The organism is Streptomyces sp. Ncost-T10-10d, assembly GCF_900091955.1.
Classification (GTDB): domain Bacteria; phylum Actinomycetota; class Actinomycetes; order Streptomycetales; family Streptomycetaceae; genus Streptomyces.
This window is the reverse complement of record NZ_FMDF01000135.1, coordinates 1-115,343: the sequence shown is the minus strand read 5'-3', so window position 1 is coordinate 115,343 and position 115,343 is coordinate 1. Positions and strand designations below refer to the sequence as shown.

97 protein-coding genes, 2 tRNA genes and 2 pseudogenes (1 of these 101 running past the window's edge) are annotated in these 115,343 nt (G+C 69.2%); 22 read left to right on the top strand and 79 right to left on the bottom strand.

Annotated elements, in window-relative coordinates:
- Positions 1-81: the beginning of a sulfite exporter TauE/SafE family protein gene (locus GA0115254_RS22685; RefSeq protein ID WP_093897125.1), read on the bottom strand. It extends 708 nt beyond the left edge of the window; only the first 81 of its 789 coding nucleotides appear in the window; it begins with the start codon at positions 79-81; the stop codon falls past the left edge of the window.
- A 181-nt stretch (positions 82-262) separates the two neighbouring features.
- Between GA0115254_RS22685 and GA0115254_RS22680 the strand changes: the two genes are divergently transcribed.
- Complete coding sequence (locus GA0115254_RS22680; RefSeq protein ID WP_093897124.1) at positions 263-1,192, top strand: oxidoreductase; 930 nt, start codon at positions 263-265, stop codon at positions 1,190-1,192.
- Positions 1,193-1,223: 31 nt separating this feature from the next.
- Here the strand turns inward: GA0115254_RS22680 and GA0115254_RS22675 are convergent, their stop codons facing one another.
- The 4 genes from GA0115254_RS22675 to dusB form a co-directional block, all read right to left on the bottom strand.
- Entirely contained in the window at positions 1,224-1,637 is a 414-nt protein-coding gene (locus GA0115254_RS22675; RefSeq protein WP_093897123.1) for a VOC family protein, read from the bottom strand.
- Positions 1,638-1,735: 98 nt separating this feature from the next.
- Entirely contained in the window at positions 1,736-2,710 is a 975-nt protein-coding gene (locus tag GA0115254_RS22670) for an ArsR/SmtB family transcription factor (protein WP_093897122.1), read from the bottom strand.
- A 503-nt stretch (positions 2,711-3,213) separates the two neighbouring features.
- Positions 3,214-5,961: a pyruvate, phosphate dikinase gene (gene ppdK, locus GA0115254_RS22665; protein WP_093897161.1), complete on the bottom strand. Its 2,748-nt coding sequence runs from the start codon at positions 5,959-5,961 to the stop codon at positions 3,214-3,216.
- A 643-nt stretch (positions 5,962-6,604) separates the two neighbouring features.
- Positions 6,605-7,753: a tRNA dihydrouridine synthase DusB gene (dusB, locus tag GA0115254_RS22660; RefSeq protein WP_093897121.1), complete on the bottom strand. Its 1,149-nt coding sequence runs from the start codon at positions 7,751-7,753 to the stop codon at positions 6,605-6,607.
- 70 nt (positions 7,754-7,823) lie between these two features.
- Between dusB and GA0115254_RS22655 the strand changes: the two genes are divergently transcribed.
- On the top strand, positions 7,824-9,314 hold the full coding sequence (locus GA0115254_RS22655; RefSeq protein WP_093897120.1) for an MFS transporter: 1,491 nt from the start codon (positions 7,824-7,826) through the stop codon (positions 9,312-9,314).
- Here GA0115254_RS22655 and GA0115254_RS22650 read toward each other — a convergent pair.
- Entirely contained in the window at positions 9,287-10,201 is a 915-nt protein-coding gene (locus GA0115254_RS22650) for an MmyB family transcriptional regulator (protein WP_176740252.1), read from the bottom strand. The two genes, GA0115254_RS22655 and GA0115254_RS22650, sit on opposite strands and share 28 nt — an antisense overlap.
- Positions 10,202-10,290: 89 nt before the next feature.
- Here GA0115254_RS22650 and GA0115254_RS22645 point away from each other — a divergent pair, with 89 nt between their 5' ends.
- Complete coding sequence (locus GA0115254_RS22645; protein ID WP_093897159.1) at positions 10,291-11,772, top strand: MFS transporter; 1,482 nt, start codon at positions 10,291-10,293, stop codon at positions 11,770-11,772.
- A gap of 90 nt (positions 11,773-11,862) precedes the next feature.
- Here GA0115254_RS22645 and GA0115254_RS22640 read toward each other — a convergent pair whose 3' ends face one another.
- The 3 genes from GA0115254_RS22640 to GA0115254_RS22630 all read right to left on the bottom strand — a co-directional run bounded on the left by GA0115254_RS22640 (position 11,863) and on the right by GA0115254_RS22630 (position 14,039).
- Positions 11,863-12,132, bottom strand: coding sequence for a DUF6243 family protein (locus GA0115254_RS22640; RefSeq protein WP_093897119.1), 270 nt, complete (start codon positions 12,130-12,132; stop codon positions 11,863-11,865).
- Between the two features lie 203 nt (positions 12,133-12,335).
- Entirely contained in the window at positions 12,336-12,539 is a 204-nt protein-coding gene (locus tag GA0115254_RS22635; RefSeq protein WP_093897118.1) for a hypothetical protein, read from the bottom strand.
- 117 nt (positions 12,540-12,656) lie between these two features.
- A complete protein-coding gene (locus tag GA0115254_RS22630; protein ID WP_093897117.1) occupies positions 12,657-14,039 on the bottom strand; it encodes a glycine--tRNA ligase in 1,383 nt (460 codons plus the stop codon).
- A 209-nt stretch (positions 14,040-14,248) separates the two neighbouring features.
- Between GA0115254_RS22630 and GA0115254_RS22625 the strand changes: the two genes are divergently transcribed.
- The 4 genes from GA0115254_RS22625 (at position 14,249) to GA0115254_RS22610 (ending at position 17,419) form a co-directional block, all read left to right on the top strand.
- On the top strand, positions 14,249-15,202 hold the full coding sequence (locus tag GA0115254_RS22625) for a metal ABC transporter substrate-binding protein (protein WP_093897116.1): 954 nt from the start codon (positions 14,249-14,251) through the stop codon (positions 15,200-15,202).
- Between the two features lie 38 nt (positions 15,203-15,240).
- Positions 15,241-16,023 (top strand): metal ABC transporter ATP-binding protein, encoded by a 783-nt coding sequence (locus GA0115254_RS22620; protein WP_093897115.1) that lies wholly within the window; start codon positions 15,241-15,243, stop codon positions 16,021-16,023.
- Between the two features lie 2 nt (positions 16,024-16,025).
- The gene (locus tag GA0115254_RS22615) at positions 16,026-16,919 is read left to right on the top strand and encodes a metal ABC transporter permease (protein WP_093897114.1); all 894 of its coding nucleotides are present in this window, start codon (positions 16,026-16,028) and stop codon (positions 16,917-16,919) included.
- Positions 16,920-16,984: 65 nt separating this feature from the next.
- On the top strand, positions 16,985-17,419 hold the full coding sequence (locus tag GA0115254_RS22610; protein ID WP_093897113.1) for a Fur family transcriptional regulator: 435 nt from the start codon (positions 16,985-16,987) through the stop codon (positions 17,417-17,419).
- A gap of 34 nt (positions 17,420-17,453) precedes the next feature.
- Here the strand turns inward: GA0115254_RS22610 and GA0115254_RS22605 are convergent, their stop codons facing one another.
- The 7 genes from GA0115254_RS22605 to leuA form a co-directional block, all read right to left on the bottom strand.
- Entirely contained in the window at positions 17,454-18,275 is an 822-nt protein-coding gene (locus GA0115254_RS22605) for an isoprenyl transferase (RefSeq protein WP_093897112.1), read from the bottom strand.
- 35 nt (positions 18,276-18,310) lie between these two features.
- Complete coding sequence (gene recO / locus GA0115254_RS22600; RefSeq protein ID WP_093897111.1) at positions 18,311-19,057, bottom strand: DNA repair protein RecO; 747 nt, start codon at positions 19,055-19,057, stop codon at positions 18,311-18,313.
- A gap of 45 nt (positions 19,058-19,102) precedes the next feature.
- On the bottom strand, positions 19,103-19,786 hold the full coding sequence (locus GA0115254_RS22595; RefSeq protein ID WP_093897110.1) for a response regulator transcription factor: 684 nt from the start codon (positions 19,784-19,786) through the stop codon (positions 19,103-19,105).
- On the bottom strand, positions 19,783-21,027 hold the full coding sequence (locus GA0115254_RS22590) for a sensor histidine kinase (RefSeq protein WP_256102733.1): 1,245 nt from the start codon (positions 21,025-21,027) through the stop codon (positions 19,783-19,785). Before GA0115254_RS22590 ends, GA0115254_RS22595 begins: the two co-directional genes overlap by 4 nt.
- Before the next feature lie 24 nt (positions 21,028-21,051).
- Complete coding sequence (locus GA0115254_RS22585) at positions 21,052-23,154, bottom strand: MMPL family transporter (RefSeq protein WP_093897109.1); 2,103 nt, start codon at positions 23,152-23,154, stop codon at positions 21,052-21,054.
- A 161-nt stretch (positions 23,155-23,315) separates the two neighbouring features.
- Positions 23,316-23,993, bottom strand: a complete 678-nt coding sequence (locus GA0115254_RS22580) for a TerB family tellurite resistance protein (RefSeq protein WP_093897108.1) — start codon at positions 23,991-23,993, stop codon at positions 23,316-23,318.
- A gap of 239 nt (positions 23,994-24,232) precedes the next feature.
- Positions 24,233-26,029, bottom strand: a complete 1,797-nt coding sequence (leuA, locus tag GA0115254_RS22575; RefSeq protein WP_093897107.1) for a 2-isopropylmalate synthase — start codon at positions 26,027-26,029, stop codon at positions 24,233-24,235.
- A 295-nt stretch (positions 26,030-26,324) separates the two neighbouring features.
- Between leuA and GA0115254_RS22570 the strand changes: the two genes are divergently transcribed.
- Together GA0115254_RS22570 and GA0115254_RS22565 are read left to right on the top strand one after the other, a co-directional pair.
- Positions 26,325-27,401: a M4 family metallopeptidase gene (locus GA0115254_RS22570; protein ID WP_093897106.1), complete on the top strand. Its 1,077-nt coding sequence runs from the start codon at positions 26,325-26,327 to the stop codon at positions 27,399-27,401.
- 35 nt (positions 27,402-27,436) lie between these two features.
- Positions 27,437-27,703 carry a protealysin inhibitor emfourin gene (locus GA0115254_RS22565; protein WP_093897105.1) on the top strand — a complete coding sequence of 89 codons (267 nt, stop codon included), beginning with the start codon at positions 27,437-27,439 and terminating at the stop codon, positions 27,701-27,703.
- A gap of 162 nt (positions 27,704-27,865) precedes the next feature.
- Here the strand turns inward: GA0115254_RS22565 and era are convergent, their stop codons facing one another.
- From era to GA0115254_RS22520, 9 genes are all read right to left on the bottom strand, one after another.
- Positions 27,866-28,840, bottom strand: coding sequence for a GTPase Era (gene era / locus GA0115254_RS22560; protein WP_093897104.1), 975 nt, complete (start codon positions 28,838-28,840; stop codon positions 27,866-27,868).
- A 62-nt stretch (positions 28,841-28,902) separates the two neighbouring features.
- Entirely contained in the window at positions 28,903-29,847 is a 945-nt protein-coding gene (locus GA0115254_RS22555) for a WxL protein peptidoglycan domain-containing protein (protein ID WP_176740251.1), read from the bottom strand.
- 92 nt (positions 29,848-29,939) lie between these two features.
- Entirely contained in the window at positions 29,940-31,322 is a 1,383-nt protein-coding gene (locus tag GA0115254_RS22550) for a WxL domain-containing protein (RefSeq protein ID WP_370740926.1), read from the bottom strand.
- 216 nt (positions 31,323-31,538) lie between these two features.
- Entirely contained in the window at positions 31,539-31,892 is a 354-nt protein-coding gene (locus tag GA0115254_RS22545; RefSeq protein WP_093897103.1) for a cytidine/deoxycytidylate deaminase family protein, read from the bottom strand.
- Between the two features lie 57 nt (positions 31,893-31,949).
- Positions 31,950-32,303, bottom strand: a complete 354-nt coding sequence (locus tag GA0115254_RS22540) for an MmcQ/YjbR family DNA-binding protein (protein WP_093897102.1) — start codon at positions 32,301-32,303, stop codon at positions 31,950-31,952.
- The gene (locus tag GA0115254_RS22535) at positions 32,300-33,592 is read right to left on the bottom strand and encodes a hemolysin family protein (protein WP_093897101.1); all 1,293 of its coding nucleotides are present in this window, start codon (positions 33,590-33,592) and stop codon (positions 32,300-32,302) included. The genes GA0115254_RS22540 and GA0115254_RS22535 overlap by 4 nt, the downstream gene beginning before the upstream one ends.
- Positions 33,589-34,086: an rRNA maturation RNase YbeY gene (gene ybeY / locus GA0115254_RS22530; protein ID WP_093897100.1), complete on the bottom strand. Its 498-nt coding sequence runs from the start codon at positions 34,084-34,086 to the stop codon at positions 33,589-33,591. Before ybeY ends, GA0115254_RS22535 begins: the two co-directional genes overlap by 4 nt.
- A gap of 12 nt (positions 34,087-34,098) precedes the next feature.
- Positions 34,099-35,127, bottom strand: a complete 1,029-nt coding sequence (locus tag GA0115254_RS22525; RefSeq protein WP_093897099.1) for a PhoH family protein — start codon at positions 35,125-35,127, stop codon at positions 34,099-34,101.
- A gap of 139 nt (positions 35,128-35,266) precedes the next feature.
- The gene (locus GA0115254_RS22520) at positions 35,267-36,391 is read right to left on the bottom strand and encodes a carbohydrate kinase family protein (RefSeq protein ID WP_093897098.1); all 1,125 of its coding nucleotides are present in this window, start codon (positions 36,389-36,391) and stop codon (positions 35,267-35,269) included.
- A 336-nt stretch (positions 36,392-36,727) separates the two neighbouring features.
- Between GA0115254_RS22520 and GA0115254_RS22515 the strand changes: the two genes are divergently transcribed.
- A complete protein-coding gene (locus GA0115254_RS22515) occupies positions 36,728-38,086 on the top strand; it encodes an MFS transporter (protein ID WP_093897097.1) in 1,359 nt (452 codons plus the stop codon).
- Here the strand turns inward: GA0115254_RS22515 and GA0115254_RS22510 are convergent.
- From GA0115254_RS22510 to hrcA, 9 genes are all read right to left on the bottom strand, one after another.
- Entirely contained in the window at positions 38,050-39,042 is a 993-nt protein-coding gene (locus GA0115254_RS22510) for an adenosine deaminase (protein ID WP_093897096.1), read from the bottom strand. The two genes, GA0115254_RS22515 and GA0115254_RS22510, sit on opposite strands and share 37 nt — an antisense overlap.
- A 38-nt stretch (positions 39,043-39,080) precedes the next feature.
- Positions 39,081-39,989: a ribonuclease Z gene (locus tag GA0115254_RS22505; protein ID WP_093897095.1), complete on the bottom strand. Its 909-nt coding sequence runs from the start codon at positions 39,987-39,989 to the stop codon at positions 39,081-39,083.
- 18 nt (positions 39,990-40,007) lie between these two features.
- Positions 40,008-40,367, bottom strand: a complete 360-nt coding sequence (locus GA0115254_RS22500) for a histidine triad nucleotide-binding protein (protein WP_093897094.1) — start codon at positions 40,365-40,367, stop codon at positions 40,008-40,010.
- Between the two features lie 98 nt (positions 40,368-40,465).
- The gene (locus tag GA0115254_RS22495) at positions 40,466-43,699 is read right to left on the bottom strand and encodes a S41 family peptidase (RefSeq protein ID WP_176740250.1); all 3,234 of its coding nucleotides are present in this window, start codon (positions 43,697-43,699) and stop codon (positions 40,466-40,468) included.
- 80 nt (positions 43,700-43,779) lie between these two features.
- Positions 43,780-44,316 carry a hypothetical protein gene (locus tag GA0115254_RS22490; protein ID WP_256102732.1) on the bottom strand — a complete coding sequence of 179 codons (537 nt, stop codon included), beginning with the start codon at positions 44,314-44,316 and terminating at the stop codon, positions 43,780-43,782.
- An 84-nt stretch (positions 44,317-44,400) separates the two neighbouring features.
- Complete coding sequence (locus GA0115254_RS22485; protein WP_093897093.1) at positions 44,401-45,147, bottom strand: 16S rRNA (uracil(1498)-N(3))-methyltransferase; 747 nt, start codon at positions 45,145-45,147, stop codon at positions 44,401-44,403.
- Complete coding sequence (locus GA0115254_RS22480) at positions 45,144-46,220, bottom strand: nitronate monooxygenase (RefSeq protein ID WP_093897092.1); 1,077 nt, start codon at positions 46,218-46,220, stop codon at positions 45,144-45,146. The genes GA0115254_RS22485 and GA0115254_RS22480 overlap by 4 nt, the downstream gene beginning before the upstream one ends.
- Positions 46,221-46,344: 124 nt before the next feature.
- Complete coding sequence (gene dnaJ, locus GA0115254_RS22475; RefSeq protein ID WP_093897091.1) at positions 46,345-47,481, bottom strand: molecular chaperone DnaJ; 1,137 nt, start codon at positions 47,479-47,481, stop codon at positions 46,345-46,347.
- Entirely contained in the window at positions 47,482-48,498 is a 1,017-nt protein-coding gene (gene hrcA / locus GA0115254_RS22470; RefSeq protein WP_072483581.1) for a heat-inducible transcriptional repressor HrcA, read from the bottom strand.
- 197 nt (positions 48,499-48,695) lie between these two features.
- Here hrcA and GA0115254_RS22465 point away from each other — a divergent pair, with 197 nt between their 5' ends.
- Both GA0115254_RS22465 and GA0115254_RS22460 read left to right on the top strand, forming a co-directional pair.
- The gene (locus tag GA0115254_RS22465; protein ID WP_093897090.1) at positions 48,696-49,451 is read left to right on the top strand and encodes an MBL fold metallo-hydrolase; all 756 of its coding nucleotides are present in this window, start codon (positions 48,696-48,698) and stop codon (positions 49,449-49,451) included.
- A gap of 25 nt (positions 49,452-49,476) precedes the next feature.
- Entirely contained in the window at positions 49,477-50,298 is an 822-nt protein-coding gene (locus tag GA0115254_RS22460) for a DUF3097 domain-containing protein (protein ID WP_093897153.1), read from the top strand.
- Between the two features lie 125 nt (positions 50,299-50,423).
- Here the strand turns inward: GA0115254_RS22460 and hemW are convergent, their stop codons facing one another.
- The 4 genes from hemW to lepA all read right to left on the bottom strand — a co-directional run bounded on the left by hemW (position 50,424) and on the right by lepA (position 58,055).
- Positions 50,424-51,665 carry a radical SAM family heme chaperone HemW gene (hemW, locus tag GA0115254_RS22455; protein WP_093897089.1) on the bottom strand — a complete coding sequence of 414 codons (1,242 nt, stop codon included), beginning with the start codon at positions 51,663-51,665 and terminating at the stop codon, positions 50,424-50,426.
- A 118-nt stretch (positions 51,666-51,783) separates the two neighbouring features.
- Positions 51,784-53,718: an ATP-binding SpoIIE family protein phosphatase gene (locus GA0115254_RS22450; protein WP_093897088.1), complete on the bottom strand. Its 1,935-nt coding sequence runs from the start codon at positions 53,716-53,718 to the stop codon at positions 51,784-51,786.
- Between the two features lie 206 nt (positions 53,719-53,924).
- Positions 53,925-55,814, bottom strand: a complete 1,890-nt coding sequence (locus GA0115254_RS22445) for an AMP-dependent synthetase/ligase (RefSeq protein ID WP_093897087.1) — start codon at positions 55,812-55,814, stop codon at positions 53,925-53,927.
- Positions 55,815-56,180: 366 nt separating this feature from the next.
- On the bottom strand, positions 56,181-58,055 hold the full coding sequence (gene lepA / locus GA0115254_RS22440; protein ID WP_093897086.1) for a translation elongation factor 4: 1,875 nt from the start codon (positions 58,053-58,055) through the stop codon (positions 56,181-56,183).
- Between the two features lie 215 nt (positions 58,056-58,270).
- Here lepA and rpsT point away from each other — a divergent pair, with 215 nt between their 5' ends.
- Positions 58,271-58,537: a 30S ribosomal protein S20 gene (gene rpsT, locus GA0115254_RS22435; RefSeq protein ID WP_093897085.1), complete on the top strand. Its 267-nt coding sequence runs from the start codon at positions 58,271-58,273 to the stop codon at positions 58,535-58,537.
- A 279-nt stretch (positions 58,538-58,816) separates the two neighbouring features.
- Here rpsT and holA read toward each other — a convergent pair whose 3' ends face one another.
- Positions 58,817-59,803 (bottom strand): DNA polymerase III subunit delta, encoded by a 987-nt coding sequence (holA, locus tag GA0115254_RS22430; protein WP_093897084.1) that lies wholly within the window; start codon positions 59,801-59,803, stop codon positions 58,817-58,819.
- Between the two features lie 77 nt (positions 59,804-59,880).
- Between holA and GA0115254_RS22425 the strand changes: the two genes are divergently transcribed.
- Complete coding sequence (locus GA0115254_RS22425; protein WP_176740249.1) at positions 59,881-60,126, top strand: hypothetical protein; 246 nt, start codon at positions 59,881-59,883, stop codon at positions 60,124-60,126.
- Positions 60,127-60,150: 24 nt separating this feature from the next.
- On the opposite strand, the gene GA0115254_RS22420 is transcribed toward GA0115254_RS22425, so the two are convergent.
- From GA0115254_RS22420 to leuS, 6 genes are all read right to left on the bottom strand, one after another.
- On the bottom strand, positions 60,151-61,035 hold the full coding sequence (locus GA0115254_RS22420) for a YceI family protein (RefSeq protein WP_093897082.1): 885 nt from the start codon (positions 61,033-61,035) through the stop codon (positions 60,151-60,153).
- A 250-nt stretch (positions 61,036-61,285) separates the two neighbouring features.
- Positions 61,286-63,859, bottom strand: coding sequence for a ComEC/Rec2 family competence protein (locus GA0115254_RS22415; protein WP_093897081.1), 2,574 nt, complete (start codon positions 63,857-63,859; stop codon positions 61,286-61,288).
- A complete protein-coding gene (locus GA0115254_RS47725; RefSeq protein ID WP_370740925.1) occupies positions 63,856-64,503 on the bottom strand; it encodes a ComEA family DNA-binding protein in 648 nt (215 codons plus the stop codon). The genes GA0115254_RS22415 and GA0115254_RS47725 overlap by 4 nt, the downstream gene beginning before the upstream one ends.
- 548 nt (positions 64,504-65,051) lie before the next feature.
- Positions 65,052-65,897, bottom strand: a complete 846-nt coding sequence (locus GA0115254_RS22400) for a DegV family protein (RefSeq protein WP_093897079.1) — start codon at positions 65,895-65,897, stop codon at positions 65,052-65,054.
- Between the two features lie 162 nt (positions 65,898-66,059).
- Positions 66,060-66,785 carry a hypothetical protein gene (locus GA0115254_RS22395; RefSeq protein ID WP_093897078.1) on the bottom strand — a complete coding sequence of 242 codons (726 nt, stop codon included), beginning with the start codon at positions 66,783-66,785 and terminating at the stop codon, positions 66,060-66,062.
- 198 nt (positions 66,786-66,983) lie between these two features.
- Positions 66,984-69,857 (bottom strand): leucine--tRNA ligase, encoded by a 2,874-nt coding sequence (gene leuS, locus GA0115254_RS22390; protein WP_093897077.1) that lies wholly within the window; start codon positions 69,855-69,857, stop codon positions 66,984-66,986.
- Positions 69,858-70,474: 617 nt separating this feature from the next.
- On the opposite strand from leuS, the pseudogene GA0115254_RS22385 reads away from it, so the two are divergent.
- Positions 70,475-71,191 (top strand): annotated as a pseudogene (locus GA0115254_RS22385) (NADH-ubiquinone oxidoreductase-F iron-sulfur binding region domain-containing protein); the annotation flags it as partial.
- Here the strand turns inward: GA0115254_RS22385 and GA0115254_RS22380 are convergent.
- The 3 genes from GA0115254_RS22380 to GA0115254_RS22365 all read right to left on the bottom strand — a co-directional run bounded on the left by GA0115254_RS22380 (position 71,173) and on the right by GA0115254_RS22365 (position 73,325).
- Positions 71,173-71,245: transfer RNA gene (locus GA0115254_RS22380), tRNA-Ala, on the bottom strand. The pseudogene GA0115254_RS22385 and the gene GA0115254_RS22380 sit on opposite strands and share 19 nt — an antisense overlap.
- A gap of 135 nt (positions 71,246-71,380) precedes the next feature.
- A complete protein-coding gene (locus GA0115254_RS22375) occupies positions 71,381-71,614 on the bottom strand; it encodes a hypothetical protein (RefSeq protein WP_093897076.1) in 234 nt (77 codons plus the stop codon).
- 259 nt (positions 71,615-71,873) lie between these two features.
- Positions 71,874-73,325 (bottom strand): MFS transporter, encoded by a 1,452-nt coding sequence (locus GA0115254_RS22365; protein WP_176740247.1) that lies wholly within the window; start codon positions 73,323-73,325, stop codon positions 71,874-71,876.
- A 108-nt stretch (positions 73,326-73,433) separates the two neighbouring features.
- Here GA0115254_RS22365 and GA0115254_RS22360 point away from each other — a divergent pair, with 108 nt between their 5' ends.
- The gene (locus GA0115254_RS22360; RefSeq protein WP_093897075.1) at positions 73,434-74,291 is read left to right on the top strand and encodes a helix-turn-helix transcriptional regulator; all 858 of its coding nucleotides are present in this window, start codon (positions 73,434-73,436) and stop codon (positions 74,289-74,291) included.
- Between the two features lie 106 nt (positions 74,292-74,397).
- Here GA0115254_RS22360 and GA0115254_RS22355 read toward each other — a convergent pair.
- From GA0115254_RS22355 to GA0115254_RS44640, 7 genes are all read right to left on the bottom strand, one after another.
- Positions 74,398-74,470, bottom strand: a tRNA-Ala gene (locus GA0115254_RS22355).
- A 166-nt stretch (positions 74,471-74,636) separates the two neighbouring features.
- Entirely contained in the window at positions 74,637-75,290 is a 654-nt protein-coding gene (locus tag GA0115254_RS22350; RefSeq protein WP_093897074.1) for a histidine phosphatase family protein, read from the bottom strand.
- Positions 75,287-75,718, bottom strand: a complete 432-nt coding sequence (rsfS, locus tag GA0115254_RS22345; RefSeq protein WP_093897073.1) for a ribosome silencing factor — start codon at positions 75,716-75,718, stop codon at positions 75,287-75,289. Before rsfS ends, GA0115254_RS22350 begins: the two co-directional genes overlap by 4 nt.
- A 114-nt stretch (positions 75,719-75,832) precedes the next feature.
- On the bottom strand, positions 75,833-77,611 hold the full coding sequence (locus GA0115254_RS22340) for an LCP family protein (RefSeq protein ID WP_093897072.1): 1,779 nt from the start codon (positions 77,609-77,611) through the stop codon (positions 75,833-75,835).
- A 19-nt stretch (positions 77,612-77,630) separates the two neighbouring features.
- Positions 77,631-78,248, bottom strand: a complete 618-nt coding sequence (gene nadD / locus GA0115254_RS22335) for a nicotinate-nucleotide adenylyltransferase (RefSeq protein WP_093897071.1) — start codon at positions 78,246-78,248, stop codon at positions 77,631-77,633.
- A 38-nt stretch (positions 78,249-78,286) separates the two neighbouring features.
- Positions 78,287-78,451, bottom strand: coding sequence for a hypothetical protein (locus GA0115254_RS44645; protein WP_093897070.1), 165 nt, complete (start codon positions 78,449-78,451; stop codon positions 78,287-78,289).
- Positions 78,452-78,535: 84 nt separating this feature from the next.
- Positions 78,536-78,688 carry a hypothetical protein gene (locus tag GA0115254_RS44640; RefSeq protein ID WP_176740246.1) on the bottom strand — a complete coding sequence of 51 codons (153 nt, stop codon included), beginning with the start codon at positions 78,686-78,688 and terminating at the stop codon, positions 78,536-78,538.
- 110 nt (positions 78,689-78,798) lie between these two features.
- On the opposite strand from GA0115254_RS44640, the gene GA0115254_RS22325 reads away from it, so the two are divergent.
- Positions 78,799-79,926 carry a M48 family metallopeptidase gene (locus GA0115254_RS22325; RefSeq protein ID WP_093897069.1) on the top strand — a complete coding sequence of 376 codons (1,128 nt, stop codon included), beginning with the start codon at positions 78,799-78,801 and terminating at the stop codon, positions 79,924-79,926.
- On the opposite strand, the gene GA0115254_RS22320 is transcribed toward GA0115254_RS22325, so the two are convergent.
- From GA0115254_RS22320 to proB, 5 genes are all read right to left on the bottom strand, one after another.
- Positions 79,859-80,980, bottom strand: a complete 1,122-nt coding sequence (locus tag GA0115254_RS22320) for an SCO2583 family membrane protein (RefSeq protein ID WP_093897068.1) — start codon at positions 80,978-80,980, stop codon at positions 79,859-79,861. The genes GA0115254_RS22325 and GA0115254_RS22320 overlap by 68 nt on opposite strands.
- Before the next feature lie 246 nt (positions 80,981-81,226).
- On the bottom strand, positions 81,227-81,832 hold the full coding sequence (locus GA0115254_RS22315; RefSeq protein ID WP_093897067.1) for an SCO2584 family spore wall biosynthesis protein: 606 nt from the start codon (positions 81,830-81,832) through the stop codon (positions 81,227-81,229).
- Positions 81,833-81,899: 67 nt separating this feature from the next.
- The gene (locus GA0115254_RS22310) at positions 81,900-83,183 is read right to left on the bottom strand and encodes a glutamate-5-semialdehyde dehydrogenase (protein WP_093897066.1); all 1,284 of its coding nucleotides are present in this window, start codon (positions 83,181-83,183) and stop codon (positions 81,900-81,902) included.
- An 83-nt stretch (positions 83,184-83,266) separates the two neighbouring features.
- Entirely contained in the window at positions 83,267-83,767 is a 501-nt protein-coding gene (locus tag GA0115254_RS22305; protein WP_093897065.1) for a hypothetical protein, read from the bottom strand.
- Between the two features lie 132 nt (positions 83,768-83,899).
- Entirely contained in the window at positions 83,900-84,997 is a 1,098-nt protein-coding gene (gene proB, locus GA0115254_RS22300) for a glutamate 5-kinase (RefSeq protein WP_218105574.1), read from the bottom strand.
- 432 nt (positions 84,998-85,429) lie between these two features.
- On the opposite strand from proB, the gene GA0115254_RS22295 reads away from it, so the two are divergent.
- Both GA0115254_RS22295 and rfbC read left to right on the top strand, forming a co-directional pair.
- On the top strand, positions 85,430-87,469 hold the full coding sequence (locus tag GA0115254_RS22295) for a glycosyltransferase family 2 protein (RefSeq protein ID WP_093897064.1): 2,040 nt from the start codon (positions 85,430-85,432) through the stop codon (positions 87,467-87,469).
- 64 nt (positions 87,470-87,533) lie between these two features.
- The gene (gene rfbC, locus GA0115254_RS22290; protein WP_093897063.1) at positions 87,534-88,133 is read left to right on the top strand and encodes a dTDP-4-dehydrorhamnose 3,5-epimerase; all 600 of its coding nucleotides are present in this window, start codon (positions 87,534-87,536) and stop codon (positions 88,131-88,133) included.
- A gap of 70 nt (positions 88,134-88,203) precedes the next feature.
- Here rfbC and GA0115254_RS22285 read toward each other — a convergent pair whose 3' ends face one another.
- The 10 genes from GA0115254_RS22285 to rplU form a co-directional block, all read right to left on the bottom strand.
- Positions 88,204-88,998 carry an O-methyltransferase gene (locus GA0115254_RS22285; protein WP_093897150.1) on the bottom strand — a complete coding sequence of 265 codons (795 nt, stop codon included), beginning with the start codon at positions 88,996-88,998 and terminating at the stop codon, positions 88,204-88,206.
- Between the two features lie 156 nt (positions 88,999-89,154).
- Positions 89,155-90,039 (bottom strand): dTDP-4-dehydrorhamnose reductase, encoded by an 885-nt coding sequence (gene rfbD / locus GA0115254_RS22280; RefSeq protein ID WP_093897062.1) that lies wholly within the window; start codon positions 90,037-90,039, stop codon positions 89,155-89,157.
- On the bottom strand, positions 90,036-91,022 hold the full coding sequence (rfbB, locus tag GA0115254_RS22275; protein WP_093897061.1) for a dTDP-glucose 4,6-dehydratase: 987 nt from the start codon (positions 91,020-91,022) through the stop codon (positions 90,036-90,038). The genes rfbD and rfbB overlap by 4 nt, the downstream gene beginning before the upstream one ends.
- Positions 91,019-92,089, bottom strand: a complete 1,071-nt coding sequence (locus tag GA0115254_RS22270; RefSeq protein WP_093897060.1) for a glucose-1-phosphate thymidylyltransferase — start codon at positions 92,087-92,089, stop codon at positions 91,019-91,021. Before GA0115254_RS22270 ends, rfbB begins: the two co-directional genes overlap by 4 nt.
- 150 nt (positions 92,090-92,239) lie before the next feature.
- The gene (locus GA0115254_RS22265) at positions 92,240-93,466 is read right to left on the bottom strand and encodes a glycosyltransferase family 2 protein (protein WP_176740245.1); all 1,227 of its coding nucleotides are present in this window, start codon (positions 93,464-93,466) and stop codon (positions 92,240-92,242) included.
- Positions 93,467-93,608: 142 nt separating this feature from the next.
- On the bottom strand, positions 93,609-95,633 hold the full coding sequence (locus GA0115254_RS22260; protein WP_256102731.1) for a hypothetical protein: 2,025 nt from the start codon (positions 95,631-95,633) through the stop codon (positions 93,609-93,611).
- A gap of 153 nt (positions 95,634-95,786) precedes the next feature.
- A complete protein-coding gene (locus GA0115254_RS22255) occupies positions 95,787-97,286 on the bottom strand; it encodes a bifunctional cytidylyltransferase/SDR family oxidoreductase (RefSeq protein ID WP_093897057.1) in 1,500 nt (499 codons plus the stop codon).
- 288 nt (positions 97,287-97,574) lie between these two features.
- Entirely contained in the window at positions 97,575-99,011 is a 1,437-nt protein-coding gene (gene obgE / locus GA0115254_RS22250; RefSeq protein WP_093897056.1) for a GTPase ObgE, read from the bottom strand.
- Positions 99,012-99,172: 161 nt separating this feature from the next.
- The gene (gene rpmA / locus GA0115254_RS22245; protein WP_018103204.1) at positions 99,173-99,430 is read right to left on the bottom strand and encodes a 50S ribosomal protein L27; all 258 of its coding nucleotides are present in this window, start codon (positions 99,428-99,430) and stop codon (positions 99,173-99,175) included.
- A 14-nt stretch (positions 99,431-99,444) separates the two neighbouring features.
- Entirely contained in the window at positions 99,445-99,765 is a 321-nt protein-coding gene (gene rplU / locus GA0115254_RS22240; protein ID WP_030921216.1) for a 50S ribosomal protein L21, read from the bottom strand.
- A gap of 557 nt (positions 99,766-100,322) precedes the next feature.
- Between rplU and GA0115254_RS22230 the strand changes: the two genes are divergently transcribed.
- Positions 100,323-100,922 carry an acyltransferase gene (locus GA0115254_RS22230; protein WP_093897054.1) on the top strand — a complete coding sequence of 200 codons (600 nt, stop codon included), beginning with the start codon at positions 100,323-100,325 and terminating at the stop codon, positions 100,920-100,922.
- Between the two features lie 406 nt (positions 100,923-101,328).
- Positions 101,329-103,584, top strand: coding sequence for a glycosyltransferase family 4 protein (locus GA0115254_RS22225; protein WP_093897053.1), 2,256 nt, complete (start codon positions 101,329-101,331; stop codon positions 103,582-103,584).
- Positions 103,585-103,739: 155 nt separating this feature from the next.
- On the opposite strand, the gene GA0115254_RS22220 is transcribed toward GA0115254_RS22225, so the two are convergent.
- The 3 genes from GA0115254_RS22220 to GA0115254_RS22210 are packed head-to-tail and all read right to left on the bottom strand — an operon-like array spanning position 103,740 to position 106,858.
- Positions 103,740-105,122 carry a glycosyltransferase gene (locus GA0115254_RS22220; RefSeq protein WP_093897052.1) on the bottom strand — a complete coding sequence of 461 codons (1,383 nt, stop codon included), beginning with the start codon at positions 105,120-105,122 and terminating at the stop codon, positions 103,740-103,742.
- Positions 105,119-105,694: a hypothetical protein gene (locus tag GA0115254_RS22215; RefSeq protein ID WP_093897051.1), complete on the bottom strand. Its 576-nt coding sequence runs from the start codon at positions 105,692-105,694 to the stop codon at positions 105,119-105,121. The genes GA0115254_RS22220 and GA0115254_RS22215 overlap by 4 nt, the downstream gene beginning before the upstream one ends.
- A gap of 9 nt (positions 105,695-105,703) precedes the next feature.
- The gene (locus tag GA0115254_RS22210; protein WP_093897050.1) at positions 105,704-106,858 is read right to left on the bottom strand and encodes a glycosyltransferase family 4 protein; all 1,155 of its coding nucleotides are present in this window, start codon (positions 106,856-106,858) and stop codon (positions 105,704-105,706) included.
- 245 nt (positions 106,859-107,103) lie between these two features.
- Between GA0115254_RS22210 and wecB the strand changes: the two genes are divergently transcribed.
- Positions 107,104-108,192, top strand: coding sequence for a non-hydrolyzing UDP-N-acetylglucosamine 2-epimerase (wecB, locus tag GA0115254_RS22205; RefSeq protein ID WP_093897049.1), 1,089 nt, complete (start codon positions 107,104-107,106; stop codon positions 108,190-108,192).
- A 70-nt stretch (positions 108,193-108,262) separates the two neighbouring features.
- Here the strand turns inward: wecB and galU are convergent, their stop codons facing one another.
- The 6 genes and pseudogenes from galU to GA0115254_RS22175 form a co-directional block, all read right to left on the bottom strand.
- Positions 108,263-109,156, bottom strand: coding sequence for a UTP--glucose-1-phosphate uridylyltransferase GalU (gene galU, locus GA0115254_RS22200; RefSeq protein ID WP_093897048.1), 894 nt, complete (start codon positions 109,154-109,156; stop codon positions 108,263-108,265).
- Positions 109,157-109,243: 87 nt separating this feature from the next.
- Positions 109,244-110,527, bottom strand: coding sequence for a nucleotide sugar dehydrogenase (locus tag GA0115254_RS22195; RefSeq protein WP_093897047.1), 1,284 nt, complete (start codon positions 110,525-110,527; stop codon positions 109,244-109,246).
- A 2-nt stretch (positions 110,528-110,529) separates the two neighbouring features.
- Positions 110,530-112,173, bottom strand: a complete 1,644-nt coding sequence (locus GA0115254_RS22190; RefSeq protein ID WP_256102730.1) for a glycosyltransferase family 2 protein — start codon at positions 112,171-112,173, stop codon at positions 110,530-110,532.
- Positions 112,174-112,239: 66 nt separating this feature from the next.
- Positions 112,240-113,259, bottom strand: coding sequence for a Gfo/Idh/MocA family protein (locus tag GA0115254_RS22185; protein WP_093897046.1), 1,020 nt, complete (start codon positions 113,257-113,259; stop codon positions 112,240-112,242).
- Positions 113,256-114,374, bottom strand: a complete 1,119-nt coding sequence (locus GA0115254_RS22180; protein WP_093897045.1) for a DegT/DnrJ/EryC1/StrS family aminotransferase — start codon at positions 114,372-114,374, stop codon at positions 113,256-113,258. Before GA0115254_RS22180 ends, GA0115254_RS22185 begins: the two co-directional genes overlap by 4 nt.
- A 391-nt stretch (positions 114,375-114,765) precedes the next feature.
- Positions 114,766-115,343: pseudogene (locus GA0115254_RS22175) on the bottom strand (ribonuclease E/G); the annotation flags it as partial.

The window sequence follows — 115,343 nt, the reverse complement described above, 5'->3', positions numbered from 1 at the left end:
GCCGACCACCGCGTCGATCCAGCCGGCCGCGGCTGCGGCGAGGCAGAGGACGACCAGAGTGGTGAGTGCTATGTCGGGCATGGTCGCGACCCTAGGGAGGCGATGGGTGCCCCGTCCAACTGCCTCCGCCGGATCGCGGGAAAGTTGAGCCAACTCTGAGGTTCCCGGGCCCGAGGGCCCACCCGGGCCCTCGCGGGCCCGGGCGGAATCCGGACCGGCCCGGCCCGTCCGGCCGGTGCGCCGTGGTCGTACGCTCTGGTCCATGAGCCAGGGCTGGAACGCGAGCGACATCCCCGATCAGAACGGCCGTACGGCCGTGGTCACCGGAGCCAACAGCGGCATCGGACTGATCACGGCACGGGAGCTGGCCCGGCACGGCGCGCGGGTGCTGCTCGCCTGCCGCGACGAGACGCGCGGCAAGGAGGCCGAGTCCCGCATCCGGACGGCCGTGACCGGCGCGGACGTGGAGTTCGTACCGCTCGATCTGGCCGATCTGGATTCCGTACGCACGTTCGCCGCGGCCCACACGCCCGACCGGATCGATCTGCTGATCAACAACGCGGGCGTGATGGCCCTTCCGTACGGGAGGACGGCCGACGGCTTCGAGAGGCAGTTCGGCGTCAACCACCTCGGGCACTTCGCGCTCACCGGACTGCTGCTCCCCAAGCTCCTCGACACCCCCGGGGCGCGCGTGGTGAGCGTCTCCAGCGGCATGCACGCCCTGTCCAACATCGACATCGGGGATCTCAACAGCGAGCGGAACTACCGCCGCTGGATCGCCTACGGCCGCTCGAAGACCGCCAATCTGCTCTTCATCCACGAGCTGGCGCGGCGGCTGTCGGCAGCCGGTTGCGAGGTGGTGGCCGCCGCAGCGCACCCCGGTTACGCGGCGACCAATCTGCAGACGGCGGGCGTCCGGATGGAGAACCGCAAGGCGGCGGAACGGGTGGTCGAGCTCGGTAACCGGATCATCGCCCAGCCCGCGTCGTCCGGTGCGCTGCCCACGCTCTACGCGGCCACCGCGCCCGGCGTGCGCCCCGACTCGTTCACCGGGCCCAGGCTGCTGGGCTGGCGCGGCGCGCCCGCTCCGTCCTGGCGGGCGGGCTGGACGCTGAACGATGTGGCGAGCGAACGGCTCTGGGTGGCGTCCGAGCAGCTCACGGGGGTGGCGTATCCGGTTCCGGCATCCTGAGGACCGCTTCCCCGCCCCTTCATCGACGGGCTCAGCCCTGCCGGCCCTCGACGGCGGAGGAGTCCATCCACATGACCTCCCAGATGTGGTGGTTCGGGTCCTGGAAGGAACGGCCGTACATGAAGCCGTGGTCGATCGGCTCGTTGGCGGGCGATCCCCCGGAGGCGAGGGCGGTGTCGACCAGTTCGTCCACCTTCTCGCGGCTCTCCGCGCTCAGAGCGAGGATCACCTCGGTGGACTTCGAGGCGTCGGCGATCTCCTTCTTGGTGAACTCCTTGAAGCGGGGTTCCGTGAGAAGCATGGCGAAGATGGTGTCGCTGATGACGAGGCATGCGGTGTTCTCGTCGCTGAACTGCGGGTTGAACGAGAAGCCGAGCTTGCCGAAGAAGCTCTTGGTCGTATCGAGGTCCTTGACCGGCAGGTTCACGAAGATCATCTGAGGCATGGTCGTTTCGCTCTCTGTTGTTCGAACGTTTCGACAGGCAGACGGCTGGGCTGCGCAGAACTCATCGGTTCCGCGAAGAAAACTTTGGCCCTCCGGTGTCAGGACATGGCGAGCGGCGCGCCGCCCCGGAGCAGCGATCCGCCCAGCGGGGTCAGCGTGTGCAGGACCGAGCTGCCGTGCCGCAGGGTGCGGATCAGGCCGGCCTCGCGCAGCACACAGGCGTGCTGGCTCGCCGAGGCGAGGGAGACTCCTGCCCGGCGGGCGAGTTCGCTGGTCGTGCAGCCGTTGCCGATGGCCCTCAGGACCGTCGAGCGGGTATGGCCGAGGAGCCGGCCGAGCCAGGGCCCCGGTTCGGCGAAGACCGGGGCGCGGGAGTGGGTGACCGGGTAGACGAGGACCGGCGGGAGCCGCGAGTCGCGGTAGACGACCGGGGTGACGCGGCAGAAGTAGGACGGCTGGAGCAATAACCCCCGCCCGTCCAGATGGAGTTCACGGTCGACGGGGTAGTCCGCCTCCAGCACGGGGGCCCGCCAGCGGATCATGGGCGGGAGTGAGGCGAGCAGCTCCTGTGCCCCGCCGTCCAGGAGGGCGCGGCCGCGGACGGCTCGGTCGGCCTCGACGCTGGCCTGGATGTGCGGCCAGTACGGTTCGATCGCGGCGCGGTGGTAACCGCGCAGGGCGCCGATGAGCCGGTCGAGCAACTCGGCGTGCCCGTCAGGGGTGCGGCCCGCCTCGCGGCGTTCGGCGGCCAGCAGGGCGAGTTCGGCGCGGATCCGCCGGGGCGGGGTGTCGCGCAGCGCTTCAATTCCGGCGTCGATACCGTACGGCTCACCGCTTTCCTGAGAAGGCGTCAGAAAGTCCGGGAAATAGCCGCGCGGTGGAATCACGGCGGCCAGCAGGCGTACTTCACCATTCAACCGGGGACGGGTTTCCGTACGCCATTTCCCGAACACCGTGGAACCGCGCCGGTCCCTCAGCCGATGGAAACTCAGAGTGGTTTCCCACAGCGCATCCGGCCGGGTGGCCATCCGCACCTTGGAAAGGTCCACTCCGGACATATGGATACGCAGCACCGAACCCCCACCTGTTGCACCTGCAATTATCCCCACCCAAGGGTAGGTGATCCGTAACAGCACGTCACCACGGGGTTTCGGCCAGAGGTGAAACGTCTCGCCTCCACATACCGTCTCCCGAAAAGCTGTACGACGTCGGGCACGAATCCGGAGCCACCGTAAGGGCGAGTGAAGGCCGTGGGGGGTTTTGCTCGTTCGGCGGCGGTCGGCGACGGTGCGGCTCCGTACCCGACGGGGGTAAGCCGGGTGCGGCCCATGGATGGGGATCCATGGGCCGCACCCCGGTCCGTTCCCGGCCGATGTCTTTGCGCATTGAACGAACTTTGCGTATTGAACGAGGAAAAGGCACAACGTCGAACAACCATTTTCCCCAGAACAAAACGAAGCGGCGGCATCCCCGCACAGGGTGCCGCCGCCTCTCGGAGTTCCGGAGTTGCCGTCGAGTCGGTGAGGGTACGGGTGAGCCGACGGCAACTCCGGGATCAGGGGGGTGTGGTGTCGGATCAGCGGCTGTCGCTGCCCTTCGATTCCGCCGCCGCACGGCCCGCCTCCAGGCGGGCGACGGGGATACGGAACGGGGAGCAGGACACGTAGTCCAGACCCACCTCGTGGAAGAAGTGCACCGACTCCGGGTCTCCGCCGTGCTCGCCGCAGACGCCGAGCTTCAGATCCGGACGGGTGGCCCGGCCGGCCGCGACGGCACTGCGGACCAGCGAGCCGACACCGTCCTTGTCGATCGTCTCGAACGGCGACACCCCGAAGATGCCCTTCTCCAGGTACGCGGTGAAGAACGAGGCCTCCACGTCGTCACGGGAGAAGCCCCACACCGTCTGGGTCAGGTCGTTCGTACCGAAGGAGAAGAACTGTGCGGCCTCGGCGATCTGACCGGCGGTCAGCGCGGCGCGGGGCAGCTCGATCATCGTGCCGATGGTGAGCTTCAGCCGGGTGCCGGTGGCGGCCTCGACCTCGGCGATGACCTGGTCGGCCTCTTCGCGGACGATCTCCAGCTCCTGGACCGTGCCGACGAGCGGGATCATGATCTCGGCGCGCGGGTCGCCCTTGGCATTCTTGCGTTCGGCCGCGGCCTCGGCGATCGCCCGTACCTGCATGGCGAACAGGCCGGGGATGACGAGACCGAGACGGACCCCGCGCAGGCCGAGCATCGGGTTCTGCTCGTGCAGCTTGTGCACGGCCTGGAGCAGACGCAGGTCGTTCTCGTTGGCGTCCTTGCGGGACTCGGCGAGCGCGACCCGTACCGAGAGCTCGGTGATGTCGGGCAGGAACTCGTGCAGCGGCGGGTCGAGCAGCCGTACGGTGACGGGCAGCCCGTCCATCGCCTCGAACAGCTCGATGAAGTCGGACTTCTGGAGCGGAAGCAGCTCGCCCAGCGCGGTCTCGCGCTCGGCGTCGGTGTCCGCGAGGATCAGCTTCTCGACCATCTCGCGGCGCTCGCCGAGGAACATGTGCTCGGTACGGCACAGGCCGATGCCCTGAGCACCGAAGCGGCGGGCGCGCAGCGCGTCCTCGGCGTTGTCGGCGTTGGCCCGTACGCGCAGCCGGCGCACCCGGTCCGCGTACGCCATGATCCGGTGCACGGCGGCGACCAGCTCGTCGGCGTCGTCGGCGCCCGCGTGCATCCGGCCTTCGAAGTACTCGACGACCGGGGACGGGACGACGGGGACCTCGCCGAGGTACACCTTGCCGGTGGAGCCGTCGATCGAGACGACGTCGCCCTCCTCGATGACCCGGCCGCCCACCGTCATCCGACGGCGCTTGGTGTCGACTTCGAGGTCCTCGGCACCGCAGACACAGGTCTTGCCCATGCCGCGTGCGACGACGGCTGCGTGCGAGGTCTTGCCGCCGCGCGAGGTCAGGATGCCCTCGGCCGCGATCATGCCGTCGAGGTCGTCGGGGTTGGTCTCGCGGCGGATGAGGATGACCTTCTCGCCGGACCGGGACCACTTCACTGCGGTGTACGAGTCGAAGACAGCCTTGCCGACCGCGGCGCCCGGCGACGCGGCAATACCGCGACCGAGCAGCTCCGTATTCGCTTCGTCGTCGAAGCGCGGGAACATCAGCTGCGCGAGTTGCGCGCCGTTGACCCGCTGGAGCGCCTCGGCCTCGTCGATCAGACCCTGGTCGACGAGCTGCGTGGCGATCCGGAAGGCGGCTCCCGCCGTGCGCTTGCCGACCCGGGTCTGGAGCATCCACAGCTGGCCGCGCTCGATGGTGAACTCGATGTCGCACAGGTCCTTGTAGTGCGTTTCGAGGGTTTCCATGATCTGCATGAGCTGGTCGTACGACTTCTTGTCGATCGACTCCAGCTCGGCGAGCGGCACGGTGTTGCGGATACCGGCGACGACGTCCTCGCCCTGCGCGTTCTGCAGGTAGTCGCCGTAGACGCCCTGGTGGCCGCTGGCCGGGTCGCGGGTGAACGCGACACCCGTACCGGAGTCGGGACCGAGGTTGCCGAAGACCATCGAGCAGATGTTGACGGCCGTGCCGAGGTCGCCGGGGATGCGCTCCTGGCGGCGGTAGAGCTTGGCCCGGTCGGTGTTCCACGAGTCGAAGACGGCCTTTATGGCCAGGTCCATCTGCTCGCGCGGGTCCTGCGGGAAGTCACGTCCGGCGTCCCGCGAGACGATCTTCTTGAACCGCTTGACGAGCTTCTTCAGGTCGGCCGCGTCGAGGTCCACATCGACCGTGACGCCCTTGGCCTCCTTCGCCGCCTCCAGCGCCTCCTCGAAGAGGTCGCCGTCGACACCGAGGACGGTCTTGCCGAACATCTGGATGAGGCGGCGGTAGGAGTCCCACGCGAACCGCTCGTCGCCGGCCTGGGCGGTGAGACCGGCAACGGACTCGTCGGAGAGGCCGATGTTGAGGACCGTATCCATCATGCCGGGCATCGAGAACTTCGCGCCGGAGCGGACCGAGACCAGGAGCGGGTCGTCCGCCTGGCCGAGCTTCTTGCCCATCCGCGCCTCAAGGGCGTCGAGATGCGCGCTGACCTCGTCGCGGAGCTTCGGCGGCTCCTCGCCACTGTCGAGGTAGACCTTGCACGCCTCGGTGGTGATGGTGAAGCCCGGAGGGACGGGGAGCCCGAGATTGGTCATCTCGGCGAGGTTGGCACCCTTCCCGCCGAGCAGGTCCTTCAGATCCTTGTTGCCCTCGGTGAAGTCATAGACGAACTTCTCGCCCTGGGGCTCCCGGGATTCCGGGGTGGATACGTGGGGATCTTTGTTTTCCGACACGGTCTCGACTCCTCGAGGACGCTGTGGCTGCCCTGACGGCGAGGAACATACCCAGATCGAAGGTGTCTGGGTACGTCCACTTGCGCGTCATGAGGCCTCAACCACCCGTCCGCCAGCAGATCGAAAGTGACCTGGCCTGTCCCTCGATCGAAGGATGCCTTCACCTCTTGAACGAACAAGCACTCAGTGCAACCAGAAGCCCCCGAGTCGACCACGCAGCGCAGTGGAAGCGTCGATCGATCAAAGTGAAGCCCTTTGGCACCCAGTGCCACCATTTGAGAAGTGCAGCTCACGAATTGGCGCTCATTTGAGCGACGCGCTTCTCAGGGTGGCGAGAATCACTCTACGATCAGCGCTCAGATGTCACCATCCGGACGGGCTGGAGGCGACTGATGGTCACCCTTTGATCATCAAGATGCAGCCGAACGTGAGCGGATTCGACGCGCGGTATCTCGTGTGGGCGCATCAAGGCTCACCTGTGGCCGAATATCACCGAACCCGGCTCAATAAAGTGCTCAGATGAGCGAGGCAAAGGAAGAGGCACGCGGTGCCTGTGATGCCGCGTGCCTCTTGAAGGCCCCTGAGGGCCGGGGTAGCCGTGGAGGGCCCCGTCGGACCCCTGTCGGGGCCCCGGGGAGCGCAATCAGCCGCCCGAGGTGTCCAGCTCCGCGTCGGCGCTCACACCCGCGCAGTCGTACGGGTCCTTCAGCCAGCCGTCCGGCAGGACCACCCGGTTGTTGCCCGAGGTGCGCCCGCGCGGCCCGTCGGCGCCGTCCGGCCACGGCTGATCCAGGTCCAGCTCCTGCAGCTGACCGCCCAACTCCTCCAGCGACGAGGTGACCGCCAGCTTCTTGCGCATCTCGGAGCCGACCGAGAAGCCCTTGAGGTACCAGGCGACATGCTTGCGGAAGTCGATCACGCCACGCGTCTCGTCACCGATCCACTCCCCCAGCAGCGTCGCGTGCCTCAGCATGACGGTGGCAACCTCCCGGAGCGCCGGCGCCCGCCTCGTCTCCGTACCCTCGAACGCGCTCACCAGGTCGCCGAAGAGCCAGGGGCGGCCCAGGCAGCCCCGGCCCACGACCACGCCGTCGCAGCCGGTCTCGCGCATCATCCGGCGGGCGTCGTCCGCGCACCAGATGTCGCCGTTGCCGAGGACGGGGATCTCCGGGACGTGCTCCTTGAGGCGGGCGATGGCTTCCCAGTCCGCGGTGCCGCCGTAGTGCTGCGCGGCCGTCCTGCCGTGCAGGGCGACGGCCGTGACACCCTCCTCGACCGCGATCCGGCCGGCGTCGAGGTAGGTGATGTGGTCGTCGTCGATACCCTTGCGCATCTTGATGGTGACCGGCAGATCACCCGCGTTGGAGACCGCCTGGTTGAGGATCGCGCGCAGCAGCGGCCGCTTGTACGGGAGCGCCGAGCCGCCGCCCTTGCGGGTCACCTTGGGAACCGGGCAGCCGAAGTTCAGGTCGATGTGGTCGGCGAGGTTCTCGTCGACGATCATGCGGACGGCCTTGCCGACGGTGACCGGGTCCACTCCGTACAGCTGGATCGAGCGCGGGGTCTCGCTCGCGTCGAAGTGGATGAGCTGCATGGTCTTCTCATTGCGCTCGACCAGCGCCCGCGTGGTGATCATCTCGCTGACGAACAGCCCCTTGCCGCCGGAGAACTCCCGGCACAGGGTGCGGAACGGGGCGTTGGTGATGCCGGCCATGGGGGCGAGCACCACCGGCGGCTGCACCGTGTGGGGGCCGATCCGGAGCAGCGGGAGCGAAGGGGCGAGCGTGGTCATTGCTCCATTGTCGCGTACGGCACGGAGCGGCACGTCGGCAGAGTTCGTTAGTTAACCGTACTATCCATGTATGCCCGAGCTGAGCCCTCGTCGACGGCAGCTGGTGCTGGCGATCTGCTGCATGAGTCTGCTGATCGTCAGTCTCGACAACACCGTCCTCAATGTCGCCCTGCCCTCCATGCAGAGGGAACTGCACGCCACCGTCGCGGGCATGCAGTGGACGATCGACGCCTACACTCTCGTCCTCGCCTCGCTGCTGATGCTCTCGGGCTCCACCGCCGACCGGATAGGGCGCCGGAAGATCTTCAAGATCGGGCTCGTCCTCTTCACCCTCGGTTCGGTGCTCTGCTCCCTGGCGCCGAACCTGGAGTCGCTGGTGGCGTTCCGGATGGTGCAGGCGGTGGGCGGCTCGATGCTCAACCCCGTCGCGATGTCGATCATCACCAACACCTTCACCGACCCGCGCGAGCGGGCCCGCGCCATCGGGGTGTGGGGCGGTGTCGTCGGCATCTCCATGGCGGCGGGCCCGGTGATCGGCGGCCTTCTGGTGGACTCGGTCGGCTGGCGGTCCATCTTCTGGATCAATCTGCCGGTCGGTCTCGTCGCGCTGCTGCTCACCTGGCGGTACGTCCCCGAGTCCCGCGCCCCGAAGCCGCGCCGCCCCGACCCGGTCGGGCAACTGCTGGTGATCGGGCTGCTCGGTTCGCTGACGTACGCGATCATCGAGGCGCCCTCGGAGGGCTGGGACTCGCCGCGGATCCTGGTGTTCGCCGCGCTCGCCGGTTGCTCCCTGATCGGGCTGCTGCTGTACGAGCGGCGGCGTGCCGAGCCCCTGATCGATCTGCGCTTCTTCCGCAGCGCCCCGTTCAGCGGGGCCACCGTCATAGCGGTCTGCGCCTTCGCCGCGCTGAGCGGATTCCTCTTCCTCAACACCCTCTATCTGCAGAACGTGCGCGGGCTGAGCGCACTGCACGCCGGTCTGTACATGCTGCCGATGGCGGCCCTGACCTTTGTCTGCGCACCTCTGTCGGGCCGGCTCGTCGGCAGCCGGGGGCCGCGGCTGTCGCTCCTGGTGGCGGGCGTGGCCATGACGGCGTGCGGGCTGTTGTTCGCCGCGTTCGACGCGGAGACGGACGACGTCCTGCTGTTCACCGGCTATGTGCTGTTCGGTCTCGGCTTCGGCATGGTGAACGCGCCGATCACCAACACGGCCGTCTCCGGGATGCCGCGCTCACAGGCCGGTGTGGCGGCGGCGGTCGCCTCGACCAGCCGGCAGATCGGTGGAACGCTCGGCGTCGCCGTCATCGGCGCGGTGCTGGCAGCGGGCGTGGCCGGTACCGGTTCGCCGCGCGGCGCCGAGTACGCGGCCGCCTTCGTGGACGCGAGCAAACCTGCCTGGTGGATCCTCGCCGGGTGCGGGCTGTGCGTCCTGCTGGTGGGGGCGCTGACCAGTGGGCGCTGGGCGCTGGAGACGGCACAACGTACCGCGCAGCGGCTGGAGGCGCCGACGGGTGTCCCCGCCGGGGATCAGGATCAGGCGTCGGCGAGTTCCAGGGCCTGAAGGCGCTGCAGCCGTTGTGCGGTCTCGTCGTCGGCGGGGACGTACGTCACCATGCGCGGCCCGGACGACGGGCCGAGCCACAGGTCGGTGTGGTCGAGGCGGAGCAGTCCGACATGGGCGTTGCGGAAGATCTTGGTCCGGCCGCCGGGGCCCACCACCTCGTGCCGCGCCCAGATCTCCCGGAATTCCGGCGAGGCCGCCTCCAGCCGCCCCAGGAGCGCCTTCCAGGCGGGCTCGGCCAGATGCCCGGCCATCGCCCCGCGGAACTTGGCGGCCATCAGCCGGTTCATCTCGGGGAGGTCGACGACGGCGGCGCGCCAGTCCGCGTTGGTGTAGGAGAGGATCATGCAGTTGCGGTCATCGGGGTGGACGGCGTCCAGGTCGCAGAGCAACCGTCCGTAGGTCCGGTTGTACGCGAGGATGTCGTACCGGCTGTTCTGGATGCAGGCCGGGAGGGGGTCCAGTTGCCGCAGCATCTCGCGCAGCGCCGGGGTGACGCTCGGGCAGTCCGCACCGGGCGACGGGTCGACGGCACCGGCGAGCGAGAAGAGATGGCTGCGCTCGCTGCGGTCGAGCAGCAGGGCACGGGCGAGGGCGTCGAGCACCTGGGGCGAGACCTGGATGTCGCGGGCCTGTTCCAGCCAGGTGTACCAGGTGACCCCGACGGCGGAGAGCTGGGCGACCTCCTCACGGCGCAGCCCGGGGGTGCGCCGACGGCGGCCTCGGGGCAGACCGACCTGCTCCGGGGTGATCCGCTCGCGGCGGCTGCGCAGGAAGTCCGCGAGTTCATGCCGCCGGACGTCGGGCTCGGAAGGCTCGGGGCTCTTCGGAGCCGGTGTCCTGGGCACCTCGCGTACGTCGGACAACTCGCTTGCCATCGTCGTCATATCTCCAGCGTGCCGAACGGCCCGGCGCTCTGCCAGGTGCTGCTTGTACCAGGATAAAGACACTCTGGTACCAGGCTGAGATGGCGACGATGCTCGGTGAGGTGAGTGAATCAACTGTACGGACACAGACATCCGCTACCGCCGCCCGAGTGGTGCGGCACGACCACCCCACTCCGGTGCTCGGCGCACTCGGCCTGTTCACCGTGCTCCTCGGCGCTGCGCTGCCGCTCATCGACTTCTTCATCGTGAATGTCGCCCTGCCGACGATCGACCATGATCTGAACGCGGGCCCTGCGCTGCTCGAACTGGTCGTCGCGGGCTACGGCCTCGCCTATGCCGTACTGCTCGTCCTCGGCGGCCGGCTCGGCGACATGGCCGGGCGGCGCCGCCTCTTCCTGCTGGGTATCGCCGCCTTCGGGATCACCTCGCTCGCCTGCGGGCTCGCCCCGAACGCCTGGACGCTGGTCGGGTCGCGGGTGGCGCAGGGCGCCGCTGCGGCGCTGATGCTGCCGCAGGTGCTCGCCACCATTCAGGCGGCCACGTCCGGGCACCGGCGGGCCCGGGCGATGAGCCTGTACGGGGCGACGGCCGGGCTCTCCATGGTCGCGGGCCAGATCCTCGGCGGGGTGCTCGTCGCCGCCGCGCCGCTGTCGTCGGTGTTCGGCGAGAGCGCGGGCTGGCGTTCGGTGTTCCTCGTGAACGTTCCGGTGGCGGCGGTGGGGCTGGTCCTGGCCGCCCGCGCCGTGCCGGAGACCCGCTCCGACAAGCCCGCGCCGATCGACGTACCGGGCACTGTGCTGCTGACCGTGTCACTGGTGACGCTGCTCGCCCCGTTGACGGAGGGGCGCGCCGCGGGCTGGCCGGCGTGGACCTGGGTCTCGCTGGCCCTGTTCCCGTTCGCCGCGTACGCCTTCTACCGGGTCGAACAGCGGGCCGACCGGCTCGGGCAGACCCCTCTGGTACCGCCGAGCCTGCTGCGGCTGGACTCGCTGCGGCGCGGGCTGGCGCTGGTGGTGCCGTTCTCGATCGGCTTCGGTGGCTTCATGTTCGTGATCGCGGTGGCGCTGCAGCAGGGCCTGAAGCTGGGGCCGGCGGCAGCGGGTCTCTCGATGGCCCCGATGGCGGTGGCCTTCTTCGTGGCGTCACTGGCGGGACCGCGGCTGATCCTGCGGTACGGCAGCCGGGTCGTGACGGCCGGCGGGCTGATCCAAGGGGTGGGCGTGCTGGTGCTGGCGTTCACCGTGTGGCGTGAGTGGTCCGGTCTCGGGCTGCTGGGGTTGATGCCGGGGGTCGCGATCGCGGGGTTCGGGCAGGGGCTGCAACTTCCCGTGCTGTTCCGCATCGTGCTCTCCGACGTACCGCCCGCGCGTGCCGGTGTGGGCGGCGGGGTGATGACGACGACTCAGCAGGCGGCGCTGGCGCTGGGCGTGGCCACGCTCGGCACGCTGTTCCTCTCTCTGGTCCCGGGCTCGGGGATGCGGGACGCGCTGGCCGTGACGCTGCTGGTGCAGCTGGCCGCGGTCGTGCTGACGGTGCTGCTGAGTCTTCGGCTGCCGCGCAAGGTGGCGTGAGCGCAGGGCGGCAACGGGGCACGGACAAGGGCGTGGGCCCGGATCACTCCAGGTGATCCGGGCCCACGGTCGTACGGGTGGTGAGGGGCGTCAGCTCTGTGCCGAGGTGTCCTGCTCGGACGTACTCGGCTGCGCGGAGTCGTCCGACGACGGCCCGGTCTGCGCGGCGGACTCGGCGGCCTGTGCGGAGGCCGGTCCCGACTGCGCGCGCTCACGCATCTTGCGCAGCAGCTCCTGCTTCTGCTCGGCAGCCGTCCTGCGGTCGGCATTGCGCGCAGAGCCCGCGCCCTGCTGCTCGGCGCGGGACAGCTTCTTGCGCTGTCCGCCCACACCGAGGAGGTTGTTGCGGCTCTTGGCCACGGCGTTCTCCCATTCGTGGTGAGAAGTGAGGTCTGAAGCGACCTGGAATCGATCCGATGGGCGGCGGGTGGTCGGACCCGCCGCGCTCTCACTCGTAGATCTGGAAGAACGAAGACATGCCGGAACCGTACCTCGGCCCCGTCGGCCACCGCATCCGGTTTTCGGCACGGCCGGGTGAAGCGTCGCGATCGCGGGCGGCCCGCTCAGGCGGTCGGGTCGACCGTCGCCTGATGGACCTCGGCGAGATGTTCCTCGGCCTTGAGCCAGGGCAGGAACTGGACGCCCTTGCGCCAGCCGCAGGTGTCGCAGCTCAGCTGCCGCTGCATCCCCGACTTCCGTACATGGACGACGTGTTCACGGCCGTGCTGATCCCCTCTGCTGACCTTGCTCGTGGTCATGGACGTCATCCGAGCCTCCTGTTGACGCATTGACGCGTTGACGCAACTGCTCAGCGTGGACAGTGTGCAACGAAGCCCCCGGTTCCGTACGAGGAACCGGGGGCTTCGCCGTGAAACCGTGGTGCGTCAGCAGCCCAGCAGCCGGGCGCCGAGGTAGGCCTGGATCTGGTCCAGGGAGACGCGCTCCTGCTTCATGGTGTCGCGCTCACGCACGGTCACCGCGTTGTCGTCGAGGGTGTCGAAGTCGACGGTGACGCAGAACGGCGTACCGATCTCGTCCTGACGACGGTAGCGGCGGCCGATGGCGCCCGCGTCGTCGAACTCGATGTTCCAGTTCTTCCGCAGGTCGGTCGCGAGGCCCTTGGCCTTCGGCGACAGCTGCGGGTTGCGGGACAGCGGCAGGACGGCGACCTTGACCGGCGCGAGGCGCGGGTCGAGACGCATCACGGTGCGCTTCTCCATGACGCCCTTGGCGTTGGGCGCCTCGTCCTCGATGTAGGCGTCGAGGAGGAAGGCGAGCATCGCGCGGCCGACACCGGCTGCCGGCTCGATGACGTACGGAGTCCAGCGCTCGCCGGCCTCCTGGTCGAAGAAGGACAGGTCCGTGCCCGAGGCCTTGGAGTGCGCCTTGAGGTCGTAGTCCGTGCGGTTGGCGACACCCTCCAGCTCGCCCCACTCGCTGCCGCCGAAGCGGAAGCGGTACTCGATGTCAGCGGTGCGCTTGGAGTAGTGCGAGAGCTTCTCCTGCGGGTGCTCGAACCACCGCATGTTCTCCTCGCGCAGGCCCAGGCCGGTGTACCAGTTCCAGCGCTGCTCCATCCAGTATTCCTGCCACTTCTCGTCCTCGCCCGGCTTGACGAAGAACTCCATCTCCATCTGCTCGAACTCGCGGGTGCGGAAGATGAAGTTGCCCGGAGTGATCTCGTTCCGGAAGGACTTGCCCATCTGGGCGATACCGAACGGCGGCTTCTTGCGCGAAGTCTGCTGCACCTGGCCGAAGTTGGTGAAGATGCCCTGGGCGGTCTCGGGACGCAGGTAGGCGACCGAGCCGGAGTCCTGGGTCGGGCCGAGGTGGGTGGAGAGCAGACCCGAGAACTGCTTGGGCTCGGTGAAGGTGCCCTTGTTGCCGCAGTTGGGGCAGTTGAGCTCGGCCAGGCCGTTCGCGGGCGCGTGGCCGTGCTTCTCCTCGTACGCCTCCTCCAGGTGGTCGGCGCGGAAGCGCTTGTGACAGGAGGTGCACTCGGTCAGCGGATCGGTGAACGTGGCGACATGGCCGGAGGCCACCCAGACCTCGGGGGCCAGGATGACCGACGAGTCGAGTCCGACCACGTCCTCGCGCGAGGTGACCATGTAGCGCCACCACTGGCGCTTGAGGTTCTCCTTCAGCTCGACGCCCAGCGGCCCGTAGTCCCAGGCGGCGCGCTGGCCACCGTAGATCTCACTGCAGGGATAGACGAAGCCACGGCGCTTGCTCAGGCTGACGATGGAGTCGATCTTGTCGGCGGCCACGGTGCTCTCTTCATTACGACGACGAAATTGGACAGGGGCGGCGCGAAGCGCCTAGGTGGGGGGGTGGTGGTCGGGAGACGGGCGGGCGAATGCTTCAGATTACCGGCGGGCACGCCCCTTGGATCAAATCGGTATCGGCGCAGTCGGCCGAGGGGTCATCTCATCAGCCTTGTTGACAATCGTTTCCAGTTTTGTTGAAAATGACTGTCATGAACGTAAGCCGCCTCATACCCACAGCCGCCGTCGCCGGAGCAGTCGTCCTCGGCCTCACCGCCCTCACCGCCTGCTCCGCCTCGGATGCCGCCGCCCACAAGAACGGCGACAAGCTGAATGTCGTGGCCTCGTTCTATCCGATGCAGTTCCTGGCCGAGCAGATCGGCGGGAAGCACGTCTCGGTCACCACGCTGACCAAGCCGGGGGTCGAGCCGCACGATCTGGAGCTCACCCCGCGGCAGATCGGCGGACTCGGCGACGCCGACTACGTCCTGTACCTCAAGGGCATCCAGCCCGCCGTCGACGACGCCATCAAGCAGTCCGGCTCGAAGGACGTCGTCGACGCCTCGACCCTCACCGTGCTGGAAGACCACGGCACCGAGACCGGCGCCGACGAACACGGTCATGAGCACCACGGCGACGAGGCCGGAGCCGACCCCCACATCTGGCTGGACCCGGTGAAGTACGCCGAGGTCGCCAAGGGCGTCGGAAAGTCCCTGGAGAAGACCGACCCCGACCACGCCGCGGACTACCGCAAGAACACGGACGCGCTGGTCGACAAGCTCGATGCACTGAACACGGCGTACGAGACGGGCCTGAAGGACACCGCGACCAAGACCTTCATCACCACCCACTCCGCCTTCGGGTACCTCGCCGAGCGCTACGGCCTGACCCAGGAGGGCATCGCCGGAGTCGACCCCGAGGCCGAGCCCAGCCCCGCCCGGATCAGCGAGATCCACACCGTCGCGGAGAAGAACAAGGTCACCACCGTATTCTTCGAGACGCTCGCCAGCGACAAGACCGCGAAGACCCTCGCCAAGGACACCGGCCTGAAGACCGACGTCCTGGACCCGCTGGAGGGAATCACGGACAAGTCCAAGGGCGATGACTACATCGAGGTCATGCAGTCCAATCTCGCCGCCCTGCAGAAGGCGCTCGGCGCGAAGTGACCCACGGAACACCCGCCGCACCAGCATCGGAGGCGCTCATGCCCGAGCCCGGGAGCACCACGACCGAACCCGTCATAGCCCTGCGCGGCGCCACCGCCACGCTCGGCGCGCGTCCGGTGCTGCGCGGCATCGACCTGACCGTCCACCGCGGCGAGGTCGTCGCCCTGCTCGGCGCCAACGGCTCGGGCAAGTCGACCGCCGTACGCTCCGTCATCGGCCAGGTCCCGCTCACCGGCGGCTCCATCGAGCTGTTCGGCACCCCGCTGCGCCGCTTCCGCAGCTGGGCGCGCATCGGTTACGTACCCCAGCGCACCACGGCGGCCGGCGGGGTGCCCGCCACGATCCGCGAGGTCGTCTCCTCCGGGCGCCTGTCCCGTACGAAGCTGGGGCTGCTCCGCAAGGCCGACCGGGCCGCCGTCGACCGGGCCATCGACCTCGTGGGCCTCGCCGACCGGGCCAAGGACTCCGTGAACGCGCTCTCCGGCGGGCAGCACCAGCGGGTGCTGATCGCCCGGGCACTGGCCGCCGAACCGGAGCTGCTGATCATGGACGAGCCGATGGCCGGCGTCGACCTGGCCAGCCAGGAGATCCTCGCCGCGACGCTTCGCGAACAGGTCGCGGCCGGCACCACGGTGCTGCTCGTGCTGCATGAGCTCGGCCCGCTGGAGCCGCTGATCGACCGCGCGATCGTGCTGCGCGACGGCTGTGTGATGCACGACGGGCCGCCCCCGAAGGCGCTGGGCCAGCACGCCCTGCCCGGACACGACCATGTACACCCCCACGCGGCCTCCGAGCCCGTCCGGACGGGACTGCTGAGCTGATCATGGAATTCCTCGACCCTCCGTTCATGCAGCGGGCCCTGCTCGCCGCCGTACTGGTCGGCGTCATCGCCCCCGCCGTCGGCATCTATCTCGTCCAGCGCCGCCAGGCCCTGATGGGCGACGGCATCGGCCATATCGCCATGACCGGTGTCGGCCTCGGCTTCCTGCTCTCCACCAGCCCGGTGTGGATGGCCACGGCGGTCGCCGTCGTCGGCGCCGTCGTGATGGAACTGATCCGCTGGTACGGACGCACTCGCGGCGACATCGCGCTGGCCATGCTGTTCTACGGCGGCATGGCGGGCGGTGTCCTGCTGATCAACCTCTCCGACACCGGCTCCAACGCCAACCTCACCTCGTATCTCTTCGGCTCCCTCTCCACGGTCTCCACCGAGGACATCACCGCGATCTGTCTGCTGGCCGCCTTCGTGCTGCTGGTGACGCTGGGGCTGCGACGGCAGTTGTTCGCGGTCAGCCAGGACGAGGAGTTCGCCCGGGTCACCGGGCTGCCGGTACGCGCACTGAATCTGCTGGTCGCCGTGACGGCGGCGGTGACCGTCACCGTGGCGATGCGGGTCGTCGGGCTGCTGCTGGTCAGCGCGCTGATGGTGGTGCCGGTCGCGGCCGCGCAGCAGATCTCCAGGTCCTTCAAGGTGACGTTCGTACTGTCCGTCGTCATCGGTACGGCGGTGACCCTGGCCGGCACCGTGACCTCGTACTACCAGGACGTCCCGCCCGGCGCGACGATCGTGCTGCTGGCCATCGTGGTCTTCGTCGTCCTGACGCTGCTCGCGACCCCGCTGGCCAGAAGGCGCGCCCGCCGGAGCGAAACGGCGTCCGAGGAGTGCACTCTTGAGGTACCGGCCTCCCGCCCGGCCACGGACGAGCTCCGGGTTTGACCGTGGTGCCCGGACGGGCTGGCACAATGGCCCGACACAGGTACGGGCGACACGAGGAGGCTGCTGTGGCGACGGCGCCGATCAGTGGAACGAACGCGGCCCCGGTACGCGGCCGGTCGACCCGGCAGCGGGCGGCGGTGGCTGCGGCGCTCGACGAGGTGGACGAGTTCCGCAGCGCCCAGGAGCTGCACGATGTGCTCAAGCACCGCGGTGACTCGGTCGGGCTGACCACCGTCTACCGCACGCTTCAGTCCCTTGCCGATGCGGGCGAGGTCGATGTGCTGCGCACCACGGACGGCGAGTCCGTGTACCGGCGCTGCTCGACCGGCGACCACCACCACCATCTGGTGTGCCGGATGTGCGGCAAGGCCGTGGAGGTCGAGGGGCCCGCGGTGGAGCAGTGGGCGGAGACGATCGCCACGCAGCACGGGTATGTGAACGTGGCCCACACGGTGGAGATCTTCGGGACGTGCGCGGAGTGCGCGAGCGCGAAGGGATGACGGTCCGGGGGTGATGCCCCCGGACCCCCCTTCCTCAGCCCTTCGGCTCCTGGGCCGCCTCCACCGCACCGCCGAAGCGCCGGTCCCGCTGGGCGAACTCCAGACATGCCCGCCACAGGTCACGGCGGTCGAAGTCCGGCCAGAGCACGTCCTGGAAGACCATCTCGGCGTATGCGCTCTGCCAGATCAGGTAGTTGGAGGTGCGCTGCTCGCCGCTGGGGCGGACGAAGAGGTCGACGTCCGGCATGTCCGGGTAGTAGATGTACTTCGCGAACGTCTTCTCGTTGATCTTGGCCGGGTCCAGCTTCCCGGCCGCGACATCCTGCGCGATGCGCTGCGCGGCGTCGGCGATCTCGGCCCGGCCGCCGTAGTTGACGCAGAAGTACAGCGTCATCCTGTCGTTGTCCTTCGTCTGCTCCTGGGCGACCTGGAGCTCCTGGACGACGGACTTCCACAGCTTCGGCATGCGCCCCACCCAGCGGATGCGGATGCCCAGTTCGTCCATCTCGTCGCGGCGGCGGCGGATGACGTCCCGGTTGAAGTTCATCAGGAACTTCACTTCCTCCGGGGACCGCTTCCAGTTCTCGGTGGAGAACGCGTACAGCGAGAGGTTCTTGACGCCCATCTCGATGCAGCCCTTGAGGACGTCCATGACGACGCCCTCGCCGACCTTGTGGCCCTCGGTGCGCGGGAGACCGCGTTCCTTGGCCCAGCGGCCGTTGCCGTCCATCACGACGGCGACGTGCTTGGGCACCAGCTCGCCGGGGATCTTCGGGGGCGTGGCACCGGAGGGGTGCGGCTCCGGGGTCTTGTAGTCGCGCCGGTTACGGCCGCCGAGAATCCCGCGTACTGCCATGAACTGTCTCGCTCCCTGTGCCTGATCTGCCTGTGTCACTTCTCTACGTACCGCAGTGAGCGCAGTCCGCGCTCCAGATGCCAGTGCAGATAGGCGGACACCAGTCCGCTGCCCTCCCTGACATGACGCGCCTCGCACGCGTCCGCCGTCTCCCAGTCGCCGGTGAGCAGTGCGCTCAGCAGGGTGACGGCCTCAGCCGAGGGTACGACGCTGCCGGGTACCCGGCAGTCGCCGCATATGACGCCGCCCGCCGCGACGGAGAAGAACCGGTTCGGACCGGGCATTCCGCACTTGGCGCAGTCCTCGAAGCTGGGTGCGTAGCCGTTGACGGCGAGCGAACGCAGCAGGAAGGCGTCGAGGACGAGATGCGGCTCGTGTTCGCCGCGGGCAAGGGTGCGCAGCCCTCCGACGAGCAGCAGGTACTGCTGGACCGCGGGCTCGCCCTCGTGGTCGGTGAACCGTTCGGCGGTCTCCAGCATCGCGGTACCCGCGGTGTACCGGGCGTAGTCGGTGACGATGCCGCCGCCGTACGGGGCGATCGTCTCGCTCTGGGTGCAGAGCGGCAGACCACGGCCGATCAGCTCGCTGCCCCGGGCGAAGAACTGCACATCGACATGGGAGAAAGGTTCCAGCCGGGCCCCGAACTTGGACTTCGTGCGCCGCACGCCGCGCGCGACGGCCCGTACCCGGCCGTGGCCGCGGGTCAGGATCGTGATGATCCGGTCGGCCTCGCCCAGCTTCTGCGTGCGCAGCACCACGCCGTCGTCCCGGAACAAGCTCATGCGTCCATTGTCCGGTACGGGAACGGCTCATCGGGCCGGGGTCGCTCACTTTCCGTCCGCCCCACCGGCAGCTGGTACGACCAGCCCCGATTCGTACGCGACGATCACCAGCTGGGCCCGGTCGCGGGCACCGACCTTGCCCATGATCCGGCTGACGTGGGTCTTCGCGGTGAGCGGGCTGAGGCCAAGTGTTTCGGCGATCTCGGCGTTGTTCAGCCCGCGCCCGACGAGGCAGAGCACCTGACGCTCCCGTTCGGAGAGGCGGTCCGGACCGCCCGGCACTCCGGCGGGCGGGGTCCGGGGGCTGCTCAGCACCCTGGCGATGAGCCGGGCGGTCGGTCCGGGCGAGAGCAGGGACTCGCCCGCCGCCACGGTCCTGATGGCGGCCAGGAGCTCGGCGGGCCTGGTGTCCTTGACCAGAAAGCCGGAGGCGCCCGCACGCAGTGCGTCGACGATGTGTTCATCGGTGTCGTACGTGGTCAGGACCAGCACCTTCACTCCGGCGAGGTGTTCGTCGTCGGCGATGCGGCGGGTCGCCTCGATGCCGTCGAGCTCGGGCATCCGGATGTCCATGACGACGAGGTCGGGCCGGTGCGCGCGGGTCAGCTCGACGGCTTCGAGACCGTTGCCCGCCTGGCCGACGACCTCCATGTCCCGGTCGGACTCGACGAGCATCGCGAAGGCCGCCCGGACCAGGGTCTGGTCGTCGGCGAGCAGTACGCGGATCATGGTGTGGCCTCCACCTCCTGGAACGGCAGCAGCGCCGAGACCTCGAAGCCGCCGCCGGGGCGGGGTCCCGCGTCCAGCGTGCCGCCCGTGCTGCGGGCCCGTTCCCGCATGCCCACAATGCCGAACCCTGGTGCGGAACCTTTCTTCGGGGGTCCTGTGCCGTCGTCGGTGACGGTGACCCGCAGCGCGTTGCCGCCGTCCGGTGCCACGGCGACCCTGACCTGTACACCGGCTCCCGCGTGCCGTACCGCGTTGGTCAGCGACTCCTGCACGATGCGGTACGCGGCCGCGCCGGTCGCCGGGGCGAGCCGGCCGGCCGGGGTGCGTACCGCGAGGTCGACGTGTGCCCCGGCCGCCTCGGCGGCCCGTACGAGACCGGGCAGCGCCGCCAGACCGGGCAGCGGGCCTTCCGCGTCGTGCCGGCCGTGACTGTCGTGCCGGCCGTCGCGCAACACTTCCAGGGTGGTGCGCAGCTCGGCCCGGGCCTCCCGGCAGGTGTCGGCGATGTCCTCCAGCGATGCGGCGATCGCGCGCCGGTCGAACCGGTCCGGGTCAACGGTCAGGATGTGCGACGCCACCGAGGTCTGGACGCCGATGAGGGTGATGCTGTGCGCCAGCAGATCGTGCAGATCGCGGGCGATCCGCAGCCGTTCCTCGGCGACCCGCCGCCGGGCCTCCTCCTCGCGGGTGCGCTCGGCACGTTCGGCGCGTTCCAGCACGGAGGCCATGTACTGGCGGTAGACACGCATGTCGACGCCGCAGAACAGCACGGCGACGATCCAGCCGGAGATGCGCAGCAGTTCCAGGCCCTGATGGGTGTTGATGGTGAGCACCACCGTCACCATGACGGACAGGACGCCGACCCCGGTCAGCACCGTGCGCAGCGGACGGCCGGTCACGGCCACGGTGTAGAGGGCGATCCAGGTCTGCGGCATCGGTGCCGTATGTGCGTTGTCGAGCGCGTGGTACGGGACGAGGAGCGGGATCATGACGAGCAGCGCGAGCAGCGGGTGGCGCCGCCGCCAGACGATCGGCACGGCGCTCGCGACGAGCAGCGCCCAGCCGAGTGCGTCCGGCGACCGGGCGGGGTCGGTGAGAAGGGCGAGCACGACGGAGAGCGCACCGGCGCCCCCGGCTATGAGGGCGTCGGTGCGCGTCCTGTGCGGCGCTTCCATGGGGTCGCGGTTGACGACGGCCATGATGCGCTCACGACGGCGCGTGGTTCGGGACACGCTTGCCATCCTCCGGTACGGGTGGGTGAACCGTCAGGCGGTTGTGAGGAGTTCGGGTTCGCGGGGGCCGTCCGGTGCGGCGGGGGTCCGGCTGAGCGCGCCGGGCCACCAGATCTTCCGCTGGAGTGCCACGCTCGCCGAGGTGACCAGGTAGGTGCGGACGAGGAAGGTGTCGAGGAGTACGCCGACGGCGATGACGAAGCCCATCTGGACCAGGCTCACCATCGGCATGTTCAGCAGGACCGCGAAGGTGGCCGCGAGCACCAGGCCCGCCGAGGCGATCACACCGCCCGTGGTGCGCAGTGCGGTGAGTGCGGCGGCTGTCGGTGCGGCGCCGGAGAGGGTCTCCTCGCGGACCCGGTGCATCAGGAAGATGCCGTAGTCGACGCCGAGTGCCACCAGGAAGACGAAGGACAGCAGCGGCAGCCCGGGGTCGGTGCCCTTCATTCCGAGGAGCGGTTCGAAGACGAGTCCGCCGATGCCGAGCGAGGCGCCCCACACCGCGACGACGGCAGCGACCAGCAGCAGTGGAGCGACGAGGCTGCGCAGCAGTGCGATCAGGATCAGCAGGACGGAGATCAGGACGAGCGGTACGACGATCCTGAGGTCCCGGGCGTTGGCCGTCTCCGCGTCCATCTGCTGGGCGCTGGGCCCGCCGACGTGGCTGCCGTCCAGGGAGTCGCGCAGGGCCTCGATGGTCGCCCGCTCCCCCGCGGACTCGGGCCGGGCGGTGGCGACGACGGACAGTTCGGTCCAGCCGCCGCCGCTGCGGCCGCGTTCGACGGCGGCGACGCCCTCGGTGGCACGGGCCTTCGCCAGGGCCGCCCCGGCCCGTTCGGTGGGGGTGATCACGGTGATCGGCTGGGTGGAGCGTCCCGGGTAGGCGGCGGCGAGGGTCTCCATCGCCACGATCGAGTCCGGCTTGCTGGAGAAGGAGTCCTCCTGCTTGAGATCGCCGGGCAGGTTGAACGAGCCGAGCGCCAGCGCGCCCAGCAGCACGCCCCCGCAGGCGAGGACGGCCAGCGGCCTGCGCCCGGCCGATCCGCCCATCGCGGCGAACAGCGAACGGCGCTGCTTGGGCAGGCTGCCGTACGCGGGGACGAGCGGCCAGAACACCCGGCGGCCGAGCAGCACCAGGAGCGCCGGCAGCAGCGTCGTCATGGCGAGCAGCGCGCAGAGCACCCCGACGGCGGCGATGGGGCCCATGCCCCGGCTGCTGGTGAGGTCGGCGGCGAGGAGGCACAGCAGACCGGCGGCGACGGTGCCGGAGGAGGCGACGACCGCGGGCCCGCAGCCGCGCAGGGCAGCCACCATGGCGTCGTACGGCCGGTCGATGCGGGTCAGTTCCTCCCGGTAGCGGGAGACGAGCAGCAGCGCGTAGTCGGTGCCCGCGCCGAAGACGAGGATGGTCATCACGGCGGAGCTCTGGCCGGTGACGGTGATGTCGAAGCCTCGGTTGAGTCCGTACACGACGGCCATGGACAGGGCGTCGGCGACGCCCGCGACGACGAGCGGCACCAGCCACAGCAGCGGGCTGCGGTAGATGAGGATCAGCAGGATCGCCACGACGGCGACGGTCGTGTAGAGCAGCGGGCCGCCGAGGGACTTGTAGACCTTCTGCGCGTCGGTGTTCAGTGCCCCGGAGCCGCCGACGTCGACGCTCAGTCCGCCGCCGCCCTCGGCGATCGCGCGCACCTCGTCGACGAAGGCGGTCCTGGCGTCGTCGTCCTGTCCCGGCTCGGTGGAGGAGACCGGGTACATCAAGGTCGTGCCGTCTTTGGACGGGACGGGGCTCGGTGTCCTGGTGAGTGCGTGGCCGCGGGCGACCTCGGCGGTCTGCTCGGCGGCCAGGGTCCGGTCGGCGGCGGTCAGTCCGCCGTCGCGGTGGTAGACGAGGACGAGTTCGGTGGCCTCGCCGCCGGGCAGCGCGTCCTGGATCTTCGCCACCTGGGTGGAGTCGGCGCTCGCCGGGAGGTAGTCGACGGCGCGGTTGGTCTGTACACCGCCGAGCTTGGCCGCCAGCGGCCCGGCGAGCGCGATCGCGGCGACCCAGAGGGCAAGGATCGCCCAGGGCAGCACGCGCCGCCGGTTGCGTGGCCACGACCGTGTGCCACTTGGTTTCACTGCGGCCCTCATGACGGGCCCCCCTTTCCGCCGGGTGTCTGGTTCCTCTCCAGACTCCCGGCGGAAAGCGGACGGTACGTCGCGCCCGAGGCCGACTTCGCGGCTACTGCCACGGTGGGCGTACGGGCCCGATTACTCCCGCGGGAGTACGCGCCCGGTGCGGACGGAGCCGTTCAGGAGGGAGTACGTGCCGCTGCGGCGAGCAGCCGGGCCGTGTCCTCGGCGCAGAGCTGCAGCGCCGCGCCGACCGTGGTGAGGACCTCGCGCTCCGCCTGCCCGTACGGACCGTCGGCAAGGGCGATCCTGGCGCCCTGCAGCAGGATCGACTCGCGTCCGGCGGGGGCCAGATGCGGGGCGAGGGGTTCCAGCGCCTCGTGCAGTTCGATGGCGAGGGCCGCTCCACATGCCTCGGCCGCCGGGTCGAAGGCGGAGCCGTTGCCGATGTCGGCGGAGAGGACCTCGACGACGGTGGAGAGCTGTTCCTCCGTGCAGTCGTCGAATCCGGCGTCACGCACGATGGCGGCCGCGGTCTCCAGCACCGTGCGGGAGGTGGTGCCGCCGGCCGCGAGGACGCCGAGCGCGACCGTGTGGACGGCGTCCCGGAGCATGGCGGAGAACCGCGTGGTGGTGGGGTGGTCGAGCACATCGGTGCCGAAGTGCGCCCGGCAGGCGGCACATTCGACGACGGGGCCCGCGGTGCCGCGCCGCAGCATCGGCACGCCGAGCACCGCGAAGCGGCGACGGCCGGTGAGCCGACGGTAGTTGCGGTCGCCGCCGCAGCCGGGGCAGAAGAACTCACCGTCACCGACGGTGTCCCAGATGGTGCGGATGCCGCAGATGCGCAGCTTCATGGCGCGTTGTCCCAGGGCTGACCGCACGTCGCACACCTCCGTAACTCCCCCGTAGCCCTAACGGCACGGGAGGTGCCCCCTCCGGCAACATTGCCGTGTGGACGTGATGTTAACCACAGTCACGATGTGGCGTCAGCACCTCGTTCGTCACAACCGTCGGAGATGGCCGAACCCCGCCCCCCGGATACGGGTGGACGGGGTCTTCGGCCGTGCGACTTCATGCCCTCTCGGACACCGGGTCAGCGGGTGGCGCGGTTGACGGCGGAGACGACCGCCTTCAGCGAGGCGCGCGTGGTGTTGGCGTCGATACCGATGCCCCACAGGACCTTTCCGTCGATGGCGCACTCGATGTACGAGGCGGCCTGGGAGCTGGCGCCCTCGCTCATGGTGTGCTCGGTGTAGTCCAGCAGACGGGCATCGATGCCGATGGCCTGCAGCGCTTCGAAGAACGCGGAGATCGGGCCGTTGCCTGTACCGGTCAGTACGGTGTCCGCGCCGTCCACGGTCGCGTCGACGGTGATCGTGTCCCGGCCGTCGGAACCGGTCGTCGTCTGACCCGAGCGGATCTGCACGCGACCCCATTGAGCCGCAGCGTTCTCCGGGTTGGGCAGGTACTCGTCCTGGAACGTGGACCAGATCTGCGCCGGCGTGACCTCGCCGCCCTCGGCATCGGTCTTGGCCTGAATGATCCGGGAGAACTCGATCTGCATCCGGCGCGGCAGGTCCAGCTTGTGGTCGTTCTTCAGGACGTAGGCGATTCCGCCCTTGCCGGACTGCGAGTTGACCCGGATGACGGCCTCGTACGAGCGGCCGACGTCCTTCGGGTCGATCGGCAGGTACGGCACCGCCCACTCGATGTCGTCGACCGTCTTGCCCTGGGCGGCCGCGTCGGCCTCCATGGCGTCGAAGCCCTTCTTGATGGCGTCCTGGTGGGAGCCGGAGAAGGCGGTGTAGACCAGGTCGCCCGCGTAGGGGTGGCGCGGGTGGACCTCCATCTGGTTGCAGTACTCGCTGGTGCGGCGGATCTCGTCGATCTGCGAGAAGTCGATCTGTGGGTCGACACCCTGCGAGAACAGGTTCATGCCCAGGGTGACCAGGTCGACGTTGCCGGTGCGCTCGCCCTGGCCGAACAGGCAGCCCTCGATCCGGTCCGCACCGGCCATGATGGCCAGTTCGGCGGCGGCGACGGCGGTGCCGCGGTCGTTGTGCGGGTGGACCGACAGGCAGACGAACTCGCGGCGCGACAGGTTGCGCGACATCCACTCGAACCGGTCCGCGTGCGTGGACGGCGTCGAACGCTCCACGGTGGCAGGCAGGTTGAGGATGATCTCGCGTCCCTCCTCCGGCTGCCAGACGTCACAGACCGCCTCGCAGACCTCCAGGGCGAAGTCCAGCTCGGTGTCGGTGAAGATCTCGGGGCTGTACTGGTAGCCGAAGATCGTCTCCGGGCCCAGCAGCTTCTCCGCGTACTCCATGACCAGCCGGGTGCCGTCCACGGCGATCTGCTTGATGTCGTCCTTCGAACCGCGGAAGACGACCCGGCGGAAAGTGGGTGCCGTCGCGTTGTACAGGTGCACGGTCGCGCGGCGGGCGCCGACGATGGATTCGACGGTCCGCTCGATCAGGTCCTCGCGGGCCTGCGTCAGTACGGAGATCGTCACGTCCTCGGGAATCGCGCCCTCTTCGATGATGGAGCGGACGAACGCGAAGTCGGTCTCACCGGAAGAGGGGAAGCCGACCTCGATCTCCTTGTAGCCCATGCGTACGAGCAGATCGAACATCTCGCGCTTGCGGGCCGGCGACATCGGGTCGATCAGCGCCTGGTTGCCGTCGCGCAGATCGGTGGACAGCCAGCGGGGCGCGACGGTGATCCGGTTGTCGGGCCAGGTGCGGTCGGGGATCTCGACGGCCTCGTAGCGGCCGTACTTGTGGATCGGCATCCCGGACGGCTTCTGCAGCTGAGTCGCGTTGGTGATCGGCGTGGGGCGGCCGACGGCGTTCTCGGCAGAGCTCTGAGCGGGATTTGCGGCGGTCATGGCGTACGGCTCCTCGGGGGTCCAACCAATGGGACGGCCGACTGTGTCGCTGCAACACCAGACTCCGCGGGGAGGGGGTCGGCCTACGACTACAGGCCCTCGCCGCGGCAGCTAAGAAGAAGCAGCCCGAAACGCATGATGCGACGAGAGTAGCCGAGGGGCGCCTGATGCGTCCGTCCCGTATCAGTATGCGGGACCGGACACCGGAAACGCCCAAGAGTGACTAATCACTCCATTTCATCAATCCTGGTCGCAACCGGTGACATCGCGATTACCCGGTGCCACAGTCGGCTCCATGCAGCCACAGTCTCAGCACGGGTTCCACCCCGTCTTCTGCACCATCGTGCCGCCCCATGTCCTCGACAAACTGTCGCAGTCCGACAATCCCGATCTCGCGGGCCCCGCCCGCCGCACCCTGGAGAGCGACGCCGCCCGCCGCACCCGCCGCCAGATGGCAACGGTCGTCACCGTGCCTGTCGCCGCCGCGACCGAGGGGGAGACGTCCGACAAGCCCGACCGGACGCTGTACGACTGCCGTCACCGCACCCAGCTGCCCGGCACCAAGGTCCGCGCCGAGGGCCAGGGGCCGACGAAGGACGCAAGCGTCAACCGCGCGTACGCGGGACTCGGCGCCACTTTCGAACTGCTGCTCAAGGCGTACGGCCGCCGTTCGATCGACGGCAACGGGCTGCCGCTGATCGGCTCCGTGCACTACGACGAGAAGTACAACAACGCGTTCTTCGACGGCGAGCAGATGGTGTTCGGCGACGGGGACGGGGAGATCTTCCTGGACTTCACCGTCGCCATCGATGTGATCGCCCATGAGCTGGCGCACGGCCTGACCCAGTACACCGCCAATCTGAGCTACTACGGCCAGTCCGGCGCACTCAACGAATCGGTGTCCGACGTCTTCGGCTCCCTGGTCAAGCAGTACTCGCTGGGCCAGAGCGCCGACCAGGCCGACTGGCTGATCGGCGCCGGGCTGCTGGCGCCCCGGGTCCAGGGCGACGCCCTGCGCTCGATGAAGGCGCCGGGAACCGCGTACGACGACGATGTCCTCGGCAAGGACCCGCAGCCCGCGTCGATGGAGGACTACGTCCACACCGGCGAGGACAACGGCGGAGTGCACCTCAACTCGGGCATCCCGAACCGCGCGTTCTATCTGCTGGCGACGGCACTCGGCGGCAATGCGTGGGAGCGGGCCGGGCAGCTCTGGTTCGATGTGCTCACAGGTGGTCAACTGGCCGTGGACGCGGACTTCGCGTCCTTCGCCCGGCTGACGGTGGCCGCGGCCCGCAGCCGCTTCGGGGAGGGCGACGAGGCGGAGGCGGTCCTGAAGGCATGGTCGGAGGTGGGCGTCCCGACCGCGTAAACAGTTCCGGCCCGTCCGGCGATGGAGGACACCGTATGCGGATTCAGGTCAGCAGGACCGGCGGCTTCGCCGGCATCGCACGCCACCGCGAGGTCGACACCACCGGACGGGCCGACGCCTCGGAGTGGGAGGCCCTGGCCGAATCGGCGCTCGCCGCAGGCCACCACACCCCGCCCCAGGGCGTACCGGACGGCTTCCGCTACCGGATCACGGTCGGCGACCGCACGGTCCACTGCGCGGACCCGAAACTGACCGAAGCCCAGCGCGCACTGGTCTCACGCGTCCTGAAGGAGGGCGCGTGAGACGGGCGTACCGCTGAGTCCTCCGGGGCAGCGGTCAGAACCCCGGTTTCCGCAGCTGCTTCGGGCCCCATCCACACGGCTGCCCTCGCACCCCTCGGCCCCGGGGGCCTCAGCGGCTTCGGACAGCTGCGCCGGCCTCCGGCCACCGGACTCGGGCGGCGGTCAGAACCCCAGTTTCCGCAGCTGCTTCGGATCGCGCTGCCAGTCCTTGGCGACCTTCACATGCAGGTCCAGGAAGACCGGCGTGCCGAGCAGTGCCTCGATGTGCTTGCGCGACTTCGTGCCGACGTCCTTCAGCCGCTTGCCCTTCGGGCCGATGATGATGCCCTTCTGGCTGGGGCGCTCGATGTAGACGTTGGCGTGGATGTCGAGCAGCGGCTTGTCCGCCGGGCGGTCCTCGCGCGGCAGCATCTCCTCGACGACGACCGCGATGGAGTGCGGCAGCTCGTCCCGTACGCCTTCGAGCGCGGCCTCGCGGATCAGCTCCGCGACCATGACCATCTCGGGCTCGTCGGTGAGGTCGCCCTCCGGGTAGAGCGGCGGGCTCTCGGGGAGCAGGGGGGCGATCAGATCGGCCAGCAGGTCGACCTGCTTGTCCTTGACCGCGGAGACCGGGACGATCTCCGCCCACTCGAAGCCGAGCTCCTCACCGAGGCGGGAGACGGCGAGCAGCTGTTCGGCGAGCTGCTTGGAGTCGACCAGGTCGGTCTTGGTGATGACGGCGATCTTCGGAGTCTTCTTGATGCCCGCGAGTTCCTTGACGATGTACTTGTCGCCGGGGCCGAGCTTCTGGTCGGCGGGCAGGCAGAAGCCGATGACGTCGACCTCGGCCCAGGTGGTCCGTACGACGTCGTTGAGACGCTCGCCCAGCAGCGTGCGCGGCTTGTGGAGGCCGGGAGTGTCGACGAGGATCAGCTGCGCGTCCTCGCGGTGCACGATGCCGCGCACGGTGTGCCGGGTGGTCTGGGGCCGGTTGGAGGTGATCGCCACCTTCTGGCCGACCAGAGCGTTCGTGAGGGTGGACTTGCCCGCGTTGGGGCGGCCCACGAAGCAGGCGAAGCCGGCCCGATGGGGGGCGTTGTTCGCAGCCCGCTGTGCAGCGGCTTCTGTGTCAGGTCGAACGCTCATGGCGCCCATTGTCCCCGATCCTGGCGGCCCCGCCGCACCAAGGGCCGCGGCGGGGCCTGTCGCGCGTCGCCTCAGGCCCCGCGGGTACGGCTCCGACGGGCCCGGATCCACATCCCCGTACCCCCGCCGACGATCACCAGCAGGGCCCCGGCAACCAGCCAGGGCAGTGCGAAGTAGGAGACGGCGGCGGACTCGCGGGTGTCGCGGGCGCTCGCGGTCACTTCTATCTCGCCCCATTCCAGCTGCGGCGCGCCGGCCCACTGTTCGGTCAGCCTGACCTGCTGGCGGGGCAGCAGTTCGGAGGGGATCTTCTTGAGATCCCGGGCGAGCAGAGTGCGGCCGAAGAGGCCCTCGGCCCTGAGAGCGACCTTGGGGTTGAGGGTGACATTGCCCCGGTTGTGGAGCGTGTACGAGATGACGGCCCGGCTCCTGCCGGTGCCCGGGACCAGCGGCTGGGTGTGCTCGACCTCGACGTCGTCGACGGAGAGCGCGGGCATGGTCGGTCCGTTGATCCGCAGGTAGATCCGGGCGCCCACCGCCTTCTGGATGCCGACGGCGACGGCTCCCGCGTCGGCGGGGTCGATGCGTTCGTCGAGGGCGACGAGTGCGCCGGGGTGGTCACCCGGCTCGGCGTCCTTCGGGACGGTGATGGTGACCGGGACGGTGACCGAGCCGTGCGGGCGCACGGTGACCCGTTCACGGTCGGTCCTCGCCCAGGCGCCGACCGAGCGCTGTTTCTCGTTCTGGGCGCGGACGGCGAATCCGCCGTCGCGTGCGGTGTTGTAGGCGTCGGCCGCGTACAGCCGGAAGGTCTGCGGCCGGTCCGTCTTGTTGGTGACGGTGACCTTGTCGTCGAGCGTGGCGCCGGGGTCGGCGGAGAGGTAGAAGTACGGGCGCTGACCGGCCTGTGTGGTGGCCGGGTAGACCGACCAGCTGCCGTTGTCCGCGGCGTGGACCGCAGAGGCTCCGATCAGCATGAGGGCGCCTGCCACGAGGAGTACGTACAGCTTGCGCACGGTGCAGGGCCTCCGGGTCGGTCGGTCGGGCTCGGTTCGGGGCGGTCCGGGCGGGTGCGCGCCCGGTCCACCGGTTGATCGGGGTTGCTCGGTCACGTGAGGGTGAGGGTGAGCACGCCGGAGTACGAGCCGGGGGCGGTGTACGCCGGTACGTTCAGCGCGAGCCGGGCGTCGACGGTGAACTCGCCGCCGGTGAAGTTCCCGTTCGGCGTGGACGCCAGCGTGGCGCCCGCGCTGCCGACCGGCCCCTGGGAACCGGCCGCACAGGTGCTGGGGCTGCCGGCCTTCGTCGCGCAGACCGGGGTCCAGCCGAGTGCGGATGCGCCGATCGTCGCGCCGCCGGGACCCTTGAAGTCGGTGACCTTTCCGGTCAGGGACCAGCCGGCGGGGCCGCCGCGGTAGTCCTCGACCGTCACCGTCTGCAGGGAGCCGCGGGAGGCGCCGCCCCTCCCGAAGTCGACCGCCGACATCTCGACGGTGTCCCCGGCCTGGACCATGGACAGCGTGCCCGCCTTGACGGACGAGTTGAGCTGCTGGCTGCCGTCCGGGATCTCGCCGCCGCCACCGGTGACGGTGTAGGCCTGTGGGCCCGCGCCCTTGGCCGCGTCCCAGTTGCCGCCCTCGTAGGCGACGATTCCGGTGGTCGCCGGATCGTTGACGGTGAGCCGGCCGCTGAAGCCGCCGGAGCCGTCCGCCTTGACCGTGGCCGTGTCGGCGGTCTGGGTGTCACCGGCCCGGCCTGCGAGCATGATGTCCGCGCCCGCGGTGAACTTCGACCCGGTCACGGTGACCGGGTCGCCCGCCTTGCCGGATGCGGTCCCGAGCTGGATGGCACGCTCGTTGACCTGGCCGCCGCCGTCCGTCGCGATGATCGTCTCGGAGACGGGAGCGGGCGGGCTCGTCACCGTGCAAGGGGTGTCCAGCTCCATGATGTAGCTGGTGTGGATGTTGTAGTCGCCGGGCGACAGCGTGATCTGTCCGGGCGCGGTGACCGTGAACGTGCCGGTCATCGAGAACGACGGGAAGTCGCCCTTGCCGGGTACCGGGGTGTTCTTCTTCGGGCCCGCGACGGTGATGCTCGCCGACTGCGCGCCGCCGACGGTGACCTTGCCGGTCGGCGTCATGATGTCGGCGGGCAGGGCCAGATCGACCGGGTTGCCCGCGGCGGGCTTGATGACGGTGTACGTGACCGTGACGGTGTCGCCCACCTCCGGGACGGCGTTGTCGACGGTGATCTCGGCCTTCGTGGTCCCGTCGATCGGCGGGATGCCCGCGATGGCCGGCGGAATGCAGTGGGTCGGGAAGTCCACCGGTACGGAGGCCGTCACCATGGCCTGCGCGGGGCCTGCGAGTGCTCCTCCCCCGGCGACGACGAGCGCGCCCACGCCCAGCGCGGCGGCCCAGCGGCGGCCGCGCGCGGGATGTTTTCGGAAATCGGATCTTCGCAGGCTGATTCTTCGAACGGTCGGACGCATGGAGCCCCCTCCTGCCGGATGCGGCGCAGCGGCTCTTCTGCGCCGACAGGGGGCCCATTGACGACTCCGGCCGAAAAGAAGTCAATGGAAACGAAATGCACCAACTGATGGGCCATCAGATACTGTCAAGATCCTCGTTCTCCTCACATGGCGTGCGAACGCCCCGCGCCGGTGGGGTGCGGGGCGTTCGTACACGGTGTGTGGATTCTGTCGGCGTCAGCCCGCCGTCACACTGACCCGCAGCGTGCCGTCGGGTCCGGCGAGCAGTACCGGTGTGTCCGGGCCGCCCAGGTCCCGTACCGCGGCACGGTCCGCGTCCGACGGGGTCTGCGCCTCGGAGACGACCGCGGCCGCCTCCAGCGAGGTGGCGCCGCTGGCCACGGCCATCGCCACGGCGGTCTGCAGCGCGCTGAGCTTCAGCGACTCCAGCTGCACGGTGCCCGCGACGTACGTACGTCCGGTCTCGTCCCGTACGGCCGCGCCCTCCGGGACACCGTTGCGGGCGCGGGCGCTGCGCGCCAGCGTGACGATCTTGCGGTCCTCGGCGCCGAGGCCGGTGCTCTCAGTCATGTGCCGAGCATACGAACCGCGGGGCTCGTCCCCTTCCCCGCCCCGCCCCGCGGAGACCTACGCCCGGTCCAGCCGCAGCCGTTCCGCCTTCGGCAGCCCCGACACCACCAGGTCGTAGGAGTCCTCGATCAGCTCACGGAGCACCCGGTCCGGCACCCCGGACACCGTCACCGTGTTCCAGTGCCGCTTGTTCATGTGCCAGCCCGGCACCACCGCGTCGTACTCCTCCCGCAGCCGCACCGCCTCGTCCGGATCGCACTTGAGGTTCACCGTCAGCGGTCGCGCGTCCAGCGCGGCGAGCGCGAACATCTTGCCGAGCACCTTGAAGACGGACGCCTCCGGCCCGAACGGGAACTCCTCGACGCTCGCGTTGAACTCCAGGCAGAACGCCCTCAGCTGCTGCGGAGTCACCCCGCGTCCACCCCCTCCGGCTCCACGGGCTCCACCAGCACCGTGACGATCTTGTTCCGGCGGCCCGCCGGGGACTCCGCGGTCAGCCGGATACGGCGGCCGTCGGGCAGGTCGACCAGCGAGGACGCGCCGGCGATCGGAACCCGTCCGAGCGCCTTCGCGAGAAGACCGCCGACCGTCTCCACGTCCTCGTCGTCGAACTCGTCGAGGCCGAACAGCTCCCCCAGGTCGCCGATGTCGAGGCGCGCGGTCACCCGGAAGCAGCCGTTCTCCAGCGCCTGGACGGGCGGGAGTTCGCGGTCGTACTCGTCGGTGATCTCGCCGACGATCTCTTCGAGGATGTCCTCGATGGTCACGATGCCCGCCGTACCGCCGTACTCGTCGATCACGACGGCGACATGGCTGCGGTCCTGCTGCATCTCGCGCAGCAGATCACCGGCGTTCTTCGTGTCGGGCACGAACGCCGCCGGCCGCATCGCCGTGGAGACCGGATCGGCCTCCGACTCGCGGTTGATGTGCGTCTTGCGGACCAGGTCCTTGAGGTACACGATGCCGACGATGTCGTCCTCGTTCTCCCCGGTGACGGGGATCCGCGAGAAACCGGAGCGCAGCGCCAGGGTCAGCGCCTGCCGGATCGTCTTGTAGCGCTCGATGCAGACCAGGTCGGTCCGCGGCACCATGACCTCGCGTACGAGCGTGTCACCGAGCTCGAAGACGGAGTGCACCATCCGGCGCTCCTCGTCCTCGATCAGCGACTCCGCCTCGGCGAGGTCGACCATCGCCCGCAGTTCGGCCTCGCTGGCGAACGGTCCCTTGCGGAACCCCTTGCCCGGCGTCAGCGCGTTGCCGATGAGGATCAGCAACTGCGGGATGGGGCCCATGACCCTGGCCAGCGGCAGCAGGACGTACGCCGCCGCCGTGGCCGTGTTCAGCGGGTGCTGGCGGCCGATGGTGCGCGGCGACACACCGATGGCCACATAGGAGACGAGAACCATCACCGCCATGGCGACGGCCAGTGCCTCCCAGGTCTCCGGGAACTCCTTCAGACAGGCGTACGTGACGAGCACACCGGCCGACATCTCACAGGCGACCCGCACCAGCAGGGCGACATTGAGATAACGGGTCGGATCCGCCGCGACCTGTTCCAGCTTCTGGCTGCCACGCCGACCGGAACGGACCGCCTCGGCGGCCCGGAAGCTGGACGTACGGGCGATGCCCGCCTCCGCGCAGGCCGCCAGCCAGCCGACGACGACCAGCAGGACGGCACCCAGGACGAGGGGAACGCTCACGACACGGTGGGCGCGGGCGACGGGCCGGTCAGGCCGTGCTCGGCGCGCCAGCCGTCGACGATCGCGGCCTGGAGACCGAACATCTCAGCCTTCTCGTCCGGCTCCTCGTGGTCGTACCCGAGGAGATGCAGCACTCCGTGGACGGTGAGGAGCTGGAGCTCCTCGTCCATGGAGTGCTGCGTCTGAGCGTCCTCGCCCTGCTTCTTGGCGACCTCCGGGCAGAGCACGATGTCACCGAGGAGCCCCTGCGGGGGCTCCTCGTCGTCCTTGGACGGCGGACGGAGTTCGTCCATCGGGAAGGACATGACATCCGTGGGTCCCGGCAGGTCCATCCACTGGATGTGGAGCTGCTCCATGGCGTCGGTGTCCACCACGATCACCGAGAGTTCGGAGAGCGGGTGGATCCGCATCCGCGCGAGCGCGTAGCGGGCGATGTCGAGGATCGCCTGCTCATCGACCTCGGTTCCGGACTCGTTGTTGACGTCGATCGACATGGTGCGCTGCGACTACTTCCGTTTGTGGCTGTCTCGGCTGTCGTACTTTTCGTACGCGTCGACGATACGGCCGACCAGCTTGTGCCGGACGACATCCTGGGAGGTGAGCCGGGAGAAGTGCACGTCCTCGACGCCGTCCAGGATGTCCTGGACCTGACGCAGACCGCTCTTGGTCCCGTTCGGCAGGTCGACCTGGGTGACGTCACCGGTGACGACGATCTTCGAGTCGAAGCCGAGCCGGGTCAGGAACATCTTCATCTGCTCGGCGCTGGTGTTCTGCGCCTCGTCGAGAATGATGAACGCGTCATTGAGCGTGCGGCCGCGCATGTACGCCAGGGGCGCGACCTCGATCGTGCCCGCCGCCATCAGCCGCGGGATCGAGTCGGGGTCGAGCATGTCGTGGAGCGCGTCGTAGAGCGGGCGCAGGTAGGGGTCGATCTTCTCGTAGAGCGTGCCCGGCAGAAAGCCGAGCCGCTCGCCCGCCTCGACGGCGGGACGGGTCAGGATGATCCGGTTGACCTGCTTGGACTGCAGGGCCTGGACCGCCTTCGCCATGGCGAGATAGGTCTTGCCGGTGCCCGCGGGGCCGATGCCGAAGACGACCGTGTGTTTGTCGATGGCGTCGACGTACCGCTTCTGGTTGAGCGTCTTGGGGCGGATCGTGCGACCGCGGCTGGAGAGGATGTTCTGGGTGAGCACCTCGGCCGGCGTCTCCGGGCCGTCCCCCTCGCCGCTCTCCGTCGCCCTGAGCATGGCGATCGAGCGTTCCACTGCGTCCTCCGTCATCGGCTGACCGGTGCGGAGCACCAGCATCATCTCGTCGAACAGGCGCTGGATCAGGGCGACTTCCGTCGCGTCTCCGGCGGCGCTGACCTCATTTCCCCGGACATGGATATCGGCCGCCGGGAAGGCCGTCTCGATCACGCGCAGCAGGGCGTCACCTGAGCCCAGAACGGTCACCATCGGATGCTTGGCCGGAACGGTGAACTGGGCTCGTGCCTGCCCCGGCGCGGGGGTCTGGGCTGTGGGTGTCTGAGTCATGGGCCGGCTCTGTGGCCTGCACATACCTCCCGTTGCAAGGTTCTCGCCGATCGACAACCTCTGGATTACCAAGCGTACGACTCCGCACCGACAACACCGAGGGCTTTTTCGCACAGGCTGCGAACACCTGTGCCCGGGATTACGCCGGGCGGCGGAAGCCGATCGTCGGGACGGCCCTGCGCAGCGGCCACGGCCGGGCCGCCGCGGGCAGCAGTTCCTCCAGGAACGCGTATCGCTGGAGCGCCGCCGGGTCCTGGTCCGCGAAGGTGCGTACCTGTTGCCACCAGGCGGCGATCTCCTCCCAGTCCGGCGCCGACAGTGATCCACCGAACTCCTGCACCGAGAGCGCCGCGGTGAGTCCGGCGAAGGCCAGCCGGTCGGCCAGCGGCCAGTCCGCCAGGGTGCCGGTGACGAATCCGGCGACGAAGACATCGCCCGCCCCGGTCGGATCCAGCGCCTCGACCTCGATCGCGGGCACCTCGGCGCTCGCCCCGGTCGCCGCGTCCACCGCGTACGCGCCCTCCGCGCCCAGGGTGACCACGGCGAGCGGCACCCGCTCGGCCAGGGCGTGGGCGGCGGCGCGCGGGCAGTCGGTGCGGGTGTAGCGCATCGCCTCCTCGGCATTGGGCAGGAAGGCCTGGCAGTGCTCCAGGTCGACGAGGGCGTCCAGGTCCCAGCGGCCGGTCTCGTCCCAGCCGACGTCGGCGAAGATCCGGGCGCCGTTCCTGGCCGCCTTGGCGACCCAGGGCTCGCTGCGGCCGGGGACGAGCGAGGCGATGGCGGCCCGGGCACGGGGCGGGCAGCTCGGGAACGCGGGCTCCTCGGCGGCGATCGCGACGCCGGGGGTGCCCGCCGGGCCCGGGGCCTCGTGTCCGTGCGAGACCATCGTCCGCTCGCCCTCGTACGCCATCGAGACGGTCACCGGCGAGTGCCAGCCGGGGACGGTGTGCGACATCGACAGGTCGATGCCCTCTCCCTGCTCCAGGGCGTCCCAGCAGTACTCCCCGTAGTGGTCGTCGCCGAACGCCGCGGCCAGCGAGGTGTGCAGTCCCAGCCGGGCCAGCGCGGTGGCCATGTTGGCAACCCCGCCGGGGCTGGAGCCCATGCCGCGCGCCCAGGACTCGGTGCCGCGCACCGGGGCGCTGTCCAGGCCGGTGAAGATGATGTCGAGGAAGACCGTGCCGGTGAGGAAGACGTCGCAGTCCGGGTCCTGCGGGGCGCGCAGCCCGTCCAGTGGGTCGATGCCTGGAATGTCTGTGCTCACCTTGCACTCCCCGGTCGTGGCAGATCTGGCCAGTGTGCCCGATTCACCCCCGCAACCGGAGGGTCCGCGCCGCCGCTTCCGCAGGGTCGGCGACGACCCCGCGCGCACAGACGCTGACCTGCATAAACGCCATCTGCTACCCGGACGGTCGAAGGGTAAACACATATGTGGCCCAGATCACACAGGGGCGCCTTTCGGTCACCCTGAAGCAGTTGATACAAATTGGCCCGCGAGCCCCGTCGGCAACAGTCGCCGCGTGCCCCGCCCTCCCCCGTATTTCCCGCATTGCCCTCCCCTGCCTTCTCTGCCTCCTTCGGCATGTCTTCAGGAACGCCCATGTCCTCGCGCCCTCGCGCCGCGTGGCCCCTGGTCGCCGTGTTCACCGCCGGTTACCTCGCCGCCTATCTGCTCCCCACCATCGTCGGACGGCTCTCCGTCTATCTGGGCCTCAGTACGGCCCAGGCCGGTCTGGTGGGCAGCGCCCTGCTGTTGAGCTCAGCCACGGCCGGGTTCACGCTGGCGGGCCGGGTCGAGACGTACGGGCCGCGAAGGGCGGCCCGGACCGGACTGGTGCTGGCCATGGTGGGGTACGGCTGCGCAGCGCTGGCGGGCTCGGTGCCGCTGGTGGTCATGGGCGCGATGATCGGCGGCTTCGGCTCCGGTACGGCGACCGCGGTGGCCGCGGCGGGCATCGCCGCCCAGCGCGATCCGCACCGGACCTCGTCGCTCGGTCTGCTCAGTGTCTCCGCGACGGCGGGCGCCCTCTATCTGACGATCCCGCACCTCGGCGGCGGCCACCGGCTGCCGTTCGCCTCGATCGCCCTGGCCGCCCTGCTCGTCTGGCCCGCCACCGCACGGCTCGGCGGCGTCACGCCCACCGGACCGGCCGCCCCGGTCGCCGGCCGGCTGCCGCACCGCCGTTCCGGTCTGGTGCTCGCGGGCGGAATGCTCGTCTGGTCCATGGCGCAGAACGCGCTGTGGGGCGTCAGCGGCCGGATCGGTGTGGTCCAGGTCGGGCTCTCCGAGGTCACCGTCGGTGCGGTGTTCGCCGCCGCGCTCGGCGCGGGTCTGCTCGGGGTGATGGGCGCCGGAGTGCTGGGCGCCAGGCTCGGCCGTGCGGTGCCGATCGGTCTGGGCACCGTGATCATCGCGGTGAGCATCGTGCTCAGCTCGTCGGCCGGGAATCTCGGCTCGTTCGCGACCGGCGAGATCCTGTGGAACACCGTCTACCCGGTGGTCCTGTCGTATCTGATCGGCCTGGCCGCTTCACTGGACGTACGCGGCCGCTGGGCGGTGCTCGCGGGCTCCGCCTCATCCGTCGGAGTGGCCTGCGGACCGGTCCTCGGCAGCGTGCTGTCCGAGCAGGCCGGCTACCCGGTCATGGGCCTGATCCTGGGCGCCGTCACGCTCCTGGTCGCAGCCCCGGTCACGGCTGTCGCCCTGCACACCGGTGGCCGTCCGCTGGTACCGGGATCGGTGCGCCGCAGGGGCGGCGCACCGGCCGCGCTGCTCGCCGTCACCACCGGGGCGGTGCCCGGTGCCGTGCCCAAGCTGGGCGCGCCCGAGCAGGCCGTCACGGAGATCAGCCTGCCCGCGCTGCGTCGCAGGCGCCCGGTCAGGAACGCGTTCCGGACCGCCGGCCCGTCGGGTGCGGCCGATCAGTCGAACTCGTACGCCTCGACCTCGGCCAGATAGCGCGCCCTGCGCTCCTCGTCGTGGTCGAGGAAGGCCGCCTCGAAGGAGTTGCGGGCCAGCGTGCGCAGTTGCTCACGCTCCAGGCCGAGCGCCTCGTGGACGGCGTGGAAGGTATCTCCGACGTATCCGCCGAAGTAGGCGGGGTCGTCGGAGTTCACCGTGCAGAGCAGCCCGGCGTCCAGCATGGCCCGCAGCGGGTGGTTCTCCAGGGTGTCGACGGCGCGCAGACGTACGTTGGACAGCGGGCAGAGCGTGAGCGGCATCCGCTCGGCGACGAGCCGCTTCACCAGGTCCGCGTCCTCCATGCAGCGCAGCCCGTGGTCGATGCGCTCGACCCCGAGGACGTCCAGGGCCTCCCGGATGTACTCGGGCGGGCCCTCCTCGCCGGCATGGGCGACCTTGCGCAGCCCGAGCGCCCCGGCCGCCTCGTACACCTCACGGAACTTGACGGGTGGGTGCCCGACCTCCGCCGAGTCGAGGCCGACCGCGCTGATCCGGTGCAGATACGGCTTCGCGGCCTCCAGGGTCTCCAGCGCCGACTCGGCGGACTGGTCGCGCAGGAAGCACATGATCAGCTGGGTGGAGATGCCGTGCTTCTCCTCGCTGCGGTCCAGCGCCCGGCCGAGCCCGTCGACGACCGTGCCGATCGGGACGCCGCGGGCGGTGTGTGCCTGCGGGTCGAAGAAGATCTCCGCGTGCCGGACGCCCTGGGCGGCGGCGCGGGTGAGATACGCGTCGGCGAGTTCCTCGAAGTCCTCCTCGGTCCGGAGCACCGCCATCAGGGCGTAGTACAGATCGAGGAAGGTCTGCAGATCGTCGAAGAGATAGGCGGTGCGCAGCTCTTCGGTGTTCGCGTACGGCAACTGCACGCCGTTGCGTTCGGCGAGTGCGAAGGCCAGCTCGGGTTCGAGGGTTCCTTCGATGTGGAGGTGGAGTTCGGCTTTGGGGAGGTGCACGGGTTTTTCACGCTCACAAATGGTGGTGCTGATGTGTTTCAGAGGTGCCGGGTGGGCACGGCAATCCGGCCGAGGTCCCGGGCGACGGTCAATTCGCCCTCGAACCCTGCGGCGCGGGCCTGGGCCTCGAAGACGGCCGGGTCGTCGTACCGCTGCGAGAAGTGCGTCAGCACGAGGTGCCGTACGCCCGCGTCCCGGGCCACCCGGGCCGCCTGGCCGGCGGTCAGATGGCCGTGGTCGGTGGCGAGTCGTTCGTCCTCGTCGAGGAAGGTCGCCTCGATGACCAGCAGGTCGCATCCCTCGGCGAGCACGTGCACGCCGTCGCAGAGCCTTGTGTCCATGATGAACGCGAACCGCTGCCCGCGCCTGCGCTCGGAGACGTCGTCGAGCGTGACGCCGCCGAGGGAGCCCTCCCGCTGGATCCGGCCGACGTCCGGCCCCTTGATGCCGTGCTCGGCGAGCTTCGCGGGCAGCATGCGACGCCCGTCGGGCTCGACGAGCCGGTAGCCGTACGACTCGACGGGGTGCGAGAGCCGGTGGCTGCTGAGCGTGTACGCGTCCGTGGCGGCGAGCACCCCGTCGGCGGCGACCGGGGCCTCGGTCAGCTCGACGGACTCGCGGTAGGCGGTCGCGTACCGCAGCCGCTCGAAGAAGCGCTGTCCGCTCGCCGGGTAGTGCGCGGTGATCGGGTGCGGGACCTGGTCGAGGTTGATCCGCTGGATCACCCCGGCCAGGCCGAGCGAGTGGTCACCGTGGAAGTGCGTGACGCAGATCCGGTTGATGTCGTGGGCGGCGACGCCGGCCCGCAGCATCTGGCGCTGAGTGCCCTCACCCGGGTCGAAGAGGATGCCCTCGCCGTCCCAGCGGAGCAGATAGCCGTTGTGGTTGCGGTGCCTGGTCGGGACCTGGCTGGCGGTGCCGAGGACCACGAGTTCACGTACGGACACGGTGTGCGACCGACCGTTCTAGCCGGGGGGCCACTGCAGTCCGCGGCCGCCCAGGACGTGGGCGTGCGCGTGGAAGACGGTCTGGCCGGCGCCGGAGCCGGTGTTGAAGACGACCCGGTAGCCGCTGTCCACGATCTTCTCGTCGGCGGCGACGTGTCCGGCCTCGCGCAGTATGTCGGCGGCGATCCCCGGCTCGGCGGCGGCGAGGGCAGCGGCGTCCGGATGGTGGACGCGGGGGATGACGAGTACGTGGGTGGGGGCCTGGGGGTTTATGTCACGGAAGGCGACGGTGGTTTCGGTCTCCCGGACGATGGTTGCCGGGATGTCACCCGAGACGATCTTGCAGAACAGGCAGTCGGGCTGCGGTTCTCCCGCCATGGGGTCGGCTCCTCGGTCGGTGGTGATCGTTGTACGGCATGGTATCGGGACGCCTGCGGCGGACTCGCTCCCCTGCCCGCCGCAGGCGCACCCGCCTCCTACGCCCCCGGCCGCTCCGGTGCCCGCTTCGCCGGCGTCCGGGCCAGCGACGCGAGCGCGATCCGGATCGCCTCGTCCAGCTGCGGATCGCGCCCTGCGGCATGGTCCTGCGGCGCCATCACGACCTCGACATCGGGATCGACCCCGTGGTTCTCCACACCCCAGCCGTAACCCTCGAGCCAGAACGCGTACTTGGGCTGGGTGACCGACGTCCCGTCCACGAGCTTGTACCGGCTGTCGATGCCGACGACCCCGCCCCAGGTACGCGTGCCGACCACCGGCCCGATGCGCAGCGCCTTGATCGCGGCGTTCACGATGTCGCCGTCCGAGCCGGAGAACTCGTTGGCGACGGCCACCACGGGGCCGCGCGGTGCGTCCTCCGGGTAGCTGTACGGCTGCCTCCCGCGCGGCAGGTCCCAGCCGACGATGCGCCGGGCGAGCTTCTCCACGATCAGCTGCGAGGTGTGGCCGCCCCGGTTCTCCCGTACGTCCACCACCAGCCCCTCGCGGGCCACTTCGATCCGCAGGTCACGGTGGAGCTGTGCCCAGCCCGAGCCGACCATGTCGGGGACATGGAGGTAGCCGAGGCGTCCGTCGGAGTGCTCGTGGACGTAGGCCCGCCGGTCGGCGACCCACGCGTGGTAGCGCAGCGCCTCCTCGTCGGCGACCGGTACGACGACGACATGGCGCGGGTCGCCGCCGTCCACCGGTGAGACGGTCAGCTCGACCGGTTTGCCGGCCGAGCCGGTGAGCAGCGGTCCGGGCCCGGCCACCGGGTCGACCGGGTGCCCGTCGACGGCGAGGATCGCGTCCCCGACGCGCACCGCCACCCCGGGTGCGGCGAGCGGCGAGCGGGCCGCCGGGTCGGAGGTCTCCGACGGCAGGATCCGGTCGATGCGCCAACTGCGCTCTTCCGTACGGGAGATGTCCGCGCCGAGCAGTCCCTGCCGGGCCGAGTCGTCGCGCCATCCGCCGGGCGGCGTCACATAGGCGTGCGAGGTGCCGAGCTCGCCCTGCACCTCCCAGAGCAGGTCGATCAGGTCGTCATGGGTGGCGACGCGCTCCAGCACCGGGCGGTAGCGGTCCAGGACACCGTCCCAGTCGATGCCGCCCATGTCGGGACGCCAGAAGTTGTCCCGCATGATGCGCCCGGCCTCGTCGTACATCTGACGCCACTCGGCGGCCGGGTCGAGGGTCCGGCGAATCCGGGAGAGGTCGACGGTGACGCTGTCGCCGCCCCCGTCGTGGTCGTCGTCTCCGGCCGGGACACGGCTGTCGGACGGTACGACGCGCAGCTTGCCCCGGGTGTGCAGGACGATCCGCTTGCCGTCACCGCTGACCGCGAAGCCGTCGACGTCCGAGGCGAGTTCCTCGCAGCGCAGCTTCTCCAGGTCGTACCGTTCGAGGACGGTCTCGGGCCGGTGGGCGTCGGGTGTGGCACCGCTCGTACCGAGCACACCGGTCACCGGGTGGCTCAGCCACAGCAGCCCGTCCTTCGCGGCACGCAGAGTGGAGTAGCTGGCGGCCTCGACGGGCAGCGGCACGATCCGGTCGGCGAGTCCGTCGAGGTCGATCCGGGTGACGGGCAGCGCGGTCGGGTTGTCCTCGCCCTCGCCGCCGCTCTTCTCCTTCTCGGTCGGGCGGCCGTGGCGCTGCGGCCCGAACGGAGAGGGCGTGGTGGCGGCGAGCGTCAGCAGATGCGGACGGCAGGCGCCGATGAACGCCAGGTCGAAGACATGTGCGTCGTAGACCGGGTCGAAGGACCGCTCGGAGAGGAACGCGAGGTGCTTGCCGTCGGTGGTGAACGCGGGGGCGAAGTCCCGGAAGCGCAGCGGGGTGGCCTCGGCGACCGACAGATCGGCGAGGTGCGCGATCTTGAGCTGCCTGAGCGGCTCGGGCCCGGGGTGCGACCAGGCGAGCCAGGCGGAGTCGGGCGAGAAGACAAGACCTGAGGCGTCGCCGTGCTCGCTCCGGTCCACCTCGTGGACCTCGCCGCTCTCCCGCTCGACGATCAGTACCCGCCCGTCGTGCGCGGCGACGGCGAACCGGCTGCCGTCCGGGGCCGCCACCAGGTGGAGGACCCTGCCGATACGGCCCGCGGCGAGGCGGCGCGGTACGGCGCCCGGCGCGGTGCCGGTGGCGGGTGCGCACTCCAGGGCGTCGTCGCCCTCGGCGTCGGTGACCCAGACGACGTGCTGGTCGCCGTCGGCCTGGAAGGTGCGGGGCATCCTGGCCCGTACGCCCGGTTCGACGGCGAGCGCCCGGGCCGGGCCCTCGCGGTGGGTGACCCAGTGGACGGCGCCGCGCGTCCCGACGGCACTGCCGCGGCCCGTACGGTCCGGGGACGCGGAGTCGAGGTGGCTGCCGGCGTGCACCGAGTGGGGCTGGAGGTCGGCGCGCTGGCCGCCGAGCCGGACGTCGACACGGCGGGGCTCGGAGCCTTCGAGGTCGTCCAGCAGCCAGAGTTCACCCGCCGAGGAGTAGCCGACGCGGGTTCCGTCGGTGGTCGCGTGGCGGGCGTAGAACCCCTCGATGCCGGTGTGCCGGCGCAGATCCGAGCCGTCGGGGAGCGAGGAACAGAGCGCGCCCACGCCTTCGTGGTCGGAGAGGAAGGCGACGCGGTCACCCACCCACATCGGGGATTCGATGTTCCCGTCCAGGTCCTCGTGCAGCCGTACGAACTCCGCCGGGCCGTCGGTCGCGCCCGATTCCGCGATCCACAACTTGCCCGCGGTGCCGCCCCGGTAGCGCTTCCAGGCGGCAGCCTCGCGCCCCATGGTGGCCGAGAGCAGCAGGACCCGTCCGCCGGGCCCGTACGCGAGGGAGCCGACCGGCCCGTACGGCAGGGTCCGCGCGGGCCCGCCGTCGACCGGGACGGCCCTGGCCCAGCTGCGCCGCGACGACGCCTGCCCCTGGGTGCTGATGACCAGTACGTCGCCCTCGGGCGTCCAGCCGCGTACGGAGGTCCGCGCGTCGCCCCAGTACGTGAGCCGCGCGGAGGGGCCGCCATCTACCGGTGCGACGTGCACTTCGGGCGCCCCGTCCCGGGTGGACGTCCAGGCGACGCGGGTTCCGTCCGGAGATATCCGCGGGTTGGTGACAGGTCGGTTGTCGGCGCTGACGCGCCAGGCTCGGCCGCCGTCCAGCGGCGCCAGCCAGACATCGTCCTCGGCGGTGAAGGCGATCAAATCGCCCTGGACATGGGGGTATCGGAGGTAGGCAGGCTGCGTCACACGGATCACCCTAGGCCGCTGACGTGCTCCGCGGAACTGGGTTGGCCGGAGTCCGCCGGGTGGTCCGATGCCGGGCACACTCACTTGCCCAGGGGCGATTCGGTCACCGTGACCGTCACGGTGACCGTCGGCCGGGCGCCGCCGCTGCCGCCGCCCCGGGACGGATTGGCCCCGACGGCCGAGGGGGCGGCGTTGTTGCAGTTGCCGAGCACATCTGCCCGGAAAACGGCCTTCCCACCGGTCCGGGCGGTCAGGTCGCCCCGCACACACCGCCCGTCGAGAGCCTGGGTCACCTTGCCGGTGATCGTGATGCCTTTGCCGCTCCCCGTCCTTCCGGTGCAGTCGACGTCCGCGATCCGGCGCGCGGAGGCGGAGGGCGACGCACCCTGGAGCCGGTACCCGTCGACGTCGGCCGTGCAGTTCAGCCACCGCACATCGACGCCCTTGCGCTCCAGGGCGCTGGTGCCGGTCAGGTCGGTGGTCACGGCGATGGATGTGGAGTTCAGGCTGCCCGTCGGCTCACAGGCCACGACACCTGCGACCGCCGCGCCCGCGAGTGCGGACGCGGCCAGAAAACGACGGGTTCTTCTCTGACCCCATGCCCTTGATGTCCCCATACGGGCAGCTTCCCACCGTTCCCCCGTGACGCGGTAGACGGCTTGCGGCCACAACGGGGGCGGCTCCGGCGCACCGGCGGGGGCTTACGCCCAGCGGCCGGTGCGCCCCAGCAGCAGTGCCGTCGCCGCCGTGCCCGCCGTCGAGGTGCGCAGGACGGACGTTCCGAGCCGGCAGGTCCGGGCGCCCGCTGCGGCGAAGGCCGCCAGTTCGTCCGGCGACACACCGCCCTCGGGGCCGACGACCAGCACGATCTCGCCCTGGGTGGGCAGCTGGACGGTGGCCAGCGGCTCACTGTCGTAGCCCCGGTCCTCATGCAGGACGGCGGCGAAGTCCGCCGCGGCCAGAAGTGCGGCAACCTGTTTGGTCGTCAGTGCGTCCGCCACCTCGGGGAAGCGCACCCGGCGCGACTGCTTGCCCGCCTCCCGGGCGGTGTTGCGCCATTTCGCGAGGGCCTTGAGGCCGCGGTCGCCCTTCCACTGCGTGATGCAGCGCGACGCCTGCCAGGGCACGATCGCGTCGACACCGGTCTCCGTCATCGTCTCGACGGCGACCTCGCCGCGGTCCCCCTTGGGCAGGGCCTGGACGACGGTGATGCGCGGTGCGGGCCAGGGCTCCTCATGAATCGTCGCCAGGCCGGCGACCACGAGCCGGTCCTTGCCCTCGGCGGCCCTGACTACGCCTTCCGTCCAACGGCCGTGGCCGTCCGTCAGCACGACGTCCTCACCGGCGTGCAGCCTCTTCACCGACACGGCGTGTCGACCCTCGGGTCCTTCCAGGACGAACTCGGGCCCATCGGGGACCTGTTCGACGACGAAGACCGGTGCGGTCACTGCATACTCCCTGTGCTCACTGCCGCCCTTGCGGCGTCCAGTTCTTCGGCGAGCAGTCCGATCAGCCGGCCGGCGGGCAGCTCGCGTGCCATCCGGTGCCCCTGCCCCGCCCACAGTGCCATGCCCTGGGCGTCCCCGGCCTTTGCCGCCGCCGCGCGCAGCCCGGCAGTCAGATAGTGGACCTGTGGGTAGGCGGCGGGGGCGTACGGGCCGTGCTCGCGCATGAAGCGGTTGACCAGGCCGCGGGCCGGGCGGCCGGAGAACGCCCGGGTCAGGGCGGTCCGCACGAACAGCGGGTTGGTCAGTGCCTGCTTGTGCAGCAGATTGGCCCCGGACTCGGGGCAGACGAGGAACGCCGTGCCGAGCTGCGCCGCCTCCGCGCCCGCGGCGAGCACCGCGGCGATCTGGGACCCGCGCATCAGCCCGCCCGCGGCGATGATCGGCAGCTGTACGGTCTCGCGGACCTGGGACACCAGGGAGAGCAGTCCGATCCCGGTGCCGTCGGTCTGCGGGTCGTCGCGGTGGGTGGACTGGTGGCCGCCCGCCTCTATGCCCTGGACACAGACCGCGTCGGCCCCCGCCCACTGGGCGGCCTGGGCTTCCTCGGGCGTGGTGACCGTCACGACGGTGTACGTGCCGACGCCGGCGAACGCGTCGAGGGTGTCGCGTGTCGGGCAGCCGAAGGTGAACGAGACTGCCGGGACCGGGTCCTCCAGAAGGATGGCGAGCTTGGCCTCGTAGCCGTCGCCGCCGCCGCTGGAGTCCGGGTCGCCGAGCGGGGTCTCGTACCAGGCGGCCTCACCAGCCAGCTGATGCCGGTACACCTCGACGGCGCTCGGGTCGGCGAGACCCGGCTGCGGCATGAAGAGGTTGACACCGAAGGGCTGACCGGTCAGCCCGCGCAGCTGTTTGATCTCGTTGTACATGCCGTCCGCCGTCTTGTACCCGGCGGCGAGGAAGCCCAGCCCGCCCGCTTCGGCGACGGCCGCGACGAGCTGCGGACAGGACGCACCACCCGCCATCGGGGCCTGCACGACCGGATACCGGCAGAGATCGGTCAACACGGATGACATGACCGCATCGTGTCACGTCCTGCCTGCCTCGGCGTGCGCGGCCTGCGGTCCATTTTGTCCTCGAACGTCGGACGGGCTCGGCAGGCGAGCCCGTCCGACGGCAGGGAACGGTGAGCGGGGGCCGTCAGCGCCCGTTGAAGGCATCCTTCAACCGGGAGAACAGCCCCTGCTGCCCGGGCTGGAACTGGCCGGTGGGCCGCTCCTCGCCGCGCATCTTCGCCAGGTCCCGCAGCAGCCGCTCCTGCTCCGGGTCCAGCTTCGTCGGGGTCATGACCTCGACGTGCACGATCAGATCGCCACGCCCGCCGCCCCGCAGATGCGTGATCCCGCGGCCGTGCAGCGGGACCGACTGGCCGGACTGGGTGCCGGGCCGGATGTCGACCTCCTCCAGGCCGTCGAGCGTCTCCAGCGGCACCTTGGTGCCGAGCGCGCCCGCCGTCATGGGGATGGTGACCGTGCAGTGCAGATCGTCGCCGCGGCGCTGGAACACCGAGTGCGGCAGCTCATGGATCTCCACGTACAGATCGCCGGCCGGGCCGCCGCCGGGGCCGACCTCGCCCTCGCCCGCGAGCTGGATGCGGGTGCCGTTGTCGACGCCGGCGGGAATCTTCACGGTGAGCGTGCGCCTCGACCGGATGCGGCCGTCGCCGGCGCACTCCGGGCACGGGGTCGGCACGACCGTACCGAAGCCCTGGCACTGCGGGCAGGGCCGCGAGGTCATGACCTGGCCGAGGAACGACCGGGTGACCTGGGAGACCTCGCCGCGGCCGCGGCACATGTCACAGGTCTGGGCGGAGGTGCCGGGTGCGGCGCCCTCGCCGTTGCAGGTCGTACAGACGACGGCCGTGTCGACCTGGATGTCCTTGGTGGTGCCGAACGCGGCCTCGGCGAGATCGATCTCCAGCCGGATCATCGCGTCCTGGCCGCGCCGGGTGCGCGAACGGGGTCCGCGCTGCGACGACGTACCGAAGAACGCGTCCATGATGTCGGAGAAGTTGCCGAAGCCACCCTGCCCGAATCCGCCCGCGCCACCGCCGCCGGAGGCGGACAGCGGGTCGCCGCCGAGGTCGTAGACCTGCTTCTTCTGCGGGTCCGACAACACCTCGTAGGCGGCGTTGATCTCCTTGAACCGCTCCTGGGTCTTCGGATCGGGGTTCACATCCGGATGCAGCTCACGGGCGAGCCGACGGAATGCCTTCTTGATCTCGTCCTGAGCTGCGTCGCGGCGCACGCCGAGTACGGCGTAGTAGTCCGTGGCCACTTACGACTCCGCCAGGATCTGTCCGACGTAACGTGCCACTGCGCGTACCGCTCCCATCGTTCCGGGGTAGTCCATGCGGGTCGGTCCGACCACGCCGAGTTTGGCGACTGCCTCGTCGCCCGAACCGTAGCCGACCGCGACGACGGACGTGGAGTTGAGCCCCTCGTGGGCGTTCTCGTGCCCGATCCGTACGGTCATGCCTGAGTCCTTGGCCTCGCCGAGCAGCTTCAGCAGCACGACCTGCTCCTCCAATGCCTCCAGCACCGGCCGGATCATCACAGGAAAGTCGTGCCCGAAGCGGGTGAGATTGGAGGTGCCGCCGATCATCAGCCGCTCCTCCGTCTCCTCGACGAGGGTTTCGAGCAGGGTGGAGAGCACGGTGGACACGGTTCCCCGGTCCTCGCTCTCGAAGGATTCCGGCAGATCCTGCACCAGCTGCGGAACGTCCGCGAAACGGCGTCCGACGACCCGGCTGTTGAGCCGGGCCCGCAGATCGGCGAGAGAGGTCTCGCCGAACGGAGCAGGGCAGTCGATCATGCGCTGCTCGACCCGGCCGGTGTCCGTGATCAGCACGAGCATCAGCCGGGCGGCGGCCAGTGACAGCAGCTCCACATGCCGAACCGTCGACCGGGTCAGCGAGGGGTACTGCACGATGGCGACCTGCCGGGTCAGCTGCGCGAGCAGCCGTACGGTGCGGCCCACGACATCGTCGAGGTCGACCGCGCCGTCGAGGAAATTGTGAATGGCACGACGTTCCGGCGACGAGAGGGGCTTGACGCCCGCAAGCTTGTCGACGAAGAGCCGGTAGCCCTTGTCCGTCGGGATGCGTCCCGCACTGGTGTGGGGCTGGGCGATGAAGCCCTCGTCCTCCAGCACCGCCATGTCGTTGCGGACGGTGGCCGGGGAAACCCCCAGCTTGTGCCGCTCCGTGAGCGCCTTGGAGCCGACGGGCTCCTCGGTGCCGACATAGTCCTGGACGATGGCGCGCAGCACTTCGAGTCTGCGTTCGCTGAGCATCGCGCACACCTCCAGCTGTGTTTCCTCGGTGGTTCTCGGGCCGTTCCTGCTTCATTCCCAGGAATCCCCCTGGCACTCTGTCCTCACGAGTGCCAGCAATCCCCCGGTCAGTGTACGGCGGCCGACTGGGGGCCTAGCAAGGGCGACCGGTCACGCTACCGCGAGACTGCGCAGGTCGTTGCCGATAGCGTCGCGGTATGGACGCCTCTTGGGAAGAGTTCGGCTGGGAGCGACTCGGTCACGGAGTGGGCCGACGGCGTCTCCCCGGATGGGACGCGACAGTCGCACTGGTGGTCGGAGCGGATGGAGTGCTGCTCTACGACACCGGTTCGACACTCCGCGAAGGTGAGGAAATACGGGCCCAGGCACAGTCCCTGCTCGGCCGGAGGGTGACGCATATCGCACTCAGCCACCCCCATTTCGACCATGTGCTGGGCACCGCCGCGTTCCCCGGCACCCAGGTGTACGGAGCGGTCGGCATGGCCGGGCTGATGAAAAGCGGGGCGGACGATCTGCACGCCTCGGCGGTGCGCCACGGAGTGTCCGAAAACGATGCGGCCGAGGCCGTCGGTGCGCTGGTGGCGCCGCACCATGAAGTGCGCGGCGAGCGGACGCTCGATCTGGGCGGCGGCCGTCAGGTGCTGCTGGCGAATGTGGGCCCCGCCCACAGCGGCCACGATCTGGCGGTGCTCGTCCCCGGCTCCCCCACGGTGGTGCTCTGCGGCGACCTGGTCGAGGAGTCCGGCGAACCGCAGGCGGGAGGGGACGCCGTCCCGTCCCGCTGGCCGGCCGCGCTGGACCGGCTGCTGGCGCTGGGCGGCGAGGACGCGGTGTACGTTCCGGGGCACGGAGCGGTGGTGGACGCGGCGTTCGTCAGAGAGCAGCGTGACCAACTGGCCGTCCTCCCCCATAGCCCTGAAGGCATGGGAGGTGCTCCCTCCGGCGTGTCGTGACGTGTTGTCGTCCTATCGTCATCCGATGCGCAGCTATCAGCCGGACCTGACCCCGCCGTGGAAGAAGTCCGCCCCCGTTCCCGAGGTCCCCGCCGATCCCGATCTGGTCGTGGAGGAGGTCTCCACGGGATTCTGCGGTGCGGTGATCCGCTGCGAGAAGACGGCCCAGGGTCCGACGGTGACCCTGGAGGACCGCTTCGGCAAGCACCGGGTGTTCCCGATGGAGCCGCGCGGCTTCCTTCTGGAGGGCCGGGTGATCACGCTCGTGCGCCCGTCGGCGGCCGGCCCCGTACGCCCCACGCGTACGGCATCGGGTTCGGTCGCAGTCCCCGGGGCGCGCGCCCGGGTCGCGCGGGCGGGCCGGATCTATGTGGAGGGCCGCCACGACGCGGAGCTGGTCGAGCGGGTCTGGGGCGACGACCTGCGGATCGAGGGCGTGGTCGTCGAATACCTCGAGGGCATCGACGACCTCCCGGCCATCGTGCGCGCGTTCTCCCCCGGCCCGGACGCCAGGCTGGGCGTCCTGGTCGACCATCTGGTCCCGGGCTCCAAGGAGTCCCGGATCGCCTCCCAGGTCTCGGACGCGAACGTGCTGGTGGTCGGCCACCCCTACATCGACGTGTGGGAGGCGGTGAAGCCGTCGTCCGTGGGCATCGCCGCCTGGCCGGTGGTCCCGCGCGGCCAGGACTGGAAGACGGGCGTCTGCCGCGCGCTGGGCTGGCCGGAGAACACGGGCGCGGCCTGGCAGCGAATCCTGTCCACGGTGCGCTCGTACCGGGATCTGGAACCGGCACTGCTGGGCTCCGTGGAGCACCTGATCGACTTCGTGACGGCGCCGCCTCAGTAGCCCCTGCGCCGGACCGCGCAGCCCCTCCGTTCGAAGAGCGGGGTTTGGGACGGAACCCCGGTCACGGGACGGGGCAGGCAGAGGAACAAGCCCGCCGCAGGCGCACCCGCACCCCGCTCGGCCCCTCAGTCCACCAGATCCCGCACCACCGCATCCGCCAGCAACCGCCCCCGCAGCGTGAGCACCGCCCGCCCCTCTCCATACGGCACCCGCTCCAGCAGCCCGTCCTCCACCGCCCGTCCCGCCGCTGCCAGCCCCGCCGGCGCCAGCAGCGACAACGGACACCCGTCCACAAGTCGCAGCTCCAGCAGGATCCGCTCGACCCGCCGGTCCTCGGCGGAGAGGATCTCGCGCCCGGCCCCCGGCGACCGTCCCTCGGCCAGGGCCTGCGCGTACGCCCCAGGATGCTTCACGTTCCACCAGCGCACCCCGCCGACATGGCTGTGCGCCCCAGGACCGGCGCCCCACCAGTCGGCCCCACGCCAGTACAGCTCGTTGTGCAGGCACCGGCCCTCGGGCGTGCGGGCCCAGTTCGACACCTCGTACCAGGAGAAGCCCGCCGCGGCCATCGCCTCGTCCGCGATCAGATACCGGTCCGCATGGGCGTCGTCATCGGTCATCGGGATCTCGCCGCGCCGGATGCGCCGGGCCAGCTGCGTCCCCTCCTCGACGATCAGCGCGTATGCGGACACATGGTCCGGCCCCGCACCGATCGCCGCGTCCAGCGAGGCCCGCCAGTCGTCGTCGGACTCCCCGGGCGTGCCGTAGATCAGATCGAGGTTGACGTGCTCGAAGCCCGCCTCCCGCGCCTCGGCGACACACGCCTCGGGCCGCCCCGGCGTATGCGTACGGTCCAGGATCTTCAGCACATGCTGCCGCGCGCTCTGCATCCCGAACGAGATCCGGTTGAAGCCGCCCTCCCGCAGCTCGGCCAGATACGCCGGATCGACGGACTCCGGGTTGGCCTCGGTGGTGATCTCGGCATCGTCCGCGAGCCCGAACTCGTCGCGGATCGCGCTCAGCATCCGTACCAGGTCTCCGGCTGCCAGCAGGGTCGGGGTACCGCCGCCGACGAAGACCGTACGAACCTGACGCGGATCGTCACCGAGGACCTTGCGGGCCTGGCGGACCTCACCGATCAGATGGGCCGCGTAGTTGTCCCGGGAGGCCAGCGCACCGCCGGAGCCGCGCAGCTCGGTGGCCGTGTAGGTGTTGAAGTCGCAGTAGCCGCAGCGGGTCGCGCAGTAGGGCACGTGCAGGTAGAAGCCGAGCGGCCGGCCGGCGGCGCCTTCCAGGGCATGGCGGGGCAGCGCCCCGTCGTCGGGTACGGGTTCACCATCGGGCAGTACGGAGGGCATACCGCCCATTGTCACTCGCCGCCGGAGACCTCCGAGCCACGTCCATGATCAAGAAAGGTCACGCACCCACGGACCGCACCGCCGCACCCGGACCGCGGCAGGCACCCCCGGCCGCCCCGCCGCACCCTCACCCCGCCTGCAGTACCAGCAGCGCCAGATCGTCATCGGGCGGCCGCTCGGCGAATTCGTGCACGGCCCGTTTGATCCGGTCCGCGATCCCGTCCGCCGACAGCCCGGCGCAATCGGCCAGCGCCCGGGCCAGACCGTCCCCGTCGTCGAACATCAGCGCCCCGGAGCGCCGCTCCGTCACGCCGTCCGTGACGCACAGCAGGCTGTCGCCGGGCGCCAGCTCGAAGTTCTGGCTCTCGTACGCGACATCGTCGAAGATTCCGAGCAGCATCTGCGGCTCGGCGGCCGGGCGCACCTCGCCGTCGGGGCGCAGCAGCAGCGGCAGCGGATGGCCGGCGCTGGCGAGGGTGCAGCGCACGCCGCCGCCGGGCAGCGGCACGAGTTCCCCGTACAGCAGGGAGAGAAAGCGGGACTGCCCGGTGTCCGCCGTCTGCTGGCCGCCCGCCGCGGCCACCATGAGCGCGGCCGCCTCGGCAGCCTCCATCGCATCGTCGAGGAGCAGCCGGTTGAGCCGGTCCAGCACTTCGCCGACGCCGAAACCCTCGCGGGCCAGCAGCCGCAGCCAGGGCCGGGCGAGGCCGGTGACGACGGCGGCTTCGGGGCCGCTGCCCTGTACATCGCCGAGGACGAAGCACCAGCGGTCGCCGGGGCACGGGAAGATGTCGTAGAAGTCGCCGCCGACGACCCCGTCGTCGCTGGGCTCGTACACCAGCGAGCTGGTGACGCCGGGTATGTCGGCGACCTTGCTGGGCAGCAGTGCGCGCTGCAGGATGCGGCTGATGGTGGCCTGTCGGGTGTACGCGCGGGCGGCTCCGACGGCGAGGCCGACACGGCGTACGAAGTCCTCGATCAGGGCGGTCACTTCGTCGGGGACACGTGCCGTGCCCTCCCTGCCGAGGAGTACGGCGCCGAGTGTCCGGCCGCCCGAGGTGATCCGGTAGGCGAGAGCGGATCCGGCGCGCCCGTCGGATTCCCCGCCGTCCTCCTCGCTGCCGGGCCAGGGCATGGAGACGGGCCCGGTGCCCACCCGCTCGGGCAGCCGGATCGGGTCCTGTTCCAGCACCGTACGCAGCTGCCCGGTCTCGGCCTCGTCCCGGTGCCAGGCGCTGGCGAGCCGGGGGACGGCCGCGGGGCCGCCGTTCTCGGGCTCCAGCCAGATCGCGCACCAGTCGGCGAGTCTGGGCACCAGTAACTGTCCCGAGAGTGCGGCGACGATGTCCTCGTCGAGCTGGCCCGCGAGCAGATCCGATGCCTCGGCGAGGAATGAGAGCGCACCGCGGCCGGCCCAGTCCGCGGCGTCACGCAGGGCCCGGCGGGCGGTGGGGGCGAGCAGTTCGGCGGCGCGCAGCCCGTGCTGGAAGCCGGTCTCGGCCGACGACTCCGGGAACGGGTTCCAGTCGTCGACGGGGAGCCGGGCCCAGACGGTCTTGAGACCGGTGCGGTAGGTGATGCCCCAGCGCTCGGCGAGGGTGCCGACGAGCTGGAGCCCGCGACCGTACTCGGCGGGCTCCTCGGGGCCGGTGGGAGCATCGCCCTTCGACGTGTCCGCTGCGTCCGTCGTGCTGTCGGCCTCCGGGCGTTCGCTGCGTACGGCACGGGCCGGATGGTGGTCGGATACCTCCAGCACCAGGGCCGCGGTTTCGTCCTCGGCGGCCTCCTCGAGCCGGCAGAGCAGCTCGACATTGGTCCCGGCGTGCACGACCGCATTGGTGACCAGCTCGCTGACGACGACCGCCGCATCATCGGCCAGCCGTTCGCTGAAGCCCACGGCCGCCGGCAGTCCCAGCCCGGTCCACTCGGTGAGCGCCGCCCGGACGAACCGGCGGGCGGCGGAGGGCGCGAGGAGGTTTCCGGGCAGGGACGTACGGGCGACCGGCCGTGCATCCGCATGGCCGACGGTGATACCGGGACGCTGAACGATGTCCCGCTGCAAGGGAATGGGCCCCACGGTGCAGCTCCTGACCTGTTCTCGCTCTGTCTGTCTGTTCTCGTTCTGTTCTCGCTGGGCGCCGCTGACGACACCGACAGAGTGACAGATGGACCATGCCCATAAGCAACGAGTTGCCGAAGTGAGCAGAGAAAGTGAGCAGAGAAAGACGGAAGCAGCCGCACCGTGCGGCCGGTCGGTGAGGACCCGTATTACGCCTCGCGGGTTCCCGCGTACATGTCGTCGATGAGGCCCTTGTACTCACGCTCGACGACCGGACGCTTCAGCTTGAGACTGGGCGTCAGTTCGCCGTGCTCGATGTCGAGATCGCGGGGCAGCAGCCGGAACTTCTTGATGGTCTGCCAGCGCTGCAGCCCCTCGTTGAGCCGCTTCACATAGCCCTCTATGAGCGCGACGGTCTGCGGGGACGCCACCACTTCCGCGTACGGCTTACCGCCCAGGCCGTTCTCGGCGGCCCAGCCGAGGATGGTCGGCTCGTCGAGTGCGATCAGCGCGGTGCAGAAGTTGCGGTCCGCGCCGTGCACCAGGATGTTGGAGACGAATGGGCAGACCGCCTTGAACTGTCCCTCGACCTCCGCCGGGGCGATGTACTTGCCGCCGGAGGTCTTGATCAGGTCCTTCTTGCGGTCGGTGATCCGGAGATAGCCGTCCACGGACAGCTCGCCGATGTCGCCGGTGTGGAACCAGCCGTCCGCCTCCAGCACCTCGGCGGTCTTCTCCGGGAGCCCCTGGTAGCCCTGCATCAGGCCGGGGCCGCGCAGCAGGATCTCGCCGTCGTCGGCGATCCGTACCTCGGTGCCGGGGAGCGGCTTGCCCACGGTGCCGGTGCGGTAGGCCTCGCCCGGGTTGACGAAGGAGGCAGCGCTGGTCTCGGTGAGGCCGTAGCCCTCCAGGATGTGGATGCCGGCGCCCGCGAAGAAGTAGCCGATGTCGGGGGCGAGCGCCGCGGAGCCGGAGACACAGGCGCGCAGCCGGCCGCCGAAGGCCTCGCGGATCTTGGCGAAGACGAGGGCGTCGGCAACCTTGTGCTTGGCACCGAGCGCGAACGGTACGGAGGCCGTGCCGGTGCGCCGGAAGTTGTCCTGCGAGACCGTCGCGTACTCGCGGGCGACCCCGGCCGCCCACTGGAAGATCTTGTACTTGGCCCCGCCACCGGCCCGCGCCTTGGCGGCGACACCGTTGTAGACCTTTTCGAAGATGCGGGGGACGGCGGCCATGTACGTCGGCTGGACCACCGGCAGATTCTCGATGATCTTGTCGACCCGGCCGTCGACGGCGGTGACGTGGCCGACCTCGATCTGGCCGGAGGTGAGGACCTTGCCGAAGACATGCGCGAGCGGCAGCCAGAGGTACTGGACGTCGTCCTTGGTGATCAGGCCGGTCGCCACGGTGGCCTTGGCCATGTACGACCAATTGTCGTGCGGCAGGCGTACGCCCTTGGGGCGGCCGGTGGTGCCCGAGGTGTAGATCAGGGTGGCCAGCTGGTCGGCCGTGATGGCGGCGACCCGCTCCTTGACCGCATCGGGGTTCTTCGCCAGGTGCTCGGCGCCGCGGGCCTCCAGATCTTCAAGGGTGAGCACCCAGCCCTCGGGGTCGCCCTCGGCGGGTCCGGCACCCTCGGGGTCGATGACGACGACATGGGCGAGGTTCGGCAGCTCGGCGCGGCGCTCACGGGCCTTGGCCAGCTGGGCGGCGTCCTCGGCGATCAGAACCCGGCTCTCGGAGTCCGAGAGGATGAACGCCGACTCCTCGGCGTTGGTCGACGGGTAGATCGTCGTGGTGGCGGCGCCCGCGCACATCACACCGAGGTCGACGAGGATCCATTCCACTCGTGTGCCGGCGGCGAGCGCGATCCGCTCCTCCGGCTGCACACCCAGACCGATCAACCCTGCCGCGACGGCGTACACCCGCTCGGCGGCCTGTGCCCAGCTCAGCGACTTCCACTCATCGGGTCCCTCTCCGGTGGCCGCAGGGACGGGGTAGCGGTAGGCCTCCCCGTCCGGGGTGGCCGCCACGCGGTCGATGAAGAGGTTCGCCACGGAGGGCGGTCGGTTCTCGATCAAGGTCTGTGTGTCACTCACGACATCCTCCGGGCCTGCGGCAGTGCTTCACGACCGGCTGTTGATTGCTGTTTGTTTCCTACGTGTGTTCCCGCGCACCCCGTGCGCTCGGTCCTGCGTTACTTGGTCCTGCGGTGCTTGTGCTGTTGCTTGTCCTGCGGCGCTCGGCCCTGCTTGTTTAACTGGCGAGTAACTACGAGGCCGTGATCAGGGTAGAGCGCCCGCGTCCGCCGCGTAAGGGGCAATGGGCCGCCGCTTCATAACAAACGGGCCCCTGCGTCGCAGTGCGCTGCGACGCAGGGGCCCGTTTGGCTACCACCGGGTAGGAACGGACGGAACCGGGGTGACGGCCGGGGCGGCAGTTGCTTCTCGGCCTTGCGGCGGAAGCTACTTCTTGGCCTTGCCGTCCCCACCCGACTCGTCCGTCGACAGCACGGCGATGAAGGCCTCCTGCGGCACCTCCACATTGCCGACCATCTTCATCCGCTTCTTGCCTTCCTTCTGCTTCTCCAGCAGCTTCCGCTTACGGGAGATGTCACCGCCGTAGCACTTGGCGAGGACGTCCTTGCGGATGGCGCGGACTGTCTCACGGGCGATGACCCGGGAGCCGATGGCGGCCTGGATCGGCACCTCGAAGTTCTGCCGCGGAATCAGCTCGCGCAGCTTGGCGACGAGCCGCACGCCGTACGCGTACGCCTTGTCCTTGTGCGTGACCGCGGAGAACGCGTCGACCTTGTCGCCGTGCAGCAGGATGTCGACCTTGACGAGCTGGGCGGACTGCTCGCCGGTGGGCTCGTAGTCGAGGGAGGCATAGCCCCGCGTCTTGGACTTCAGCTGGTCGAAGAAGTCGAAGACGATCTCGGCGAGCGGCAGGGTGTAGCGGATCTCGACCCGGTCCTCGGAGAGGTAGTCCATGCCGAGCAGGGTGCCGCGCCGGTTCTGGCAGAGCTCCATGATCGCGCCGATGAACTCGCTGGGGGCCAGGACCGTGGCGCGCACGACGGGCTCGTGCACCTTGTCGATCTTGCCCTCGGGGAATTCGCTCGGGTTGGTGACGGTGTGCTCGGTGCCGTCCTCCATCTCGACGCGGTAGACCACGTTGGGCGCGGTGGCGATGAGTTCGAGACCGAACTCGCGCTCCAGCCGCTCGCGGATCACATCGAGGTGGAGCAGACCGAGGAAGCCGACGCGGAAGCCGAAGCCGAGCGCGGCGGAGGTCTCCGGCTCGTACACCAGGGCGGCGTCGTTGAGCTGGAGTTTGTCGAGCGCCTCGCGCAGGTCCGGGTAGTCCGAGCCGTCCAGCGGGTACAGACCCGAGAACACCATCGGCTTGGGGTCCTTGTAGCCGCCCAGCGCCTCGGTCGCGCCCTTGCTCAGGGAGGTGATGGTGTCACCGACCTTGGACTGCCGGACGTCCTTCACACCGGTGATGATGTAGCCCACTTCGCCCACACCGAGGCCGTCGGCCGGGGTCATCTCCGGAGAGGAGACCCCGATCTCCAGCAGCTCGTGGGTGGCACCGGTGGACATCATCCTGATGCGCTCACGCTTGTTGAGCTGACCATCGACGACACGGACGTACGTGACGACGCCGCGGTACGAGTCGTAGACCGAGTCGAAGATCATCGCGCGGGCGGGGGCATCGGCCCGGCCGATCGGGGCCGGGACGTCCTTGACCACCCGGTCGAGCAGCACGTCCACGCCGACACCGGTCTTCGCGGAGACCTTGAGCACGTCCTCCGGCTGGCAGCCGATGAGGTTGGCCAGCTCCTCGGAGAACTTCTCGGGCTGCGCGGCCGGCAGGTCGATCTTGTTGAGTACCGGGACGATGGTGAGGTCGTTCTCCATCGCCAGGTAGAGGTTGGCCAGCGTCTGGGCCTCGATGCCCTGCGCGGCGTCGACCAGCAGGATCGTGCCCTCGCAGGCGGCGAGCGAGCGGGAGACCTCATAGGTGAAGTCCACGTGGCCCGGGGTGTCGATCATGTTGAGGACATGGGTGCGGCCCTGGTCCTCGCCCGTGTTGGGCGCCCAGGGCAGACGTACCGCCTGGGACTTGATGGTGATGCCGCGCTCGCGCTCGATGTCCATCCGGTCGAGGTACTGAGCGCGCATCTGCCGCTGGTCGACCACACCCGTCAGCTGAAGCATCCGGTCGGCAAGGGTCGACTTGCCGTGGTCGATGTGCGCGATGATGCAGAAGTTGCGGATCAGCGCCGGGTCGGTACGGCTCGGCTCGGGCACGTTGGTAGGAGTCGCGGGCACGCAGGGTCCTGATTCTTGAGACGCCGAACGCCGTGTCTCGGGTCGATGTCGGTTCGGTCGGATCGATACGTAGCCTCCATCGTCCCATGGTTGCGGGGCGGAGACCGGTTTGGGCCGGTCGGAGTGGGGCTGGTACCGTTGACAGCTGTGTCTCACGACTCTCTCAGGCCGTGGGGCGCACATCGAAGATCCAACGAACCTGAAAAGGCTCTTTCGTGGCGAACATCAAGTCCCAGATCAAGCGGAACAAGACGAACGAGAAGGCGCGCCTGCGCAACAAGGCCGTCAAGTCCTCGCTCAAGACCGCTATCCGCAAGGCCCGTGAGGCTGCCGTCGCCGGTGACGTCGAGAAGGCCACCACGGCCGCTCGCGACGCCTCCCGTGCGCTCGACAAGGCCGTCTCGAAGGGTGTCATCCACAAGAACGCCGCCGCCAACAAGAAGTCGGCGCTGGCGTCCAAGGTTGCCTCCCTCCAGGGCTGAGCTTTCTGATGTAACTGCCGGAACGGACCAGCGGGCCCTCTCTCCCGCCCCTGCCCGGCCCCCGCGCCGCACACCGAACCTGCGTTCGCCACGCGGGTGCGGCGCACCAAGCGTGAATCGAAGGCCCCGGGCCCCGCTCTCCCCAGAGCGAGGCCCGGGGCCTTCGGCGTGTACGCGCTTCGAGCCCGTCCGGTTTCGAGCCCGTCCGGCCGTGTGAGCCCGTCCGGCGCTTGAGGGCAGAGCAGCCGCCGGACGAACCCGGCGCCCTCGCCGGACCGGCTACCGCCCCGACCGCGCCGCCCGCGCCACCGCGACCACAGCCTTCTCCAGCGCGTACTCCGGATCGTCGCCGCCCCCCTTGACGCCCGCGTCCGCATCCGCGACCGCCCGCAGCGCCACCGCCACGCCGTCCGGCGTCCACCCACGCATCTGCTGGCGCACCCGGTCGATCTTCCACGGCGGCATGCCCAGCTCACGGGCGAGGTCCGCGGGCCGCCCTCCGCGCGCCGAGGACAGCTTTCCGATCGCCCGTACGCCCTGCGCCAGCGCGCTGGTGATCAGCACGGGTGCCACTCCGGTGGACAGCGACCAGCGCAACGCCTCGAGCGCCTCCGCGGCCCGCCCCTCCACTGCGCGGTCGGCGACCGTGAAACTCGATGCCTCCGCACGGCCCGTGTAGTAACGGGCGACGACCGCCTCGTCGATCGTGCCCTCGACATCCGCGACGAGCTGCGAGACCGCACTCGCCAGCTCCCGCAGATCACTGCCGATGGAGTCGACCAGCGCCTGGCACGCCTCGGGCGTCGCCGAGCGCCCCAGCGCCCGGAACTCCGACCGCACGAACGAGAGCCGCTCGGCCGGCTTGGTCGTCTTCGGACACGCGACCTCCCGCGCCCCGGCCTTGCGAGCCGCGTCCAGCAGGCCCTTGCCCTTGGCTCCGCCCGCATGCAGCAGAACGAGGGTGATCTCCTCGACCGGATCGCCGAGGTACGCCTTGACGTCCTTGATCGTGTCGGCGGAGAGATCCTGCGCATTGCGCACGATCACCACCTTGCGCTCGGCGAAGAGCGACGGGCTCGTCAGCTCGGCAAGGGTGCCGGGCTGGAGCTGGTCGGAGGTCAGATCGCGGACATCCGTGTCGGGGTCGGAGGCACGGGCCGCCGCCACCACCTGCTGCACGGCGCGGTCGAGGAGCAGGTCCTCCTGGCCCACGGCGAGCGTGAGGGGGGCGAGCGGATCGTCGGTGGAATTCCTTCTGGTGGCCATCGTCGTCCAGCATCCCACGCGCCACTGACAACCCCGTCGCCGGAGCAACGGCGTACGCCGTACGGGAGAATGGGCAGGTGAGCGATGTGAGACATGTGCTGGTGCTGCCCGACCGCGATGCCGCGGAGGAGGTGGCCGCGGAACTCGGTGACCGCTTCGGTGTCACCGAGGAACCCCAGCTCGTACGTGATGCACTGGCCGGCGAGGACGATGCCGAGGACGCACAGTGGCTGGTGGTCGTGGAGGACCCGTCGGGGCGGCTGGACTCCTTGGCGCTCGATGCGTTCGCCGCGGAGTACGAGGGGTGGCTCGAGGCGCCCTAGAAGGGCGCCCCAGCACGCAGGGGCTCAGCTCTTGGGGACGATCTGGATGTCCATGTCGATGGAGATGCTGGAGCCGACGGCCGCGATACCGCGAGCCAGCATCGTCTGCCAGGTGAGGGTGAAGTCCTCGCGGTGCAGCTCCGTGGTGGCCCGGCAGGCGGCGCGGGTCTCGCCCTCCAAGCCGTTGCCCACTCCGAGGTACTGGGTGTCCAGCGTGACCGTACGGCTGACGCCGTGCAGCGTGAGCGCGCCGGTCACACCCCAGCGGGTACCGCCGCGGTGGACGAATCGGTCGCTGTAGAACTCCAGCGTCGGATAGCGCCCGACGTCGAGGAAGTCACTGGAGCGCAGATGGTCGTCGCGCATCTGGACATTCGTGTCTATCGACGCGGCATCGATGATCACGTGCATGGCCGAGTTCTCCATGCGGTCGGCGATCCGGACAGCACCGGCGAAGGTGTTGAACCGGCCGTGGATACGCGCCATGCCGATGTGCCGGGCCGTGAAGCCGATCTGCGAGTGCATCGGCTCGACCTCCCACTCCCCGGGGTCCGGCAGCTGCGGGGGCGCGGACAGTTGCAGGGTCACATCGCCGAGGCTCGCATGGCCTCCCTCGACGACCGTGGCCGCGCCGTGGAACGGGGTGAAGCCCTCAGCCGTGACGGCCAGCCGGTATTCGCCGGCCGGGACGGTGGCAAGGACACTGCCGTACGGGTCCGTCTCACCGCCGAAGACCTTGCGGCCCACGCTGTCCGTGACCACGAACTCGGCCTGCTGCACGACCTCATTGACAGGGTCGAGCACTCGGCAACTGAGCACTCCGGCAGTGCGCGGCATCTCAAGTCCCGTGAGGGCGTTGCCGCGCACGGCACCCGCCGCTCCCCTGCTTCCCAGCCAACGGCCGAACATCTTCTACCTACCCCCGGGGGCGATTCACCTTGGGGCCTGACGGCTGGACGTCCTCGTCGGAGCAGCGGCCCACCGACGAGCATGCATTCGATCACCATTGTGGCGTTCGAGGCAAACAGAGCAGCTCGCAAGGGCTTGGGTAGAGGTGTTACCGAAGGTCCGAATTGACTGTTCCATTTGTTGTTCGCGTCACTCATTCTGTGCGCATCGCTGAGTCGCATGCTGCGCCCGTCACTCAATCGGACAGTACTCATGACCGACCCACCGCCCGCAGCCCCCGCCCTGCGCCCGTCACGGCGATCGCACCGTCGGTGTCCGTACGCAGCACCACCGCTCCGCCGGCTCTGAGCGCATCGACGGTGCGTGCGGCCGGGTGACCGTACGGGTTGTCCCTGCCCACGCTCACCAGGGCGAGTCTCGGGTGCGCGCTGCGCAGCAGAGCAGGGTCCTGGTGGGCGGAGCCGTGATGGGCGACCTTGAGAACGTCCACTCGTGGCAGCGCGGGATGCCTGAGCAACAGCCCCTGCTGGGAAGGAGGTTCGAGGTCGCCCAGGAGCAACAGGGTCAGCCCGCCGGACCGGACGTACAGGGTGACACTGGCGTCATTCGGCTCCTGCGGTACGGGCCCGGCCCCCAGGTCCGGCGATGCACCACCATCCCCCGTCCCGCCCGGCGGCCAGAGGACCCGCCAGTCGAGCGGGCCGATCCGGCGGCGTTCACCGGGGACGGCCCGCACCAGGGGGACACCCGACGCGGCAGCCGTTCTCCGTACGAACGCGACCTGGTCCGACGGTTCGTCCAGGCTCGTCGTCTGGATCGCCCCCACCGCTCTGCCGCGCAACACACCGGGCAACCCCCGTACATGGTCCGCGTGGAAGTGCGTGAGGACCAGGAGCGGTACCTCGGTGATACCCAGGTCGCGCAGGCACCGGTCGGCGAGCCGGGGATCGGGACCGGTGTCGACGACCACACCCGTGCCGTCCCCTGCGGCCAGCACCAGGGCGTCGCCCTGCCCCACGTCGCACATCGCGAACGCCCAGCCCGGCGGCGGCCATCCGGTCAGCACCCGGGTGAGCGGCACCGGGCGCAGCACCGCAAGGATCAGCAGCAGCGCGGCGGCCGAACAGACCCAGGGGTGGCGCACGATACGACGGGCGAACAGCACCACCAGAGCTGTCAGCGCGGCGAGCAGCAGCGCGCCCTTCCCGCCGTCGGGCCAGTCGATCTCCGCCCCCGGCAGGGCCGCTCCGGTGCGGGCCACCGAGGCGATCCACCCGGTCGGCCATCCCGCGATCCGGGCGAGCAGCTCTGCCACCGGCATGGCCACCGGCGCCAGGGCGAGCGCGGCGAACCCCAGGACCGTGGCAGGCGCCACCGCGAACTCGGCCAGCAGATTGCACGGGATCGCCACCAGGCTGACCCGGGAAGCAAGCAGCACGACGACCGGTGCGCACACCGCCTGCGCCGCGGCGGCTGCGGCCAGTGCCTCGGCGAGCCTGGGAGGAACCCGGCGCCGTTGCAGCCCGTCGCTCCACTTCGGGGCGATGGTGAGCAGGGCGCCGGTGGCCAGGACGGAGAGGACGAAGCCGTAACTGCGCGCCATCCACGGGTCGTACAGCACCAGCAGCAGAACCGCGGCGGCCAGCGCGGGGATCAGTGATCTGCGCCGCCCCGTGCCGATGGCAAGCAGGGTGATCAGTCCGCAGGCCGCGGACCGCAGCACGCTCGGCTCAGGTCGGCAGACGATGACGAAGGCGAGCGTGAGCCCGCCGCCGAGCATCGCCGTCACTCTCAGCGAGATCCCCAACCGGGGTGCCAGACCACGCCGTTCGATGCGCGACGCTGTGCCCGGCGGTCCGATCAGGATGACGAGCAGGATCGCCAGGTTGGCACCGGAGACCGCCATCAGGTGGGTGAGGTCGGCTGCTTGGAAGGCTTCGTGCAGTTCGGGGGTGACCCGTGAGGTGTCGCCGACCACAAGGCCCGGCAGAAGCGCCCGCGCATCGGGATCCAGCCCCTCGGTCGCCTGCCGCAGACCGCCACGCAGAGCACCCGCGGTGCGCTGGAGAAAGGAAGGTGGCCCGGTGATGCGGGGCGGGCCTTTGCCCTCGGGCCGCAGTACGGCGGCGTTGCGCTCCCCTTCGTGCATCGGTGGCGCCAGTCGGCCGCCGATGTGCAGTTGCGTGGAAGGGAGCAACTGCTGCCACCGGGCCATTGATTCGCCGGGCGAGACGATCAGCAGCACCGGTGTACGAAGCCGGGTGACCGCGCCGTCGGGTCCGGTCAGCCGCGTGATCTCGGCGTCCAGGAGGAGCGAGGCGGGCGTGCTGTGATCGCCTCTCACCCGGGGCTGGGTCTGCCGGGCGTCGGTCGTCACCGTCACCTCCGCCTCGACCCTCGCGAATCGCTGGGCCAGCCCGTGGATCGGCCCCTGCCGCGCATCCGCGCCGTGCAACCCGGCCGACGCGGCCCCGGCCGCCGCACAGAGCAGCGCCGCAGCAGTAGCAGTAGCGGTGGTGTGCAGCCGCCGCCGGTTGCGCACCACACTCTCGTCGTCCGTCGCCCCTCCCCCGGCGTCCGCCGTCAGCCTGCGCATCGCACGGGTCGCCGATGCTCCCGACATCGCCAGGAGCACCATGGCTGCGCCGATGCAGAGCATCACGCCCGCCGTCGTCCACCGCCCCGGCGCGCTCAGTGCGAGCGCCGCTCCGGCCCAGGCCGCCATGGCCGGCGGGACCAGCCGGAGGTCGACCGGGCCCTCCTGCCGCGGGTCGGAGGCACCCAGCCTCCGACCCGACGCCGCATGGATGTCCGGGGGGTTCATGGCCCCACCAGCGGTTGGAGGTCGGCGAACCGGCGGTCACCGATCCCGTTGACCTCGCGGAGCTCATCGACGGAACGGAAACCGCCGTGCTGTGTGCGGTAGTCGACGATGTGCTGGGCGAGAACCGGGCCGACGCCCGGCAGGGTGTCGAGTTGTTCCAGGGTCGCGCGGTTGAGGCTGACCGGTCCGCTCGTGGGGCTGCCGCCGCCCGCAGCGGCTCCTCCCGTACTGGCGGCGGCAGGAGGGCCGGGCGGGGCGCCCACCACGATCTGCTCCCCGTCCATGAGCACCCGCGCCCTGTTGATCCCGCTGAGGTCGACACCCGGCCGGGCCCCACCCGCCGCACGCAGCGCATCGGCGACCCTTGCACCGGACGGCAGTTGATGGATCCCCGGACTTCGCACCTTCCCGCTCACATCGACCACGATGTGCCCGCCCGGCCCCGTCGTCGGTGGCGGCCCCGGTGACGACCCGGGCACTCCGGCACCATCCGTCACCGGGCCCGAAGTCCCTACGTGCGCAGCCTCGTTGACCGGATCAGGAGCGCGTACGGAGTGGGGGCGCGCGGACCAGAAATGCACCGCGGCGAAGACCGCGGCCGCGATCAGGACAACGGCCAGTGCGGCAAGGGTCCTTGGCTCCAAACCACATCTGAGCTGAAGCCACACCGGAATCCGCTCCCGCAGTGCCGGAACCAGCCTCTCCCACCGCCCCGGCACCCTGGCGACGTGCGCCGGGGTCGGGGTCGGGGTCGGGGTCGGGGTCGGGGTCGGGGTCGGCTCAGGAGCCGTAGCCGGAGCGGGACTTGGCGTCGAGGGCGGACTCGGGGCCGAGACCGGAGCGGGAGCCGAAGCCACCCCCAGCGCAGGCCGCGCGACGCGTCCGCCGTACGCACCTCCCATGAGGGCGTCCGCCCGACGGCGCGAAGCCGCCGCTACGACGTCAGCACGCCCGCGCGACGACCGTCGCCGTCCGGGTCCGAGGCCGGGACCGCCAGGGGCGCGCCCGTCCGAGGCCGGGGGGCGGCCGGGGCCGCTGCCGCTTCCGCTGGTTGCACGATGTGATCGGGGAGCCATGCCTCACGACGGTAGGCACATCTGTACGGACCCGCTGAGCAGGCCCAATTTCGGTGGACAACCGACCAGTTGTGGATAACTCGACCACCCCGAGGGGTGACGTCGGCGAACCGGCTTCAGCGCGGCGAAACCACTGCCCCGAGCAGACCGGGCCCGGTGTGCGCACCGATCACCGCGCCCACCTCGCTGACATGCAGATCGACAAGACCCGGCACCCGCTCACGCAGCCGCTCGGCGAGCCGCTCGGCCCGCTCGGGTGCCGCCAGGTGATGCACGGCGATGTCCACCCGGCTGCTGCCCGCCTGTTCCGCGACAATCTCCTCCAGGCGCGCGATCGCCTTCGAGGCCGTCCGTACCTTCTCCAGCAGTTCGATACGGCCGCCGTCCAGCTGGAGCAGCGGCTTCACGGCGAGCGCCGATCCCAGCAGAGCCTGCGCGGCACCGATACGACCGCCACGGCGCAGATAGTCCAGCGTGTCGACGTAGAAGTACGCGGAGGTGCCCGCTGCCCGCTTCTCCGCGTTTGCGACGGCCTCGTCCAGGCTTCCGCCCGCCTCTGCCGTCTCCGCCGCCGCCAGGGCGCAGAACCCGAGGGCCATGGCGACCATCCCGGTGTCCACCACCCGCACCGGAACCGGTGCGTCCTTCGCCGCGAGCAGAGCCGCGTCGTACGTACCCGAGATCTCGGCCGAGAGGTGCAGCGAGACGATGCCGGTGGCTCCGGCCCCGGCCACCGCCCGGTACGCGGCGGCGAAGACCTCCGGGCTGGGGCGGGAAGTCGTCACGGGGCGACGCTTCTGGAGCGCCACCGCGAGGGAACGCGCCGAGATCTCGGTGCCGTCCTCCAGAGCCTGATCACCGAGGACGACGGTCAGCGGCACCGCGGTGATGCCGTGCCGCTCCATCGCCTCGGGCGGCAGGTAGGCCGTGGAATCGGTGACGATCGCGACATGGCGGGACATGAGCGGGAGGTTACCTGGCGAGTCTGCGGCTCGGCAGTCCGACCCCGACCGAGTGATCGCTCCCGATCGCTCCCGATCGCTTCGGACCGCTTCCTGTCACCGTCGGTCATCGAACGCCTCACCGCCGGTCATCGGACGCCTCACCGCCGGTCATCGAACGCCTCAGTTCGTCGTTTCGGGCCGAGCCGCCTTCTGCCACGGGTATTCGGTCTGCCGTCGCGGGTCCGAAGCCGTGATCGCCTGTGCCACATCATCGGCCGGCCCCCACCCCTGACCTTGCCGCTGCCCCTGGTCGCGACCGTCGCCCTGCGGCTTCCCCTGCCCGTGGACCGGCTCGTCCGGCTCCACCGTCCAGTGCCGCAGCGCCCCGGCCTCCACATCGATCTGCGCATTCAGCGCGTCCAGATCGTCGTCGGTGAACTGCCGCGCCCGGTCCCGCGCGGCCCACCGCAGCGAATCCGCAGAGTGCGTGATCCGCTCCGTACGCTGCTTCAGTCCCGGCAGCAGCGAAGCGACCGTCGCCCGGTCGGGCTCGCGCTCCAGTTTCTTCAGCTCGTCGTCCAGCTCGCGCCCGTGCACACTCAGCCGCTGGAAGAGGCCCAGTGACTCCGAGAGCGAGGCATCCTCGGCGACTCCCGACTGCAACGCCTCCTGCGTGGCCCGCATGGATGTGCGCAGCGCGAGCCGCAGCTGTGCCAGCTCCCCGACCACTCCCACCTGGCCATAGCTCTTCGCCCGCAGCGTGGTGTCCTCGACGGTGCGGCGCGCCTGGGTGATCGTACGGTCGACACCCCGCTTCGCCGCGCCGATGGCCTTGACGCCCACGTACACGCCCAGGGCGATGAAGGCGAAAAAGAGCAACCCCAGAATCAGGATCACGGCTTCCATGAGCGCCCCTCGGATGTCGTTTCGGCTGCCGGGTGCCGGCCCCTCCACCGTAAACGGAAAGGGCAGGCCGAGGGTTCCTTCGGAACCCCCAACCTGCCCGTAGGGGAATGCCCCCACACCGCCGTACAGCAATCAGCGGTTACCCGACAACCGTCGCGCGGGGACGATGAGCACGCACGCGCGGGACCGTCAGCGGCGTCACGCCGGGACGATGTTGACCAGCTTCGGCGCGCGCACGATCACCTTGCGGATTCCCGCGCCGCCCAGCGCCGCCACCACGGCGGGGTCGGCCAGGGCCAGTGCTTCCAGCTCCTCGTCCGCAATCGACGGAGAGATCTCCAGGCGTGCCTTGACCTTGCCCTTGACCTGCACGACGCAGGTCACGGTCTCGTCCACGACGTACGCCGGGTCGGCGACCGGGAAGTCCTGGTGCACGACCGACTCGGTGTGGCCCAGTCGGCGCCACAGCTCCTCGGCGATGTGCGGCGCCAGCGGCGCCACCAGCAGTACCAGCGACTCCGCGACACTCCGGGACAGCGGGCCGCCCGCCTTGGTCAGGTGGTTGTTCAGCTCGGTGACCTTGGCAATGGCCGTGTTGAAGCGCATCCCGGCCATGTCCTGGCCGACCCCGTCGATCGCCTTGTGCAGCGCCCGCAGCGTCTCCTCGCCCGGCTCCGTGTCGACGACGGTGACCTCGCCGGTCTCCTCGTCCACGACATTGCGCCACAGTCGCTGCAGCAGCCGGTACTGACCGACGACGGCACGCGTGTCCCACGGCCGCGACACGTCCAGGGGGCCCATCGCCATCTCGTACAGGCGCAGCGTGTCGGCACCGTACTCGGCGCAGATCTCATCCGGCGTGACAGCGTTCTTCAGGGACTTGCCCATCTTGCCCAGGACGCGGCTGACCTTCTCGCCCTGGTAGTAGAACTTTCCGTCCCGCTCCTCGACCTCGGCCGCCGGGACCGCGATGCCACGGCTGTCCCGGTAGACGAACGCCTGGATCATGCCCTGGTTGTACAGCTTGTGGAACGGCTCGGCGGACGAGATGTGCCCCAGGTCGTGCAGCACCTTGGACCAGAAGCGGGCGTACAGCAGGTGCAGTACGGCATGCTCGGCGCCGCCGACGTACAGGTCGACGCCACCGGTCGGCTGCCCCTCGCGCGGGCCCATCCAGTACTGCTCGATCGCCGGGTCGACCAGCTGCCGGTCGTTGTTCGGGTCCAGGTAGCGCAGCTCGTACCAGCAGGATCCCGCCCAGTTGGGCATGGTGTTGGTCTCACGGCGGTACTTCTTCGGGCCGTCGCCGTCGCCCAGGTCCAGGGTGACGTTGACCCAGTCGGCGTTCCGGGACAGTGGGGTCTCGGGCTGGGTGTCGGCGTCCTCGGGGTCGAAGGTACGCGGCGAGTAGTCGTCGACCTCCGGCAGCTCCAGGGGCAGCATCGACTCGGGCAGCGGGTGGGCGATGCCGTCCTCGTCGTAGACGATCGGGAAGGGCTCGCCCCAGTAGCGCTGGCGGCTGAACAGCCAGTCGCGCAGTCGGAAGTTGACGGTGCCCTCACCGACGCCGTGCGCCTTCAGCCACTCGGTGATCTTCGCCTTGGCGTCGACGACGCCCAGGCCGTCCAGCGAGATCTCGTCATTGGCGGAGTTGACCAGCTTCGCTTCGTACGAGGCGAAGGCGTCGTCCCACGTCGAGGGGTCCGTGCCGCGGTCGTCCGAAGGCTCGACGACACAGCGCATCGGCAGCTCGAAGGCGCGCGCGAAGGCGAAGTCGCGCGCATCGTGCGCCGGCACGGCCATGATCGCGCCGGTGCCGTAACCCATCAGGACGTAGTCGGCGATGAAGACGGGCACCTTCTCGCCGCTGACCGGGTTGGTCGCGTACGCACCGGTGAAGACGCCGGTCTTGTCCTTGGCCTCGGCCTGGCGCTCCACGTCGGACTTGGCGGCGGCCAGCTTGCGGTACGCGGTGACGGCCTCGGCCGGGGACGCATGCCCGCCGGTCCACACCGGGTGGGTGCCCTCGGGCCAGGCGGCCGGAATGATCCGCTCGACCAGCTCGTGCTCGGGCGCCAGCACCATGTAGGTGGCACCGAACAGGGTGTCCTGGCGGGTGGTGAAGACGGTGATGTCGCCCGCACCGTCGACGGGGAAGTCGACGCGTGCGCCTTCGGAACGCCCGATCCAGTTGCGCTGCTGCAGCTTGATGGCCTCGGGCCAGTCCAGCCCGTCCAGGTCGTTCAGCAGCCGGTCGGCGTAGGCGGTGATGCGCATGTTCCACTGGCGCAGCTTGGCCTTGAATACGGGGAAGTTGCCCCGCTCGGAGCGGCCGTCGGCCGTCACCTCTTCATTGGCCAGTACGGTGCCCAGGCCCGGCGACCAGTTGACCGGCGCGTCGGAGGCGTACGCCAGGCGGTACTCGCCCAGGACGTCCGCGCGCTCGGCGGCGCTCAGCGCGCTCCAGTCACGGCCGTCCGGGGTGGGACGCGAACCGCTCTCGAACTGTGCCACCAGCTCGGCGATCGGGCGGGCCCGGTCGGCCTCGGTGTCGTACCAGGAGTTGAAGATCTGCAGGAAGATCCACTGCGTCCACTTGTAGTACTCCGACTCGATCGTGGCGAACGAGCGGCGCTTGTCGTGGCCCAGGCCCAGCCGGCGCAGCTGGGCGGTCATGTTCTCGATGTTGGTCTCGGTGGAGACCCGCGGGTGCGTGCCGGTCTGCACGGCGTACTGCTCCGCAGGCAGGCCGAAGGCGTCGAAGCCCAGGGTGTGCAGCACGTTGTGCCCGGTCATCCGCTGGTGGCGGGCGAAGACATCGGTGGCGATGTAGCCCAGCGGGTGACCGACGTGCAGGCCCGCACCCGAGGGGTACGGAAACATGTCCATGATGAACTTCTTCGGCTTGGCGGCCAGTTCCGGATTGCCCGCCAGGTCACCGGTCGGATTCGGCGCCTCGTACGTGCCCTCGGCGTCCCAGAAGTCCTGCCAGCGTGCCTCGATGTCGGCGGCCATCGCCGCCGTGTAGCGGTGCGGCGCAGCCGTCTCGGCTGCGGAATTCGTCTCGCTCATGATCCTCAAAGCTCCATCGATCGTCATCTGCCGGCGCCCACGTCTACGGACACGCGTCTACGGAAACGAAAAATCCCCTCGCACAGGAGGGGACGCCGCGCCGATTCCGACCAGGCATTCTCACCGGTCGGGACTGATCAGCGCGGCTCGCTAAGCAGAAGGCGTACGGCACGCATGGCGTCAGGGTACCGCACGGGCCCGGAACCGGTCCGGGCCCGGCCGGTCCGTGGACGGGACGGGCGCGCAACCGCACAGCGGAACGTCCGGGAAGCGGGGGTTACTCCGCGTACCGCCCTGTACCGGGGCAACCGATCACAGGCCGTACTGGTCGGTATGGAGCGACTTGGCATGCCGCAACGGGACCGCTTTGCCGAACTTTTTTGCCGAACCATTCGGAGTCGCCCCCCATGAACCCTCATCGCAAGATCCGCTCAGCCCCCACCATGAGCCCGGGCGTGAGCCGCCCCATGCAGGGCGGGCTGACCGTCACCGTGCTGGTTCTCATCCCTCTGCTCGCCGCCGCAGGGAGCGACGACTTGCGGCGGGCTGCGGCCGCGCCCTGCCACCCGGCCGCCGAGAGCGCGCCGCCGAGTCGGGTGTCTCGGGCGCCCCGGCCTGCGATCCTGCCGATCGGGCCCGAGAGCTGCCCGCTCGGCGAGTCCCTGCGGGTGGCACACTGGCTCGCCGCCGAGACCGCGGGCCAGTGCGGTCCATGCAAGCTGGGGCTGCCGACCGCGGCGGGCGGGCTGTCCGACGTGCTGAACGGCGGCGGGCCGGCGGCCCTGGAGGCACTGCGCGAAGTGACCCGGGCAGTGAAGGGCCGGGGCGCGTGCAAGCATCCGGACAGCTCGGCGCGCTTTCTGACCTCGGCGCTGTCCGCCTTCACGGACGACCTGGGGGCACATGTCCTTGACGGCGGCTGCGGCCGCGAGACGCTCGGGGTTCTGCCCCTTCCCGCGCCCGGCCGACAGCGCCTGGAGGAGTCCATTCCGAGTAGCGGGCGGCTGGCGGTGGACCGGTCGCTCTGCCCGGGCCCCGGGCTCTGCGCGGACATCGGCCCTGAGTTGTTCGGGCTGGGCCCCGACGGTTACCCGGCGCTCGCGGACGCATCGGTTCCGATGCATCTGAGGGGGGGCGCACAGCGCGCAGTGCGCCGGTGCCCCGCGCTGGCGCTCCGCATCGAGCAGGAGGTGGCGGAACTCCCCGCGCTGCCGCCGGTCATCGGGCGGAAGGCCTTGGCAGCAACCACAATTGATGTATGTAGACGAGAAGCGGGTCACCCTGTGAGGATGACCCGCTTCCCATTTCTTCACTGTGGAGCTAAGGAGAATTGAACTCCTGACCTCCTGCATGCCATGCAGGCGCTCTACCAACTGAGCTATAGCCCCGTGCTGTGTGCCGCCCGGTTCCCCGTGGCGACATCGAGAACATTACCGGTGACCCCGCCACTCCACCAAATCGTTTCCCACCTGCACGCCTTTGACCGAATTTGCGGCATCTTGGCCAACTGGTGGCGAGGGGGTTCACGCGGTGGCGAAGGAGTAGAAGCGCTTGAGCGTGCAGTGCTCCTCCAGCAGCCGCCCGTAGATCGGCTCCCCCTCCAGCTCCCGGTAGGTCTCGATCGGGTCGCCCTTTATGACCAGCGCCCGCGCACACTCCTCGCACCAGTACTGGTACTCCGGATTGATCGGATCCATGTCCCTGACGATGGGCGTACCGCTGCCGCACCAGTCGCACTTCCGCCTGTGTGCACCCATGAGTCAGCTCCGGCTTCGGCCGCGGGCGGTACACACGCAGGAGACTCCGCCGTTCCCGCCGAGCATGTGGACTGCATGGGACGGATCGCCGACAGGACGACCGGCACGGACGTGGCATTCGGGGACAAGGAGCAGGTCCGGGACCTCGTCGCGGCTCGCAGGCATCGCGCGCTCCCTCCCGTTCGGTCCGTCGCCCCCTCCGGCGCTCCGATTCTGCCATGACGCCGCAAGGGGGGCAGCCCGCCGGACATCCGGCCGGTCACCGACGCCGTACGAGACCCACCGACGCGCCCGCGATCGCGGCCACCGACAGTGCGAGAGCACATTCCCACAGGGCCTGCCCCGACCCCTGCACCCCTGACATATCAAGGCGGTTGAGATAGAGCGTGCCGAATGTCGCGACGCCGATCAGCTGGCCGAGCTGGGTGACGGTCACCAGCACACCGCTTGCATCAGCAGCATCCTCCGGACGCACGTTCGCCAACGCCCCCGTAAGGGTGGGGCTGAAGCCCAGTGCCATCCCGCTGCCCATGATCGCGAAGGCCACGTACAGCCAGGGCCCGCCGTCGCCGCCGTCCCGCATCAGCAGCCCGATGGCCACGGAGGCGACGGCCACCAGGGCGAACCCGCCGGGAACCAGGGCCCCTTGGAACCTCGCGGGCCACCGGCGCCAGGTCAGCCCGATCACACCGAATACCAGCGCGGTCGGTGCGAACATCAGCCCCGTGCGCAGCCCCGAGTAGCCAAGACCGCCCTGGACGTGCAGCGTCATCGCAAAGAGGAAACCCGCGTTGATCGCCATCACCACAAGAATGCGCAGCGCCGCCCGCGCCATGCCGGGGATGCGCAGCACCCTGGGCGCGATCAGGGGCGCACCACCGCGCGCGGCCAGCCGTGACTCATGACCGACGAACCCGGCGAAGAAGCCCACGGAGGCGATCAGGCAGACCCAGGACCAGACCGGCCAGTCCAACTCCTGCCCGAGCACCAGGGGGACGGTGAGCAGCGTGACGGTTGCGGCGAGCAGCACCAGCCCTGGCAGATCGAGTCCGCGGGCGCGCGCCTGGGCCCTGGTGTCCCCCGTACGCGGTTCGCCGGGCAGCACACGGATGCCGAGCACCAGCAGAACCAGCCCGATCGGCACATTCACCAGAAAGACCGGCCGCCAGCCCGCGCCGAACAGATCGGCGCTGACCAGCACCCCTCCGACCACCTGCCCGGCGGCCGCCCCGGTGGCGAGCACCGCGCTGTAGGCACCGAGCGCCCGGACCCGTGCCTCGCCGGCGAAGTGGCGCTGAATGAGGCTGAGCACCTGCGGAATCATCACCGCCGCGCCTGCTCCCTGGATCAGCCGGAAGGCGATCAACTGCCCGGTTCCGGCGGCAAGTCCGCAGGCCAGCGAGGCGGCCGTGAAGACGGCGAGTCCGGCCAGATGAGCGCGGCCGTGTCCGAGCAGCCCGCCAAGCCTTGCGCCGGTGATGAGCAGCACGGCGTACGTGATGGTGTAGCCGGCCACGATGAGCTGCAACCCCGCTCCGGATGCGCCGAGTTCACTCCGGACCGTCGAGGCGGCGACGTTGACGATGAAGATGTCGAGCAGCGCCATGAACTGAGCCGCGAGCACCAGGGCAAGCACTCTGCCGGGGCGTTTGTCAGTGGAGGCGTCTTTACTGGTTACGGAACGTGGAGTCGCCTCTGAGGTCGTCGTCATGGCACAGACCCTGACCCCGGTCGAATACGGGTAACGAGAGCCCGCTGATGCTGGTACTGACAGCACCTGGCAACTCCCATGCGGGGCAACGACGATGGGGGTGTGACAATGGTGACGGCACATCAGCAGGGGCAACACCGGAGGCGTCCGGAGCTCGCGGCCTTTCTGCGCAACCGCCGGGCGCGGGTGACACCCGCCGATGTGGGCATGGCACCCGGGCTGCGCCGCCGCACCCCGGGCCTGCGCCGCGAGGAGGTCGCGCAGCTCTCCGGCATCGGTGTCACCTGGTACACCTGGCTGGAACAGGGCCGTCCGATCAACGCCTCACCACAGGTCCTGGACGCCGTGGCACGCACCCTGCGACTGGACGCGCCGGAGCGCGAACACCTCTACCACCTGGCGGAGGTGGCCTACGCCCCGGGCAGACAGACCGACGCGATAGAGGTGGGGCCCGAGATCCAGGGCATCATCGACGCCCTCGATCCGCACCCCGCCGCGGTCTACAACACTCGGTACGACGTCCTGGCCACCAATCCCGCCTACCGCAACCTGTTCGGCGTCCCCGAAATGGCGGGAACGGGCATACGCAATGTGCTGTGGACGCTGTTCACGGTGGCCGAGGATGCCTGTCCCGTCGTCCACCGGACCCGGGAACTGCCGATCATGGTGGCGACGCTGCGGGGAGCCTACGGACGCCATACGGGCGAGCCCGCCTGGGAATCGTTCGTCGAACAGCTCTCGGCCGCCAGCCCGTACTTCGCCGAACTGTGGCGCAGCGGGGATGTCGCCCCGCCGGGGCCGCGGGTGAAGACCTTCCGGCACTGGGCGGCGACCGACGAGATACGGATGACTTCGGTGTCGCTGTCCGTCAACGGGCTGCCGGAGTGCCGGATCGTGGCCTACACCCCGGCCGACGAGGAGAGCGGCGAGCAGGTGGCGGCGCTGCGGCGGCGCCGGGACGCGTGACCGGACGCACGGTCAGGGCGTGTCGGACGGTCGGAAGAAACCCCAGACCGGGCAGTCAGGGGCAACGCAAAGATCCCGCCCCCTGGTGGGGACGGGATCTTGATTGTGGAGCTAAGGAGAATTGAACTCCTGACCTCCTGCATGCCATGCAGGCGCTCTACCAACTGAGCTATAGCCCCGCTGTTCGCTGTGTTTCCCTGCGTTTCCGCGCTGCGAACAAGAAGAACTTTAGCCTGTGACCAGCCAGAAAGTGAAATCCGGCCGATGCCGCCCGGCGGTGGCCTCCGAGCCCCGTCCGGGCCCGCCCCGCAGGCAGGTCGATGGCACTCCCAGGACCCGGCGCTCCTAGGTGTCGTCGCCGAGCACCGGCTCCGGCAGCGTGCCGGCATTGTGCTCCAGCAGGCGCCAGCCCCGCGCGCCCTCGCCCAGCACCGACCAGCAGCAGTTGGAGAGCCCACCGAGCCCTTCCCAGTGGTGCGCCTCCAGACCCAGCAGTCGGCCGATGGTGGTGCGGATGGTGCCGCCATGGCTGACCACGACGAGCGTGCTGCTGTCGGGCAGCTTCTCGGCGTGTCCGAGTACAACGGGGGCGGCCCGGTCGGCGACCTCGGTCTCCAGCTCACCGCCGCCGCGACGCACCGGCTCGCCGCGCTTCCATGCGGCGTACTGCTCGCCGTACAGCTCGACGATCTCCTCGTGGGTGAGGCCCTGCCAGGCGCCCGCGTAGGTCTCGCGCAGTCCCGCGTCGTGCGCTACTTCGAGGCCGGTGATCGCGGCGAGCTCGGCGGCCGTGGCCGCCGCCCGCTGCAGATCGGAGGCGACGATCGCAGCCGGCTTCAGCGAGGCGAGCAGCCGGGCGGCCCGCCGGGCCTGCCCGACGCCGACCTCGGTGAGCGCGATGTCCGTGGAGCCCTGGAACCGGCGCTCCAGATTCCATGCCGTCTGGCCGTGTCGCCAGAGGACGATCCTGCGGCCCCTGCCGCTTCCGCTGCCGTTCAGCTGTGCTCACCTTCCGTGCTGCCGGTGAGCTGCGCGTGCTCCGCGGCCTTGCCCCGGGTCTTGACGGCGTCCTCGGGGAGCGCGATCTCGGGGCAGTCCTTCCAGAGGCGCTCCAGCGCGTAGAAGACACGCTCCTCGCTGTGCTGGACATGGATGACGATGTCGACGTAGTCGAGGAGGATCCAGCGCGCGTCGCGGTCGCCCTCACGGCGTACCGGCTTGGCGCCGAGTTCCTTCTGGAGCCGCTCCTCGATCTCGTCGACGATCGACTTGACCTGGCGGTCGTTGGGGGCCGAAGCCAGCAGGAAGGCGTCTGTGATCGACAGCACGTCGCTGACGTCGTACGCGATGATGTCGTGCGCGAGCCGGTCGGCGGCCGCCTGAGCGGCGGCGTTGATGAGCTCGATGGAGCGGTCCGTGGCGGTCACAAGCAGGCTTTCGTCGGCGGTCAGATCAACCTCTAGGGTCTCACGGACCGCCGACAGCCCACGCAGCGAACGTTCGAAGATCGAATCGACATCATCCGGGCGGTGCGGTCCCGGTCATTTGATCGCGTAGTTCTGGCCGAGCACGACGGACACATCCGCGTTCGCCGCGGGCTTGCCCTGCTTCAGCGCGCTCGTCGGCAGGCCCAGGGTCTTGGCGACCTGCGTCGCCTTGTCCTTGTCCGCCGCGGCCTTGTAGACGACCTCGGACAGCGCCGCGGTCTCGGCCGTTCCGCCACCGACGAAGGCATAGCCGCCGTTGACCAGCTTGATCTGGGCGGACTGTGTGGCGTCCTTGTCACCGGTGGCGTTCTTGATCCCGACCCGCACCGCCGCACCGGCGTCCGGAGCCTTCACCGTGCCACCCAAGATGTCCTTGACGACGCTCTCGGTGGCTGCGTCGCTGAGGGTGCCGTCGGCCTGCACCGGCAGCAGTGCCGTCTTGTAGTCGCCGCCCTTGGCATGCTGGGCGAGCTTCGCCAGCGAGGCACCGAGATCCTTTTCGGGGAGCGACGGGTCGAGGATCTGCGCCAGCGTCTGCACGGTGACCGTGGCGGTCTTCGGGTCGTCCGAGATCTTGCGCAGAACGCCCCGCATGACCTCCCCGAACCGCATGAGCTGCTTCGCCTCGGCCTCACCGGGTGCCCGGTAGGTGGCGTATGCAACGGCCATCTGGCCGCTCAGGGTCTGCGCCTCCCCCTTCTTCACCAGGGGGGAAGCGCCCTTCTTCGCGTCGGGCACTTCGGTGTCGGTGTCGACCTCGATGTTGCCGACCAGATCGACGAGAGTCTCCAGATAGGGGGTGTCGAGCCGCCATGTGCCGCTGATCTTGGTGCCGAGCAGTGTGTCGATGGAATCGCGGGTGCCCGTGGTGCCGTCGTCCTCGACGGACTTGCCGAGGGTGCTCGTGCCGCCCTCGTCGTTGGCGACCGCGAGAGAGTTGGGGAGCAGGACCGTGGTCCCCTGTTTGGTCGTCACATTGTCGACGAGCAGCGCCGTGGAGGTGCCGCCCTTCTTGGTGTTGCGCAGATGGACCACGATGACGTCCCGCTGCTGCGGGCCCGTCGATGCGGTGTTGTCCTTCTCCGATCCGGAGAGGCCGGGGATCTTGCCGGCGGACCAGAGGTAGCCGATACCGCCGACCACCACCAGGACCACCACGACTATCAGCGCGACCACACGGTTGCGGCCGCGACGCCGTGCCTCTTCGCGCCGCTCGCTGCGGCTCTCGGTGAACTTCAGCCAGTCGATGACGTCTTCGGAGTCCTCGTCGGGCTCCTCGATGAAGGAGAACTGCTCTGTGCCGTAGTCACGGTCGGCTCGGCGCTGTCCGGGGACGGCGGGTTCCGGGGCGGCCTCGAAGTCGGGCTCGGGCTCCTGCCGGGCCGGCGCGGGTGCGGGCGGGGACGGCTGTGCGGCGGCCTGCTGCGGAATGTTCCACTGCTGGGTGGTGTCGACCGCGGCGGGCTGCCGGCCGGTGTCGTAGCCATAGCCGTCGTAACCGCCGTACGCCTGCTGTTGAGGCTGTTGCGGCTGCTGGGGTGCGGCGTACGAGTCGTTCGGCTGCGGCTGCTGGGGTGCGGCGTACGAGTCGTTCGGCTGCGGCTGCTGGGGTGCGGCGTACGAGTCGTACGGCTGCGGCTGCTGAGGCTGGGCGTACGGGTCGTATCCGTACCCCTGGTCGGCCTGATGCGGCTCCTGTTGGGACTGCTGAGGCGCATACGGGTCGTACGACTGCTGTCCGGGCTGCTGATACACCGGCTGCCCGTACTCGTCGTAGCCGATGATCTGCGGCTGCTGGTAGTACGGGTCGTACGGGTTCTGTCGGTCGTTCACCGGTGCCCCTCTGCGTGGCTCATTCGCCGCGGTACAGCTGGCGCTTGTCGATGTAGCGGACCACACCGTCCGGCACCAAGTACCAGACCGGCTCCCCCTGCGCGACCCTCTCACGGCAGTCCGTGGACGAGATCGCGAGCGCGGGCACCTCCACGAGGGAGACCCCGCCCTCCGGCAGCCCGGGGTCCGCGAGCACATGCCCCGGCCGCGTCACACCGATGAAGTGGGAGAGGGAGAACAGTTCGTCGGCGTCCCTCCAGGTGAGGATCTGGGAGAGCGCGTCGGCGCCGGTGATGAAGAAGAGGTCCGCGTCGCCATGGATCGCGCGCAGGTCCCGCAGTGTATCGATGGTGTACGTCGGCCCGCTGCGGTCGATGTCGCTCCGGCTGACCGAGAACTGCGGGTTGGACGCCGTCGCGATGACCGTCATCAGATAGCGGTCCTCGGCCGGGGAGACGTGCTTGTGGCTCTTCTGCCACGGCTGCCCGGTCGGCACGAAGATCACCTCGTCGAGGTGGAACTGGGCGGCCACTTCGCTGGCCGCCACCAGGTGTCCATGATGAATCGGGTCAAACGTCCCGCCCATCACGCCGATTCGGCGCTTTCCGCGGCCGGTAGGCACTTCCTGCTCTCCCATGCGTGCAGAGCCTACTGGCACAGCTGTACGCCTTCGCCTCAGCGGTCGCGGTTGAAGCGAGTGGTGATCCACAGCAGGAGCAGCAGCACGACGAACGCACCGCCCCCGGTGAGATACGGGCTGAGGCTTTCGTGGTTGCCACCGTGCTCGCCGCCCTCGGCGGCGAGAGTGACCAGCTGGTGCGCGGTGCTCGTGAGGCTCATCTTCGGCAGGACCTATCGATCGGGAGTCGGAAGGAAGACGTCGCGCACATCGTATGCGGGCGCCCCGGGCACGCTCACGCCGACTCAGTCGTTGTTGTCGTCGTTGCGGTATCCGCGGAGCAGGAACCAGCCGAGCAGGACAGCTCCTACGAGCGAGGCGAGCAGCACGATACGGAGCGTGTTGCCGGGCCCCTGGTCCTCGGATGCGGCGGCAAGCAGAGCAACGGTATGCGGCATGTCGGGCGTCTCCTCAGTTATCCACAGCCCCCCGCACACCGTAGCCCCAGCACCTACGCTGGGATTTGTCAGGGGGCGAGCGACGTCTCGTACGAACAGGGGGCCCATTCATGACCGAACGCAGCCACGAGAGCAACGAGAACGTGCCGAGCAGGCAGCGCAGGCGTTTCGCAGGGATCTCGTCCCGGGCCTACGAACATCCGGCGGACCGCTCGGCCCTGGTGGCCCTGCGCAAGCTGAGCGGTTTCGACACCGTGTTCAAAACACTGAGCGGTCTGCTGCCCGAGCGCAGCCTGCGGCTGCTCTTCCTCTCCGACTCCGTCCGGGTGAGCGACGCGCAGTTCGTCCACCTCAACGACATGCTGCGGGACGCCTGTTACATCCTGGACCTGGAAAAGGTCCCGCCGATGTACGTCAACCAGGACCCGCAGCCCAATGCCATGTGTATCGGTCTCGACGAGCCGATCATCGTGGTGACGACGGGGCTGGTGGAATTGCTCGACGAGGAGGAGATGCGGGCCGTCATCGGCCACGAGGTGGGACACGCCCTCTCCGGTCACGCCGTGTACCGCACGATTCTGCTGTTCCTCACCAATATCGCGTTGAAGGTCGCCTGGATCCCGCTCGGCAATGTCGCGATCATGGCGATCGTGACGGCACTGCGTGAGTGGTTCCGCAAGTCGGAGCTGTCGGCAGACCGGGCGGGGCTGCTGGTCGGACAGGATCTGCAGGCATCGATGCGCGGCCTGATGAAGATCGCGGGCGGCAATCATCTGCACGAGATGAATGTGGACGCCTTCCTCGCCCAGGCCGACGAGTACGAGAAGGGTGGCGATCTGCGCGACTCAGTGCTCAAGATCCTCAATCTGTTGCCCCGCTCGCACCCCTTCACCACGGTGCGTGCGGCCGAGCTGAAGAAGTGGTCCGAGACGCGCGACTACCAGCGGATCATGGACGGCCACTACCCGCGACGCGACGAGGACAAGGACACCTCGGTGACGGACTCCTTCCGGGAGTCCGCGGCGCACTACGCGGACACGGTGCGCACCAGCAAGGATCCGCTGATGAAGCTCGTCGGCGACATAGCGGGGGGTGCCGGAGACCTGGGCGGCAAGCTCCGCGACAAGTTCACCGGTCAAGGGGGCGGGGGAACGGCCGGCAAGGGCGGTGCTACGGACGGCTCTGCGGAGCCCCAGGAGCCTCGGAACCCTGATGAGCCCGGGGCTGCTGGGAGCTGACCGTCAGCGTCCCGCAGACCGCCGCAGTGGGCCGGTCCGTCGCGTACGGGTCGGTGCCCGCGGGGCCGCGGGAGGCGGCGCGCTGCCTGGCCAGCAACGGCTGCAGCGCACCGGTGGTGTCCGACGGGCACGCCTGCGGTCCGGCCTGTACGTAGCTGGTGCGCAGTTCCAGCCGGTGCAGCCGCAGGTCTTCCCGGTCGAAGCGGATGTGCAGCTCGCGCCGAACGGTGAAGAGCGAGGCGCCACCTGCCCGTTGGGGCCCTGGGACCGCTGGGCGGAGCGTGTATGTGAAGGTGTGGTCCGACACCACCTCCAGGGTGTCGGATCCCGCCTCCGCGTAGCTCAGGGTGCCCCGGACCCGTATGTCCGGAGCGGCCAGTGCCACCTTCGCAGGGTCGAAGCGCACCAGCCAGCCGGTCGCGGCATGCTGCCCGTCGTCGTCCGGCCGGCTCATGCTGCGGTCGAACTGGGCCATCTGATCCGGGTCGAGCAGCGCTTCCACCGGCCGCACCGCGTTTCCGGTGAGGACGTCGGGGTCGAGAGAGGACGCCACCAGATAGTCCTTGACCGTGGTCAGGGCCGTCGCGACCTGGCTGTCCGAGAAGTTGTCCGTCCCTCGGATCGCCGGCAGATTGATGCCTGCGGCACCCGTTTCGAACTGTGCGGCTGGGCTCTTGGCGAGGAGGTCGGCGGCGGTTCCGCCGGGTACGGCACCCTGGGGAGCCAGGGGGACGACGGTCGACCTCAGAGGTTCGGCCCTTCTGCCGACGGGCGCCTGATAAGGGTGGCGGAAGCCCATGTACACGGCCGTTCCGAAGGCCAGGGCGATCAGGAGGACCAGGGCGATGGCTGCCTTGGAGCCGGCGCGGAAGCCCCGGGCCGGGAGGCTGCGTACGGCACGGGCGTGATCCCCCATGCGTTCCTGGGCGGAGAATTCCTTCAGCCGGGCAGCACGCACGAACGACTCGTCGAAGACGAGTGACCGGTACTCGTCCTCACCGCCGCCCGGCGTGCTCTCGGGCGGACCTTCTGGTGGTTCTCCGCGGTCTGCCATGACTTCTCCCGACTCCACGTCACCGACCAGGGCCGAAACGCTTCGCTCTGCTTCGGCCGAATGGCTTCGGACAGGGCCCGCCCGTCATGAGTTCGCATGACGTCGCATGACTACGCATACGGACGAGTGAGAAGCCCCCTCGGAGAGAGGGGTCATATCTTCAGGGTAGGTCGATTACGACCGGGGTAAACGCCCAGCCGCGAGAGAACCGCCCGAGAGTTGCCCCGGGACCCCGGCCGCCCGCCCTCAGGACGGGCGCGGGAGTGCTGAGACCGTGGAGCGGGGATAGCCGACCGAGGCCGACGGGACGGCGCTGGGGACGGGGCCGGGTGGACTGTCCACGCCTGTGGTGGCGGGCGGCGGGGCGGGGTCCTGGCGGTTGCCCGAGGTGTTGCGGTAGACGGCGCTGAAGGCCAGCGCGACCATCCCGATGCCCATCAGGACGGCGAGCAGCCAGGCCACCGGCCGGTGCCAGCGCGCCGCACCTCGGTAGGGGCGCAAGGCGCCGCCGTGGCGCCCGTAGGGGCCACTGCCGTACACGTCGTCGCCATCGGGGTCCAGCGGGTCGCCGTAGGCGCTCCCGCGGCCGTATGCGCCGCCCGGCCCGTATCCCTCGTCATAGAGCTCGTCGTCCGGCGGGCCGCCGCCCGCCCGCGCCCGGGACGCCTCGGCCTCGGCGCGCGCCTGTGCAGCCGCGAGCAGTCGCTCCACGGCGGTGGGTTCATGGATCTCGGCGGCCCGTACGAAGTCCTCGTCGAATACCACGGAGGCGAAGTCCTCGTCCGCGCCCCCGCGGTCGTCGTCGGGCTCCCAGCCGTCCGGGAACGGCCTGCCCCCCACGTCGTCCGGCACGGCTCCAGACTAGCCTCGCCGGGTCGTTCTGGGCAGGGAGCCCGCAACATTCACCGAACCCGGACGGTCACCGCACGTGGCCGTCGCCCGTGACGATGTACTTCGTCGAGGTCAGCTCCGGCAGGCCCATCGGGCCCCTGGCATGCAGCTTCTGCGTGGAGATGCCGATCTCGGCTCCGAAGCCGAACTGACCGCCGTCGGTGAAGCGCGTCGACGCGTTCACGGCCACCGTCGTGGAGTCCACCAACTGGGTGAAGCGGCGCGCCGCGGCCTGGGAGGTGGTCACGATCGCCTCGGTGTGACCGGAGGACCAGAGCCGGATGTGCGCGACGGCCGCGTCCAGCGAATCCACGACGGCCGCGGCGATGTCGTACGAGAGATACTCGGTCTCCCAGTCCTCCGGCGTCGCCGCCACCACGGTGGCCTTGGACCCCTCGGCGTATTCGAGGACCCGCTCGTCGCCGTGCACGGTCACCCCGGCACCGGCCAGCGCGTCAAGTGCCCGGGGCAGGAAGTCCGCGGCGATGTCCTTGTGGACCAGGAGCGTCTCGGCGGAGTTGCAGACGCTCGGGCGCTGCGCCTTGGAGTTGATCAGGATGTCGACGGCCATGTCGAGGTCGGTCTGCGCGTCCACATACACATGGCAGTTGCCGGTGCCGGTCTCGATGACCGGAACGGTGGATTCCTCGACCACTGTGCGGATCAGCGAGGCGCCGCCGCGCGGGATGAGGACATCGACGAGGCCGCGCGCCCGCATGAGCTCCCGTACCGAGTCGCGGTTCTCACCCGGCACCAGCTGCACGGCGTCGGCCGGGAGGCCGGAGCCGCCGACCGCATCGCGCAGGACCCGTACGAGCGCGACATTGGAGGCGTACGCGGAGGACGAGCCGCGCAGCAGGACGGCGTTGCCCGATTTCAGGCAGAGGGCAGCGGCGTCGACCGTCACATTGGGCCGGGCCTCGTAGATGATCCCGACCACGCCGAGCGGCACCCGGACCTGTCGCAGGTCGATGCCGTTGGGCAGGGTCGAACCGCGGACGACCTCGCCGACCGGGTCGGGCAGCGCCGCGACGTCCCGCACGTCGGCGGCGATGGCGCGGATCCGTTCCGGGGTGAGGGTGAGCCGGTCGATGATCGACTCGCTGGTCCCGGCCTCACGGGCTCGGGCGACGTCCTCGGCGTTGGCCGTGACGATCTCGCCCGTCCGTACTTCCAGCGCGTCCGCGATCGCCAGCAGCGCGTCGTCCTTCGCCGCGCGCGGCAGTGGCGCGATGTCGGCGGCGGCGGAGCGTGCCCGGTAGGCGGCCTGGGCGACCGGGGACATGTTGTCGTACGGCGAGAGCGTGGTCATGCCCGCAGAGTAGTGCGCACACTGCGGGCATCCGTCACGTATCCCGTGATGCGAGACAACTGCCCCGGGGGCCGCCGCCGCGCTCAGTACGGGTGCACGCCGACCGGGGCGGCCGGGGGCGGCCCGTATCCCTCGGCGACGCGCTGGTGGTACGTCTCCCGGTCGATGACTTCCAGGCCGACGATCTCCCAGGGCGGAAGCCCGGCGGTGGAGCGGTGTTCCCCCCACAACCGGAGCGCGACGGCCGCCGCATCGTGCAGATCGCGGGCCTCTTCCCAGTAGCGGATCTCTGCGTGGTCGTTGGCGTACCGGCTGGTCAGCAGGAAGGGATGGTCGTGCGCGAGCTGTTCGAGACCGCGTCTGACCTCCTTCAGAGGAATCGCGGCGCCCGAGACACTGAGCGTGATGTGCCAGAGTCTCGACGGGGTGCGCTCCTCCTTCGCCACCGTCGGCTCGGGCCCGGTGGTCCGGCCGTCCCTGCGGTCCAAGGACCGGCTCTCGTCGAAGCCGACACCTGCTCCGACACTGGTCAGGGCCCTGCCACCCGTTCCTCGGGGCGGCGCCCCCGGGCGCGCTCGTCTCACCGGCGGCCTCCTGTGAATGCGTTTGCTGTGCTGTACCCCGCTGTGCCCCCGTTACAAAGTTGACCAGTCCGCGGCCGACGATGGGGCGCTTTTCGTGAAGGTCCCTGCCCGGAGGCTGGACTTTCAGCCGTTTCAGGGGGTCTGTCGGGGGTGCAGGACGACAAGATCGTCCCTGTGTACGACCTCGCGCTCATATGCTGGACCGAGTTCACGCGCCAGATCGCGGGTGGATCGGCCGAGCAGCTGCGGAATCTCCTTGGCGTCGAAGTTGACGAGTCCGCGAGCCACGGGACGGCCTTCGAGGTCGCGCAGTTCCACCGGGTCGCCCGCGGTGAACTCGCCCTCGATCGCGGCGATTCCTGCAGGCAGCAGCGAACTGTGCCGCTCGACGACCGCCTGTACGGCCCCGTCGTCGAGGGTCAGCGAGCCCTGCGGGGTGGAGGCGTGCGCAAGCCAGAGGAGCCGGTCCGCCGAGCGGCGTCCGGTGCGGTGGAAGTACGTGCCGGTGTCGCGTCCGGCCAACGCGTCGGCGGCCCGGCTCGCGGAGGTGAGGACGACCGGGACTCCCGCAGCCGTGGCGATCCGGGCGGCCTCGACCTTGGTGACCATGCCGCCGGTGCCGACGCCGCCCTTCCCCGCGCTGCCGATGGTGACACCCGCGAGATCCTCGGGGCCGGCCACTTCGGCGACCCGCGACGTGCCCGGGGTGCTGGGGTCGCCGTCGTAGAGGCCGTCCACGTCCGAGAGGAGGACCAGCAGATCCGCGCGGACGAGATGGGCGACGAGCGCGGCGAGCCGGTCGTTGTCACCGAACCGGATCTCGTCGGTGGCGACGGTGTCGTTCTCGTTGACGATCGGGAGCGCACCCATGTCCAGGAGCTGGTCGAGTGTGCGGTAGGCGTTGCGGTAGTGGGCGCGGCGGCTGGTGTCGTTGCTGGTGAGCAGCACCTGGCCGACGCGTACGCCGTAACGCGCGAAGGAGGCGGTGTAACGGGCGACGAGCAGTCCCTGTCCGACGCTGGCCGCGGCCTGCTGTCTGGCCAGGTCCTTGGGCCGGCGGTGCAGCCCGAGCGGGGCGAGCCCGGCCGCGATGGCGCCGCTGGAGACCAGCACGATCTCGCGCTCCCCGCCGCTCCTCACCTTGGCGAGCACGTCGACGAGCGCGTCGACACGGTCCGCGTCGAGGCCGCCCGCCGCGGTGGTGAGGGATGAGGAACCGACCTTGACCACGATCCTGCGGGCCTCTGTGACGCCCTGCCTTGCCCCTGACACGTACAACCCCAATGATTCGGCCTCGCCCAGCCCTGGCAATCTACGCGAGCGGCGGAATCCGCGCCTGTGCGTTCCGGCCCGTGGACCTGTGAGCGACCCCATGGCCCGTGCGTCCGGCCCCGCTGCCGAAGAAATCGACAGCCGCGTCAGCAGTCAAGCTCATTACTCATATCGAATGATCGGCTTCTCGACGTAGTGCACCGGCACCGGGCGAACGGGCACGGGAAAATCGAAGCGCTCCAACCGGCGCAACCATCGGAACATCTCGCTCATCTAACAGCCGATAGGGTGCATGGCGGCGGCCCTCCCCCGTTTCTTCGGCAGTGTGCAGTGTCAGCCCCGCATCCGCCACCATCTCCAGGGACCTCTACCAGACATGGGACAGCAGCGATGCCAGTCAAAGTAAGTGTCGTCATTCCGGTATACAACCCGGGCAAGTACATCGACCCCTGCATCGACTCACTTCTGCGACAGACGCTCCCTGCAGGGGAGTTCGAAGTTCTCTTCGTCAACGATGGATCAACGGACGACACTCCTGAACGGCTCGAAAAGCTGGCGGCGGAACACCCTCATTTCCGGGTGATCACCATCCCCAACTCGGGATGGCCGGGAAAGCCCCGCAACGTCGGTGTGGACGAGGCGAAGGGCGAGTACGTCCAGTTCGTGGACCAGGACGACCATCTCGCCTCCGACGCCCTGCGCCGGCTGTACGAGATGGGGCACCGCAACAACTCGGACATTGTCATCGGCAAGGTGGCCAGCAACTTCCGCGGCGTCCCGCACGGCGTGTTCAAGAAGAACCGCGAGAAGTGCACCCTGCGCGACGCACCGCTGTACGACAGCCTCACGCCGCACAAGATGTTCCGGACGGAGTTCCTCCGCAAGAACGGCATCGCCTACCCCGAGGGCAAGCGCCGCCTCGAGGACCAGCTCTACATGATGCAGGCGTACTTCCCGGCCGAAGTCGTCTCCATCCTGGGGAACTACACCTGTTACTTCTATTCCCGGCGTGACGACGGCAAGAACGCCGGATCCACCAGGATCGTTCCGGCCGACTACTACGGAAACCTCCGCGAAGTCCTGGACGTCGTCGTGGCCAACACCGAGCCGGGCGAGTTTCGGGATCTGCTGCTCCGCCGCTTCTACCGGGTCGAGATGCTGAGCCGGCTCAGCGAACCCGCGGTGGTCAAGTACCAGCCCGAGTTCTTCGACGAGATGTGCGACGCGATCAGGCCGCTGGCCATCGACTTCATGGGCGACGGCGTGCACGACGGCCTCGGCCCGCTGTTGCGGATCCGGTCCACACTCCTGCGCAGGGACGACCGGGAGGGGCTGCTCCGGATCGCCCGGTTCGCCGGGTCCGTCAAGGCGTCGGCACGTCTGGAGGAGTTCGCCTGGCAGCCGGACGGCCGCGTCGCCGTCACCGTCACCGCCCGGCTGGTCCAGGGGGACGACGAGGCCCCTGTGAAACTGCTGCACCGGGACGGCCGCTACTTCCTGCACCCGGACAACGGCGGCGGGCTGCTGGCCGAGGACGAACTCCTCGATGTCACCGACGACATCGACGGCTTCTCCGCCGAACTGTCCCTGCGCAATCGCGAGACGGCCGTCGAATGGCCCTGCCCCGCGACGTTCACCACTCGGACCGTTGAACTCGGCGACGGAGCCTGCGAGATCGTCCTGAGCGGCAGCGGCCATGTGTCTTCGGAGGCGGTCAAGGGCCGTGGCCGGGTCTCCCGCGGCTTCTGGGACATCTGGGTGCCGCTGCGCGGCCTGGGCCTGGTCCGCAAGGCAAGGCTGGGTGCCGACCGCGCACCGGAGGTGGACGCCTCCTGCCTGCCTGCCTCGCTCGGCTCGCCGGCCCGTTCCGTCATCCCGTACTTCACCGACCCGCACGGCAACCTCACGCTCGATGTCGCCCGTCGCAGCAAGAAGCTTGCCGACTATCTGGGCGGCCGTCCCGTTCTACGGACCCCGGGTCGGCGGCCCGAGCTCCGCTTGGAGCTCTTCACCGCCACGACGACCGTCGCCTCCGACGCCCAGCTGGTCCTGAGCCCGGTCGACGGAACCGGTTCGGCCGTGCACACGCTGCGTACCGTGCTGCAACCGACGGAAGGCAGGGCCCACCTCACCGTGCCCGGCCGCGCCGCCGGCGTCGCGGCGGGCGCCTGGAAGCTCTCCGTACGGCTGGACGGCGAGAAGGGCCCCGCACTCGGCCTCTGCGACGTCACCGTCGACAAGGGCGGCAGGATCCAGCTCGATCCCGAACTGCCCCAGGCCGCGGACGCGATCATGGCCGGGGCTGCCTCGCAACGCCGGAAGGCGACGCTGCGTCGCGCGCTGCGCGCCGTCGGCGGCCCGATCGTGCGCAGGCTCCCGCCGCAGGGCCGCAAGCGCGCGCGCCGTCTCGCCGCCCGGCTCACCGGCTGATCCGCTGCCGACGACGGTCCCACCAGCACCAGCATCAAACACATCGGAACAAGGACGTGATCGCATGCGGCAGCTCTCCATCGAAGGGGCCTGGGTGCACGAGCCCAAGGTCTTCCCGGACAGCCGCGGCAGCTTCCACGAGTGGTTCAAGGCGTCGGCACTCAGCGAGGCTGTCGGACACACTCTGCAGCTCGCGCAGGCCAACTTCTCCATCTCCAGCCGGGGAACGCTGCGCGGCGTCCACTTCGCCGACGTGCCGCCGAGCCAGGCGAAGTACGTCAAGTGCGTACGTGGCGCGGTGCTCGACGTCATCGTGGACATCCGGGTCGGCTCCCCCACGTACAAGCAGTGGGAAGCCGTCCGGCTCGACGATGCGGACCATCACGCCGTCTATCTCGCCGAGGGTCTCGGCCATGCCTTCATGGCCCTGACGGACGACGCGTCGGTCGTCTATCTGTGCTCGGAGGGCTACGCGCCCGGCCGCGAGCACGGCATCAACCCGCTCGACCCCGAGCTGGGCATCGAGTGGCCGGAGGGGACCACCCCGCTGCTGTCCGACAAGGACGCCGCGGCCCCCTCGCTGGCCGAGGCCGAGGAGCAGGGCCTGCTGCCGTCGTACGAGGCGTGCCAGGCGTACTACGCGCAGCTGCGCGCCCGCGGCTGAGCCCGGACAGGAACGCCGAAGCCCCCGTGGTCCGTACGGATCACGGGGGCTTCTCACTGTCTCGGTCCGGTCAGCTCGTCACGGCCTCGATGCGCCCCCGCAGGGGTGCGAACGCCGAGCGGGGACGGCGCAGGTTGCGGGCACGGGCCAGGGCCGGCCAGAAGTCGGCGCCGAGCAGCGTCTCGGGCTGGACGGCGTTCTTCCGCACCAGCACCTCCTCCGGCACATCCTGCGGATCGGGTACGACGTACTCCTCGATGATCTTGTCGTACGCGTTCTTCAAGATGTCGCTCTCCGGGTTGGCGCCGAACACGGCGACCACACCGGTCGGCGCCGTGTCCACCTCGACGACCACCAGGTCGGGACGGTAGCGGCGCAGCACCTGCACCACCTTGTACACATCACCGGTCCAGAACTTGGTGTGCCGGTCGCGGGCCGCCTCGTCGACATCGCGCGGCAGCATGTCGTCCAGCACGATCACGCTCGACCAGCGGGCATGCTTCTCGACGTTCATGAAGTCGCGCAGGGCGTACTCGAAGAGGTGCATGCCGTCGATGAAGGCGAGCTCCAGCTTCGGATCCCCACCGAGCACATTGAGGGGATCGCGGCGGGCGAGGGCGCGGAACGGGTTGCGGCCGTTGCGCAGGTGAAGCAGCGGGTCCTTGCGGGCGAAGAAGTCGTCGCTCGTCGCCTTGACCAGGTGGACGTCGCAACTGATGTCCGTCACCACGCGGAAGGCTGGGTCGACGGCGACGGAGGGCACTCGCGAGAGGGCCAGGCTCCTGCCGTCGTTGACCCCGATCTCCAAATAGTTCCGAGGCCGGTAGACGCGGTGCAATTGACGCAGAAAGTCATGGCGGTTCACGTGGAGCAGCCCTTCGGAGGAAACCAACTGGTCTGGTCCCCGGCGAAGTTACCCCATGACCGCACTGTGATGTAAGCGTTCTCCCCTATGTAAACCTTCGTTGTTCACATCTTTGGAATTCGACGGGATTTGACCGTCGATATGATCATTCGACGATCACGATCGCTCTGCTGCGAGAAGTGCCGGGAATGCCTCTTCCAGTGCCGCCCGCCAGTCCCGGATCGGTTCGATCCCGGCCACTGCCCAGCGGTCGTGTCCCAGCACGCTGAACGCGGGACGGGGAGCCGGCCGTACGAAGGCCTCGCTGGTGGTGGGGCTCACGCGCGCAGGGTCGGTTCCGAGCAGCCGGAAGATCTCCCGGGTGAAGCCGAACCAGGTCGTCTCGCCGCCGCTGGTGCCGTGGTAGACACCCGCGGGGGCGGTGCCCGCGAGGGCGGCCTGTCCGAGCCGGACCAGCCGGTCGGCCAGATCGACGGTCCAGGTGGGCTGTCCGCGCTGGTCGTCCACCACGTCAAGGGTTTCCTTGACGCCCTCCAGCTTGATCATCGTACGGACGAAGTTGCCACCGCCCGCACCGTACAGCCAGGCGGTACGGACCACGTAGCCGGTGTCCGGCAGGGTGTCGAGCACGGCCTGCTCGCCGGCGAGTTTGGTGCGGCCGTAGGCGCTGCGCGGTCCGGTGGGGCCGTCCTCGGCGTACGGCTTGTCGCCGTCCCCGGCGAAGACGTAGTCGGTCGAGACCTGGAGGAGGACGGCACCGTGTTCACGGCAGGCCGCGGCAAGGACCTCGGGGCCTGTGCCGTTGACCCGCAGCGCGGCGTCCTCCTGGGACTCGGCGTCGTCGACAGCGGTCCAGGCGGCGCAGTTCACCACGACGGCGGGGCGGTGCTCGTCGAAGCCGGCGCGCACCGATCCGGGGTCCGCAATGTCCATGGCCGCGCGGTCCGCGGCGACCACGGTGATGTCCTCGCGGGCAAGCCGGGCCAGGACGTCCTGGCCCAGCATCCCGGCGGCTCCGGTGACCAGCCAGACGGCGCTCACAGCGCGGCCCGGTCCTTCAGCGGCTCCCACCAGGCGCGGTTGTCGCGGTACCACTGCACAGTCTCGGCGAGGCCGGTGCGGAAGTCCTTGCGGGGCTCGTAACCGAGCTCCTCGCGGATCTTGGTGCAGTCGACCGAGTAGCGGCGGTCGTGGCCCTTGCGGTCCTCGACGTAGGTGACGCTGGTGTCCCAGTCGGCCCCGCAGGCGTCCAGCAGCAGACCGGTCAGCTCCTTGTTGGAGAGCTCGGTGCCGCCGCCGATGTTGTAGACCTCACCGGGTCGGCCCTTCGTCCGGACCAGTTCGATGCCCTGGACGTGGTCGTCGATGTGCAGCCAGTCGCGGACATTGGCGCCGTCGCCGTACAGCGGGACCGTCTTGCCGTCCAGCAGGTTGGTGACGAACAGCGGGATGACCTTCTCGGGAAAGTGGTGGTGCCCGTAGTTGTTGGAGCAGCGGGTCACCCGTACGTCGAGGCCGTGGGTGCGGTGGTACGAGAGCGCGATCAGGTCGCTGGACGCCTTGGCCGCGGAGTACGGCGAGTTGGGCGCGAGCGGGTCGGTCTCGGGCCAGGAGCCCTCGTCGATCGAGCCGTAGACCTCGTCGGTGGAGATGTGCACGAAGGTGTTGATGCCGGACAGGTGCGCGGCATGGATCAGGGTGTGGGTGCCCACGACGTTCGTACGGACGAATTCGGCGCCGCCGTCGATGGAGCGGTCCACGTGGGATTCGGCGGCGAAGTGCACCACCTGGTCGTGCTCGGCCATCAGCTTGGAGACCAGCTCGGGTTCACAGATGTCGCCCTGTACGAACCTGAAACCGGGGTGGTCGCGCACCTCGTCGAGGTTGGCCGGGTTGCCCGCGTAGGTGAGCTTGTCGAGCACGGTCACGGCGATGTCGCCGGGGCCCTCGGGGCCGAGCACCGTGCGGACATAGTGCGAGCCGATGAAACCGGCGCCGCCGGTCACCAGGATGTTCGTGGTCATGAAGAGATCTGCACCTTGCTGTGGTCGCCGAGTACGAGTCGGTGGGCGGACGGGGAACGGGGCGCGGGGGTCACCTCGACGTCACGGCCGATGAGCGACGCCTCCACTCGGCGGACACCGGCGATGGAGGCGCCCCGCAGAACGATGGAGTACTCGATCTCGCTGTCTTCGATCCGGCAGTCCTCCGAGACCGAGGTGAACGGGCCCACGTACGCGCCGCTGATCACCGACCGGGCGCCGATGATCGCCGGCCCGACGATGCGGCTGCCGCTGACCTTGGCGCCCGGCTCGATCCGTACCCGGCCGATGATCTCGCTGTCCTCGTCGACCTCGGCCTCCTCGTGGGACGGCTCGATGGTCTCCAGCACGGTCCGGTTGACCTCCAGCATGTCGGTGACATTGCCGGTGTCCTTCCAGTACCCGCGGATCGTGGTGGAGCGCACGTCGCGCCGCTGGTCGATCAGCCACTGGATGGCGTGCGTGATCTCCAGCTCGCCACGCCAGGACGGCTCGATCGAGCGGACGGCCTCGTGGATGGCGGGGGTGAAGAGGTAGACACCGACGAGCGCCAGATCGCTCTTGGGCTCCTTCGGCTTCTCCTCCAGAGACGCCACCCGGCCTTCGGTGTCGAGCTCCGCGACACCGAAGGAGGTCGGGTTGGGCACCTGGGTCAGCAGGATCTGCGCATCGGGCCTGTCGGTGCGGAACTCCTCCACCAGACCGGTGATCCCACCGACGATGAAGTTGTCACCGAGATACATGACGAAGTCGTCGTCCGCCAGGAAGTCACGGGCGATCAGCACCGCGTGGGCAAGACCGAGCGGCTCGTCCTGCGGGATGTACGTGACCTCGATGCCGAGCCGGGAACCGTCGCCGACCGCCTCACGGATCTCCTGGGCGGTGTCGCCCACGATGATGCCGACCTCGGTGATACCCGCTTCCGCGATGGCTTCCAGGCCGTAGAACAGCACAGGCTTGTTCGCCACGGGCACCAGTTGCTTGGCCGAGGTGTGTGTGATGGGACGCAGGCGGGTGCCGGCCCCTCCGGACAGTACGAGAGCCTTCACTTGACCAGTCCTCATGGTTGAGATATCGGTCTTGTCGCGGCTGCGACCTGCTGGGCGACTTTACTGAGAATCGCTGCGCGATTCGTAGCGCGTCACCTCTGTGAACGAGATGCGGACACACATCCGGAGCAAAGGCAGTGGCGGGACCGCTCAGGCTGCGCTGATCCGCGCCTTCCAGCGCCGCACGTCCCGCCGCATACGCCGGACCACGCGCCGCGACAGCGACGCCCTGCGGGCTACGGCCTCGGGCTTCTCGATGCGCTTGCCGTCGTGCCAGTCGGGCACGGTGACCTCGAAATCGGAGTCCGAGAGACCGCTCGAACGGTCCCGGAAGTGCGGATACGCAAGGAAGAGCTTGTCGCCCTTCCGCGAACTGACCACATCCGGAACGGACTTCTCCCGCACATACGTCAGCATGTCCACCAGCACATCGGCCCGGCCCCGCGCCACAGCGGCGAGCCGCAGCCTCTCGGCGACCTTGATCAGGCGCGCCACGCCGTCGTTCCAGTAGGTGTCCATGAGCGGCGCCGCGAGCTCCATCTTGTGGCGCCGGACCTCCTCCGAGTCCCGGAGGAAGCCGGGACCGAACTGCTGCATCATCCCGACCGTGAAGGGGCGGACCATCAAGAAGTCCCTCTTCGGCCCGGCGGGTTCGAGCCGGTGAATGAGCGCCATCATGGCCCGCATGGAGTCGAAGCGCCATTCATAGGTGCCGCTCTTGGTGACGTGCTTTCCGTCGTCCCGGCCGACCAGGTGATAGCAGGTGTAATTGGAGATGACGGAGACTCCGGCACCCCGCAGATACGCCTCCATGGTGAAGAGCGCATCCTCACCGGTCTTGAGTTCCTCGTCGAACCTCAGGCCGATCCGCTCCAGCAGTTCACGCCGGAAGAGCTTCTGTGCACTCAGCGTGTAAATGACCTTGGAGTTGTATACATTGACCCGGTCCTTGGTGGCTGTCCACATCGACCGGGGGGCTCCGCGATTGACCCCGATCACCTTTCCGAGCACCACATCGGTGTTCGCCCGGTCGGCCCTCTCGACCATCCGCTCCAGGGCCTCGTCACCGAAGTAGTCGTCCGCGTCGAGGAAGAAGACGTAGCGGCCCCGCGCCAGGCCGAGACCCACATTGCGCGGTCCGCTGGGGCCGCCGGAATTCGCCTGTCTGACCACCCTGGTCGGAACCGCGGACCGGCCCGCGAACTCCTCCAGGTACTCGCCGGTGCCATCGGTCGAACCGTCATCGACCGCCACGATCTCGATCCGGTGGGCGCCTATGGTCTGGGACTCCACCGATTCGAGGCAGCGAATGAGGTAGGGCATTGCCTCATATGCACCAATGATCACGGTTACATCAGGAATTGGCTTCTCGTTCACATCAACAGAAGACAGTCACCCCCGGGCCTTGGTTGCCTCGACACCACACGCCCGACGCGTGAGCCTTATCACAAAGGCCCGGCACAACCCTTTCAGGGCTATGCCGGGCCAGGTGACTCGTGCTAACGAACCAGGCGGATTCTCAGCCGATCACGCGTTCGCCGAGGTTTCTCGCCAGGCCCGCGTTCCGGGCCTCCGACTTGGCTGCGAGCGCCTTCACGGCCGTGCCGAACTGCACGATCGAGGTGGGCTCGTCGGGGCCGAGGAGGTACTCCTTGAGCTCACGCCGGTCGGCCGCCAAGGTGTCCGCGGCAGGATCCACCACCGCGGTGAGCAGGGCGTCCAGCTCGGTCGCGGCATTGGACAGGATGACCGCGGCACGGACCGCGGTGTTCTGCCTACGGAATTCGTCCTCACCCAGCGCAGCCGAATCGGTGACCGCGTACGGCTTGCCGCTCGCGATGAAGTCCGACACCACGCTGGAGATGTCCGAGACCATGGCGTCCGACTCGTTGAAGCAGTCGTACAAACGCATCCGGGCGCCCGTGATGACCTTGTGCTCCCACCAGCCGAGCGCGCGCCAGGAGGCAGCGTTCCACTCGTCCTTGAGCCGCGCGATCTCGGCCTCGCGCGCCGGGTCGGCCAGCGAGTCGCGGGACATCTCGGCCTCGTCCCCGGCGACGTGGCCGCCGCTCGACAGCGCCTCGAGCCGCGCTTCGATACGGGCCAGTTCGGCCCGCGCCTCGGCATGCACCGGCTGGAGCGCGGCCGATTCCTTCGCCCAGCGGGGGTCGGTGGCGCGCTCGACACCCGCCTTCTCGATCATCGCGGTGATCCGCTGGTGCACGGCCTTGGCCTTCGCGCTGCGGGTGCCCGTGAAGGGGTGCGGCTTGTAGAGCAGCCGGACCGGCTTCTCGGAGTTCAGCAGCCGCTTGACGATGTTCTCGCCGGCCAGCAGCAGCGAGGTGTTGCCCGGGTTGTCGTCCCAGCCTTCCCAGGTGGGGGCGTACAGCACGGTCGGGATCGGGTTCTTGGGCGCACCGGTCCCCGACTGGATGGTGGCCAGCTGCGGGCGGCCCACCTCGACGATGTCCTCGTCGCGCACACCGACATCGGCCAGCGCGTAACGGTCCCGGCCGGCCCGGCCCGCGGTCCACACCTCGTCGTAGGCCTTGCTGTACGGGTTGACGCTGGCGAGCTTGTCGCTGTCGCCGTGGCCGATGAATACGTGCTTCATCGTCGGCACCCGGAGCAGATGGATGTTCTTGCCGACGTTGGCCGCATAGAGCGCGACCCGAACCGACGAGAGGTTCAGATTCATCAGGTGCACGCCGCCGGGCACACAGAGCACCGGCACCGATGTCGTGTTCAGCTGAGGCAGAATCGTGCGCTCACGCAGCAGGATCAACGGGCGCCCGTCGAGCTGCGCCATGGTCTCCAGCCACATGTTGACCTGGTAGGCCGAATCCTTGGAGCCGGAGAAGTAGAGAGCCACGGTCGGCTGGTACTCGCGCAGCCAGTCGTCCACCGCGCCCAGCACCTTGGCCTCGGGCGCCACGAGCCGCTTCGGACGGATGTACGGGAGAAGCGCCGCCACGTAGCCGACCGCGAGAACCAGTGTGGTGGCGAGGCCCGCATAGGCGAAGCCGTTCACGTCGGTCTCGACGGCGACCAGCACACCCACCATCGCGAAGATGTCCAGGTGGAGCATCTTCTCCGCGGGGCGGTTCATCAGCAGTGCTGACGGGGCGTCCGGGATCCGCACCTGCTCCAGATCGATGTTGCGCGTGACCACCGGGAGCCTGCGGCGGAGCTTGATGAGGGTGACCATCGCGCTCTGCGGCGCCTGGAGACCGTAGAAGGCCAGCAGGCAGGCGATCGTCACGTAGAACAGCGTCTGCTCTCCGTACCCCATACGGGAGAGCAGCAGAATCAGCAGCAGCTGACGGAGCAGGAAGCGGATCGAGAGCCCCGCGCGAACCGCGGCGAGCCGGTTGACCAGGTAACTGCCGCAATGGTGCAGATACTGGTCGGCGAGATAGGTCACCGCGGCAGCGCCTGCGAAGAACCACAGATTGGGGATTATTGCCGCGAGCATTATGCACGGGAACCCCAGAGCCATGAGAAGAGCGGCGGCCAGCTCCGAACCACTGCCCACTCGAGCCATGCGAATGGCTTTCGAAATCACGAAGTACCGCTCCCGAGGGTGCCGACTGATTACCTTGCGGGGAAAATGTGAAGTCTGAACTTCACGAATTCGGACCCCTGCAGTTCGCACGCGGCGTCCACAGAGGTCCGAATAGTCGATTGTCAAGCAGTATTACACATCGGCCTGTCGGTCCAGGACAGCGGCCAGCGCCTGTTCGAAGCCCGATGCTTCGGAGGCGCCACGGGTGGGGTCCTGCTGCCGTACGTCGATGACGTGGCCGGTCATCTCGGAGAGCAGGACGTCGAGGGAGGTCCTGGCGACCGCCTCGGAGGAGAGCAGCGTGCCCGCGGGCTCGTCGCCGAACGCCTTGGTGCGCATCGGGGTGGCGGTGCGCTCGGGGTTCACGCAGTTCACCCGCACTCCGTCGCCCGCCCACTCGTCCGAGAGCGCCTGGGTGAGGTTCACCATGGCGGCCTTGGTCGACGAGTAGAGGCTGTACTCGGCGCGGCCCCGGGTGTAGCTGCTGGAGGTGTAGAGCAGCAGCTGGCCCTTGGTCTCGGCGAGGTACTTGTACGAGGCGCGGGCGATCTGCACGGGCGCCAGGTAGTTGACGTTCAGCGCTTCCTGGATGGTCGTGTTGTCCGTCTCGGCCAGCTTGCCGATGCGGAGCACGCCCGCGGTGTTGATCACGTAGTCGACGCGGCCGGTGTCCGCGTACGCCTTGGAGAGCGCGTCGTCGACGTGCTCCGGGTTCTCCACGTGCGTACCGGTGGTGGAGCGTCCCAGGGCATAGACGGAGGCGCCGTAGGACTCGGCGAGCGCCGCGATGTCCGCGCCGATGCCGTACGAGCCGCCGAAGACGACGAGGGTCTTGCCGGTGAGCAGCTCACGGTAGGCGGCGTCGTCGGTCGGCTGCGGGACGGCCGTGGAAGCCAGCTGGAAGAGCTTGTCCGCGATGAAGACGTCGACCGGCTGGGTGACCTTCATGTTGTACTCGTCGCCCGCGACCACGTAGATCGGCACGTCGGGGAGGTACTTCAGGACGACCGAGCAGTCGTCGGTGGCCTGGAAGTTCGGGTCGCCCGCGGCGACCTCGTACGCCCGGCGGATCGTGGAGAGCTTGAAGGCCTGCGGCGTCTGCCCGCGGCGCAGCCGGGAGCGGTCGGGCACGTCGGTGATGAACTCGCCGTCGCCGCCGTGGGTGCGGGTCACGATGATCGTGTCCGCGGACGGGATGGCGACGTCGACCGCCTGGTAGCGGTCCAGGGCGTCCACGCAGTCCTTGATGACGCGCTGCGAGAGCAGGGGGCGCACGGCATCGTGGAAGAGGACGTTGCGGTCCTCTCCCTCGGCCAGGCCCTCGCCGAGGGCCGCGATGGCGCGCTCGGTGGTCTCGTTGCGGGTGGAACCGCCCTCGATCACCTTGGTGACCTTGGTGAGTCCGGCCTTGGTGACGATCTTCTCCACGTCAGGCACATAGCCCGGAGCCATCAGCACGATGACGTCGTCGATGGAGTCGGCCTGCTGGAAGATCGACAGCGTGTGCTCGATGACGGCCTTGCCTGCGATCTTCAGCAGCTGCTTGGGAATGGACAGACCCACGCGCTGGCCGGTACCGCCGGCGAGCACGACTGCTGTGGTTCGGGCTTTGGCTATGTGCTGAGCAGACACAGACGACCTACCTTGAGGGCTGGGAGATACAGCGATGGTTGCACTCTCCGTTACCGTCTCGCAAGGCGGACGTCGCCTACTGCACGCCGTATCGAAACCTTCCGCCGCCTTGCGATCAGGGCATATACCGGAATCGACGCTTCCCGACCAGGTGATCGACACCACACGACTGAGCGGCATCAATCACCCTTGAGCGGGGTTCGGCTCCGCCGGTCGTGCGGCGGGGAGAGCAGGCCGGGCCGCCGGACCAGCTTGCGGAACAAGCCCGTCCGGCGGCCGGTGCACGGTCTAGAACGGGTTGAAGTCGTCGAACTCGCGCTGTACCTCGTCGCGTTCCGTCTCACGGTCACGACGGCGCTGTGCTGCCGGGCGCGGCGCTTCGAGACGGTGGTCCTCGCCACGCCGGCCGAGCATCTCCGCACCCGCGGCCATGGTCGGCTCCCAGTCGAAGACGACCGCGTTGTCCTCGGCGCCGATGGCCACGCCGTCGCCCGCCCGGGCGCCGGCCTTCATCAGCGCGTCCTCGACACCGAGACGGTTGAGGCGGTCCGCCAGGTAGCCGACGGCCTCGTCGTTGTTGAAGTCGGTCTGCCGGACCCAGCGCTCCGGCTTCTCGCCACGCACCCGGTAGATGCCGTCCTCCTCCAGCGTGACGGTGAATCCCGCGTCGTCGACGGCCTTCGGGCGGATGACGATACGGGTCGCCACCTCCACGGGCTTGGCCGCGCGCGCCTCGGCGATGACGCCCGCGAGCGCGAAGGAGAGCTCCTTCAGGCCGGTACGGGCGACGGCGGACACCTCGAAGACGCGGTAGCCGCGCGCCTCCAGGTCCGGGCGGATCATGTCGGCGAGGTCCTGGCCGTCCGGAATGTCGATCTTGTTGAGGACGACGATGCGGGGCCGGTCCTCCAGGCCTCCGTACTGCTTCAGCTCCTCCTCGATCATGTCGAGGTCGGAGACCGGGTCGCGGTCCGACTCCAGCGTCGCGGTGTCCAGGACGTGCACGAGCACCGAGCAGCGCTCCACGTGCCGCAGGAACTCCAGGCCGAGTCCACGGCCCTGGCTGGCGCCCGGGATCAGGCCCGGGACGTCGGCGATGGTGTAGACGGTGCTGCCCGCGGTGACCACGCCGAGGTTGGGGACGAGGGTCGTGAAGGGGTAGTCGGCGATCTTCGGCTTGGCCGCCGACAGGACGGAGATCAGCGAGGACTTGCCGGCGCTCGGGTAGCCCACCAGCGCGACATCGGCGACGGTCTTGAGCTCCAGGACGATGTCCCGGGCCTCACCGGGCTCGCCGAGCAGCGCGAAGCCGGGGGCCTTGCGCCGGGCGGAGGCCAGCGCGGCGTTGCCGAGGCCGCCGCGGCCGCCCTGGCCGGCGACGAACGTGGTGCCCTGGCCGACCAGGTCGGCCAGCACGTTGCCGTTCCTGTCGAGTACGACCGTGCCGTCGGGAACCGGCAGGACGAGGTCCTGGCCGTCCTTGCCGGAGCGGTGGTCGCCGGCACCGGGCTGGCCGTTGGTGGCCTTGCGGTGGGGACTGTGGTGGTAGTCGAGGAGCGTGGTGATGTCCTGGTCGACGACCAGGGTCACATCGCCGCCACCGCCGCCGTTGCCGCCGTCCGGGCCGCCGAGCGGCTTGAACTTCTCACGGTGAACGGAGGCACAGCCGTGGCCTCCGTTACCCGCGGCGACATGCAGCTCGACGCGGTCCACGAAGGTGGTCATGGTTGAAACCTCCAGTTACATACATGCAGAAATGTCTCACTCGTGCTGTCCCCGCGCAGGGAAAGCCGTCTCTCATGGGAGAAACACGCGAAAGGCGGACCCGCTTCCCGTACGGGAAGTGAGGTCCGCCTCCGCAGAAACCGCTCGACGAGCGCCGAAAATCAGCCGGCGATCGGAACGATGTTCACGACCTTGCGGCCACGGTGCGTGCCGAACTCGACCGCACCGGCGGCGAGTGCGAACAGCGTGTCGTCGCCACCACGGCCGACGCCCGTGCCCGGGTGGAAGTGGGTGCCGCGCTGGCGGACCAGGATCTCACCGGCGTTGACGGCCTGACCGCCGAAGCGCTTCACGCCGAGCCGCTGAGCATTGGAATCGCGCCCGTTCCGGGTGGACGATGCGCCCTTCTTGTGTGCCATGTCTCCTCAGTCCCTTACTTCGCAGCCGCGGGGATACCGGTGACCTTGATCGCCGTGTACTGCTGACGGTGACCCTGGCGACGGCGGTAGCCGGTCTTGTTCTTGTAGCGAAGGATGTCGATCTTCGCGCCCTTGTGGTGGTCCACGACCTCGGCCTGGACCTTGATCCCGGCCAGCACCCACGGGTCGCTGGTCACGGCGTCGCCGTCGACCACGAGCAGGGTCGAGAGCTCGACCGTGTCGCCAACCTGGGCAGTGGAAATCTTGTCAACCTCAACGATGTCACCGACAGCAACCTTGTGCTGGCGGCCACCGCTGCGCACGATGGCGTACACGCGGATCTCTCTCTCGCTCGGAACGGATCCCCTGATGCCAGCCGCCCGCACAGGCCGAAGCCCGCGACGATCCGGAAGGATGAGCGGCCTCTCCTGACGGACAGGTCCACCAGGAGGAATGTGCTCAGGGGTGGGCGCGCATGGGAAACACGCCGAGGGTCAAGGGTACGGGGCCGCCTACAAGCGGTCAAACCGGGGTCGGCCGGCTCGGCCCCCGGGCAGCCGCTGCCCGATCTCCTGCGGGGTGCACCGCGCAGGAAGAAGGAGAAGAAGGGGATACCGCTGCCAGGGTCACGAGGGTGCGGGGTTCCCTGCCCGACGCCCCGCGGGCGGCACTGAGGTCCACGTCGAAGCAGCAGAGCGGCCCTGCATTGGATCAGGACCCGCCGGAGGAAGCCCCGAAGGCTCGCTCGGCGTTGCCTCCGGCCGCCATCGTCCAGGAGCGGATCGATCGCGGGCCGGGCTTCGGCGCGGGGTGACCCGCGAACCTGCGTGCACCACTGCCGATCACCGGCTCGTATGCTCTCGGCAAGTCCGTTCTCCGGAAGGCATGGCAAGTGAATTACAGGGTCCAGCCCACCGCTCAGGTCGACGATCGCGCCGAGATCGGGGCCGGCAGCAGTGTGTGGGAACTCGCCCAGATCCGCGAGGGTGCCAAGCTCGGTGAAGGTTGTGTAGTCGGCCGCGGCGCCTACGTCGGCACGGGCGTGCAGATCGGCAACAACGTCAAGCTGCAGAATTACGCCCTCGTGTACGAGCCCGCCGAACTCGGTGACGGCGTCTTCGTCGGACCGGCCGTGGTCCTCACCAACGACCACAACCCGCGCTCGGTCGACCCCGACGGAAGGCAGAAACGCGGCGGCGACTGGGAGGCCGTCGGCGTGAAGGTCGCAGAAGGCGCTTCTCTGGGTGCCCGCTCGGTCTGTGTCGCGCCTGTCCGGATCGGACGCTGGGCCATGGTGGCGGCCGGCGCGGTCGTCACGAAGGACGTACCCGACTTCGCCCTGGTCGTCGGTGTCCCGGCCCGCCAGATCGGCTGGGTCGGCCGCAGCGGAGTGCGCCTGACCGAGCAGACGGAACCGGGTGTGTGGAAGTGCCCGCAGAGCGGTGCCCTGTACGAGGAGAAGGATGGCGTTCTCGGCGAGCGCGGAGCCTGATTCCGTACAGGACGGGACCGATGGCGACCAGTGTTCCCACCGGTGCCGTCGGCCCGCCTCCATGGAAAGCCGAGTGCCCGGCACCCTCTTCACCGGCCCTGTGTTTTCGCGCGTGAACCCTCAGTAATTCCCCGCTGACGCACTCTTCGATTCACACTCGGGCCAGCCGGCGATCCGACACCCACCGGGGTGTCGGCACGGGTCATCTCACCAACTTCCTTGCGGAAGCAGCTGATCGCCCTCAGGGCGAGGCGCCCGAGAAGGGCTGCACGGCGTCCCCATCGACACCTCATTACGATGCGCCCAAGATAAGCTGAAGGACGCTGCGCCGCACGGATGTGCGACATGTTCGATAAGGCCGCTCTACCATCGTCAGGGCGCAGAGTGAACGTGCGAAGGGATTTGAATGAATAGCCACGTGCTCTATCTCGCACACGGCAGTTACCGAGTGCGAGCGGCACGCGAGCACGTGAAGAGGCTGGCGAAATCCGGCGTTCGGGTCCTGCTGGTCGTACCCGCCACCGAGGACTGGGCGGATGCCGCCGCCGAGCTGGACGACCTCGACAATGTCGAGGTCGTCCAGCTCGTCCCCGACAAGCACGGTTCTGTCCAGAAGGCGACAAAGAAACTCGTCCTGGCAAAGTCGGGGCCCGCCGCCTCCATCGACACGGTGATCGCCGGCGACGCCCAGTGCTTGCCGACCGCGTGGACGCTGAAGAAGCTTCGCCCCGAAGTGACGCTCCGTCTGGAGCCTTACGACGTCCAGGAGCGAGCCGCCGGACCTGCCGACATCGCCGTCATCACGCCGTGGTATCCCTCGCCGAACAACCCCTACGCCGGCGCCTTCGTCAAAATGGCCACGCGCAGCGTGGCGGGCCGGTTCGACCGGGTCTCGATCCTGCACACCGAGGACTGGTCGGGACGCGCCGACGCCCCGCTGAACGACGCCATCAAGATCACGGTGGACCGCCTCCAGGACCACCGAGAACTGGTCCCGGTCCTCGACACGCCCGAAGGCACGCTCCTCCGTGTCCCGGTCCCTCTCATCCACCGGAAGAACTACAGCCCCTGGGTCACCACCCAGGAGACCGCGCTGCGCAAAGCACTGCCCGGCGGCCGGATCAAGGCCCCCGTCATTCACGCCCACGCCGGGATCTACGGTGGCGTGCTCGCGCTGCGACTGGCACAGCCGGACGCCCGCATCGTGGTCACGGAGCACGCCACCTTCCTGAAGAAGGTCTTCGCTCAGCCCGCGGCACGCGCGCTCTACCGCGATGTACTGGTGCGAGCGGATGCCTTTCTATGCGTCAGCAAATATCTCCGCGACCAGATCGCTGCCGAGTTCCCGGACCTCGCGGACAAACTGCAAGTGGTCCCGAACGTCATCGATTTCGATGCGTTCTCTCCTGGCTGCGCATACTCCCAGAGCCTGCTCAAGTGGCTGTACGTCGGCCGCCTGGTCAAGCACAAGGGGGTGAATGAGCTGCTCGAGGCGTTCGCACTCGTTGCCGAGAAGGAGCCCCTGGCCACACTCACCATGGTGGGCAGCGGGGCTCTGGAAGAAGAACTCCTCACGCATGCACAGGAGTTGGGGATTGCCGACCGGTTCCGAATCCTTCCTCCCGTGGCCCCGGACGAGGTCAACGGGCTGATGCACCAGCATGATCTGCTTGTGCACGCGAGCAAGGTCGAGACGTTCGGAATGACCATAGTCGAGGCCGTCGCCGCGGGGCTGCCGGTGCTCGTGACCCGTAGTTTCGGACCCGAGGAGACCCTGTCCGGCATCGAGTCCGAGGCAGGGGCGCTGATGGAGATCAGCGACGACCCGCAGATCATCGCCGACGCGTACTGGAACCTGCGTTCACGCGTGGCCGAACTCGATCTGCCCGCGGCGCGCGAAGAGCTGGAGCAGCGATACGGGGCCCCGGCAGTGGCACAGCAGCTGATGGACGTCTATTTGGATCGCCCCTCGCCGTCGGCCGCTGTCGATACGCCGGTTTCCCGGAGCGGGAAGTCCGTCGAAGCAGAAGGGCACGATTCTGCTGCGCCCGGGACCGGGTCGGAGGGCACCGCCACCGCGCCCCCGGCGGAACCGGCCGGCCGCGCTGTGCTGCTCGCCCTCACACCCCCCAAATCGCGCCGCATCGCAGACTTCGCGAACCATCTGCTGGAGCGCGGTGTTCACGTCACGGTGGTGACCGCCAACACTTCCGTGTGGCAGCGCACCGGTCTGGATCCGCGCGCCGTTCTTGTGAGCATCGAGAAGGGCGAGAAGAAGCTGCGTATCCCTCGCGGCGAACGCTTCCTGGTCTATCGCGTCCCGCGCGCCGTTCTGGGCCGGGCACGGAGTACTGCTCGGAAGAGGCGGGGGACCATCACACCCGAACTCATGGTTGCGGCTACGCAACGGGTTCACAAGAAGGCCGCAAACGCATTCCACAAGAATGTCTTCAACCGCGGCTATCAAGAGGTGAGACCGCAGCTGCTCTCACGCATCGCTCGTCGCGAGGCGCTTCCCGGGCTGCGGCTGGATCTGACGGACCACGTGTTCGTGTGCGACATCAACAGCACGGTCACGGGGTGGAAGTGGGCCAAGTCCTATCCGAACCTCACGGTGACGACCAATCTCGACCGCAGTCTCTACTCGGCAAAAGACGCGTAGCAGCGGGGCAGCCTTGTCGCCTGGCAAGGCTGCCCCGTCCCGGATACGTCCGACGGTGAGGGCGCTCGGAAAACTGCGGCACCCGACGGCATCGCCCCACCCTCCATGAACGGAGGGCGGGGCGATTTCATGTCTGCACCCACCGATGCCTGGACCTACTCTGCGGCCGGGCGACCCACAATTTCCCTCAGCCGCTCCTCAAACGGAACCAGGACGGCCTCACGCGTGTAAATATCGGCATGCCTCCGAGCCGATTCCCGCTGCTCCGGCCCGAGGTCCCGGGCAGCCTTTCCGGCTGCCACCATCGATGAAGCCAACGCGTCCACGTCAAGACTGTTCGCGTTGAACCACAGCGGATAACCCTCCAGTACATCCTGGGCCGCAATTCCCGGCGCATGCACGGAGACAATGGGATGACCGAATGCCATGTACTCAAAAATCTTGCCCGAGGTGACGTACTTCCCGCCGCCTGCCAAGAACACCAGTACATCGGCGTCCTCGTAGACCTTTCCTACTTCCGTCTTGGAGACCGGACCACAGTAGCGAAGGCCGGTGTCCTCTTCCCCGCGCTCACGGGCAGCGTCGTCGAGGCCGAGGCGCTGGAGCAACGCCTGCGGGCTGTTCTTGAAGAATCCCAAGTGCCCGTGTATCTGCAGTTCGGCGTCGGCCAGCTCGGGGTGCCTACGGGCGATCTTGAACGCGTCAGCCATCTCTTCCACCGGCTGCTTGCCGGTGAGCGTCCCGAGGTAGGCGAACTTCAGCGGTTGCGGCGCCCGCTCGGCACTGACCGGCTCCTGGTCCGCATCCGGCGCCGCGGCCGGGGGAATCACATCGGCGTCCCAGCCGTTCGGGACCACCATCATGCGGTCGGCCACGTCCGGGTAGCGCTCCGCATGCCAGCCGCGCAGTGCTTCATTCACGAAAACTGCAGCGGAGGCCCGCTCAAGGGCCCTCTTCTCCCACTTCCATGCGATGTGCCTGTCAGGGAAGGCCGGCTCGTCGGTGAAGAGGTCCAGCGTCCAGGAGTCACGGTAGTCCATGACATACGGCACTCCGGTGAGGCGATTGAACAGCCAGGCCGCCCCGAACGAAGCAAATGGATTTCCCGTCGCAATGACGACGTCGAATCGCTTCTTCGCGTGGAGTTTCAGTGCGCGGGCCACCGACGCCCGCGCCCACGAGGCGTAGCGCTCGGGGAAAACCTTCTCCTGGCCGAACTCGTAAAGGCGTCGTGCCATGAGCGGGAACGTGCGGCGCAGCCTGCTGAAGCTGCGGAGGTCCTGTTGCCAGGAGTACTGGTTCAGGGACGGTCGTTCGACTCTGATGCGTGGGTCGACAGTCTCGGAAAGGCCCTCGTCGACCGACCCGATGACGTCGTAGAGAAAGTCGAGCGGCGCGGCACAGACGGTGACGTCCCAGTCTTTTTCCGCCAGGTGGTTGGCCGTCGCCCTGGCCCTGTACACGCCACTGGCACGCGAGGGCGGGAAGTAGAAGGCCAGATAGAGCACCCGAAGGCGTCGGCCACTACGGTTGTTCATCGTTGTCCCTGTGTGGAGGCGATCGGCGATCGCTGAGCTGTGGGAGGTACGTCGTAATCCAGGCCGTAGCAAACCCGCGGGAGGGGCCCACGAACGGCCCAGGCTTCCATCAGTTCCACCGCACGGGGAACGGACAGCGCATCACTGACCACCAACAGGTCGAGCCCACCGCGAGCGGCAAACGCCGCGCTGACCATGCGGGACCGGGCATCGGGCCACAGACGGCGGTGCAAGGGCACGAACACTCTGCGATGCACCCGGCCGGCCACCCGTCGCTCATACATCTCGAGCGCCCGTCGCGATCGGCTGCGCAGCGGCCCCTGGCCGATCGCACGGACTGTCGCTCGCGGCGCGCGGTACAACACCGCGTGCTCCACTCTTCTGGGCAGGTGACGCCCCTCCAATTCCTTGAAGGTCGCGACCGTGACACCTGGCGCGAACTGCACACCACTCCAGGACTTCTTCTTGTCCACAACGACGATGACCTGCCCGCCGTTCGATGCGGCCTCGGCCGACTCGTCCAGGACCGCCCGTTTGCGCGATGCGCCGAGGGCCAGGAAAAGAACCTGCATGTCACTCCATCATTCGAGGGTGCCGGCCCGTTCGGAATCCTCACCCTGATTGTGCGTCGCGGCAGGGAACCAGAGCCGGTAATGAGCCTCGGCGACGGCCTCGTAACCGTAACGACCGTCCAAGGTCTTCTGGGCCAGCTCCAGATCCACATCACGGTCGAAACGGTCCCGCAGCCGCCAGTAACCGTCAGTGATCGATTCCGGGTCGTCCTCGACGTCGATCATTTCGCCCGCGACGCTCTCGATGCCCGCGAGGGTCTCCTCCGGCCCGCCGCAACGCGTGACGAGAACGGGCATACCCGCGGCGACTGCCTCCACCACTGTCATGCCGAACGTCTCGTACCGGCTCGGATGCACCAAGAGATCGTGCTCACGCATGAGGTTCAGCGCCGCGTCGGGCGGTACAGCTCCGAGGAATCGGATCGCGTCTTCAAGCCCCAGCTCGGTCGCTCGCGCGGTCAGCTGTGCGCGCAGCTCGCCCTCTCCCACCATCGTGAGCGTCAGCGCGGGATCCTTGGCGTGACACTGGGCGAACGCCTCGACCAACAGGTCGACGCCCTTGCGGGGGATCAAGCCACCCAGAAAGAGCCACCTGCGGAGCTCGGTGACCGGGACAGTCCGCTTCTCACGGAAGGAAATGGGGTTCGGGATCTGCTGGATCTTCTCCGCGTGATGGGGGAACGCAGCGGTCAGTACGTCACGGATCGGCTCACCGACGGCGAAGAACCCATCGACCCGGTGCAGCACCTCGTCGTAGAGGGCGCGCGCGTCCGGCTCGGCCAGTACCCGATCCAGGTAGGTGGCGTGCTCGGTCACGAAAACACGGGCGTCCGGGCGGGCATTCTGCAGAGCGGCCCAGGCACCGGGCAACCCGACGTGAGCGTGTACCACCGGGGCGGCGATGGGATTTCCGCCCAGGGCCGCCCGCAGCTGCCGTTCATGATTCCGCGCGAGAGGCCCGAATTCCTGACTCCGGGGGGTGGTGACAGCCAGATGGACCAGCTGTGCGCCACCCACTGTCGGAGTGGGGCGTACGGCCAATGGAGCGAGGGTCCGGTTGGCTGCCTCCACCGCGTCCGTGGTCCGCGGGTTCATTCGGGAGACCCAGGTGTCACAGTGGTACACGAGGGCGTTGTCGCAGCCGGGCGCCGTGGCATCGACCATTGCTTGGACGAAGGCTCCGCGGAAAGGCAGCTCCCTTGAGGGATACCAAGGCGTGACAATTGCTACGTCACGGGATGCCGCCTCGTTCATCTATGACTTCCTCCGCGCAACCCAGTCTTGAAAGCACACTTTATCATCGGGGCGATTCCTCACTTCCACGTCACCGGGCTGAAGCGGGACGTGGCACGTCTTGTTTGCCTCACGCGTAGCCTGCCGCTACCGCCTCTGCAAGGAGCACATCCATCATGAAGGTCCTCAGCGTCGTGGGCGCGCGCCCCCAACTGGTCAAGCTCGCACCGATCGCGGCCGCGTTCGCCGCGACCGATCACCAGCACGTGATCGTGCACACCGGCCAGCACTACGACGCGGACCTGTCCGATGTCTTCTTCTCCGGCCTGGGCATCCCGGATCCGGACGTCCACCTGGGTATCGGTTCGGGCAGCCACGGCATCCAGACCGGTGGCGTGCTCGCTGCCATAGACCCCGTGCTGGCCGCTGAACGCCCCGACTGGGTACTCGTGTACGGAGACACCAACTCCACCCTGGCCGGCGCGCTCTCCGGGGTGAAGATGCACCTGCCCGTCGCGCACCTGGAAGCCGGTCTTCGCTCCTTCAACCGCCGGATGCCGGAGGAGCACAACCGCATCCTCACCGATCACGCCGCCGACCTCCTTCTCGCTCCGACGGAAGAGGCCATGCGGCACCTGTCCAACGAGGGGTTGGCAGAACGCTCGGTGCTGGCCGGCGACGTCATGGTGGACGTCTGTCTCCGGATCCGGGACAAAATCACCTCGGGTGTGCAATCGGCGCCCGCTCTGCCGGACGGCATCGATCCCCATGCCCCTTATCTGCTGGCCACCCTGCACCGACCGGACAACACCGACTCCCCGGAGCGGCTGGACGCCCTGCTCGGCGCCCTCGCGGCCCTTCCTCTGCCGGTTGCTCTGCTGGCACACCCCCGGCTGACAGCACGTGCCGAACAGCATGGAATCGACCTGAACCGCGGTTCCCTGCATGCCGGACGGCCGCTGCCCTACGCGGGCCTGATCGCCGCGGTACTCGGATCCTCCGGCGTGGTCACGGACTCCGGAGGCCTGCAGAAGGAAGCGTTCCTTCTGGACCGGGTCTGCACGACCATCCGACCGGAGACGGAGTGGGTGGAGACTCTGGAGGGCGGCTGGAACCAACTGGTGCCGAACCCAGACGAGTTGTCCCCGGCCGACTGGGCCGGGATCGCCACACGACCGTCGCCGACAACGCCGCGTGGCTTCCCTTACGGTGACGGCAAGGCCGCCCAGCGCGTCGTCGAGCTGCTGGAACAGCACAAGCGCTGACCTGACCGGGGTGGTGCGTTGCCCGCCCGTGGGCAACGCACCACCCCGGTGACCTGAAGACCGGTTCCGTTTAGTCTTCGGGCATTTCCTTGGTCACATAACGCCGGAGCCAGGACCGAAAGTCCGGTCCCAGGTCTTCACGTTCACAGGCGAGCCCGACGATGGCACGCAGGTATTCGCCCCGGTCACCGGTGTCGTAGCGCCGCCCACGGAAGACGACACCGTGTACGGGTCCGGCAATCTTCTCGTCACCGGCAAGCACCTGGAGCGCGTCGGTCAGCTGAATCTCGCCGGCCCGGCCCGGCTCCGTCCCCCTCAGGACCGGAAAGATCTCCGGGGCCAGCACATACCGGCCGATGACCGCGAAGTTGCTCGGCGCGTCAGCGGGCGCGGGCTTCTCGACAAGCCGGGTGATTCTGACGACGTCTTCCTCTTCCGTGGCTTCGACGGCCGCGCAGCCGTACAAGTGCGTCTTGTCGGGCTCCACCTCCATCAGTGCCACAACACTGCCACCCTTGCGCGTCTGAATGTCGACCATGCGAGAGAGCAGCGGATCGCGGGGATCTATGAGGTCGTCGCCGAGAAGCACCGCGAACGGCTCGTCGCCGACGTGCGGAGCGGCGCACAGCACCGCGTGTCCGAGCCCCTTCGGCGCACCTTGGCGTACGTAGTGCATGGTGGCCAGGTCGCTCGACTCCTGAACCTTGAGCAACCGGTCTGCGTCCCCCTTCCGGAGGAGGGCGGACTCCAGCTCGTGGTTTCGATCGAAGTGGTCCTCCAGAGGGCGCTTGTTGCGGCCCGTGATCATCAGCACGTCGGAAAGACCCGCTGCCGCGGCCTCTTCCACCACATACTGAATCGCCGGCTTGTCCACGACCGGGAGCATTTCCTTCGGAGTGGCCTTCGTGGCCGGCAAAAAGCGGGTTCCCAGACCCGCCGCGGGGATAACAGCCTTTTTGATCATCTGACGTCCGAGTCTCGTTCCTGACACAACGCGAGACCCCGAGGGCAAGCCGTCGGGGTCTCGTACGGTTCTCAAAGCGTGGGCTGGTCAGCCGCCGATGACGACGCGCCGCACACCCGCCCAGCGGGCCGGGTCCGTCGTGCGACGGCCGTCGACCAGGACGCGGACGTCCGGGAGATCGGCGGCGGCGAGCTCGCGGTACTCGGCGTGGTCGGCCTGGAGGATCGCGGCGGTGACGGTCTGGCCCTCGTGCGGGACGAGGCCGTGCGCGGTCAGCTCCTCGGCCGTGTACATCGGGTCCGAGACGAACGGCACCGCACCGCGCTCCTTCAGTGCCTCGACGGTCGGGAAGACGCCGGAAAAGGCCGTCTCCTTCACTCCGCCGCGGTAGGCCGCGCCCAGCACCAGCACACCGACCCCGTCCAGGTCGCCATAGGCGGCGGCGAGCAGATCGACCGCGTACTCGGGCATGGCCGCGTTGGCCTCGCGCGCCGAACGCACCACGGTCGCCGAGGGGTCGTTCCAGAGGTACATCCGCGGGTAGATCGGGATGCAGTGCCCGCCGACGGCGATGCCCGGCTGGTGGATGTGGCTGTAGGGCTGGGAGTTGCAGGCCTCGATGACCTTGAGGACGTCGATGTTCTGCTGGTCGGCGAAGCGGGCGAACTGGTTCGCCAGACCGATGTTGACATCGCGGTAGGTCGTCTCGGCGAGCTTGGCCAGCTCGGACGCTTCCGAAGTGCCCAGGTCCCAGACGCCGTTGGGGCGCGGCAGGTCCGTACGGTCATCGAAGTCCAGGACCGACTCGTAGAACGACACACCGTGCGCGGCCGATGCCTCGTCGATCCCGCCGACCAGCTTCGGGTAGCGGCGCAGGTCCGCGAAGACCCGGCCGGTGAGCACTCGCTCCGGGGAGAACACCAGGTGGAAGTCTTCCCCGGCCTTGAGACCGGAGCCCTCTTCGAGCATCGGCGCCCAGCGGGTACGGGTGGTGCCGACCGGCAGCGTGGTCTCGTAGCTGACGAGAGTACCGGGCTTGAGACCGGCGGCGATCGCCTTGGTCGCGGAGTCCATCCAGCCGAAGTCCGGCGTGCCTTCCGCGTCCACGAAGAGGGGTACGACGACCACGACGGCCTCGGACTGGGCAACCGCGGACGCGGTGTCCGTCGTCGCGGTCAGCAGCCCCGCCTCGACGGTCTCCTTGAGCTTGATGTCGAGGTCGTGCTCGCCGGGGAACGGCTCGGTGCCGGCGTTGACCAGCTCGACGACCTTCTCGTTGACGTCGGCGCCGATCACCCGGTGGCCCTTGGCGGCGAACTGCACGGCGAGCGGCAGACCGATCTTGCCCAGGGCGACTACACAGATGTTCATGGTTACTTCCTCTTGGAGCGCTTGGTGCCGGTCAACAGGGATCGCAGCCGCGAGCCCAGCGGTTTCTTGGGCGGATGGAGCGGGCCGGTCCTGATCACCATGCGGCCCTTGGTGTTGAGACGCGCCGCGGCCCGGTACGGGTCCGTCTCGCCGTGCCACCTGCGGGCGAGCGGCATGGGTCGACCGTCGCCGCGTACCGGGATCTCGTACGTTCCACCGGCCACGTCCACGAAGACCCGCACGCCCCGCTTGGCCGTACGGGGTTCGAGCGGAATCCGGGCCCGCAGCACGGTGGCGTTGCCATCGTCCGTGAGTTCCCGGGTGAACTCCCCCTGCGCCGGGGGCAGATCGTGCCCGTCCGGCAGGCGGTGGGCGCGCGCCTTGTCGGCGCTCTTGGGCATGGCGCCCTCGACGAGACGGACGACCGCGGAGCCGGTGTCGCCGACGACACCGATCCGTATCGTCAGGGCGAGCGACAGCTCCTCGCCGGTCTGTACCCACTCCGACTCGATCAACCGGGTCTTGTTGGCCAGGCGTCCGGGGACGATCTCCCCGACCAGTTCGAAGCAGCGGTCGGGGAGTTCCAGCCCCGCGTCGCGGAACCCGGGGTAGCGGGCGAAGGCCCGGCCGTCCTCCAGGTGAAAGGGGGGCGCGCCGTGCTCGGCCTCTTCGCTGATGGCTCGGCAGAGTTCGTCAACGGCGCCGCGCTGCGCGAGCCGGAGCCTCGCCCGCAGCTTGGCCGGGAGCGAATCGCTGAGCGGGTCCGTCAGGTAGGAGTCGGCGAGCCGGGTGATACCGGCGCATATCTCACGCTTCGTCTCCTCGTCGAGGTCCACGAAGTCGCCCTGGATGAGCTTGGAGAGCTCCCAGGTGAAATGGCGCTTGAAGACGGCGTCCCGGTTCGGCCCGGCCTCGATCAGCCCGGCAGCATGGTCCATGATCACGGCCGTGCAGCGGAGCCGTGCCAGATGGTTGGCGCGGTAGGTGATATTGCTGGCATCCCCGCGCTTCACCGCGTAGTAGCAGGTGTAGTCGGCCACCACGGATATCTTGCGGGCGTGGACGCACGCCTCGATGGTGAAGGGCTGGTCGCTACCGACCGGCACGTCCTCGGGGAAGCGCAGTTGGTGCTTCTCCACGAGGTCGCGGCGGAAGAGCTTGGTGTTGGCCAGCGCGAACGGCAACTCGGGCCCGTAGAGGCTGACATCGGGATCATTGGCCTTGTAGAGCGACTGCCGCACGTACCGCCCGTTGGTGCCGACCATCTTGCCTATGACGACGTCGGAGCCATGGGTGTCGGCACAGGTCACCATCCGCTCCAGCGCCTCCTCGCCGAGGTAGTCGTCGGAGCCGATGAAGTAGACGTACCTGCCGGTGGCGAGCTCCAGTGCCCGGTTGCTCGGCATCGCCGGGCCACCGGAGTTGGGCTGGTGGACGACCTTGACCGTACCCGGGTAGCGCGCGGCGAAGCGGTCGAGTTCGGCGGCGCTGTCGTCCGTCGAACCGTCGTCGACCGCGACGACCTCCAGCCGGTCGAGACCGATGGACTGCCCGACGAGAGAGTTCAGGCACTCGGTGAGGTAAGGCATGGTGTTGTACACGGCCACGACGACGGTTACGTCGGGGACATCGGGTCTGCCGGTCACACGGTCACCTCAGTGGCTCTCTCGACGGATGTGCGCGTACTTCCGGGAAACAGCCTCGCGCTGTTCTCAGGTTCCATGGGTGGTGGGCTCCCCCACGAAGGTCGTGACAGTGCGCCCTGTCTTCGCCGATTCCAGGACCGCTGCGGCCACTTCCACCGTGCGCAGCCCCTCCTGCAGCGTGCATATGTCCTTCTCGCTGCCGCGCACCGCGTCCCGGAAGAGCTCGTGCTCGACCAGCAGCGGCTCGCGCTTGGCAATGGCGTACCGGATCATGTCGCCCTCGGAGACGCCTCGGAAGGCCTGCAGCGCCTCCCACTCGGTGGCCACCGCGGCGTTCGAGTGGAAGGTGAGGTCGGCGGTGAGGGTGTCGGCAATGAAGGTGCCACGCTCGCCGGTGACGGAGGTGAAACGTTCCTTGAGCGGGCTCAGCCAGTTGACCAGGTGGTTGACCATGGTTCCATCGGAGAGCTGGCCCACGGCGGAGACCATGTCCTCGTGCGGGCGGCCGGACTTCGACACGGTGTGGGCGGAGATCGAGGTGTAGGCCTGGCCCGTCACCCAGCCGGTCAGGTCGATGTCGTGGGTGGCGAGGTCCTTGACCACGCCGACATCGGCGATGCGGTGCGGGAACGGGCCCTGCCGACGGGTGACGACCTGGAAGACCTCGCCCAGCTCCCCCGCCTCCAGGCGGGCGCGCATCGACCGCAGCGCCGGGTTGCAGCGCTCGATGTGGCCGACGCCCGCCACCAGGCCGCGCGACTCGAAGGCGTCGACGAGCCGTCGGGCACCTTCCACGGTGTCGGCGACAGGCTTCTCGATCAGCGCGCAGACACCGGCCTCGGCGAGCTGAAGGCCGACTTCCTCGTGCAGCGCGGTGGGGCAGGCCACGACCGCGTAGTCGACACCGAGGGTGATGAGCTCCTCGACCGTGGACAGTACGGGAGCGCCCTGCGCCCAGCCGTTCTTGTCCCCCATCGGGTCGACGACGCCGACCAGTTGTACGTCGTCCAGGCCGGCCAGCACACGGGCGTGGTGGCGGCCCATCGAGCCGAGGCCGATCAGACCGGCTCTCAGTTCTGCGGTCACTGCATGTCTCCCAGCGAGTTCACGGCGCCGACGATGCGGTCCAGGTCCTCCGGCGTCAGTGAAGGATGTACGGGCAGCGAGACGACCTCGGCGGCGGCACGCTCGGTCTCCGGCAGATCCCAGGTCCGGCCCGCCTTCTGGTCGGGCTCCCAGTACGGCTTCAGCCGGTGGATCGGAGTCGGGTAGTACACGGCGTTGCCGATGCCCGCCTCGCTCAGCCTGGCCATGGCGGCGTCACGGTCACCCTGCACCCGGATGGTGTACTGGTGGTAAACGTGGCGTGCACCGTCGGCGACGGGCGGGACGGTGACGTTCGGCGCGGTGATGTGCCGGTCGAGATACGCAGCGTTGGCGCGCCGCTGCTCGGTCCAGCCGAGCACCTTCCCGAGCTGTACGCGGCCGACGGCGGCGGACACGTCCGTCATGCGCATGTTGGCGCCGACGATCTCGTTGGCGTACCGCTGCTCCATGCCCTGGTTGCGCAGCAGCCTGAGGGTGCGCGCGACCTCGGCGTCGGCGGTGGTGACCATGCCTCCTTCGAGGGAGTGCATGTTCTTCGTGGGGTAGAAGCTGAAGGTGCCGCCGGAACCGAAAGCGCCGACCGGTGTGCCGTCCAGCGCGGCGGTGTGCGCCTGGCAGGCGTCCTCGACGACCGCGAGGCCGTGCTTCCGCGCGATCGGCATCAGCGCGTCCATCGCGGCCGGGTGGCCGTACAGATGGACGGGCATGATCGCGGCCGTGCGGGGTGTGATGGCGGCCTCGACCCCTGCCGGGTCCAGACCGAAGCTGCCCGGCTCGATGTCCGCGAAGACCACGTCGGCACCGGCCAGGCGGACCGCGTTGGCGGAGGCCGCGAAGGAGAACGACGGGACGATGACCTCGTCACCGGGGCCTATCCCCAGGGCGAGCAGCAGGAGATGGAGGGCCGAGGTGCCCGAGTTGACCGCGACGCAGTGACGTCCGTCGACCAGCTCCGAGAAGCCTTCCTCGAAGGCCGCGACCTCCGGGCCCTGCACGACCCGGCCGCTGCGCAGTACGCGCACCACGGCCTCGATCTCTTCCTCACCGATCACCGGCCGGGCAGCAGGTATTGCTTCCCTGTTGTCGCTCGACATGGACGTCCTCCTCGAACACCGCAAGAGCTGTGAGCGGCGATGGCTCCAAGGCATGCGAATGTCGGATGAGGCTCCGCCGCCTCGGCGCATGGCCGATTCTGTACCAATATATTGCGCGCAAATGACCCTTTTACCCCGAGGGCAATGCACCCAGGGCATAAGGGCTGGCTTGTCCTACCTGAAGCGGGCCGACGCGCCGGTCAGCATTCTCGGGAATTGCACATCCGACGGCAGCCGCGTCACATTATCAGGGTTTTCACAGGGGGTTTCGTAGAGGTTACGACCAAAGAGATGCGGCCCACATGCCCCACGTCCGCCTAACCGGATGCAAAGGAGGTGCGGGCCCTTGAAGGGAACCCGCACCTCCTTTGCATTGCCGTCCGACCGCTGGTCAGCTCTCGGTGTCGGCCGAGACGGAAGGCTGCGACGACTGCTCCGCGGCAACCGTCTTCTTCGCCGCCGCCTTCTTGGCCGTCGTCTTCTTCGCCGCGGTCTTCTTGGCCGCCGTCTTCTTGGTGGCTGCCTTCTTGGCGGTGGCCTTCTTCGCGGTCTTGCGTGCCGTCTTCTTCGCCGGGGCCTCCGCTTCCGCGGCTTCGGGGGTCTCGGCGTCGGGCTTCGGCTCGACGGAACCGGTCACCACGACGACCTCTGCCGCGTCCGCACCTGCGGGCGAGCCCGCGGGTGCGGTGACCTTGCGGGTCACCCGGCGACGGGCACGCGGCGGGGCGGCCTCGGGGACCACCTCTTCGGGTGCGGCCTCGGGCTGCGGGGCCTCGACGACCGGGGCCGCCACCGATACCAGTTCCTCGACCTGCTCGGCCGGGGCCGGCGAGCCCGCCGGGGCGGTCGCCTTACGGGTCGCCCGACGGCGCGTACGGCCCTGAGGAGCCTCGACGGCCACCGGGGTCTCGGCGACCGGTTCGGGCACCACGACCACGACCGGCTCGGGCTCCACGACCGGCTCCGGCC

Bases quoted from the DNA above. Each gene is read 5' to 3' on its own strand.
- wecB (WP_093897049.1), top strand. From the start codon at position 107,104: ATGAAGGTCCTCAGCGTCGTGGGCGCGCGCCCCCAACTGGTCAAGCTC.
- GA0115254_RS22580 (WP_093897108.1), bottom strand. From the start codon at position 23,993: ATGAAGCTGCGCATCTGCGGCATCCGCACCATCTGGGACACCGTCGGT.
- dusB (WP_093897121.1), bottom strand. From the start codon at position 7,753: ATGACCACGCTCGCCCCTTCGCTCCCGCTGCTCCGGATCGGCCCCCAC.
- GA0115254_RS22260 (WP_256102731.1), bottom strand. From the start codon at position 95,633: ATGGCTCGAGTGGGCAGTGGTTCGGAGCTGGCCGCCGCTCTTCTCATG.
- rfbC (WP_093897063.1), top strand. From the start codon at position 87,534: ATGCGGCAGCTCTCCATCGAAGGGGCCTGGGTGCACGAGCCCAAGGTC.
- hrcA (WP_072483581.1), bottom strand. From the start codon at position 48,498: ATGCTCAGCGAACGCAGACTCGAAGTGCTGCGCGCCATCGTCCAGGAC.
- GA0115254_RS22605 (WP_093897112.1), bottom strand. From the start codon at position 18,275: ATGGCAGTACGCGGGATTCTCGGCGGCCGTAACCGGCGCGACTACAAG.
- GA0115254_RS22515 (WP_093897097.1), top strand. From the start codon at position 36,728: ATGTCCTCGCGCCCTCGCGCCGCGTGGCCCCTGGTCGCCGTGTTCACC.
- GA0115254_RS22675 (WP_093897123.1), bottom strand. From the start codon at position 1,637: ATGCCTCAGATGATCTTCGTGAACCTGCCGGTCAAGGACCTCGATACG.
- GA0115254_RS22365 (WP_176740247.1), bottom strand. From the start codon at position 73,325: ATGACGACGACCTCAGAGGCGACTCCACGTTCCGTAACCAGTAAAGAC.
- GA0115254_RS22325 (WP_093897069.1), top strand. From the start codon at position 78,799: ATGACCGAACGCAGCCACGAGAGCAACGAGAACGTGCCGAGCAGGCAG.
- GA0115254_RS22645 (WP_093897159.1), top strand. From the start codon at position 10,291: ATGCTCGGTGAGGTGAGTGAATCAACTGTACGGACACAGACATCCGCT.
- GA0115254_RS22550 (WP_370740926.1), bottom strand. From the start codon at position 31,322: ATGCGTCCGACCGTTCGAAGAATCAGCCTGCGAAGATCCGATTTCCGA.
- holA (WP_093897084.1), bottom strand. From the start codon at position 59,803: ATGGCCACCAGAAGGAATTCCACCGACGATCCGCTCGCCCCCCTCACG.
- GA0115254_RS22615 (WP_093897114.1), top strand. From the start codon at position 16,026: ATGGAATTCCTCGACCCTCCGTTCATGCAGCGGGCCCTGCTCGCCGCC.
- GA0115254_RS22220 (WP_093897052.1), bottom strand. From the start codon at position 105,122: ATGAACAACCGTAGTGGCCGACGCCTTCGGGTGCTCTATCTGGCCTTC.
- hemW (WP_093897089.1), bottom strand. From the start codon at position 51,665: ATGGGCGGTATGCCCTCCGTACTGCCCGATGGTGAACCCGTACCCGAC.
- GA0115254_RS22180 (WP_093897045.1), bottom strand. From the start codon at position 114,374: ATGTCGAGCGACAACAGGGAAGCAATACCTGCTGCCCGGCCGGTGATC.
- GA0115254_RS22480 (WP_093897092.1), bottom strand. From the start codon at position 46,220: ATGTCATCCGTGTTGACCGATCTCTGCCGGTATCCGGTCGTGCAGGCC.
- GA0115254_RS22635 (WP_093897118.1), bottom strand. From the start codon at position 12,539: ATGACGTCCATGACCACGAGCAAGGTCAGCAGAGGGGATCAGCACGGC.
- galU (WP_093897048.1), bottom strand. From the start codon at position 109,156: ATGATCAAAAAGGCTGTTATCCCCGCGGCGGGTCTGGGAACCCGCTTT.
- leuA (WP_093897107.1), bottom strand. From the start codon at position 26,029: ATGACCGCCGCAAATCCCGCTCAGAGCTCTGCCGAGAACGCCGTCGGC.
- ybeY (WP_093897100.1), bottom strand. From the start codon at position 34,086: ATGTCGATCGACGTCAACAACGAGTCCGGAACCGAGGTCGATGAGCAG.
- GA0115254_RS22195 (WP_093897047.1), bottom strand. From the start codon at position 110,527: ATGAACATCTGTGTAGTCGCCCTGGGCAAGATCGGTCTGCCGCTCGCC.
- GA0115254_RS22210 (WP_093897050.1), bottom strand. From the start codon at position 106,858: ATGGTCGATGCCACGGCGCCCGGCTGCGACAACGCCCTCGTGTACCAC.
- GA0115254_RS22460 (WP_093897153.1), top strand. From the start codon at position 49,477: ATGCGCAGCTATCAGCCGGACCTGACCCCGCCGTGGAAGAAGTCCGCC.
- GA0115254_RS22400 (WP_093897079.1), bottom strand. From the start codon at position 65,897: ATGTCCCGCCATGTCGCGATCGTCACCGATTCCACGGCCTACCTGCCG.
- GA0115254_RS22310 (WP_093897066.1), bottom strand. From the start codon at position 83,183: ATGACCACGCTCTCGCCGTACGACAACATGTCCCCGGTCGCCCAGGCC.
- GA0115254_RS22490 (WP_256102732.1), bottom strand. From the start codon at position 44,316: ATGGGGACATCAAGGGCATGGGGTCAGAGAAGAACCCGTCGTTTTCTG.
- GA0115254_RS22225 (WP_093897053.1), top strand. From the start codon at position 101,329: ATGAATAGCCACGTGCTCTATCTCGCACACGGCAGTTACCGAGTGCGA.
- GA0115254_RS22500 (WP_093897094.1), bottom strand. From the start codon at position 40,367: ATGGCGGGAGAACCGCAGCCCGACTGCCTGTTCTGCAAGATCGTCTCG.
- GA0115254_RS22320 (WP_093897068.1), bottom strand. From the start codon at position 80,980: ATGGCAGACCGCGGAGAACCACCAGAAGGTCCGCCCGAGAGCACGCCG.
- obgE (WP_093897056.1), bottom strand. From the start codon at position 99,011: ATGACCACCTTCGTGGACCGCGTCGAGCTGCATGTCGCCGCGGGTAAC.
- GA0115254_RS22395 (WP_093897078.1), bottom strand. From the start codon at position 66,785: ATGGAAGCCGTGATCCTGATTCTGGGGTTGCTCTTTTTCGCCTTCATC.
- rpmA (WP_018103204.1), bottom strand. From the start codon at position 99,430: ATGGCACACAAGAAGGGCGCATCGTCCACCCGGAACGGGCGCGATTCC.
- GA0115254_RS22215 (WP_093897051.1), bottom strand. From the start codon at position 105,694: ATGCAGGTTCTTTTCCTGGCCCTCGGCGCATCGCGCAAACGGGCGGTC.
- era (WP_093897104.1), bottom strand. From the start codon at position 28,840: ATGGGCGCCATGAGCGTTCGACCTGACACAGAAGCCGCTGCACAGCGG.
- GA0115254_RS22650 (WP_176740252.1), bottom strand. From the start codon at position 10,201: ATGACGACGATGGCAAGCGAGTTGTCCGACGTACGCGAGGTGCCCAGG.
- GA0115254_RS22545 (WP_093897103.1), bottom strand. From the start codon at position 31,892: ATGACTGAGAGCACCGGCCTCGGCGCCGAGGACCGCAAGATCGTCACG.
- GA0115254_RS22590 (WP_256102733.1), bottom strand. From the start codon at position 21,027: ATGGCAAGCGTGTCCCGAACCACGCGCCGTCGTGAGCGCATCATGGCC.
- GA0115254_RS22360 (WP_093897075.1), top strand. From the start codon at position 73,434: ATGGTGACGGCACATCAGCAGGGGCAACACCGGAGGCGTCCGGAGCTC.
- GA0115254_RS22595 (WP_093897110.1), bottom strand. From the start codon at position 19,786: ATGATCCGCGTACTGCTCGCCGACGACCAGACCCTGGTCCGGGCGGCC.
- GA0115254_RS22585 (WP_093897109.1), bottom strand. From the start codon at position 23,154: ATGAGGGCCGCAGTGAAACCAAGTGGCACACGGTCGTGGCCACGCAAC.
- GA0115254_RS22465 (WP_093897090.1), top strand. From the start codon at position 48,696: ATGGACGCCTCTTGGGAAGAGTTCGGCTGGGAGCGACTCGGTCACGGA.
- leuS (WP_093897077.1), bottom strand. From the start codon at position 69,857: ATGAGCGAGACGAATTCCGCAGCCGAGACGGCTGCGCCGCACCGCTAC.
- GA0115254_RS22570 (WP_093897106.1), top strand. From the start codon at position 26,325: ATGCAGCCACAGTCTCAGCACGGGTTCCACCCCGTCTTCTGCACCATC.
- GA0115254_RS22565 (WP_093897105.1), top strand. From the start codon at position 27,437: ATGCGGATTCAGGTCAGCAGGACCGGCGGCTTCGCCGGCATCGCACGC.
- GA0115254_RS22420 (WP_093897082.1), bottom strand. From the start codon at position 61,035: ATGTTCGGCCGTTGGCTGGGAAGCAGGGGAGCGGCGGGTGCCGTGCGC.
- recO (WP_093897111.1), bottom strand. From the start codon at position 19,057: ATGAGCTTGTTCCGGGACGACGGCGTGGTGCTGCGCACGCAGAAGCTG.
- GA0115254_RS22375 (WP_093897076.1), bottom strand. From the start codon at position 71,614: ATGGGTGCACACAGGCGGAAGTGCGACTGGTGCGGCAGCGGTACGCCC.
- GA0115254_RS44640 (WP_176740246.1), bottom strand. From the start codon at position 78,688: ATGCCGCATACCGTTGCTCTGCTTGCCGCCGCATCCGAGGACCAGGGG.
- GA0115254_RS22415 (WP_093897081.1), bottom strand. From the start codon at position 63,859: ATGAACCCCCCGGACATCCATGCGGCGTCGGGTCGGAGGCTGGGTGCC.
- GA0115254_RS22525 (WP_093897099.1), bottom strand. From the start codon at position 35,127: ATGACTCAGACACCCACAGCCCAGACCCCCGCGCCGGGGCAGGCACGA.
- rfbB (WP_093897061.1), bottom strand. From the start codon at position 91,022: ATGACCACGAACATCCTGGTGACCGGCGGCGCCGGTTTCATCGGCTCG.
- GA0115254_RS22295 (WP_093897064.1), top strand. From the start codon at position 85,430: ATGCCAGTCAAAGTAAGTGTCGTCATTCCGGTATACAACCCGGGCAAG.
- GA0115254_RS22625 (WP_093897116.1), top strand. From the start codon at position 14,249: ATGAACGTAAGCCGCCTCATACCCACAGCCGCCGTCGCCGGAGCAGTC.
- GA0115254_RS22680 (WP_093897124.1), top strand. From the start codon at position 263: ATGAGCCAGGGCTGGAACGCGAGCGACATCCCCGATCAGAACGGCCGT.
- GA0115254_RS22620 (WP_093897115.1), top strand. From the start codon at position 15,241: ATGCCCGAGCCCGGGAGCACCACGACCGAACCCGTCATAGCCCTGCGC.
- nadD (WP_093897071.1), bottom strand. From the start codon at position 78,248: ATGGGAGAGCAGGAAGTGCCTACCGGCCGCGGAAAGCGCCGAATCGGC.
- GA0115254_RS44645 (WP_093897070.1), bottom strand. From the start codon at position 78,451: ATGAGCCTCACGAGCACCGCGCACCAGCTGGTCACTCTCGCCGCCGAG.
- GA0115254_RS22655 (WP_093897120.1), top strand. From the start codon at position 7,824: ATGCCCGAGCTGAGCCCTCGTCGACGGCAGCTGGTGCTGGCGATCTGC.